74 protein-coding genes (1 of these 74 only partly in view) are annotated in these 83,041 nt (G+C 64.3%); 48 read left to right on the top strand and 26 right to left on the bottom strand.

Annotated elements, in window-relative coordinates; translation table 11 throughout:
* A protein-coding gene (locus AQZ49_RS07885) for an acyltransferase family protein (RefSeq protein ID WP_067614708.1) crosses the window boundary here: on the top strand, nucleotides 1-128 show its end. 868 nt of this gene lie to the left of the window's left edge; the window shows 128 of its 996 coding nt (coding positions 869-996); its start codon lies beyond the left edge, outside the window; the stop codon is at nucleotides 126-128.
* A gap of 10 nt (nucleotides 129-138) precedes the next feature.
* Here AQZ49_RS07885 and AQZ49_RS07890 read toward each other — a convergent pair whose 3' ends face one another.
* Both AQZ49_RS07890 and AQZ49_RS07895 read right to left on the bottom strand, forming a co-directional pair.
* Nucleotides 139-339, bottom strand: a complete 201-nt coding sequence (locus AQZ49_RS07890) for a hypothetical protein (RefSeq protein ID WP_067614710.1) — start codon at nucleotides 337-339, stop codon at nucleotides 139-141.
* Between the two features lie 39 nt (nucleotides 340-378).
* Nucleotides 379-1,986 (bottom strand): M28 family metallopeptidase, encoded by a 1,608-nt coding sequence (locus AQZ49_RS07895; protein ID WP_067614712.1) that lies wholly within the window; start codon nucleotides 1,984-1,986, stop codon nucleotides 379-381.
* Between the two features lie 307 nt (nucleotides 1,987-2,293).
* On the opposite strand from AQZ49_RS07895, the gene AQZ49_RS07900 reads away from it, so the two are divergent.
* Together AQZ49_RS07900 and AQZ49_RS07905 are read left to right on the top strand one after the other, a co-directional pair.
* Nucleotides 2,294-5,788: an amino acid adenylation domain-containing protein gene (locus AQZ49_RS07900; RefSeq protein ID WP_082701643.1), complete on the top strand. Its 3,495-nt coding sequence runs from the start codon at nucleotides 2,294-2,296 to the stop codon at nucleotides 5,786-5,788.
* Between the two features lie 143 nt (nucleotides 5,789-5,931).
* Nucleotides 5,932-7,158, top strand: coding sequence for a serine hydrolase domain-containing protein (locus tag AQZ49_RS07905; protein ID WP_082701644.1), 1,227 nt, complete (start codon nucleotides 5,932-5,934; stop codon nucleotides 7,156-7,158).
* A gap of 103 nt (nucleotides 7,159-7,261) precedes the next feature.
* Here AQZ49_RS07905 and rpsI read toward each other — a convergent pair whose 3' ends face one another.
* The 3 genes from rpsI to AQZ49_RS07920 form a co-directional block, all read right to left on the bottom strand.
* Nucleotides 7,262-7,789: a 30S ribosomal protein S9 gene (gene rpsI, locus AQZ49_RS07910; RefSeq protein ID WP_067614718.1), complete on the bottom strand. Its 528-nt coding sequence runs from the start codon at nucleotides 7,787-7,789 to the stop codon at nucleotides 7,262-7,264.
* On the bottom strand, nucleotides 7,789-8,268 hold the full coding sequence (gene rplM, locus AQZ49_RS07915; protein WP_067614720.1) for a 50S ribosomal protein L13: 480 nt from the start codon (nucleotides 8,266-8,268) through the stop codon (nucleotides 7,789-7,791). The genes rpsI and rplM overlap by 1 nt, the downstream gene beginning before the upstream one ends.
* Nucleotides 8,269-8,414: 146 nt before the next feature.
* Nucleotides 8,415-9,458 carry a COX15/CtaA family protein gene (locus AQZ49_RS07920; protein ID WP_067614722.1) on the bottom strand — a complete coding sequence of 348 codons (1,044 nt, stop codon included), beginning with the start codon at nucleotides 9,456-9,458 and terminating at the stop codon, nucleotides 8,415-8,417.
* 113 nt (nucleotides 9,459-9,571) lie between these two features.
* On the opposite strand from AQZ49_RS07920, the gene AQZ49_RS07925 reads away from it, so the two are divergent.
* The gene (locus AQZ49_RS07925; protein WP_067614724.1) at nucleotides 9,572-9,961 is read left to right on the top strand and encodes a MerC domain-containing protein; all 390 of its coding nucleotides are present in this window, start codon (nucleotides 9,572-9,574) and stop codon (nucleotides 9,959-9,961) included.
* An 11-nt stretch (nucleotides 9,962-9,972) separates the two neighbouring features.
* A complete protein-coding gene (locus tag AQZ49_RS07930; protein WP_067614726.1) occupies nucleotides 9,973-10,905 on the top strand; it encodes an NAD(P)H-binding protein in 933 nt (310 codons plus the stop codon).
* Nucleotides 10,906-10,909: 4 nt separating this feature from the next.
* Here the strand turns inward: AQZ49_RS07930 and efeB are convergent, their stop codons facing one another.
* From efeB to AQZ49_RS07955, 5 genes are read right to left on the bottom strand one after another with little or no spacing between them, the layout of a single operon-like run.
* On the bottom strand, nucleotides 10,910-12,172 hold the full coding sequence (gene efeB / locus AQZ49_RS07935) for an iron uptake transporter deferrochelatase/peroxidase subunit (RefSeq protein ID WP_067614728.1): 1,263 nt from the start codon (nucleotides 12,170-12,172) through the stop codon (nucleotides 10,910-10,912).
* Entirely contained in the window at nucleotides 12,172-13,302 is a 1,131-nt protein-coding gene (locus AQZ49_RS07940; RefSeq protein WP_067614730.1) for a YncE family protein, read from the bottom strand. The genes efeB and AQZ49_RS07940 overlap by 1 nt, the downstream gene beginning before the upstream one ends.
* A gap of 11 nt (nucleotides 13,303-13,313) precedes the next feature.
* On the bottom strand, nucleotides 13,314-14,858 hold the full coding sequence (locus AQZ49_RS07945) for a carbohydrate porin (protein ID WP_082701645.1): 1,545 nt from the start codon (nucleotides 14,856-14,858) through the stop codon (nucleotides 13,314-13,316).
* 49 nt (nucleotides 14,859-14,907) lie between these two features.
* Complete coding sequence (locus AQZ49_RS07950) at nucleotides 14,908-15,351, bottom strand: VOC family protein (protein ID WP_067614734.1); 444 nt, start codon at nucleotides 15,349-15,351, stop codon at nucleotides 14,908-14,910.
* Nucleotides 15,348-15,962, bottom strand: a complete 615-nt coding sequence (locus AQZ49_RS07955) for a pyridoxamine 5'-phosphate oxidase family protein (protein ID WP_067614736.1) — start codon at nucleotides 15,960-15,962, stop codon at nucleotides 15,348-15,350. The genes AQZ49_RS07950 and AQZ49_RS07955 overlap by 4 nt, the downstream gene beginning before the upstream one ends.
* A 361-nt stretch (nucleotides 15,963-16,323) precedes the next feature.
* On the opposite strand from AQZ49_RS07955, the gene AQZ49_RS07960 reads away from it, so the two are divergent.
* From AQZ49_RS07960 to AQZ49_RS07970, 3 genes are all read left to right on the top strand, one after another.
* Nucleotides 16,324-17,034, top strand: coding sequence for an SDR family NAD(P)-dependent oxidoreductase (locus AQZ49_RS07960; RefSeq protein ID WP_067614738.1), 711 nt, complete (start codon nucleotides 16,324-16,326; stop codon nucleotides 17,032-17,034).
* 83 nt (nucleotides 17,035-17,117) lie between these two features.
* Nucleotides 17,118-17,345, top strand: coding sequence for a tautomerase family protein (locus AQZ49_RS07965; protein WP_067614740.1), 228 nt, complete (start codon nucleotides 17,118-17,120; stop codon nucleotides 17,343-17,345).
* Nucleotides 17,346-17,420: 75 nt separating this feature from the next.
* On the top strand, nucleotides 17,421-18,488 hold the full coding sequence (locus tag AQZ49_RS07970) for an NAD(P)H-dependent flavin oxidoreductase (RefSeq protein ID WP_067614742.1): 1,068 nt from the start codon (nucleotides 17,421-17,423) through the stop codon (nucleotides 18,486-18,488).
* Nucleotides 18,489-18,531: 43 nt separating this feature from the next.
* Here AQZ49_RS07970 and AQZ49_RS07975 read toward each other — a convergent pair whose 3' ends face one another.
* Nucleotides 18,532-19,452: a LysR family transcriptional regulator gene (locus AQZ49_RS07975; protein WP_067614744.1), complete on the bottom strand. Its 921-nt coding sequence runs from the start codon at nucleotides 19,450-19,452 to the stop codon at nucleotides 18,532-18,534.
* Nucleotides 19,453-19,566: 114 nt separating this feature from the next.
* On the opposite strand from AQZ49_RS07975, the gene AQZ49_RS07980 reads away from it, so the two are divergent.
* The 4 genes from AQZ49_RS07980 (at nucleotide 19,567) to AQZ49_RS07995 (ending at nucleotide 25,979) form a co-directional block, all read left to right on the top strand.
* Nucleotides 19,567-20,112 (top strand): carboxymuconolactone decarboxylase family protein, encoded by a 546-nt coding sequence (locus AQZ49_RS07980; RefSeq protein ID WP_067614746.1) that lies wholly within the window; start codon nucleotides 19,567-19,569, stop codon nucleotides 20,110-20,112.
* Between the two features lie 131 nt (nucleotides 20,113-20,243).
* Nucleotides 20,244-23,387: an efflux RND transporter permease subunit gene (locus AQZ49_RS07985; protein WP_067614748.1), complete on the top strand. Its 3,144-nt coding sequence runs from the start codon at nucleotides 20,244-20,246 to the stop codon at nucleotides 23,385-23,387.
* 13 nt (nucleotides 23,388-23,400) lie between these two features.
* A complete protein-coding gene (locus tag AQZ49_RS07990; protein WP_067614750.1) occupies nucleotides 23,401-24,579 on the top strand; it encodes an efflux RND transporter periplasmic adaptor subunit in 1,179 nt (392 codons plus the stop codon).
* Nucleotides 24,580-24,581: 2 nt separating this feature from the next.
* Nucleotides 24,582-25,979 (top strand): efflux transporter outer membrane subunit, encoded by a 1,398-nt coding sequence (locus tag AQZ49_RS07995; RefSeq protein ID WP_067614752.1) that lies wholly within the window; start codon nucleotides 24,582-24,584, stop codon nucleotides 25,977-25,979.
* Here the strand turns inward: AQZ49_RS07995 and AQZ49_RS08000 are convergent.
* From AQZ49_RS08000 to AQZ49_RS08015, 4 genes are read right to left on the bottom strand one after another with little or no spacing between them, the layout of a single operon-like run.
* Nucleotides 25,948-26,577 (bottom strand): 4'-phosphopantetheinyl transferase family protein, encoded by a 630-nt coding sequence (locus AQZ49_RS08000; RefSeq protein WP_156428204.1) that lies wholly within the window; start codon nucleotides 26,575-26,577, stop codon nucleotides 25,948-25,950. The genes AQZ49_RS07995 and AQZ49_RS08000 overlap by 32 nt on opposite strands.
* Nucleotides 26,578-26,629: 52 nt before the next feature.
* A complete protein-coding gene (locus AQZ49_RS08005) occupies nucleotides 26,630-30,634 on the bottom strand; it encodes a non-ribosomal peptide synthetase (protein ID WP_067614756.1) in 4,005 nt (1,334 codons plus the stop codon).
* Nucleotides 30,631-31,875: a cytochrome P450 gene (locus tag AQZ49_RS08010; protein ID WP_067614758.1), complete on the bottom strand. Its 1,245-nt coding sequence runs from the start codon at nucleotides 31,873-31,875 to the stop codon at nucleotides 30,631-30,633. Before AQZ49_RS08010 ends, AQZ49_RS08005 begins: the two co-directional genes overlap by 4 nt.
* Before the next feature lie 3 nt (nucleotides 31,876-31,878).
* Entirely contained in the window at nucleotides 31,879-33,651 is a 1,773-nt protein-coding gene (locus AQZ49_RS08015; protein ID WP_082701646.1) for a non-ribosomal peptide synthetase, read from the bottom strand.
* A 309-nt stretch (nucleotides 33,652-33,960) separates the two neighbouring features.
* On the opposite strand from AQZ49_RS08015, the gene AQZ49_RS08020 reads away from it, so the two are divergent.
* The 18 genes from AQZ49_RS08020 to AQZ49_RS08105 all read left to right on the top strand — a co-directional run bounded on the left by AQZ49_RS08020 (nucleotide 33,961) and on the right by AQZ49_RS08105 (nucleotide 53,901).
* Nucleotides 33,961-34,935, top strand: a complete 975-nt coding sequence (locus tag AQZ49_RS08020) for a methionine ABC transporter ATP-binding protein (RefSeq protein WP_067614762.1) — start codon at nucleotides 33,961-33,963, stop codon at nucleotides 34,933-34,935.
* Nucleotides 34,932-35,597, top strand: coding sequence for a methionine ABC transporter permease (locus AQZ49_RS08025; RefSeq protein WP_067614764.1), 666 nt, complete (start codon nucleotides 34,932-34,934; stop codon nucleotides 35,595-35,597). The genes AQZ49_RS08020 and AQZ49_RS08025 overlap by 4 nt, the downstream gene beginning before the upstream one ends.
* An 11-nt stretch (nucleotides 35,598-35,608) precedes the next feature.
* Nucleotides 35,609-36,406 (top strand): MetQ/NlpA family ABC transporter substrate-binding protein, encoded by a 798-nt coding sequence (locus tag AQZ49_RS08030; protein ID WP_067614766.1) that lies wholly within the window; start codon nucleotides 35,609-35,611, stop codon nucleotides 36,404-36,406.
* A gap of 63 nt (nucleotides 36,407-36,469) precedes the next feature.
* Entirely contained in the window at nucleotides 36,470-37,396 is a 927-nt protein-coding gene (locus AQZ49_RS08035; RefSeq protein WP_067614768.1) for an ATP-grasp domain-containing protein, read from the top strand.
* The gene (locus AQZ49_RS08040; RefSeq protein ID WP_067614769.1) at nucleotides 37,396-38,442 is read left to right on the top strand and encodes an LLM class flavin-dependent oxidoreductase; all 1,047 of its coding nucleotides are present in this window, start codon (nucleotides 37,396-37,398) and stop codon (nucleotides 38,440-38,442) included. The genes AQZ49_RS08035 and AQZ49_RS08040 overlap by 1 nt, the downstream gene beginning before the upstream one ends.
* 247 nt (nucleotides 38,443-38,689) lie before the next feature.
* Nucleotides 38,690-39,184, top strand: coding sequence for an RNA polymerase sigma factor (locus tag AQZ49_RS08045; protein WP_197410974.1), 495 nt, complete (start codon nucleotides 38,690-38,692; stop codon nucleotides 39,182-39,184).
* A gap of 24 nt (nucleotides 39,185-39,208) precedes the next feature.
* Nucleotides 39,209-40,228, top strand: a complete 1,020-nt coding sequence (locus tag AQZ49_RS08050) for a FecR family protein (RefSeq protein ID WP_067614773.1) — start codon at nucleotides 39,209-39,211, stop codon at nucleotides 40,226-40,228.
* A gap of 58 nt (nucleotides 40,229-40,286) precedes the next feature.
* On the top strand, nucleotides 40,287-42,539 hold the full coding sequence (locus AQZ49_RS08055; RefSeq protein ID WP_231739026.1) for a TonB-dependent receptor: 2,253 nt from the start codon (nucleotides 40,287-40,289) through the stop codon (nucleotides 42,537-42,539).
* Between the two features lie 172 nt (nucleotides 42,540-42,711).
* Entirely contained in the window at nucleotides 42,712-47,133 is a 4,422-nt protein-coding gene (locus AQZ49_RS08060; RefSeq protein ID WP_197410976.1) for an autotransporter outer membrane beta-barrel domain-containing protein, read from the top strand.
* A 56-nt stretch (nucleotides 47,134-47,189) separates the two neighbouring features.
* The gene (locus AQZ49_RS08065) at nucleotides 47,190-48,335 is read left to right on the top strand and encodes a TIGR03032 family protein (protein ID WP_067614779.1); all 1,146 of its coding nucleotides are present in this window, start codon (nucleotides 47,190-47,192) and stop codon (nucleotides 48,333-48,335) included.
* Nucleotides 48,336-48,790: 455 nt separating this feature from the next.
* Nucleotides 48,791-50,020 (top strand): helix-turn-helix domain-containing protein, encoded by a 1,230-nt coding sequence (locus AQZ49_RS08070; RefSeq protein WP_067614780.1) that lies wholly within the window; start codon nucleotides 48,791-48,793, stop codon nucleotides 50,018-50,020.
* Nucleotides 50,021-50,102: 82 nt separating this feature from the next.
* Nucleotides 50,103-50,750: a ParA family partition ATPase gene (gene parA / locus AQZ49_RS08075; RefSeq protein ID WP_067614781.1), complete on the top strand. Its 648-nt coding sequence runs from the start codon at nucleotides 50,103-50,105 to the stop codon at nucleotides 50,748-50,750.
* A 4-nt stretch (nucleotides 50,751-50,754) separates the two neighbouring features.
* Nucleotides 50,755-51,042, top strand: a complete 288-nt coding sequence (locus AQZ49_RS08080; RefSeq protein ID WP_067614782.1) for a ribbon-helix-helix domain-containing protein — start codon at nucleotides 50,755-50,757, stop codon at nucleotides 51,040-51,042.
* 115 nt (nucleotides 51,043-51,157) lie between these two features.
* Nucleotides 51,158-51,436, top strand: a complete 279-nt coding sequence (locus tag AQZ49_RS08085; protein WP_067614932.1) for a type II toxin-antitoxin system TacA family antitoxin — start codon at nucleotides 51,158-51,160, stop codon at nucleotides 51,434-51,436.
* Nucleotides 51,433-51,960 carry an acetyltransferase gene (locus AQZ49_RS08090; RefSeq protein ID WP_067614783.1) on the top strand — a complete coding sequence of 176 codons (528 nt, stop codon included), beginning with the start codon at nucleotides 51,433-51,435 and terminating at the stop codon, nucleotides 51,958-51,960. The genes AQZ49_RS08085 and AQZ49_RS08090 overlap by 4 nt, the downstream gene beginning before the upstream one ends.
* Nucleotides 51,961-52,059: 99 nt before the next feature.
* Nucleotides 52,060-52,692 carry a class I SAM-dependent methyltransferase gene (locus tag AQZ49_RS08095; protein ID WP_231739028.1) on the top strand — a complete coding sequence of 211 codons (633 nt, stop codon included), beginning with the start codon at nucleotides 52,060-52,062 and terminating at the stop codon, nucleotides 52,690-52,692.
* Nucleotides 52,693-52,858: 166 nt separating this feature from the next.
* Entirely contained in the window at nucleotides 52,859-53,518 is a 660-nt protein-coding gene (locus tag AQZ49_RS08100) for a peroxiredoxin (RefSeq protein ID WP_067614784.1), read from the top strand.
* Nucleotides 53,515-53,901 (top strand): ArsR/SmtB family transcription factor, encoded by a 387-nt coding sequence (locus AQZ49_RS08105; protein WP_231739045.1) that lies wholly within the window; start codon nucleotides 53,515-53,517, stop codon nucleotides 53,899-53,901. Before AQZ49_RS08100 ends, AQZ49_RS08105 begins: the two co-directional genes overlap by 4 nt.
* A 98-nt stretch (nucleotides 53,902-53,999) precedes the next feature.
* On the opposite strand, the gene AQZ49_RS08110 is transcribed toward AQZ49_RS08105, so the two are convergent.
* Both AQZ49_RS08110 and AQZ49_RS08115 read right to left on the bottom strand, forming a co-directional pair.
* Entirely contained in the window at nucleotides 54,000-55,568 is a 1,569-nt protein-coding gene (locus tag AQZ49_RS08110) for an amino acid ABC transporter ATP-binding/permease protein (RefSeq protein ID WP_067614786.1), read from the bottom strand.
* A complete protein-coding gene (locus AQZ49_RS08115) occupies nucleotides 55,568-56,824 on the bottom strand; it encodes an ATP-binding cassette domain-containing protein (protein ID WP_231739052.1) in 1,257 nt (418 codons plus the stop codon). The genes AQZ49_RS08110 and AQZ49_RS08115 overlap by 1 nt, the downstream gene beginning before the upstream one ends.
* Before the next feature lie 452 nt (nucleotides 56,825-57,276).
* On the opposite strand from AQZ49_RS08115, the gene AQZ49_RS08120 reads away from it, so the two are divergent.
* Genes AQZ49_RS08120 through AQZ49_RS08130 form a run of 4 tightly spaced genes read left to right on the top strand, consistent with a single transcriptional unit; the run spans nucleotide 57,277 to nucleotide 60,740 of the window.
* Nucleotides 57,277-58,848, top strand: a complete 1,572-nt coding sequence (locus AQZ49_RS08120) for a cytochrome ubiquinol oxidase subunit I (protein WP_067614788.1) — start codon at nucleotides 57,277-57,279, stop codon at nucleotides 58,846-58,848.
* Nucleotides 58,849-58,860: 12 nt separating this feature from the next.
* The gene (cydB, locus tag AQZ49_RS08125) at nucleotides 58,861-60,009 is read left to right on the top strand and encodes a cytochrome d ubiquinol oxidase subunit II (RefSeq protein ID WP_067614789.1); all 1,149 of its coding nucleotides are present in this window, start codon (nucleotides 58,861-58,863) and stop codon (nucleotides 60,007-60,009) included.
* 15 nt (nucleotides 60,010-60,024) lie between these two features.
* Nucleotides 60,025-60,135, top strand: a complete 111-nt coding sequence (gene cydX / locus AQZ49_RS21765) for a cytochrome bd-I oxidase subunit CydX (RefSeq protein WP_028640172.1) — start codon at nucleotides 60,025-60,027, stop codon at nucleotides 60,133-60,135.
* Nucleotides 60,136-60,155: 20 nt separating this feature from the next.
* Complete coding sequence (locus AQZ49_RS08130) at nucleotides 60,156-60,740, top strand: DsrE family protein (RefSeq protein ID WP_231739055.1); 585 nt, start codon at nucleotides 60,156-60,158, stop codon at nucleotides 60,738-60,740.
* Nucleotides 60,741-60,749: 9 nt separating this feature from the next.
* Here AQZ49_RS08130 and AQZ49_RS08135 read toward each other — a convergent pair whose 3' ends face one another.
* Genes AQZ49_RS08135 through AQZ49_RS08160 form a run of 6 tightly spaced genes read right to left on the bottom strand, consistent with a single transcriptional unit; the run spans nucleotide 60,750 to nucleotide 65,625 of the window.
* A complete protein-coding gene (locus AQZ49_RS08135) occupies nucleotides 60,750-61,109 on the bottom strand; it encodes a carboxymuconolactone decarboxylase family protein (RefSeq protein ID WP_067614790.1) in 360 nt (119 codons plus the stop codon).
* A 26-nt stretch (nucleotides 61,110-61,135) separates the two neighbouring features.
* Entirely contained in the window at nucleotides 61,136-61,918 is a 783-nt protein-coding gene (locus AQZ49_RS08140) for a sulfite exporter TauE/SafE family protein (protein ID WP_067614791.1), read from the bottom strand.
* Nucleotides 61,915-62,826 carry an MBL fold metallo-hydrolase gene (locus tag AQZ49_RS08145; protein ID WP_067614792.1) on the bottom strand — a complete coding sequence of 304 codons (912 nt, stop codon included), beginning with the start codon at nucleotides 62,824-62,826 and terminating at the stop codon, nucleotides 61,915-61,917. Before AQZ49_RS08145 ends, AQZ49_RS08140 begins: the two co-directional genes overlap by 4 nt.
* Nucleotides 62,823-64,115: a TolC family protein gene (locus AQZ49_RS08150; RefSeq protein WP_067614793.1), complete on the bottom strand. Its 1,293-nt coding sequence runs from the start codon at nucleotides 64,113-64,115 to the stop codon at nucleotides 62,823-62,825. The genes AQZ49_RS08145 and AQZ49_RS08150 overlap by 4 nt, the downstream gene beginning before the upstream one ends.
* An 11-nt stretch (nucleotides 64,116-64,126) precedes the next feature.
* Entirely contained in the window at nucleotides 64,127-64,330 is a 204-nt protein-coding gene (locus AQZ49_RS08155) for a YgaP family membrane protein (protein ID WP_028640166.1), read from the bottom strand.
* Nucleotides 64,330-65,625 carry an NAD(P)/FAD-dependent oxidoreductase gene (locus AQZ49_RS08160; protein WP_067614935.1) on the bottom strand — a complete coding sequence of 432 codons (1,296 nt, stop codon included), beginning with the start codon at nucleotides 65,623-65,625 and terminating at the stop codon, nucleotides 64,330-64,332. Before AQZ49_RS08160 ends, AQZ49_RS08155 begins: the two co-directional genes overlap by 1 nt.
* A gap of 175 nt (nucleotides 65,626-65,800) precedes the next feature.
* Here AQZ49_RS08160 and AQZ49_RS08165 point away from each other — a divergent pair, with 175 nt between their 5' ends.
* The 6 genes from AQZ49_RS08165 to AQZ49_RS08190 are packed head-to-tail and all read left to right on the top strand — an operon-like array spanning nucleotide 65,801 to nucleotide 71,588.
* The gene (locus AQZ49_RS08165; protein WP_342663694.1) at nucleotides 65,801-66,115 is read left to right on the top strand and encodes a rhodanese-like domain-containing protein; all 315 of its coding nucleotides are present in this window, start codon (nucleotides 65,801-65,803) and stop codon (nucleotides 66,113-66,115) included.
* A 31-nt stretch (nucleotides 66,116-66,146) separates the two neighbouring features.
* On the top strand, nucleotides 66,147-67,157 hold the full coding sequence (locus AQZ49_RS08170) for an efflux RND transporter periplasmic adaptor subunit (protein ID WP_028640163.1): 1,011 nt from the start codon (nucleotides 66,147-66,149) through the stop codon (nucleotides 67,155-67,157).
* A gap of 8 nt (nucleotides 67,158-67,165) precedes the next feature.
* The gene (locus AQZ49_RS08175) at nucleotides 67,166-70,381 is read left to right on the top strand and encodes an efflux RND transporter permease subunit (protein ID WP_028640162.1); all 3,216 of its coding nucleotides are present in this window, start codon (nucleotides 67,166-67,168) and stop codon (nucleotides 70,379-70,381) included.
* The gene (locus AQZ49_RS08180; RefSeq protein WP_067614794.1) at nucleotides 70,378-70,722 is read left to right on the top strand and encodes an ArsR/SmtB family transcription factor; all 345 of its coding nucleotides are present in this window, start codon (nucleotides 70,378-70,380) and stop codon (nucleotides 70,720-70,722) included. Before AQZ49_RS08175 ends, AQZ49_RS08180 begins: the two co-directional genes overlap by 4 nt.
* Before the next feature lie 36 nt (nucleotides 70,723-70,758).
* Nucleotides 70,759-71,181 (top strand): thioredoxin TrxC, encoded by a 423-nt coding sequence (gene trxC / locus AQZ49_RS08185; RefSeq protein ID WP_067614795.1) that lies wholly within the window; start codon nucleotides 70,759-70,761, stop codon nucleotides 71,179-71,181.
* Entirely contained in the window at nucleotides 71,166-71,588 is a 423-nt protein-coding gene (locus AQZ49_RS08190) for a group II truncated hemoglobin (RefSeq protein WP_231739057.1), read from the top strand. The genes trxC and AQZ49_RS08190 overlap by 16 nt, the downstream gene beginning before the upstream one ends.
* A gap of 6 nt (nucleotides 71,589-71,594) precedes the next feature.
* Here the strand turns inward: AQZ49_RS08190 and AQZ49_RS08195 are convergent, their stop codons facing one another.
* Nucleotides 71,595-72,071: a hypothetical protein gene (locus AQZ49_RS08195; protein WP_067614797.1), complete on the bottom strand. Its 477-nt coding sequence runs from the start codon at nucleotides 72,069-72,071 to the stop codon at nucleotides 71,595-71,597.
* 212 nt (nucleotides 72,072-72,283) lie between these two features.
* Between AQZ49_RS08195 and AQZ49_RS08200 the strand changes: the two genes are divergently transcribed.
* Nucleotides 72,284-76,504 carry a strawberry notch family protein gene (locus AQZ49_RS08200; protein ID WP_067614798.1) on the top strand — a complete coding sequence of 1,407 codons (4,221 nt, stop codon included), beginning with the start codon at nucleotides 72,284-72,286 and terminating at the stop codon, nucleotides 76,502-76,504.
* Between the two features lie 27 nt (nucleotides 76,505-76,531).
* Here the strand turns inward: AQZ49_RS08200 and AQZ49_RS08205 are convergent, their stop codons facing one another.
* Both AQZ49_RS08205 and AQZ49_RS08210 read right to left on the bottom strand, forming a co-directional pair.
* Entirely contained in the window at nucleotides 76,532-76,714 is a 183-nt protein-coding gene (locus tag AQZ49_RS08205) for a hypothetical protein (protein ID WP_008067967.1), read from the bottom strand.
* Nucleotides 76,683-77,252: a hypothetical protein gene (locus AQZ49_RS08210; RefSeq protein WP_369819096.1), complete on the bottom strand. Its 570-nt coding sequence runs from the start codon at nucleotides 77,250-77,252 to the stop codon at nucleotides 76,683-76,685. The genes AQZ49_RS08205 and AQZ49_RS08210 overlap by 32 nt, the downstream gene beginning before the upstream one ends.
* Before the next feature lie 141 nt (nucleotides 77,253-77,393).
* On the opposite strand from AQZ49_RS08210, the gene AQZ49_RS08215 reads away from it, so the two are divergent.
* From AQZ49_RS08215 to AQZ49_RS21770, 7 genes are all read left to right on the top strand, one after another.
* On the top strand, nucleotides 77,394-79,433 hold the full coding sequence (locus AQZ49_RS08215) for a ParB/RepB/Spo0J family partition protein (protein ID WP_067614799.1): 2,040 nt from the start codon (nucleotides 77,394-77,396) through the stop codon (nucleotides 79,431-79,433).
* 130 nt (nucleotides 79,434-79,563) lie between these two features.
* The gene (locus AQZ49_RS08220) at nucleotides 79,564-80,241 is read left to right on the top strand and encodes an ArdC-like ssDNA-binding domain-containing protein (protein ID WP_067614800.1); all 678 of its coding nucleotides are present in this window, start codon (nucleotides 79,564-79,566) and stop codon (nucleotides 80,239-80,241) included.
* Nucleotides 80,238-81,137 (top strand): ArdC family protein, encoded by a 900-nt coding sequence (locus AQZ49_RS08225; protein WP_067614801.1) that lies wholly within the window; start codon nucleotides 80,238-80,240, stop codon nucleotides 81,135-81,137. Before AQZ49_RS08220 ends, AQZ49_RS08225 begins: the two co-directional genes overlap by 4 nt.
* A 66-nt stretch (nucleotides 81,138-81,203) precedes the next feature.
* A complete protein-coding gene (locus AQZ49_RS08230) occupies nucleotides 81,204-81,566 on the top strand; it encodes an ArsR/SmtB family transcription factor (RefSeq protein ID WP_067614937.1) in 363 nt (120 codons plus the stop codon).
* The gene (locus tag AQZ49_RS08235; RefSeq protein WP_067614802.1) at nucleotides 81,563-82,084 is read left to right on the top strand and encodes an arsenate reductase ArsC; all 522 of its coding nucleotides are present in this window, start codon (nucleotides 81,563-81,565) and stop codon (nucleotides 82,082-82,084) included. Before AQZ49_RS08230 ends, AQZ49_RS08235 begins: the two co-directional genes overlap by 4 nt.
* Nucleotides 82,081-82,515, top strand: a complete 435-nt coding sequence (gene arsC, locus AQZ49_RS08240) for an arsenate reductase (glutaredoxin) (RefSeq protein WP_067614803.1) — start codon at nucleotides 82,081-82,083, stop codon at nucleotides 82,513-82,515. The genes AQZ49_RS08235 and arsC overlap by 4 nt, the downstream gene beginning before the upstream one ends.
* 3 nt (nucleotides 82,516-82,518) lie before the next feature.
* Nucleotides 82,519-83,041 (top strand): GNAT family N-acetyltransferase (locus AQZ49_RS21770; protein WP_082701665.1); only part of this gene is annotated, 523 nt, incomplete at its 3' end.

The following is an 83,041-nucleotide window of genomic DNA, read 5'->3' on the forward strand; positions in this document are numbered from 1 at the left end:
TTGGCCCCGATCCGCTGGGTGTGCTGGCCACACTGGTCGCGGTGCTGGCGGCGGTGGCGGTGGCGTTTGCGATGTTCCGTCTGGTCGAACGGCCCAGCAATCGCGCGCTGCGCCGCCTGATCGGGTAAGCCGGGCGGCCTATTTGACCGGCGCCGGATCGCGCGCCCAGGGCGATGTCGCGGGTTTGCCGTCGGCGTGCGGCGCCGCGTTGTCTTCCGCATTGGTCTCGTCGGCTGACGGCACGGTGCAATAGGCGGTCAACAGCACGCCCGCCGCCCACAGCAACGCCTTCCAGCGGCTGGCAAACAGCGTGTTGAGCTTTGGCCCCGGAAAGAACATGCCCGCAAGACTACGCGCGGGCGGTTAACAAGGGCTTTTTCAGTGCCCGAAAATGCTGGTCGCCAGCCATTGCGGACGGGTGTCGCTGTCGGCCACGCGCTGGGCCAGATCGGCGACGAAGGCATCGAGCTTGACCGCTTCGTCCTTCAGCACGCCGCCCTGGTCCAGATTGTCGGCGGGCGAATGATAGCGGTTGGCGCGCCAGTCGTGTTCGATCCGGAATTCGGGCGTGTCGCGGGCAAAGCCGAATTTGAACGCCAGCGACGGAATGCCCTGGCGGACAAAGCTGAACTGGTCGGTGCGGATGAACACGTTGCGATCGGGCAGCGGATCGGGCGCCAGGGTCAACCCCTGGTGCGCCGCCACGGCACGGGCATCGGCGCCCAGCGTGCTTTCACCTTCACCGACAGCCAGCACGCTTTTCAGTGGCCATAGCGGCAGCGGCATGTCGAAATTGAAATCGGCGACAATCGCCCCGTCTGGCACGGTGGGGCGCATCGCGAAGTAATGCGATCCCAACAGGCCCTTTTCCTCGCCGGTAACGATCACGAACAGGATCGACCGGCGCGGCCGCACCGACGCGTGGGCCAGCCGGTGCGCGATGTCCAACACCGTCGCCACGCCCGACGCATCGTCCATCGCCCCGTTGTAGATCGCATGGCCATTGATCGGCGCGCCGATCCCGAGATGATCGAGATGCGCCGAAATCACCACATATTGCGCCGCCAGCGCCGGATCGCGCCCGTCCAGCCTGGCCACCAGATTGGGCGAGGTCAGTTCGTCGCGATGCGCGGCAACCGATGCCTGCAACCGCACGGGCAGGTCAAAGGCATGCAGCGTGCGCGACGCATCGGCAGCGGCGGACACCTCGGCAAAGCTGTGGCCCGATCCGGCGAACAGCGTTTCGGCCTTGTCGGGGTCGATGCTGGCGGCAAAGAAATCGTCGGGCGTGTCGCGCAGCTTTGCCTCGGCCAGATACATCCCGCTTTGCCGGGCCAGCAATTTCTGCCGTGCCCAGGGGATTTCGATCTGGCGCGGCGTGGTCAGCGTGATCAACCCGACCGCGCCGCGTTCGCCCAGCAGCCTTGTGCGCGCAAACCGGGCATTCGATTTGATCGCGCCAGAAATGTGTGCAGGGCCGCCGCTGATCACCACCGCGATCTTGCCCTTCAGATCGACGCCCGCAAAATCGTCGTGGCCTTGTGCGGGCAGATGCAGCCCATAGCCGATGAACACCAGCGGCGCGTCGATCTGCGCCGGGCGCGGCGCGCCGCCCGCGGCGATCAGCGCGTCTTCGCCCACCTGCAACTCGGTGCGCGTGCCGTCTTGGGCGATCAGTGTGGCGCGCGATGCGGCCTGATCGACCACTTGCTGTTCGAACGCGACCGGTTGCCAATAGCCGTCCACCCCGGCAGGCCTGAGGCCTTCGGCCTGAAACCGCGCGATCACATATTGCGCCGCGCGCAGATAGCCCGGCGATCCGGTCTGCCGCCCTTCGTTGCTGTCGGCGGCAATCGCGCTGATATCGGCCCACCACTGGGTTGCCGCGTCGGCCTGTGCATGGCCGGGCACGGTCTGGCCCAGCACGAGCGCGCTGGCGGCGAGCAGGCGAACGCCCAGTCTGGCGATTTTCCGGTTGTGCGACATCGTTGCTGGCCCCTTGCGGTGGTGTGGCGGGATACTGTCTGCGGCACGGGCCCGGTTTCAACCACCAAGATCGCAGCCGCCATGCTCGGGAAAAACTCATAGGTAAGAATGCTTATAAAAACCAATTCCTTACTTGGAGATTTGCCAGTCCGGTTGTCCGCAAGCCACGGCGAACCTTGCTACCTTATAGGCAACCTATTGTAATTTCGAATTAAACCATGCGAGATGGGGCAAGGCATCGGTCTGGCGCGGGAATTTTGCCAAGCCGCATGACGAACCACAGCCTGGATGAAGACATTGATCGGAAATGACAATATTCCTGGCTGAAGATACCCGAGTGGTTGGGCCCGGCAAAGTCGCAAATCCGTTGGCGCCCCACGGCCCGGCGGCGCTGCCGGTCGATCGCGCGCTGACGGGTCGGGCACCGCAATGGTTGACCGTGTCGTTGCGCCTGCACCAATCGGTTGATGACGACAGCATCGCCTTTGCGGCGCTATTCGTATGCGGGCGGATGCTGGGGCTGGCACGCGCGGGGGCGTGGCGGCACGCGGCCTCGGGGCGGCGCGGCTATATCAGTGCCGATCTGGCGCCGCACGCGACTCTGGCCGCCTTGCGCGAGTCGTTGCACGAAAGCGCGCAGGCGGACGAGCATGCGCTCGATCTGGCGATTTGTGCGGGTGGTCCTGCCGGTCTGGCCCATGCGGGCCAATTGACGCTGGTGCACCAGGACGCGGGCCGCTGGCTGAGCCTGCATGTCGACGCGGGCACGGTCGCCCGGTCGACGGCCCGCGATGTCCTGCAAAAGATCGCCTGCGTGGTCGGCGCATTGACCGACCGGCCCGATCTGGCCGCCAATGCGCTTGAACTGGTGACCGACACGGCGCGCGCCATCCTGCCCGACTTGTCGCGGCCGATCCGGCGGGATCGGTTCGAACCGGTCGCCGACACTCTGCTGCGCCGGGCGCAAAGCCACCCCGAGGCGCTGGCGCTGGTCACCGCTGAACGGGCCTATTGCTATGCCGAACTGGCGCGCGTGGTGCGGCATGGCGCTGCGCGTCTGCAGGCGGCGGGCCTGCAACCCGGTGATATCGTGGCGATCACCGGGTTCATGAGTTTCGGCATGATCGCCGCGATGCTGGCCACGCTGGCGGCGGGCGGGGTCGTGGCGCCGATCGATTGCGCGCTGCCGCCGGCGCGCCGAGATCTGCTGGCACAGACGCTCACCCCGCGTTTCACCGCGCACATCCGCCCCGGCATCGATCCGGTTGACGGGCTGGATTTTGCCGAATGGCCGACACATGCGGTGCTTGCCGCGATGCCCGAGGCGGCGGCGGCCGCCTTCGTGCCGGGTGACCGCGCGGCCGCCTATGTGTTCTTTACCAGCGGCAGCACCGGCACGCCCAAGGCGGTGCTGGGCACCCACCAGGGCCTCGCCCATTTTCTCGACTGGCAAAGGGCGCAGTTTCCGATCGGGCCGGGCGACCGCGCCGCGCAGATCACCGCGCTGTCGTTCGATGTGGTGTTGCGCGACGTGCTGTTTCCGCTGACCAGCGGAGCGACTTTGCATATCCCCCCGCGCGACATGCTGCTCGATGCGGGCCGGATGCTGCGCTGGTTCGCCGATCAGGCGATTGGTGTGATGCATTGCGTGCCGTCGCTGATGCGCGCGTGGCTTTATGCCGACGAAGGAATGCGGCCCTTTTCGGCGATCAAATTCGTGTTTTTCGCCGGCGAGCCGTTGACCGATACGCTGCTGGCGCGGTTTCGCGACGCGGCGGGCGACCATACCACAATGGTCAACCTCTATGGCCCGACCGAGACGACCCTGGCCAAGCTGGCGCACCGTGTCGAGCGGATCGAGCCCGGTGTGCAGCCGGTCGGCATGCCACAGCCGGGTGTCAATGTGGCGATCATGCGCGACCGCGCGCATCTGTGCGGCCTGTGGGAAACCGGCGAGATCGCCATCCGCACGCCCTACCGTGCGCTCGGCTATCTGGGCCGCGACGATTTGACTGCGCAAGCGTTCCTGCGCAACACCCGCAACGACGATCCCGAAGACCTGCTCTATTTCACCGGCGATCTCGGGCGCTATCGTGCGGACGGCAAAGTCGAAATCTTTGGCCGCATGGACGCGCAGATCAAGATTCGCGGGGTGCGGATCGAACCCGGCGAGATCGAAAACCGGCTCATACACTTGCCACAAGTGCGCGATGCGGCAGTGGCGGCGCGCACCCTGGCGGGAGGCGACAAAGTGCTGATCGGCTTTGTCGTGCCTGACGCGCCGGTCGCGGCGGACGCGCAGCGCGATTTTGCCGCCGGGTTGCGTGACGCGCTGCGCCGGCAGTTGAGCGATGCGATGGTCCCGTCGCGCATCGTGGTGATCGATCACCTGGCTTATCTGCCCAACGGCAAGCTCGATCGAAAGGCCCTCGGCACGCTCGAAATCACCGCGCCTGCCACACCGCGCCCCGATCGGCCCGCGCCGATGTCGCCAGCGCAAGCCGCCATCATCGATTGCGTCCGGCGCGAATTGCCCGGGGCGAGCGTCGATCCCGGCCAGAGCTTTGTCGAAATCGGCGGGGATTCGCTGTCATTCGTGCGCGTGGCGATCGCGCTCGAGGCCTTGCTCGGCCCGTTGCCGGACACCTGGCAGGACATCCCGCTGGGCGCGCTGGCACAGCAGGTGGATCGTGGCGCCCAGGTTGGTGCAACACCACGCTTTCCCGGCTTTGACACCACGTTGCTGGTGCGCGCGGTCGCCATCGTACTGGTGGTGATCACCCATCTGGGCATGTTCGTCGATGCGCGACCGACATCGGCGCTGTTTGTCGTTTCGGGGATGAGTTTCAGCCGCTTTACCCGGCCCTTGATCCGTGCGCGCCAAAATCTGCAACCGGTGTTCCGGCTGGTGCTGAAGTTCGGTGTTCCGGCGGGTCTGTGGCAGGCGGGGCTGCAGATAGTCCAGCACCGGCTGTGGCTGCCCGATGTCGTTCTGCTCGGCACGTTCTGGCACGATCCCGCCAATGAGAGCGCGACGTTCTGGTACCTCGATGTGCTGGCCGCCAATCTTGCGCTCTATGGCCTGATCACCCTGGCCCAGGCCCGCTGGCTGCGCGGCGGATCGGATAATTCCGGCGACGTGTGGTTCCGGCGCGATCTGATCGTGCTGGCGATCGGTCTGCTGGTCGCCGCGATCCAGATCAAGAGCGGCATCTGGAACGGGCTGGGCCCGCGCGGTCCGGCGCAGTTCTGGGATGTTGCGCCGTTCAAATGGTTCTGGTTGCTGGCGCTCGGCGCGCTGATTGCACAAGCCGACAGCGTGTGGCGTCGGGGATGGCTGTTTGCGCTGATAGCGGCAACCATGCTGGCCAGTCTTGTCGAGGCCTGGCGCCTGACTGACGTGTTCGACGACACCGGCGTGCTTTTCGCGGTCTGCGCGGGGCTGCTGGCGCTGACGCCGCGTATGCCGCTGCCGCGCTGGCTGCACCGTCCGCTGGGACTGGTGGCATCATCGACGCTGTTTATCTATTTGTGCAATTTCATGGTGATCAAGCGTGTGCCGGGGGGGCATTGGGATGGCGCCTGGCTGGTCAAGCTGGGCGCGGCGATCGGTCTGGGCATCGTCCTGACTCATGGCTGGAACCGGCTGCCGGGGTTGGTGCACGGCCGCCGCCCGAAGGCAGGCACAAAGGGGGCCATTGCAGACCCCCTTTGCGCATCTCTGTCCGGCCGAAATGCGCAGGGTTCGCGCTTGGCGCTTCGATCGCGCGCGCCTGTTCAAAGCCTTGAAAGTCAGTCTTAAAATGTAGAATTTCGGCACTTTCAAAGCGTTTTCAAGACTTTGGCGCTTGGCTGTGCTTCTCGTCTGTTGGTTGGCGGGCGACTTGTGTCGCGCAAACCAAGCCGCTACGCTATCTACAACAATGTTAGCATGGGGGATGCAGGATGCGCTGGGGAGCTTGGACGGCGGTTGGCATTGGTGTGATCATGGCGCTTGGGGCTGGGGCCTATGCCAAGCGCGACTTTCTCTATTTCGCAATGCACGCGCCCAAGGATCGCGACGTGCTGCAATGGACGGTTGCGCAGCGCGACTATGCCTTTGGTCACCTGGATGAACTGCCGCAGGTCAAGTCGCATGTGATGACGCCAAGCGCGACGCCGCACGCGTTCAGCCAGGGGCCTGGGCTCTCGTTGTTCGCGGCTGACGGCAAGACGCCATTTGATATGGATCGGTTTTTCGACCATCAGCGCGCGGTCGGAACGCTGATCATCGTTGATGGCAAGATCCGTTTCGAGCGCTACGGCATGGGTTACGATGCCAACAGCCGCTGGACCAGCTTTTCGGTCGCCAAGTCCTTCACCTCGACCCTGGTCGGCGCGGCCATCAAGGATGGCTATATCAAAAGCATCGGTGAGCCGGTCACCGATATCATTCCCGAATTCAAGGGCTCGGCTTATGACGGGGTGACCGTCCAGCAGGTGCTAACCATGTCATCGGGCGTCAAATGGAACGAGGATTATGCCGATCCGCACTCCGATGTCGGCAAAATGGCGGATTTCCCGACCACCCAGGGCCTGGAGCAGATTGTCGCGCAATTGAAGCAGCAACCGCGTGCCGCCGCACCGGGTACGGTGTGGCATTACAATACCGCCGAAACCGGGCTGATCGGTGTCCTCGTCATGCGCGCGACGCACAAGCCGCTGGCGCAATACCTCAGCGAGAAAATCTGGAGCCATTATATGGCGCTTCCCGGATTTTGGGTGCTCGACAAATCGGGGCGGGAGATTGGTGGTTGCTGCCTGTCCTCGTCGCTCGCCGACTATGCGCGGATGGGCCAGTTCATGATGGACGGCGGCAAGATCGACGGACGATCGATCCTGCCCGACGGCTGGATCGCGGCCGCGACGCACAAGCAGCGCGACATCGGCCATCCCGGACGTGGCTATGGCTATCAGTGGTGGACCTATGACGACGGCAGCTACTCGGCTGTCGGGCATTTCGGGCAGACGATCTTCGTCGATCCAAAGCGCAAGCTGATTGTCGCGACGGTTGCCGATTTCCCGAGCAATGACGAGACAGACCGGATGGAAGAGCGCTTTGCCTATCACCGGCTTGTGCAGCAGGCGGTTGACAAAGAGCAGGGGGTGACCGGGCGCGCGCTGATGCAGTAATGTCGGCGCAGTCATCTCTTCCGCCCGTCCGCTGCGCCTTGCGCCCAAGAAAAAAGCCCGGGGAAATCCCCGGGCTTTTTCCGTTTGCCGTTTCGCGAGCGACTTAACGCTTCGAGAACTGGAAGCTCTTGCGCGCCTTGGCCCGGCCGTACTTCTTGCGTTCGACAACGCGCGGGTCGCGGGTCAGGAAGCCTGCGGCCTTGACCGCGCTGCGCAGCGCCGGTTCAAACTTCGACAGCGCCTGGGCGATGCCGTGCTTGACCGCACCGGCCTGGCCCGACAGACCGCCGCCCTTGACGGTGCAGATCACGTCGTACTGGGCATCGCGACCGGCCACCTGGAACGGCTGGTTGATCACCAGACGCAGCGTGGGGCGGGCGAAATAGACTTCCTGATCGCGGCCGTTGACGGTGATCTTGCCCGAGCCGGGCTTGATCCACACGCGGGCCACGGCGTCCTTGCGGCGACCGGTGGCATAGGAACGACCCTGCGCATCGATTTCGCGTTCGCGCAGCACGGCCGGGGGGCCGGTGCGGACCACGGGTGCCACATCGCCGGTGTCTTCGGCGGGGGCAGCAGCAGCCAGATCCTTCAGATCGGCCAGGCTGGAAACGGTATCGGTGTCAGCCATTATGCACCCACCTTGTTCTTGCGATTGAGCGACGCGACATCGAGCACTTCGGGCTGGTTGCCCGCATGCGGATGGTCGGTGCCGTTGTAGAGATGCAGCGCGCGCATCTGGGCGCGGCCAAGCGGTCCGCGCGGGATCATGCGTTCAACCGCCTTTTCCACCACGCGTTCGGGGAAACGACCACCGAGCAGCTTGCCCGCGGTCAGTTCCTTGATCCCGCCGGCATAGCCGGTGTGCTTGTAATAGATCTTGTCCTTCAGCTTGTTGCCGGTGAACTTGACCTTGTCGGCGTTGATCACGATCACGTGATCACCGCAATCGACATGCGGGGTGAACGTTGGCTTGTGCTTGCCACGCAGCAAGTTGGCGATGATCACCGCCAGGCGACCGACCACCAGGCCGTCGGCATCGATGACATGCCATTTCTTTTCCACCTCGGCCGGCTTGATCGACCGGGTGACCTTTGTAAGCGCCTTCATGGGCTTTGGGTTCCCTACACAGTGTGCCGGGCGCGCGACCGAAAGGCCCTGCTGCACGGCGAGTGATGCGGGCCTTTGTTGCAAATCGGGTCCGAAGTCAAGGATTCGGGCGGGTTTGCCGAGAGGTAAAATAATACCTTAAGCTATCAGGCCCTGCGCCCGAGGGCATGCGCGGCCCACGTCGTCGCCACCACCAGCAGCGCGCCGGTCAATTGGTGCAGCACCGCCAGCGGCAGCCACACCCCGCTCCACACCGTCGCGATGCCCAGCAGCACTTGCGTTCCAAACGCGCTGTGCAGCGCGATCGAGGCCGGGCGGTTGCCGCTGCGGCGCACCTGCCGGGCCAGCACCACCAGGATCGCCACCACCACCCAGGCCCACCAGCGGTGGAGGAAATGCACCAGATAGGGATCGTGGCCGAACGCAAACGGCGCGCCCTTGCTCCAGTCGATCCCGGCAGGCCACAGGCGCCCCTGCATCAAGGGCCAGGCATCCCAGTTGAACCAGCCCGCGCCGGCCACCACGCCAGCGCGCAGACCCGCCAGCCAGGCCCCCAGCATCAACTGGATCGCCAGCGCACCCAGTGCAAGCGCGGCGACCGGGCGCAGGCGCGCAGGTGCGGCCCCGCGCGAATTGCCGATCAGATCGAGCGCGGTCCACACCACGCCTGCCAGCGTTGTCAGCGCGACCAGCAGGTGCGTGGCCAGCCGGAAATGGCTGACCTTGACATCATGCACGATCCCCGACTGGACCATCCACCAGCCCACCGCGCCTTGCAGTCCGCCCAGCGCCAGCAATGCCACCAGCCGCAGCTTGTACCCCGCCGGGATCTGCCCGCGCAGCCAGAACCACACCAGCGGTGCGGCGAACACCAGTCCGATGCCGCGCGCCAGCAAGCGGTGCACCCATTCCCAGAAAAAGATGAACTTGTACGTCGCCAGCGTCATTCCCGCCGGGCCGTTGATCTCGATGAATTGCGGGGTCTGGCGGTAACGGGCGAATTCGGCCTGCCATGCCGCCTCGCTCAGCGGGGGCAGGGTGCCCGACACCACGTTCCATTCGGTGATCGACACACCCGATTCGGTCAGCCGGGTAATCCCGCCCACCACCACGATCGCCACGATCAGCAGCGCGACAACAGTCAGCCATTTGACAAGCGCCAGCGGGCGTGCGGGGGTGGTCTGGATCATGGCGCCCGATCTGACTGCAGATCGCGCCGCATGCAAGGGGGCGAAATGTCCACTTGCCCGCAAAGGGCAGGGCCCCTCTTGCGCAATGATACATTATCACATATATCGCTCGCATGCACAAAGCCCCTCAGACCGCCGTTTCCCCCTCTCATGGCCGCCTCGACCGGATGGGCCTGATCGTTTCGGGCCTGTGCATGGTGCACTGTCTGGCCGGGCTGTTCCTGATCGGCCTCCTGGGGCTGGGCGGCGGGTTGCTGCTGCATCCCGCGATCCACCGTGTCGGCCTGATCGCGGCGGTGGTGATCGGCGCGGCGACGATCGGCGCCAATGCGCTGCGCCATGGCCATCGCCTGCCGCTGGCGCTGGGCGTGACCGGGCTGCTGCTGATGGGTGGCGCGATCCTGTCCGAACATGGCGTGGGCGAGGCGATGATGACCATCGCCGGGGTCGCGCTGGTGGCCAGCGCGCATGTCATCAATATCCGGCGCGGGCCCTGCTGCTGAAACGCATCGCATTGCTGGGCGCCACGGGCACGATCGGCCGGGCCAGCGCCGGGGCGCTGATCGGGCGCGGGCACGATGTGGTGTGCCTGGTGCGTGCGCCCACCATCATTTCAGGCGCGACCGTCCGCTGCGTCGATGTCACCGATCCCGCTTCGCTGGCGCGCGACGGCTTTGCCGGGGAACAGTTTGACGCGGTGGTGTCGTGCATGGCCTCGCGCAGCGGGGTTCCGCACGATGCCTGGGCCATCGACCATCGCGCGCACATGAACGTGCTGGCGGCGGCGCAAGCGGCAGAGGCCACGCATTTCGTGCTGCTGTCGGCGATCTGCGTGCAAAAACCGTTGCTGGCGTTTCAACACGCCAAACTGGCGTTCGAGGCGGCGCTGATCGACAGCGGCATGCGCCATACGATCGTGCGACCGACCGCGTTTTTCAAATCGTTGTCGGGCCAGATCGCGCGGGTACGGCGGGGCAAGCCGTTCATGGTGTTTGGCGATGGCACGCTGACCGCGTGCAAGCCGATCAGCGATCGCGACCTCGCCGCCTATATCGCCGACTGCCTGGTCGAGGAAAGCCGCTGGAACCGCGTGCTGCCGATCGGCGGACCGGGCGATGCGATCACCCCGCGCCAGCAAGGCGAGGCGCTGTTTGCCATGCTGGGCCGTCCGGCGCGCTTCACCTCGGTGCCGGTGGCGTTGCTCGATGCGATTGCCGGGGGGCTGGGGCTGGCGGGCAAACTGGTGCCCGCGCTTGCCACAAAGGCCGAACTGGCGCGGATCGGCCGCTATTACGCCACCGAATCGATGCTGGTGCGCGATCCGGCAACCGGGCGTTATGACGCGGCGGCCACGCCATCGACCGGCGGCGACACGCTGTTCGATTACTACCGCGCGGTGCTCGACGGCGTGGATGCGCCCGAACGGGGCGACCACGCCGTGTTTTGAACGATCATGCCGAAAACAGCGTCTCGCCAATGAAACCGCCCGGTCGCGCACCCGGCGGGCAGGCGAACAGGCCGCTGCCGACATGGGTGACGAACTGGTTCATCATGTCGAACTTGGCCATGTTTTCGAACACTTTGACAAACCCGGTGCGCGGGTCGCGCTGCCAGCACAGGAACATCAGCCCGGCGTCCTGCATCATCCCCTGGCGCCACGGCGGCCAGCGCTCGGCAATATGCGCCACGCCATTGTCATAGGAATAGGCGCGGCGCAGGATCTGCGCCCCGTCGTTGGTTTCGGGCGCGGCCAGCCGCACATGGCTGTTTTCGGGGATGATGAAGTTGCCGTCGGTATCGGTGGCGGCCAGCTTCATCGGCTCGAACTCGTCGCGCTGGCCCAGCGGGGCGCCGCTGGTTTTGTGGCGCCCGACCACTTGTTCCTGAAACCCCAGCTTCATGCGGTCCCAGTGTTCCAGCGCGATACGGATCGGGCGTGCCACCAGATAGGACCCGCCCTGCATCCAGCCGCCTTCGGCCCCGGCCCAGACGTGGCGATCCATGTCCGCCGCGCTGGTGGGGTTCATCGTGCCATCCTTGAACCCCATCAGGTTGCGCGGGGTTTCGCCGCGCCGCCCGCGCCCGGCCATGCCGGTCTGCGCCCAGCGATATTGCACCACGCCCGCGCCGATGCGTGCCAGATGGCGCACCGCGTGCATCGCCACCACCGGATCGTCGGCGCAGGCCTGCACGCACAGATCGCCAGCGCACTTTTCGGGCTGCAACTGGTCGCCGTTGAATTTGGGCAGATCGATCAGTGCCTCGGGCCGGTGCGCGGCCAGGCCAAAGCGATCGTGGCCATCCTGCACAAACAATGTGGGGCCAAACCCGATCGTCAGCGTCAGCCGCGCGGGGCCAACCCCTGCCGCTTCGGCCGAATCGGCGGGCGGCGCATCGGGTGCATCGCTGTCGCCCAGTGGCAATCCGGCGGTCAGTCGCGCGCCGGCCTCGGTCCAGCGGCGCAGCAGCGCCTCAACATCGGCGCGCTTGTCGGTCACCACGTCGAACGCGGCGAAATAGAGGTGATCTTGCGCAGGGGTGGCAATGCCGCCCTGATGCGCGCCGAAAAACGGCTCGATCGCGGCGCCGTGGCCATGCATGATCGGTGGCGGGGTCGCCTTTGCGCCACCGGCCAGCATCGCGCCGCCCAGCGTGCCCGCCGCCGCGCCCAGAAAGCCCCGGCGCGAGGCGCCCTTGCGGATCGTGGTGTCCATCACCGGGTCGCCTTCATCAGCGTGTTCATGTCATCGGTCACGTAATAGAATCCGCTGCCATCGGGCAGCATGGCCAGCCCGAACAAGTCGCCATTGCCCGGCGGCGACTGCGCCTGATCGTTGTCGATCCACTGGGCATAGATCTGCTTGCCGGTGGCCGGATCGATCTCGACCACCTGGCCGTTCTTGCCATTGGTGACGAGCAGATGCTTTTCCGGGGTCCACGCCATCGCCAGCGGCCAGGCGAGCAGTCCGTCGTGCGTCACCGTGCGCCCGATACCGCCGCTGGTGGTGCGGGTGGAGGCGTGGTCGACGGCGATCACGGTGTTTTCCAGACCGTTGGTGGCATAGAGCGTGTCGTCATCGCCCAGCGCCAGCCCGGTCGGGCCGAACACGAAATTGTCGAGATCGGCGCGCTGCGACAGGCCGTCGGCGACCACCGTCTGGCTGGTCAGCACCGGCGGCTTGCCCTCGGGCACGGTCACCTCCAGCCGGAGGATGGTCGCCTTGTGCAAGACCACCGGGTAATGCGTGGCCGGATCGAGCACGCGCGGACCGGGCACGCCGAAGCCGGCCATCGACACGAACAGCGTGGCATGATCGCCATGATCGGCCACCGCCATATTGCCCCACGGCCCGCTGATCGTCGGGCCGGCCCAGGTGGCCACCAGCTTGCCGGTGGCATCGAGCACCAGCAGGCAGCCTTCGCCGCGCGTGGTGGTTGTGCCGTCCTTTGACGGGAACGAGCCGACGATCACCCAGCCCGATTTGAGCATGGTCATCGCGGTGGTCAGCCCGACCCCGCCGGGACATTGCGCCAGCGATTGCGGCACCTGGGCAAATTGCACGGTCTTTTTGGTCGCTGGATTATAGTCGACAATCGTCGTGCCGGTGCCTTGCAGATTGCTGATATTGTTGAAATTGCTGATCAGGACATCGCCTGCCTGCACTTTGCCCGCGCTGACCGGGGCGACCACCACCGCATAAGGGTTAAGATCGCCGTTGTCGGGCGTGGTCAGCGCCAGGGTCTGGTGCCGGTGCACGGTTTCCAGAAAGCCCTGTCGTTCGGCCAGCGCCGGGTGTGCGGCAAGGCCCGCCATGGCAGCCAGCAGGATCAGCGTTCGGCGCATCGATGTCGTCCTCACAACAGGATATTGGCGCGCACGCCGACAACCAGTTCGTTGCCGATGCGCGTGGTGCCGGTCTGGGGGTTGGCCACCCCGCCGCCGGGATTGAACACGAATTGCATGTCGGGCTGGATCTGCAGCCACGGCGTCACCTGCCGCTGATAGGTCGCCTCGACAAAGGTTTCCGACGTGCGGCGCGGATTGTAGGTGCCCGAAAACAGCGCCGTGTCGCCGTCAAACCCGGCCAGATCGGGGCTGACGCGGGTAAAGCCCATGCCCAGCCCCAGCGAATCGTCGGTGCGATAGGGGAACGGGTCTTTCAGCACGAGGCCCAGATTGGCGCTGGCCGAAATCTGGTTGCGATCGGCAAACGGTGTGGCCATCGCGCGGCCAAACAGGTTGAGCGTGCGGTTGGGATCGCGGCTCGACCGCCACAGCATCTTGTCGACCACGCCATAGACGCCCAGGTTGCCGCGATGCAGCCGCTGCGATCCGTCGCTGGCCGGATCGGCCAGCGGCAGGCCGTCGCCGCCATAGCGCACGTCGGCAAACTGTTCGCTGTCATACCACACGCCCAGGCGCCAGGTTGCCGCCAGCGGCGGGCGCGCGTCGGGGGCTACCATGCCGCCCAGCGCCGGCGTGGTCAGTTGCAGTTCGGCCAGCAACAGCGTGCCGTGGTGATAGATCGGAAAGCTGGTGCCGCTGCCATCGAGCACTTGCGGGTCCGCGCCCGAAGCCTGCGCCGCCGCGTTCGCGGCGTTGAACGGCGATCCGCTGAACGCGCCCAACTGGATCGCCAGCGCATTGACCGGGCGCCAGCGCACGCGCACCCCCGGTGTCGACAAGGGATAGGCCGGGCCGCCGCCGGGCAGATCGGCGCTGGGCAGCATCGGCCAGCCGAACATCGTGTTGACGAACAGCAGCGCGTTGGACGAGACCATCCATTCCTGATCGAGGCTCTGCTGGCCGATCCGCAGATCGAGCCGGTCTTCGGGCAGCAGCTTCTGATCGTACCACACCTCCCACAGGCGCGTGGCGCGGTCGGCCTCGATCCCGCTGGCGGTTTGCAGGCTGCCCAGATTGCGCTGCGACAGGTTGAGCCCGTGGATCTGCAGCGCCGACACGTTGAACGTGCCGCCGTAATAGCCGAAAGCACGCTGCGAATTGACCTGCACGACCGCCTGAGTCAGCCCGTCGTAGTCAAAGCTCTTGTGCATCCCGCCGGTCACGTTGCCCAGCACTTCGCTGGTTTCCTGCACGCTGACGGTGATGCCGTGGTGCGCCAGATCCTTGCGCACATGCCACCAGTCGCCCAGCAGCGCGCCTTCGCGGCGCCAGTTGTGCAGGAATGCCAGCGGGTCGTCGGTGGGTTTGCCGTTGTCGTCGGTGACGACGGTCATGATCGGCGGCGGCGCCGCCAGCGCGGGCGCGACGCCCGCCCCCAACAGCGCGCACAACGTACCGCAACGATGGATGGCGCGCCGCAGGCGACGGGTGCGGGGGGGTGATCGGTCAATCTGTCGCATCGTGCCACCGGCACTATTGCGACTGGATCGCATTTGCAAGTCTTAATGAGATCGACTTGCAATACCGAAGTCGGGCCCGGGTCTAGGCAGGCGCCTTGTTGACGGTGGCGAATTCGATGCGCACCCCACCGGGCATGGTGCAGATGAAATGGTGGGTGGGCGAACCCGGACGCACCGGCTCGGGCGCAAATTCGATCGTCACGCCCGGCACCAAGGCGACTTTGGCGTGGACCGTCGCGAGCGCCGCCGCGTCGGCCACCGCCAGCGCCAGATGGTGCAGCCCGACATTGCGCCGCCGGTCGAAGGCGACTGCCCCGGCAGGATCGGCGACCCGCCACAGCGTCAGCATGGTCGTCCCGTCGCCCACAAAAACCGCCGGATAGTCAGGAACTTCGCCAACCACCCGCCAGCCCAGCACATCGCAGAAAAACCGCTGAGCCGCGTCGAGATCGGGCACGGCCAGGCCGACATGATGAACGCCAAGGGTCAGTGGTTCGGTCCGTGCTTCGGTCCGCGCTTCGGTCATTGCCTGTTCTCCTGCAGCCGCGCGAGCTGTTCGCGCAATTGGGTGTTTTCGAGGGCCAGCGCCGCCATCTCGCCATCGAGTTCGTCGCGCGTGAAGCGCGGGGTGATATATTTGGGGCAGTTCCAGTCGTATCCGATGACGTCGATCACCATCGCGGCAAGCACCGCATCCCCAGCCGCCTCGGCCGGTGGGGGCCAGGCCGGATCGGCGCCGACGCGCACGATCTGCGCGTGCCCGATCAGTTTGAGCCGTCGGCGGGTCGGATAGTCGAGCATGATCAGCGCCACGCGCGCATCGGCGGTCAGATTGCCGGCCGAAATATATTGCGCATTGCCCTGATAGGCGGGGAACCCGATCCGGTTGCCGCCCAGATGCCGGACAAATCCCTGCGGCCCCCCGCGATGCTGCACATAGGGCCAGCCGGTTTGCGTCACGCTGGCAATGAACAGGCTGTCGCGCTGGGCCAGGAACCCCAGCTCGCGCTCAGTCAGCCGATCCGGCGGGGTGTCGGAAGGCGCTTCAAGCCGGGCATAGCTCGCGCGCGAACCGGCCTCGTCCTGCAACGATCGGGCCACATCGCCGAATATCTGATGGAAGAATTGTCCAGGCATGGGGCGTCCATACGCGCACCCCGGACGATCGATAATCGTGTCTATGTGCAAATCAGTTGTTCGATTTCCGGGCAGATGATCCGCCGCCGGCGGTTGGCGGCAGCCAGGGGCCCCATGGCAACCGCAACGGCACCGGCAATCCTGAAGGACAATGCCAAGCCCCGCGCCCAGCAAGATGATCCCGCTCGCCAACACCCGGCGGGGTCTGGTCAAGTCATCTTCTCTATAATCGGTAAAGTGTCTCCCGAATCAGGCTTATTTGGGCCGGATCGGTAAAAGTCTACAACGTGACAGCCAGGTCCAGACAGGCTGTCGGGCCAAAGCATACCACGCTTCCCCCCCAACATAATCGAGGTCAGTCATGAGTTCCGAACAGAAAGTCGCGATCATCACCGGTGCATCGCAAGGTATTGGCGCCGCGCTTGTCGCCGCCTATCGCGCCCGCAACTATCGCGTTATCGCCACATCCCGATCGATCAAGCCTTCGACCGATGCGGGCGTTATCGCCATTCCCGGCGATATCGGTGATCCCGAAACCGGCAAGCGCGTGGTGACCGAAGCGCTCGAACGGTTTGGCCGCATCGATACGCTGGTCAACAATGCGGGCATCTTCATCGCCAGCCCGTTCACCGGTTATACCCGCGAAAACTACGCGCAAGTGGTGTCGACCAACCTCGACGGGTTCTATTACATCACCCAACATGCGGTCGGCGTGATGGAACAGCAGGGCCATGGCCATGTTGTCAGCATTACCACCAGCCTGGTTGATCATGCCAATTCCAGCGTGCCTTCGGTGCTGGCCTCGCTGAGCAAGGGCGGGATCGCCGCCGCCACGCGCAGCCTGGCCATCGAATATGCCGGTCGTGGCATCCGCGTGAACGCGGTGGCGCCGGGCGTGATCAAGACCCCGATGCACGCGCCCGAAACCCACGATTTCCTGGGCAAGCTGCATCCGCTGGGCCACATGGGCGAGATCCCGGACATCGTCGATGCGGTGCTCTATCTGGAAGGCGCCGCGTTCGTCACCGGCGAAATCCTCCATGTCGATGGCGGCCAGGCCGCCGGTCACTGAAAGTCTGATTGAAAATTCGCGAAAGAGCGAATTTTGAAGACGGCACCGGCCCGGAATCGTCTTCTTGCCACAGGAGAACCCCTATGCCGATGGTTACCATTCAAGTCGTGCGCGAAGGCACCGAACCGGGCGTCGGCCATGTCACCCGTGAACAGAAGGCCACGCTCTATCAGGGCGTGACCGATCTGCTTCAGCGCGTGCTGGGCAAGGCGCCCGAAGCGACCTTTGTCGTGTTTGAAGAAGTCGAGATGGAAAACTGGGCGCGCGGCGGATTGCCGCTTGCCGATTTCCGCAAACAGCAGTCAAAATAATCGTGCCCCATGATGGCCACCGGGATGCCCGTTCCCGGTGGCCATCGGCATTTATGCCTTCTGAAAAGGTCCGACATGGCAAATCCCGCATCGCGTCACGTGCTCGATCGCTTCGGCATCGCATGGCCGATCATCCAGGCGCCGATGGCTGGCGTGTCGTCGCCCGCGATGGCCGCCGCGGTGTCACAGGCGGGCGGGCTGGGATCGATCGGCGTGGGCGCGGTCGATGCCGCAGCCGCGCGCGCCATGATCCGCGCGGTGCGTGAACGCACGTCGCGCCCGTTCAACGTCAATGTCTTTGCCCATCGCCCCGCGCAGGCAAATCCCGCGCGCGAAGCCGCCTGGATCGCGCGCCTGCGCCCCGAATTCGCGCGTTTCGCTGCCGTGCCGCCCGCGCATTTGCGCGAAATCTATCAAAGCTTTCTGACCGACACGGCGATGCTGGCCACGCTCGTCGAGGAACGACCGGCGGTGGTCAGTTTTCATTTCGGCCTGCCCGATGCGGCGCGGCTGGGGGCGTTGCGCGATGCCGGGATCATGCTGGTCGCCTCGGTCACCAATGCTGCCGAGGCAGAGGCGGCGCGCCGTGCCGGGGTCGATGCGATCGTCGCGCAAGGCTACGAAGCCGGTGGCCATCGCGGCACATTCGATCCCGATGCGCCCGACGAAGCGCTGAGCACGGTCGATCTCGTGCGGCGGATTCTGCGCCAGACCGATCTGCCGGTGATTGCCGCCGGGGGGATCATGACCGGGGCCGAAGCGGGCGCTGCCCTGCGGATCGGCGCCGCCGCGGTGCAATTGGGCACGGCCTTTGTGGCAACCACCGAATCGCTGGCCAATCTGGGCTATCGCGCGGCGCTGTTCAGCGATGCCGCGCATCATACGGTGATGACGCGGGTGATCTCGGGCCGCCCCGCGCGCAGCCTGGCCAGCCGGTTTACCGCGCTGGGGGCAGATCTGGCCGATCGCGACGTGCCCGATTACCCCATCGCCTATGATCTGGGCAAAGCGCTGCACGCCGCCGCGCTGGAGCACCAGGATCATGGCTATGGCGCCTATTGGGCGGGCACTGGCGCGCCGCGCGCGCGCGCAATGGGCGCGGCCGATCTGGTGCGCACGCTGGTTGACGAAATCGGCCAATAGCCTGGCCCCGGGCAGCCGGTCCAACACTGCGCAGCCTCGATGGTCAGCCTGCCGGTTCCCTGGTGAACTGGGCAATCACCTGGCGCAGGCGCGGCGCGGCAAAATCGAGGAAACGCCGCATCTTGAGCGGCATCTGTCCGCGCGTGACGTGGATCAGATGGACCGGCAGCGGGTCGGGTTCATAGGCGTCCAGCACCGTGACCAGGCGCCCGTCGCACAGGGCGTCCCACGCCTGATAATGCAGCAGGCGGGCGAATCCTGCACCGGCAATGGCCGCCTCGACGCGGGCCTCGGCCCCGGTGATCAGGCGTGCGGGCAAATCGGCCTCCATCAGCGTGCCGGTCTCGGGATCGCGAAAGCGCCAGGCCGAGGCGGCGGTTGCGCCATCGAGCGCGATACACGGCAGCGTTTCCAGATCGCGCGGGTGTTGCGGCACGCCATGGCCCGCAATCACCGCCGGGCTGGCGCACGTGAGCGCGCGCATCGTGCCGATCCGCGTGGCGATCATCGAGCTGTCGGGCAGGCGGCCGATCCGCACTGCCATGTCGATATGGTCGTCAAACAGATTGGCGTTGCGATTGGCCAGTTCCAGCCGGACATTGATCTGCGGAAACAGCGCGAGGAAATCCATCACGATCGGCAGGACGTGACGGCGGCCAAAGGTTTCGGGCGCGGTGATGATCAGATCGCCGCGCGGCACGATGAATTCACCGGCGGCCTCGCGCTCGGCCTCCTGCACTTGTTCGATGATGCGCCGCGCCGCCGTGACATAGGCCAGGCCCGCATCGGTCAGGCTGAGTTTGCGCGTGGTGCGAATCAAAAGGCGCGTGCCCAGCAGAGCCTCCAGATCGGCGACTTTGCGGCTGAGCGTGGGCACCGGCACGCGCAAATGCCGCGCGGCGGCCGACAGGCTGCCCCGGTCGACTGCCGCAAGCAGCATTTCCATCGCTTCGAACCGGTCCATCGATCTGCTCTCCTGCCGAGTAGATGCATCTCATATTCGGCGGATTATGCAACAAATCGAGCTTGGTTATTCAGGGAGTGCAGATTGAGACACTGATTCGCAAAGGAAATCCCGATGTCCCGCCTTGCTATCCCGGCACGTGATGATGCGCCGTCGGCAGCCCGCCCGCTGCTCGATGCGGTCCACGCGCGGTTCGGCGTGGTGCCCGCGATGTACCGGTTGCTGGCCTCTGCGCCGTCGGTGCTGGCGGCCTACGAGCGGCTGGTGGAAAGCATGGGCGCCGTGCTCGATGTCAAGACGCGCGAACGCATTGCGCTGGTCGTCGCGCAGGTCAACGCCAGTGCCTATTGCCTGTCGGCGCACAGCTATCTGGCGATGCACGTGGCACGCATCTGTCCCGAGGAAATCGACCGCAACTGCAACGGTCATGCCGCCGATCCGCGCACCGCTGCGATCTTGCAGTTTGCCGCGCGGGTCGCCGATCTGCGCGGGCATGTGGCCGATCAGGATATTGCGCAAGTGCGCGCCGCCGGGCTGACCGATGCCGAAATCCTGGCGGTGGTCGCGCTGGTGGCGCAGAATTTCTTCACCAATCTGATCAATTCGGTCGCCAGGACGACCAGCGATTTTCCCCTCGTGCGCGGAGCCTCAATGGCCTGACGCACCGCGGGCCGGGATGCGCCCCCCACCCCAAGATCCCGGCCCGCCCCCTTTTTAACCTTTTCCCGGCTGCCGGAACGCCTTGCGGGCGTTGTGGCGGCCGGACGCAGCGTTTGCGGAGTTGAGCTGTCATGTGGATCGTCAAACTTGCCCTGGGAAGGCCTTATACTTTCCTCGTGATGGCGCTGGCGCTGCTGATCATGGGGCCGCTGACGCTGTTGCGCACCCCGACCGACATTTTCCCGAGCATCAATTTGCCCGTGGTCAGTGTGATCTGGAACTATGCCGGGCTGCCCGCGCAGGAAATGGCCAATCGCATCAGCGCCAGCTTTGACCGGGTGGTGCCGACGGTGGTCAACAACGTCGAACATATCGACACGACGTCGCTCAACGGGGTGTCGGTCAGCAAGATCTATCTGCACCCCGGCGCCAGCGTCGAACGGTCGATGACCCAGGTGACCGCGGGTGCGCAGTATTTCCTGCGCAATCTGCCGCAGGGGACCACCCCGCCGCTGGTTCTGAACTACAACGCGTCGAGCGTGCCGGTGCTGCAACTGGCGCTGTCGAGCAAGACGCTGTCGGATCAGGCGCTGTACGACACCGGCAATATCTATGTGCGCAGCCAGTTGGCGAGCGTGCCGGGCGTCTCGTTGCCATACCCCTATGGCGGCAAGCAGCGCCAGATCCAGGTCGATATCGATCCCGTCGCGCTGCAGGCCCATGGCCTGTCGGCGCAGGACGTGCAGAATGCCATCACCAACCAGAACCTGATCATTCCCGCCGGCACGCAAAAGATCGGCGAATTCGAATATGTCATCCGCCTCAACGGCAGCCCGACCGCTGCGGCAGAGCTCAACGATCTGCCGGTCAAAGTGGTGGGCGGCGCGACCATCTATGTGCGCGACGTCGCCCATGTCCGCGATGGTTCGCCGCCGCAGACCAATATCGTGCACCTGAACGGCCAGCACGCCGTGCTGATGACGGTGCAGAAAATCGGCGATGCCTCGACACTCGACATCGTGCGCGCGATCCGGGCCAAATTGCCTGCGGTTCAGGCGGGTGGACCCGATGGCCTGGAAATCCACGCCACCGGCGACCAGTCGATCTTTGTCAGCGCGGCGATTGCCGGGGTGATCCGCGAAGGCGTGATCGCCGCCGCGCTCACCGCGTTGATGATCCTGCTGTTCCTGGGCTCGTGGCGATCGACGCTGATCATCGCGGTGTCGATCCCGCTGTCGGTGCTGGCCTCGATCATCACGCTGGCCGCGCTCGGCCAGACGATCAACATCATGACGCTGGGCGGGCTGGCGCTGGCGGTCGGCATCCTGGTCGACGATGCCACCGTCGCGATCGAAAACATCAACGCCCATCTCGAACGCGGTGAAGGTGTCGAACAGGCGATCCTCGATGGTTCGGGCGAAATCGCGGTGCCCGCGCTGGTGGCCACGCTGGCGATCTGCATCGTGTTCCTGCCGATGTTTTTCCTGACCGGGGTGCCGCGATACCTGTTCGTGCCCATGGCCGAGGCGATCGTGTTTGCCATGCTGGCCTCATATATCCTGTCGCGTACGCTGGTGCCGACGCTGGCCAAGCTGCTGCTCAAACCGCACGGCACCGAATCCGGCGATCCGAGCCACTTTCTCGCGCGGTTGCAGGCCAGGTTCGAACACCGCTTCGAGGCGCTGCGCGCGGGTTACAGCCGCGTGCTGGCCGTGGTGGTGGCGCGGCGCGGCCGGTTCATCCCGCTGTTTCTGGGCGGCGCGCTCGCTTCGCTGGTGCTGGTGCTGACGCTCGGGTCGGATTTCTTTCCGAGCGTCGACAGCGGCCAGATCAAGCTGCACTTGCGCGCCCATGCGGGCACGCGGGTCGAGGAAACCGCGCGCCTGACCGAACAAGTCGAAACCGAATTGCGCCGGGCGATCCCCGCCAACGAAATCGACGGCGTGGTCGACAATATCGGCCTGCCGGTTTCGGGCATCAACCTGTCGTACAGCGCTTCGGCGCCGACCGGCCCCGCCGATGCCGACATCTATGTCAACCTGAAGAGCGAACACCACGCCACGGCCGACTATGTGCGGCGGTTGCGGCCCCTGCTGGCGCAGCGGTTTCCCGGCGTCACGTTTGCCTTTTTGCCCGCCGACATTGTCAGCCAGATCCTCAATTTCGGCACACCCGCACCGATCGACGTACAGATTGTCGGCAAGAGCGTGGCCGCCAATGCCGCTGTGGCCGACAAACTGCTTGGCCGGATCAAGCATATTCCCGGCATCGCCGATGCGCGCATCCAGCAGGATCTCGACGCGCCGACGTTCGACATCAATGTCGATCGCAGCCGCGCCGGGGTGCTGGGCCTGACCCAGCACGATGTCGCCAACACGCTGCTGATTTCGCTGTCGGGCAGTTTCCAGACTCAGCCGACGTTCTGGCTCGATCCGGCATCGGGGGTGTCCTACCCGATCGTCACCCAGGCGCCGCAGCCTGCGCTGACCTCGCTCGATGCCTTGCGCAACACCGCGATCACCGGCACGCCGGGGGTGCATCCGCAATTGCTGGGCGCGCTGGGCGATATCCGTCGCACGGCGACCCCGGCGGTCGACACGCGCTACAACGCGCAGCCGGTGATCGACATCTTTGCCACCAATGCCGATCGTGATCTGGGCGGTGTGGCCCGCGATGTTCGCGCCGCCGTGGCGCAAGCCGAAAAGGCGGGCCTGCCCAAGGGCACGACGATTGTCGTCAGGGGGCAGGCAACCACCATGGACGCGGCATTTGCCGGGCTCGGCTTTGGCCTCGCCTTTGCCATGGTGCTGGTTTACCTGCTGATCGTGGTGAATTTCCAGTCGTTGCTGGATGCCTTCATCATTGTCGCCGCGCTGCCTGCGGCCATGGCCGGGATCGTCTGGACGCTGTTCCTGACCGGCACCTCGCTCAGCGTGCCCGCGCTCACCGGTGCGATCATGAGCGTTGGCGTGGCCACCGCCAATTCGATCCTGGTGGTCAGCTTTGCCCGCGACCGGTTGCTGGCCGGCGATGATCCGCTGACTGCGGCGCTGGCCGCCGGTTTCGCGCGGTTTCGCCCGGTGCTGATGACCGCGCTGGCGATGATCATCGGCATGGCGCCGATGGCGCTCGGCCTGGGCGAAGGCGGCGAACAGAACGCGCCGCTGGGCCGCGCGGTGATCGGGGGCCTGACGTTCGCCACCGTGGCCACGCTGCTGTTCGTTCCGGCGGTGTTCGCGGCCCTGCACGGCCTGCGCCGCCAACCCACGCCTTGATGGAGATCCCCCCATGAGCAATTCCAACACCATCACTTTGCCTTTGCCGCGTCGCCATCATCTGCTGCTGGCGGCAGGCGCCGCCGCCCTTGCGTTGGGCGCATGGACCGTCACCGCGCGGGTCGCCGCGCACGCCGCGCACGCCGCGCTGGCCGAAACCGCCCAGTCTGCCGCCATCGCCGATGTGATCGCGACAACCCCGCAACCCGGACCCGCGACCGAAGACGTGGTGCTGCCCGGTGAGGTCAAGGGCGACAACGAGACCACGCTCTATGCCCGCACCAGCGGCTATATCACGCGCTGGACCGCCGATATCGGCGCGTCAGTGCAGCAAGGCCAGACGCTGGCGGTGATCGCCTCGCCCGAACTCGATCAGCAAGTGCGCCAGGCCGAGGCCGACTTGCGCACCGCGCGTGCCCGGGCCGCCGTTGCGCAGACCACTGCCCGGCGCGTGGCGGGGCTGGTGTCCAGTCAGGCCGTCTCGGTGCAGGAAAACGAGGACCGTAGCGCCGCCGCGATCGCCACCACTGCCGAAGTGGCGGCCAGCGAGGCCAATTTTGCCCGATTGCGCCAGTTGCAGGGGTTCGAACGCATCGTCGCGCCGTTTTCGGGCACGATCACCGCACGGCGGATCGATATCGGCAGCCTGATCACCGCTGGCGACACGCAAGGCACCGAACTGTTCCGCATTTCGCGCACCGGGCGCCTGCGCACCTATGTCGACGTGCCGCAAAGCTACGCCGCGCAAATCCGCGCCAGCACCCCGGCTGAGCTCGATTTTCCCGACCGGCCGGGGCAGCATTGGCCCGCGCAGGTCACGCGCACCGCTTTGGCGATCGATCCCGCGTCGCGCACGCTGCGTGTCGAGCTTGATATCGACAATGCCGGGCATGCGCTGTTCCCCGGCAGCTTTACCGAAGTGCGGTTCCACCTGGCCCCCGTCGGGCATGGCCTGCGCCTGCCCGCCAACGCGCTGTTGTTCCGCGCCGAAGGCACGCGTGTCGCAGTGGTCGGGCCCGACCGTCGCGCGCATTTGCGGGCGATCACGCTGGGGCGTGATTTCGGCACCGCGGTCGAAGTGCTGACCGGCCTCGCGCCAACCGATCGCGTCATCGTCAATCCGGCGGCCGCGCTCGAAGAAGGCGACCCGGTGCGTCTGGTCGCGCTCCATCACCAGCCTGCGGGAGCCTGATCATGCGGACCCTGCGTCTTGCCCTGCTGCTGGCCAGCGCGGCCCTGTCGGGCTGCGAAATGGCCCCGGCCTATCATCCGCCCGTCGTGGCGACGCCACCTGCGTTCAAGGAGGACACTGGCTGGTCGCTGGCAAAGCCGCAGGATGACCAGCCGCGCGGGTCGTGGTGGCAGGTCTATCACGATGCGGATCTTGACCGGATCGAGGATCAGGTGACCACCGCCAACCAGGATCTGAAGGCCGCCACCGCGCGCTATGACCAGGCGCGTGCGCTGGCACGGTCGGCCAAGGCGGCGCTGTCGCCGACCGTCGATCTGGGCGCCGGGGCCAGCGGCGGCAGCCTGTCGCGCGCGGTGTCCAACCCGCTGCCCAATCGCAACACCAATCTGGAAAGTCTGGGTCTCGACGTCAGCTATGAACCCGATGTGTGGGGCCGCATCCGCGACAGCGCGCGCGCCGCGGGCAGCCGCGCGCAGGCCAGCGCGGGCGATCTGGCGTCTGCCGCGCTCAGCCTCCATGCCGAAGCGGCGACCGACTACTTCAGCTTGCGCGGCGATGACGCGCAGATCGCGATCCTCGACGATACCACCGCCAACTATGCCAAGGCGCTGGAGCTGACCCGCGCGCGCTTTGCCGCCGGTTATGCCGCCAGCCAGGATGTCGCCGCCGCCGAAGCCGCGCTTGACCTCGCGCGCACCCGGGCCGCTGATGTACGGCTGGACCGCGCACGGCTGGAACATGCCATCGCGATCATCACCGGGCAGCCGCCTGCCGCGTTCAGCCTGTCGGCCCACGTGCTGGTGGCCGAACCGCCCGCCGTCGCCCGTGCGCTGCCGGGCGACCTGCTGCAACGCCGTCCCGATATCGCCGCCGCCGAACGCCGGGTCGCCGCCGCCAACCACGACATCGGCGCGGCGCGCGCGGCGTTCTATCCCGATTTCAATCTTGGCGGGCTGATCGGGGCCGAAACGCAGGCCTCTGCCCCGTTGTTCGGCGCCAATGCCGCGACCTGGGCGCTGGGCGCGTCGGGCGTGCTCAATCTGTTCGACGGCGGGCGCCGCCGTGCGGCGCGTGCGCAAGCGACCGGCGAATTCGATGAAGCCGCCGCGCAATACCGCCAAAGCGTGCTGGCTGCCTATGGCGAAGCCGAAGACAACCTGGCCGCGCAGACCCGGCTTGCCCAGGAAAGCGCCACGCAGACGGCAGCGGTCGCCGCCTCCACCCGCGCGCGCCAGCAGGCGACTGCGCGCTATACCGCAGGCTATGCCAACTATTACGAAGTCGTCACGGCGCAAGGCATCGAACTGTCCGCCCGGCTCGATCTGGCGTTGATCACCGCGCGCCGGATGAACGCCAGCGTCCTGCTGATCAAGGCACTGGGTGGGGGCTGGAATCCCTAGGACCAGTCCAACAAGGGTATTGGATGTCCAATCGCACGGTATCGCAGGGGGCCTTGGCCGCGATCGCGACTGCATGACCGGGCAGATCGATGGCCGCCAGCGACCAGCCGTCGCCGCCGCGCAGCAACGCGGGCGGGCTGTCGCAGTTTACTGCAAAGGCATCGAGCGGGTGGGCCAGACCCTGGCCGAGCCCCTTTACGAACGCTTCCTTGCGGGTCCAGCACTGGAAGAAGGCATTCCGGCCCGGCTCATCGGCCAGGGCCTGCAAGGTCCGGCGCTCTTCAGGGGCGAACAGGCGGTCGGCAACCGGGCGCCAATCAAACGCCGGGTCGATCGCCTCGATGTCGCAGCCGACCGGGACCGGCGCGCCGACGATCAGCATGGTGTCGCGCGAATGCGATGCGCTGAAATACCGGTCCCAGCCGGGCACGCCGGGCTTGCCCATGGCGTCGGTGACGATCGGCACAGCCTCGGGCGCCAGGTTCAACCGTTGGCCCAGCCATTGGCGCAGCCGCGCCCGGCGAACCGTGAAGCGGCGGCGATGCATGGCTTGCCGGAACCGCCGCGCGCGCTCCCGCTCGGCGGGATCGAGCAGCAAGGCCAGCCGTTGCTCTTCGACCGGGGGCACGTCCAGTCGGTCAAAATGCGCCTCAACGCGCACTTCGGTGCGACCGCCCGAGGTTGAGCGCGGCGATCACCTGGTCTGCCAGCGGCTGCACGTTGGGCGGTTCGAGCATGGTGCGGTGGCCGCCGTCTGCGGTGTAGCTGTCGAACCGCCCGGCAATGTCGGCGCGCCATTCCGGCTCGAAGTCCAGCACGTCGGGGTGTTCTGCGGGTTGCAGCAGCAGGACATGGCCGCGATAGACCGGCGGCACGTAATAGAGCGCGGCGCGGTTGATCGCGGTGACCAGTTCGGGGCGCAGCACGGCTTCGCGCCCGCCCACCAGCCCGGCACTGTCGGACAGGCCGCGCAACCGTTCGCGGAAATAGTGCCAGCGGCGGCCTTTGCTCTGCGCCATGGTCTGCGCCACATGGAACCGCAAGCGGCTGGTGAAAAAGCGCACCCGCCCGATCGCGCGCGCCTTCACCGGATGAAAGGCATGCGCCAGGATCAGCAATTCGACATCGGCCCCGCGCGCCATCAATTGCGATGCCACGGCATAGGCGATGATGCCGGAGGAGCACCATCCGCCCAGCCGGTAGGGGCCCTGCGGGTGCAGTCGCAGCACTTCCTCGACCACCAGCGCGGCGATATCGTCGAGCCGACGGGGACAGCGGCCGATCGCATCGAGCAGCGCATCGACCGAGATGCCGAAAAACGGCTGGTCTTCGCCCAGTTCGCGGGCGAGCGGCAGCATCGTCGAGCCGCCGTCCAGCCAGAAGATCGGGGTTTGCGTTCCTTTTGGCTGGATCGGCACCAGCGCGGGGGAATCGATCGGTTTGCCGCTGGCGACCAGCGCCGCCATGTCAGCCAGGCGCGGGGCGCGGAACAGCGCGGCCATCGGCACGCGGTGGCCATATTCAGCCTCGGCCAGCCGCAACAATCGCGCAATCAGCAACGAATGCCCGCCAAGATCGAAGAAATCGTCGTCGCGGTTGACCGCTTCGACGTGCAGCACTTTGCACCACAGCGCGGCCAGGCGCTGTTCGTCGGGCGTGGCTGGCGGCTCACCCGGGCGCGCGACGGGCGCATCGGGCGAAGGCAGCGCCTGGCGATCGAGTTTGCCATTGGGCGTCTGTGGCAGGGCGTCGAGCCGCATGAACCGGCGCGGGACCATGTAATCGGGCAGCGATTCGCCCAGTTGCGCGATCCAGTCGGCGGGTTCTCCCTCGCCCACCACATAGGCCGCCAGCGCGCGTTCGCCGCTGGCATCGGGCCAGGCGCGCACGGCGGCGGCGGCAATGCCGGGCAGGCGGGTCAAGGCGCCCTCGATTTCCTCGACCGCGACGCGAAAGCCGCGGATCTTTTCCTCGGCATCGACCCGCCCCAGGCAGACCAGCACGCCATCAGGGCGCCAGCGCGCCAGATCGCCGGTGCGGTACATCCGTTCGCCATCGATCATGACAAAGCGTTCGGCGGTCAGATCGGGCCGGTCGCGATAGCCGAGCGCGACGCCGCGCCCGCCGATCCACAGTTCGCCGATCGCGCCGATCGGACGGTCGGCATGATCGGCATCGAGCACGCGCACGTGTGTGTTGGCGATCGGGCGCCCGATCGGCACGGGCCCGGTGCCATGCTCGACGCGCGCGCAAGTCGACCAGATGGTGGTTTCGGTGGGGCCATAGACGTTCCACAATTCGCCGACGCGGGCGAGCAACTGTTCGGCCAGCACGCGGGTCAGTGCCTCGCCGCCGCACAACGCGCGCAACGTCGGCAGGCCTTCCCACCCGGCCTCGATCAGGCCGAGCCAGGTGGCGGGCGTCGCCTGCAGGACATCGGGTTTCAGCCGGTCGATCGTTTCGGCCAGCGCGGCCATGTCGATCGCCACCTCGCGCGGTGCGATATGCACCGTGCCGCCGCAGACCAGCGGCAGCCACAGCTCCAGCCCGGCAATGTCGAACGATAAAGTGGTGATCGCCAGCAGGCTCTGGCCCGCGGCAAAGCCGGGCCGGTCGCGCATCGCGGCCAGCAGGTTGACCAGCGCGCCATGCGGAACTTCAACCCCTTTGGGCCGGCCGGTCGAACCCGAGGTATAGAGCACATAGGCCAGATCTTCGGCGCCCGGTTCGCGCAGCATCGGCGCCGGGGCGTCGGGCCAGTCGGGCATCAGCGGCACCAGCGTGACATCGGCCCCGGTCAGCGCGCGCGCCACCGCGGGCGCCAGATCGGGCTCGGTCAGCGCCAGCGCCACACCGGCATCGCGCGCGATCAGCGTCAGCCGCGATGGCGGAAATCCGGGATCGAGCGGCAGATAAGCGGCGCCCGCGCGCACGATGCCCAGCATCGCCGCCACCATGTCGGGCTTGCGCGCCAGGCTCACCCCGACCAGATCGCCGGGGCACACGCCTTGCGCCACCAGCCGCGCGGCAATCGTATCGGCGCGGCGCGACAGATCGGCATAAGTCCAGGTCGCGTCGCCCTGCACCAGCGCGATCGACTGCGGCTGGCGTGCGGCGACTTCGGCAAACCACGCCGCCACATGGGCATGCGGCAATGGCCGGGCGGTGTCGTTCCAGCCGTGGCGCAGCGTGGTCTGTTCGGCCTGGTCCAGCATCGGCAGCAGCGCCAGCGGCGTGGCCGGATGGTCGGCCACGCCCTGCAGCAATCGGCTCCAATGGTCGATCATGCGGTGGATCGTGGCACGATCGAACAGTTCGGTCGAATAGAGGAACCGCCCGGCCATCCCGCCGCCGTGGCTGTCATGGCGTTCGTCGAGTTCGAGGTAGAGATCGTATTTGGCCGCGCCGACCGTCACGTCCATCTGCGTCAGGTCCCAGCCGGGCGGAAACGGTTCGACCGGCGGCTCGATCGAAAACAGCGTGTTGAACAGCGGGTGCGTGCCTGTCCCGCGCTTGATATCGAGCGCACGGATCAACTGGTTGAACGGCACATCCGATGCGCCCAGCGCGCCGATCACTGCGGCGCGCACCTGGGCCAGATAGGTGGTGAACGGCGTTGCCCCGGCAGGCTGGCTGCGCAGTGCCATGGTGTTGAGGAAATAGCCCATCAGCGGCTGCAATTCGGGGCGGCGACGGGTGTCGGTCACCCCGCCAACGATGATGTCGGTGTCGCCGGTATAGCGGAACAGCATCGCCTTGTAGGCGGCCAGCAGCACCATGTAGAGCGTGGCACCCTGCGTGCGCGCCAGGTCCTTCAGGCGTTCGGTCAACGCGCGCGGCAGCGTGAAGGTTTCCATGCTGCCCACATGCGTGGCTTGCGCGGGCCGGGGGCGGTCCCCCGCCAGTTCCAGCCGGGGCAGCGGTTCGGCCAGCGTCTGGCGCCACCACGCGATCTGACGCTGGCGCTCGGTGTCGTCACCATGGTCGGCCTGCCACACGGCATAGTCGGCATATTGCAGCGCGGGTTCGGCCAGTGGCGAAGGGTGCCCTGCTTCGAACGCGGCCACCAGCGCGGCCAGTTCGGGCACCAGCGTGCGATAGATCGAGACGCCGTCAAAGATGATGTGGTGGAGCGTCAGGTACAGCCGATGCTCGTGTTCGCCCAGCCTGACCACGCGCGCCCGGAACAGCGGCGCGGTGTCGAGCGCAATCGGCGCGCGGGCGTCTTCGGTGGCGATCCGCACCGCCTCGGCGTCGCGGCGATCTTCGGGCAAGTCCGAAATGTCGATCAGCGGCAGCACGATCGGGCGGGGCTCGGCCACCACCTGCACGGGCTCGCCGCCAATTTCGACGAAAGCCGTGCGCCAGATCGCGTGGCGCCGCACCACCTCGCCCAGCGCCGCTTCAATCGCGGCATGGTCATAGGGGCCGAGCCGGTGGATGGTGATCGATTCGTTGTACAGCGGCATCGTCGGCGCCATCGCGGCATGCAGCCACAACTGGCTCTGCTCGGTGGTCAGCGGCACCGTGCGCGCCGGATCGCGCGGTGCGATCGGCGCCACGGCGGGCGCCACCGATCCGGCCTCGCCACGCAACATGCGTTCGAGCATGATGCGCCGTGCATCGGCGGGGGAAAGCGGGTGTTGCTGCGTCACCCTGCCCTCCCGATCGGGGTAAACGTCACCGGCAACGCGGTCAGCCCGCGCAAGCCCAGATTGTCCCGCCACACCGGCGGATGGTCAGTCAGCGCAAGGTCGGGCAGGCGGCGCAACAGGGCCTGAAACGCGATGCGGGCCTCCATCCGCGCGAGCGGCGCGCCGAAACAGAAATGCGCGGCCCAGCCGAACGCCAGATGGCGATTGTCGGCGCGCGTCAGATCGAGCCGGTCGGGATTGGCAAACCGCGCCGGATCGCGGTTGGCCGCCGCCATCACCGCCAGCACGGGTGCGCCCGCCGGGATAGTCTGGCCGCCCAGCACCGTGTCAGTGCGGCAGATCCGCCCGGTGTGCTGCGACGGCGTTTCATAGCGCAGCAATTCCTCGATCGCGGTGTCGGCGATTTCGGGCGTGTCGCGCAATTCGATCAGCCGGTCGGGGTGGAGCAGCAGGGTCAGCAGGCCATTGCCGATCAGGTTGGTGGTGGTTTCCTGGCCGCCGACCATCGTCACGATCACATTGGCAATCACTTCGTCTTCGGTCAGGCGCGCGCCATCGACTTCGGCCTCAACCAGCGATCGCACCAGCCCGTCGTCGAGCCGTCGCCGGTCTTCGCGGATCGCGCTGCGGAAATAGCGGGTCATTTCGTCGAGGCTTTTCAACACACGCACCACGCCGCCCGGATTGTGCTGAAAATTGCCCAGCATCTGCGCGAAATCGGCGCTCCATGCCTTGAGCTGCACGTGGTCTTCGCGCGGCATGCCCAGCAAGTGCGCGGTGACGATCGCGGGCAGCCGCTCGGCAAAATCGCCGACCACGTCGATGCGGCCCTGCGGCAGCGCGGTGTCGATCAGTTCGTCGGCGATCTCCTCGATATGGCGCCGCAGCCGTTCCACCCGGCGCGGTGTGAACGCGCTCGCACAGAGTTTGCGCATATGGGTGTGGGCCGGGGCGTCCAGGAACAGCATCTGGCGGCACATGACATCCGCCAGCGGGCCGATCTCGCCCAGCCCCAGCCGGGCCATGAATTCGGGCGTCGGGGTGCGGTCGGCAGAGAATTCCTTGAGCACGACCAGCGCTTCGTCATAACCGGTGACCACCCAGCACGACAGATAGGGGTCCCATGCGACCGGCGCCGCCTCGCGCACCGCGCGGTACAGCGGGTAGGGGTCGGCCAGCACTTTCTGGTCGAGCAAGTGATAGAGGCTGAGCGACGGATCGAGCGTTGCCGGGCTTGCCATCGGTTATCCCGCCGGGTCGGCCATCAGCCGGGCGATATCCGCGTCGCTCAGGCTGGCGAGATGGGCCATGGCCATGTCTTCGACCACCGCCGCCAGCCGCGCGACCGTGCGCGCCTCGAACAAGTGCAGCAATGTCAGGTCCACGCCAAAGGCTTCGCGCGCCTTGACGATGACTTGCGTGCCCAGCAGCGAATGACCGCCGAGCAGGAAGAAATCGTCGTCGATGCCGAAATCGCTGCGCCCGATCGCTTCGGCAATGATCGCGGCAAAGCGCTGCTCGGTGGGCGACTGGGGCGCGCGCGCGGCGTGCGTTTCGGGCAGTGCCGTGCGCATGGGATCGGGCAGGGCACTGCGGTCGAGCTTGCCACTATGGTTGAGCGGCAGGGCCTCGATCAGCGCAAAGCGCGCCGGGATCATCGGCGCGGGCAGACTGTCGGCAAGCTGCGCGCGCAACGCGTGCGCCGTCAACTGCACCCCGGCCCGCGGCACCACCCACGCGATCAGATCATCATCGCGCACCGCCACCGCCGCGCCGGCGATGGTGCCGATGGCCACCAGCGCGGCCTCGATCTCGCCCGGCTCGATGCGATGGCCGCGTACTTTGATCTGCGCATCGGCGCGGCCAAGGAAATGGATCTGGCCCTCGTTATCGCGGCGGCCAAGATCGCCGGTACGGTACAGGCGCCCCCACTGCGGATGGCTGACAAAGCGGTCTGCGGTCAGCCGCGGATCACCGCGATAGCCGCGCGCGACCTGCGCGCCGCCAATCCAGATTTCGCCCTCGGCCCCCTCGGCCACGGGCGCTTGCGCTGCGTCGAGCAGATGCACTTGCACGTCGGGCAGCGGTGTGCCGATGGCGGGCAACCCGGCACCATCGGACGAGACCGGGCCAGAGGTTGCAACCACCGTGCATTCGGTCGGGCCATAATTGTTGACCAGCGTGAACGGCAGGCCGGGACGCGGACGCGCCTTCAACCGGTCGGCACCTGTCAGCAGCACGCGCAAACAGGTCGTGTCGGGCCATTCGCGTGCAATCAACTGTTCGGCAATCGCGGTCGGTGCAAACGCCACCTCGACTCGTTCCGCCACCAGCCAGTCGGCCAGCCGTGCGGCATCATAACGCAGCGTTTCGTCGTCCGGGATCACAAGCGTGCCCCCGCTGGCCAGAACCGGCCAGATTTCCCACGCGGCAGCATCGAATGCCAGCCCGGCGAGATGCGCCGACCGGGTGCCGGGTTGCAGGCCGAACGCCGCGATGTGCCAGGCGACCAGCGCGGCAAGATTGCCGTTGGTTACTTCGACACCTTTGGGTTCGCCGGTCGAACCGCTGGTATAGATCACATAGGCCAGATCGTCGGCGCCATGGTCTGCGGCACCGATCGGTGCCGCTCGGGCGGCAGGATCGACCACCGGTATCGCCCCGGCGATCGCCGCGCCCCGGTCGGCCGGCGCGATCAGCGCAGTTGCGCCAGCGCGGGAAACCAGCGCAGTCTGGCGCGCCACCGGCCATTCCGGATCGAGCGGCAGATAAGCGGCGCCAAGCTGGCGGATGGCCACCAGCGCCACGACGTGTTCCGCCGAGCGAGGCAGGCTGACGGCCACGCAATCGCCGGCCCGAACGCCCCCAGCATGCAGCGCCCCGGCCAGCTCGCCGCTTTGCACGGCAAGCTCCGGATACGTCAGGCGGGTTTCCCCGCGCGACCCTGAGGGCCCGTAGCAAAGTGCGGCTTGCAAACCGGCGTGGTGGTGAAGCAAAAGCTGGCTCCCGTTTATCATGAATTATTAAACAGAATTTCCCTGATAAATTATGACCAGAACGGAGTAAGGGGCCAATTATGCCAAAGGCATCCGAGCCGTGCGCGCGCATGGCAGGACTGTCGGCGTGCAAGTCGAAACCGCCGTGCAGGAGAGCCGCGATACCCGGATCATGCCAATCAGACCGCGCGTCGGCCCCCTGGGGCCGGTCCCCCTTCGTGCGAACCTGACCCGCTCTCTCAAAAATCTCTATCGTTCTGGTTGATTGTTGACAGGGGGTGCGCGAACCGTGCAACGCCGGGCAAACCGCAGGAAACAGTACAGACTACAATGATACGTATCGACAATGTCCACAAACGCTTCGCAGGCGGAGGCGGTGCGGCGCTGGCCGGCGTCGATCTGACCATCGCGCGGGGCGAAGTCTTCGGGGTCATCGGACGGTCGGGCGCGGGCAAGTCGACGCTGTTGCGCCTGCTCAACGGGCTGGAAAAACCGAGCGAAGGTCATGTCCGGTTCGACGGGATCGATGTCGCGACGCTCGGGCCTGCGGATTTGCGCCAGTTGCGGCGGCGGGTCGGGATGATTTTCCAGAATTTCGGGCTGCTGTCGTCGGCCACGGTGGCGCAGAATGTCGCCTTGCCGCTCAAAATTGCCGGAACGCCGCGCGCGGCCATCGCCGCCAGAGTGGCCGAGCTGCTCGATCGTGTGGGGCTGCACGATCATGCGACCAAGTATCCGGCGCAATTGTCGGGCGGGCAGAAACAGCGGGTGGGCATTGCGCGGGCGCTGGCAACCGGGCCCGATGTGCTGTTGTGCGATGAAGCGACCAGCGCGCTCGATCCGGAAACCACGCGCGATGTGCTGGCGCTGATCGCCGCGCTCAATCGCGACCTGGGGCTGACGATCGTGCTGATCACGCATGAAATGGATGTGGTGCGCCAGGGCTGTGACCGGGTCGCGGTGCTCAAGGCCGGACAAGTGGTCGAAACCGGCCCGGTCGCCGATGTGGTGATCGACCCGCAGCATGCCGAAACCCGCGCCTTGTTGGCCGATGCGGGGGATATCGGTCCCGGCGCGCACGATTTTGCGGGCCAGGTGGTGCATTTTACCGTTCATGGCGCGGCCACCACCACGCCGCTGATCAGCCGGATCGCGCGCGAGACCGGGGCCGATCTGACCATTCTTGATGGGCGCGTGGGGCGCTTGCGCGACACCGCCTATGCGCAACTGACGCTGGGGATCGCCGGGGGCAACACGGCGGCGGCGCTGGAACTCTTGGCACAGTATGGGCGGGTTTCGCGATGACGGATTTCTTTGCCGATGTGGTGTGGTCCGACATTGCCCTGGCAACGGTCGATACGCTGATCATGGTGTTCGGATCGCTGGGCCTGACCGTACTGATCGGTCTGCCGCTCGGCCTGGCGCTGTTTCTGACCGCGCCGGGGCAGGTCTGGGCCAACCGGGGCCTGCACGGCGCTCTGGCGGTCGCGGTCAATATCCTGCGCTCGCTGCCGTTCATCATTCTGCTGATCGTGCTGATCCCGGTCACGCTGGCGCTGGTCGGCACCTCGCTGGGGGTGGCCGGTGCGATCGTGCCGCTGGTGGCGGGCGCGGCGCCGTTCTTTGCCCGGCTGGTCGAAACCGCACTGCGCGAGGTTGATCGCAACACCATCGAGGCGGTGCAGGCGATGGGCGCGACCACCCGCGATCTGGTGCTGCGCGCGCTGTTGCCCGAGGCTTTGCCCGGTATCATCGCGGCCGGCACGGTCACCGCGATCGCGCTGGTGTCCTATACCGCGATGGCCGGCGCGGTCGGTGCGGGGGGACTGGGCGATCTGGCCATCCGTTATGGCTATCAGCGGTTTCAGACCGATGTGATGGTGGTGACCGTCGCGTTGCTGATCGTGCTGGTCCAGCTTGTGCAGATGCTTGGCGACCGGCTTGTTCGCCATTTCAGCCGCCGATAGGAGATCGGGCCATGTTTCGCCGCAGTCTTGCCCTGTTTGCCTTGCTCGTGCTGGCCGCGTGCGGGCACACGTCGAACCCCGCCGACAATCCCGGCAGCCTGAGCGTTGCAGCAACCGCGATCCCGCATGCCGAGATCCTGGAACACATCAAGCCGGTGCTGGCGCGCGAGGGGATCGATCTGAAGATCGTCGTGCTCAACGATTTCGTGCAGCCCAATGTGCAAGTTGCCGAAGGGCGCGTGACGGTCAATTATTTCGAGACCAAACCCTATCTCGACGAATTCAACAAGCACCGCGCGGTCAAGCTGGTGACGATCGCCGGCGTCCATGTCGAGCCGATGGGCGGCTATTCGCGGCGGTGGAAAAAGCTGGGCGATCTGCCCGACGGCGCCGTGGTGGCGATCCCCAACGAGGGCAGCAACGGCGGCCGCGCGCTGGCGCTGTTGGCGCGGGCGGGGCTGTTGAAACTGCGGCCCGGGGCAGGGGCGCTGGCCACGCCCGATGACATCATCGCCAACCCCAAGAAGCTGCAGATTCGCGAGCTGGAGGCGGCGACGTTGCCGCGCGTGCTCGATCAGGTCGATCTGGCGCTGATCAACACCAATTATGCGCTGGTCGCCAAACTCAATCCGCTGCGCGATGCGCTGGTGATCGAGGACAAGGACAGCCCCTATGTCAACTATGTGGTCGGGCTGGACAGCGCGCGTTCCGACCCGCGCGTGGCAAAGCTGGTCGCCGCGTTGCGCAGCGCGGACGTCAAGGCGTTTATCGAACAGCGTTATGGCGGCGCGGTGATCCCGGCGTTCTGACCGGGACGGACGGCACCACAATGCCAGCTTGAAATCGTCGGCATATCGTTCAGGACACGCGCCATGGCTCATCCCGATCTCGTCGTCTTCTACGAACACCCCGTGTGGTTCGCCCCCCTGTTCGCCGCGCTCGATCGCAGCGGCATCGCGTGGTCCGCGCTCTGTGCGACCGGACATGCGTTCGATCCGTCCGATCCGGTGCCGCCCGCGCCATTGGTGCTCAACCGCATCGCCATGTCGAGCTTCCTGCGCCAGGCCGAACACCCGATCTTCTATGCCCAGTCGCTGTTTGCGCAGTGGGAAGGGCTTGGCGCGCGGGTGCTCAACGGCAGCGTGGCGCTGGCGCTCGATGCGTCGAAGGCGCGCCAGTTGGCGCTGATCCACCGGCTGGGGCTGAATGCCCCGGCCACCCGCGTCGTCCATGCCCGCGCCGATCTGGTGGCGGCGGCAGAGGCGATCGGGTTTCCGCTGGTGGTAAAGGCCGATATCGGCGGCGCGGGCGCCGGGATCGTGCGCTATGACACTCTGGCAGAGTTGCGCGACGCGATTGCGGCGGCAACAGTGCCTGCGGGGATCAACGGGGTGACGTTGGTGCAGGACTATGTACCGCGCCGGGGCGGCCGGATCACGCGGGTCGAAACGCTGGGCGGGCGCTATCTCTATGCACTCGATATCGAAAGCGACGGCGATACCTTCGATCTGTGCCCTGCCGATGCCTGCGCGGTCGGTCGGCCCCCGGTGCGCATGGCACGCACCGATCCGCCGCCCGAACTGATCGCCGCGACCGAGGCGATCGTGCAGGCCGCCGGGCTCGACCTGGGCGGGGTCGAATATCTGATCGACGATCGCGACGGGGTGGCGCGGTTCTATGATATCAACGCCTTGTCGAACTTCGTGGCCAGCCCGCTCGATGTGCTGGGCTGGGACCCGCACGATCGCCTGGTCGACTGGCTGGGCCAACAGATTGCCAAGACGCGAGAGGCGGCCTGATGCGGTTTGGATTCTGGATGCCGGTGTTTGGCGGCTGGCTGCGCAATGTGCCTGATGAAGGCATGCGCGCCGATTGGACTTATGCGCGCGATCTGACCCTGGCGGCCGAGCGGCAGGGCTGGGACCTGACGCTGATCGCCGAGCTCAACCTCAACGACATCAAGGGCATCGATGCCCCCGCGCTCGATGCCTGGTCGACCGCTGCGGCGCTGGCGGCGGTGACCTCCACGCTCGAACTGATGGTCGCGGTGCGACCCAATTTTCACCATCCCGCGCTGTTTGCCAAACAGGCCGCCAATATCGATGCGATCGCAGGCGGGCGCCTGTCGCTCAATGTGGTGTCGTCGTGGTGGGCCGACGAGGCGCGGCAATACGGGCTGCAATTCGATCAGCACGACGATCGCTATGCACGCACGGCGGAATGGCTGGCGGTGGTCGATGGCCTGTGGTCGCAGGCGCGGTTTTCGCATGCGGGGCGGTTTTATCAGCTCGACAACGCGATCTGCGAGCCAAAGCCGGTCGCCCGCCCGCGTCCGCGCATCTATGCCGGGGGCGAAAGCGAGGCGGCCAAGGCGTTGATCGCGCGCGATTGTGATTCGTTCGTGATGCACGGCGATGCGCCCGATGTGATCGCGCAGAAAATCGCCGACATGCGGGCGCGGCGCACGGCGCTCGGTCTGCCGCCGATGACGTTCGGCATGGCCGGTTATGCGATCGTGCGCGATACCGAGGCCGAGGCTCAGGCTGAACTGGAACGGATCACCACGCTGACCGGTGCGCCCCCGGCGGGGTACGACAATTTCGACCAGTGGCTGGCGGGCACGCAACTTGAACGCGAAATGCAGATCCGCGAATATTCGGTGTCGAACCGGGGCCTTCGCGCCGGGCTGGTCGGTACGCCCGAGACGGTGCTGGCGCGGATTGCCGATTACGAGGCCGCCGGGCTCGATCTGCTGTTGCTGCAACTGAGCCCGCAGGCCGAAGAAATGGCCCGCTTTGCCGACCGCGTGATCGCGCCCTGGCGATCGGCGGAGCAGCGCCGCTGACCGCGCTGGCGGTTTTGCGGGCCCGGACAACACCCTAATACCGACGCGCCACAAATCAGATTGTTTCTGATGAAATTATAGTGGACACGGTCGTGGCAGTGTCGGCGGTCGGGATCGTCGGAGGGGAAGGCGAAAAGGCAAAGCGTTGTCATCGTCGATGGTGAGTTCGGGCAGCAAACTTGCGGATTGGTCGGCGTTGGCGCCGGACAATGCCCCTGAACGGGGGGCGGGGCTGACGGCTGTGTTCATGGACAATCGCTCGCGCCTGATGATGTTCATGCGTGCGCGCTGCCGGGGCGGTTCGGTCGGCACCGAGGTGGATGACATGATGCAGGAACTGTGGCTGCGCTGTCAGACGGTCGATGTTCGCGCCATCGGCGATCCCAAATCGTACCTTTTCCGGATGGCGCACAATCTGGTCATCGATCGCGTGCGCCAGCTTGAACGCGGCCGCCATTATGAATCCGACTGGGCCTATGTGAAAGACCGCCTGGATGGCAGCGCCGATGCCGCGCTGGCCGAACGCAGCCTGATCGCGCGTGATCGTCTCAGGCACCTGGACGCAAGGCTCAATTCGGTTGGAGAACGGGCCGCGCTTATCTATCGCCAATATCGTATCGAAGGTGTGCCGCAGGCCCAGATTGCCGCAGACCTTGGCGTCAGCCTCAGCACCGTGGAAAAGGATCTGCGCAAGGCCTACGAGGCCGTCCTGGCGTTCCGGGAGGGGCCCGATGAGGAATGAGGCTTTGACAGGCGTCCTTGGGGTATGAACAGCAAGGCCAATCCGCTGGACGCGATGGTGGAGGCCCAGGCCTTGAGCTGGGTTATCCGCATGCAGCGTGCCGACTTTGCCGAATGGGATGCGTTGACCGACTGGATGGACGCGGACCCCCGGCACGCCGACAGCTTCAACAGACTGTCGTTGCAGGATGCCGAAGTGGCGTCGATGCTCGCGGTGCCGTCATTGCCTGTGCCGCCATCACCCGTGCTGGCCGAACTCCGCGAGGATACACCGCGTGCCGCTGCGCCGGCAGAGCGGAGCAGCGGGACGCGCCCGTGGATGCGTATCGCGGCGAGCATCCTGCTGCCGGTCGCGTTGGCCGGGGGGTGGCTGGCGCACACGTTCCGGTCGCATCCGGCGCCTTTGCGGGTAACGGTTTTGCAAACCGGGCCGGGCGAGCGCCGGGATATCACGCTCGCCGACGGCACGCGCGTGGCACTGGCGGGTGCCACCAGCCTTGCCGTCGATGCCGATGGCCGGCATGTGCGGCTGCTGAATGGACGGGCGATGTTCACCGTCGTGCACGATCCACACCATCCCTTTCGCGTCGATCTTGGCGATGCCACCGTCACCGATATCGGCACCGTGTTCGATCTGTACCGTTGGGGAGCCAGGGCCGATGTCGCCCTGTCGAGCGGGGCTGCCCTGTTGACGGCAGGGGGGCAGCGCATCGCGCTCCGGCCAGGCCAACGCGTGCGCATCGATGGTCATTCGGTCGGCCAGCCCCAATCATTTCCGATCGAGGATATCGGCGGCTGGCGTCGAGGCAGCCTGACCTATACCGACGCGACGCTCGCCGCGATCGTGAATGATCTGCAAGCCGCGACCGGGGCTCCCATCCGTGCCAACCAAGACGTTGCCAACCAGCATTTTGCAGGTTCGATCCAGATCAGTGGCGATGCCGAACAGACTCTGGCGGGCGTGGCGCCGTTGCTCGGTGTCTCGGTTCGCCGGGACGGTGTGGTCTGGGAACTGGTCAGTCCGGGGCAAAAGGATCGCCGTTAGCGTCCGCGCACTGCTGGTTGCCGTGATGGCCCCCGGACCGGCGTTGGCGGACCCATCGTTGCGGCTCGACCTTCCGCCAGGCCCGCTCGCCACGGCGGTCATGACGCTCGCGTCGATGGCGCACGCCAATATCGGCAGCCAGGACCCGGGCATTCTTGCCATCCCGATCCCGGCCGAACATATGTCGGGATCACTCGCCAGCATGCTCGATCGCCTGGCCAGGCAGTCGCACACGCGATTGGTCCGGTTGCCGTCGGCATGGCAATTCGTGCGCGCTGACGCACCGCGGCACGTCGCGGCGCCGAAACCCGCACCGGTCCCGGATGCACCGATCATCGTGCGCGCGTCGAAACGAAACGCCCCGTTGCGCGACGAGCCGGTCGAGGTTGTGCATCTGACGGGCCTCGAACGCGACGATTTCGGCGCGGCGCCCGACACGGGCACGCTGCTGGGCCAGGTGCCGACGCTGGTTTCGACCCATTGGGGCAACGGGCAGGACAAACTGTTTCTGCGCGGCGTTGCAGACAGCAGTTTTGCGGGGCCAAGCCCGGCGCTGGTTGGCCAGTATGTCGGTGACCAGCGTCTGACGTTCAGCGCACCCGATCCTGACTTGCGGCTCTATGATGTTGCGTCGGTCGAGATCCTGGAGGGGCCGCAGGGCACGCTCTACGGTGACGGCGCGCTGGGGGGGCTCGTTCGCATCGAGCCCAATCCGCCGGAACTTGATCGATGGCGCGGATCGGCCTGGGCCGGCGTGGCCACCACAAGCCATGGAGGGGTCGGGGGCGATGGCGGCGCCGTCGTCAATCTGCCGGTCGTCCGGGACAAACTGGGTCTGCGGCTGCTGGGGTATGACTCGCTCGACGCAGGCTATATCAACGACAGCGAGCGCGGTCTGCGCGATGTCAACGCGGCGCATACGTGGGGTGGCCGCGCCGACCTTCGGGCCAGGGTTGCGGACGGCTGGACGGTCGATGCAGGGGGTATTGTCCAGCACATCGACAATCGGGATGCCCCCTATGCCGATGTCGGCGCGCCGTTGCTGACACGATCGAGCGACGTTGCGCAACCTTCCTACAATCATATCCTTACCGCGAGCGTCGTCATTGACGGGGATGTCGCCGGGCTGAAACTGCGTTCGACATCGGGGTTTGTGCGCAATGACTTCGGGCAGAAGTTCGAAGAGCTAACCATTGCGACGAATTATCACTTTGAATCAGTAAACCAATCTTATCTCATCTCGCATGAGACCAGCCTGTCGAAATCCTCAAATTGGGGGGGATGGGTGATCGGCCTGAGCTATATTTCAGGTATAAATGATAACAATATTGGTTTGGGAATTCTGGAATCGCCGGCGCAAATAGAATTTATAAGAAATAAATCTACAGATATTACGGTATATGGTGAAATCGAGCGCAAGATATTTGGCAAACTGTCGGGTACGGTCGGCGCGCGTTACTCGATATTCTCGCTATCGGGAGAGGCGATCGATCTGCAAGCCCCCTTTCACATCCTGGTTGCACAGCCGCGCTATGCGACGAGTACCGAGCGGGCGCTTCTTCCGTCGGCCGCGCTATCCTACGCATTTGGCGGCGGCGCGACGCTGTTTGCGCGCTATGGACAGGGTTTCCGGCCGGGTGGTTTGACTGCGGGCCAGGATTTGCAGCACTTCGAAGCGGACTCGATCCATACTTTCGAATTCGGTATGCGCCGCGGCGTGGCCAAAGTTGATACGTTCGCCGTGTCTGCAACCGCGTCGACAAGCCGCTGGCGCAATGTTCAGGCGGACCTACTGAACGGGCAAGGCCTGCCCTACATTGCCAACATCGGAAACGGTCAGCTCATCAATCTGAACGCGACGCTCACCTTGCGGGTAAGGCAGGGCTGGAGCCTGGGCGCATCGGGCTTTGTGGCGCATAGCCACCTTTCACCAACCCCCGATCTCGCGGTGCAAGGGGATGCCAGCGCGTTGCCGAACGTGGTCCACGACGGCGAAACCCTGTCGCTCGATCATTGGGGCCGGTTTGCCGCAGACCGTGACTGGCGCCTTGGATTGCGGGTGCAGCATGTCGGCCATTCGATCTTTGGCGTCGGCCCTGCGCTGGCCGTTCCACAGGGCGACTATACGACGCTGGCGGCGGGCGGGTCGGTTCGCTTTGCCCCTTGCGATGTGCTGGTCGACGCCAGCAACCTGCTGGACAACCATCACAACGCGTTCGCCGCAGGAACGCCGTTGGCGGGATTGGTCCGACAGCAGATCACCCCGCTGCGTCCGCGTACGATCCGATTCGGCGTCCAGCGCGCATTTTGAATTTTTATTACGGTTTTCCGACAGCTCCCGCGTCAGCCCTACAGAAGCATAATTTAGGGGCAATAACATGGGCATTGACGGCGTTGCACAAACCGTAAGATCGCGCCTGGGCATTGATCGACTTAAGTTTGGAACGGCAATCACCGGGGCGGCGGCGCTGCTGCTGGTTCCGATGTCTGCGCAGGCTGCCACGAATTCCTCACCCTACAAGCTCTCGGCCCCGAGTGTCGCCACGCCTGGCACTCAGGACAACGTCCAGCATGACGTTCTTCCTGTCGCGGCGCCCCGCGATCTGACCGTCCGCGCAACGGCAACGCACCGGCTGGATGCGGCAGGCAATGGCGATGTGACCATCAGCGACGGCAATGTCAGCACGACCGGAAACTACGCGCCCGGCATCGCCGTGACATCGACCGGCGCCACCACCATCACTGCGGGCGCGGTGTCGACCACCGGGAACCAGTCCGACGGGATCACGGTCAGTGGTTCCGGCCCGATCAGCATTGCGGCATCGAGCGTATCCACGACCGGGAGCGGCTCCTATCGATACGGCGCGACGGGGGGGAACGGATCGTATGGCATCCGGGCGATCGGTGGAGGCGATATCGCCATCAATGTCGGAACAGTCACGACGACCGGGGCCTTTGCGGGCGGTATTCTGGCCTACTCGCCGACTGGCAATATATCGATCAATGCCGGATCGATCGACGCAACCGGCCATGGTGCGATCGGCATCTATGCAACCGGTAACGATCTGACGATCACGACGGGTTCGATTGACGCCGGCCTGGCCGGTATCAACCTTTTCGCGGTTGGTGCTGGCGCATCTGTCAACCTGACGGTGAACGGGGATATCTCGGCGACTGACAAGCTTGCGACGGGCATCAGCATCAGTTCGTACGGCGACATCACCGTGCACGATTCCGGAACCATCACAACCACCAGCACGCAGACCGGCATCATCAAAGTTGGCGGGGGCGGTGGTATCCTGCTCAATGCGGCGGGCAGCATCACCGTCGACGGTGGCACAAACGTCATCACCAATGGCGTCGGAGAACAAGGTGTCGTGGCAAACAGCCTGACCGGCGATGTTTCGCTCGACCTGGGTTCGATTACCACCCATGGGGGCGAGGCTGGCGCCATCACCGCCTCGACCGTCAACATTCAATACAATTTCCAGACCCAGACTTATACGACGACGGTCGGGGGCAACGTTTCCATCGCGGTCGACAACATCAAGACGTATGGAAGAGATTCCGGCGGCATCCTGGCTGCGGGTGCCAATGTCGACATCACCGTAAAGGGTGCGATTTCGACTTACGGAGGCTTCTCGACGGGCATCACGGCCGTCGCCTATGCCGGCGATGTTGCGATCCACAACAACGGTTCGATCACGACGACTTATGCAGGTTCGTCAGGGATCTACGCCAAGGCGACCGGCAATGTCACGATTGATGGCGGTGGCAGCATTGCCGTGGCGGGCAGCGGTGCCAGCGGTATCGTCGCGCTGTCCACCGGCGGTGGCGCGATCAGCATTACGACGGGCGACATCGCCACCAGCGGGAACGGGATCTACGCGGAGTCGATCGCCGGGAATGGCTATCAGACCAGCGGCATTACAATTTCGACGGGGAATGTGACGACCCTCGAAAGCGGCCACGACGCCACCGGTATTTTTGCCACCAACAAAAATCGATACGGCAACGTTGCCATCGACACCGGAAATGTCACCACACGAGGAGACTATGCGTCCGCGATTGTCGCCCTCGCGGTCGATGGGAACATCAGCATCAATACCGGCGATGTCACCACACGCGGTCTGGGCGCCTTCGGTATCCTGACAGAGGCTGGTTCCGTCGACATCGCCGCCGGAACGGTCTCGACATCAGGCGACGATGCACCCGCTATCTTTGCCTTCGCGGGGCTGACCCCGTCAAGCACGGGGCATATCACGATTACCGGCAACGCCGTCTCGACCCAGGGCAACGGTTCGGAAGCCATCTATGCCCGGTCCGAGCAGGGCGATCTGACCATCAACGTCGGCACGGTTACCACCCAGGGACGCGGCTCGGTGGGGGTTTACGCCTATTCGTCGGGCACGACCCAGGTCTCGATAAACGCTCTCTCGACAGCAGGCGATGCCGCGAGCGGCCTTGTTGCCGTCTCTGCGGGTGATGCAACCAACAGTGTCATCGTCAACGCCGGCACCGTTTCGACAACCGGCACGAAGTCGAACGGCATCGCCGCCGTGGCGAAGAATGCCCAGGTGGACATCAATGCCGGAACGGTGACCACATCGGGCGTCAATGCGGCCGCCATCGTTGGCTATTCGCAATTCGGCACGGCCACGGTCAAGGCGGGCACGGTTGCGACCACCGGCATGAACGCGTTCGGCATCTATGCAAACGGTGGTTCGGGAGCCACTATCGTGGGTGACACCATCACGACCAGCGGCGATGTTTCCAATGCGGTGGTGGTGCGCTCGGGCGGCTATGGCCTGAGCGGCGATGCTTCGGTCACCGTCGGCTCGGTCACCACCAACGGCAAGCAGAGCGCCGGCATCGACGCTCTCGTGCTAGGTATCGGCGCAACCGGCACCTCATCGCTGACCATCGATGCGGGATCGATCACGACCAACGGGATCGACAGCCCCGGCATCAGCGCTTTCGACAATTACGGCGCGATCAACATCACCACATCGGCGATCACGACCAAGGGCGCAGAATCCGTCGGCATCATCGCCGTCGGCGGGCAGGACATCACGATCAACGCCGGCAGCATTTCCACGCTGGCGACATCGATCTATGCGCAAGGCAGCGGTGATGGCACGATCGCAATCAACGTGGCGGGCAAAGTCCAGTCCACCGGCTACAGCGCGATCGTCGCGATAAACCAGGCCGGTTCCACCGCGATCTCTGTCGGTGCGGGTGGCAGCGTGATCGGCGCGGGCGACGGCATTCAGGTGCAGAGCGGTGGTGGCAATGTGACGATCACCAACGCCGGTACGATCGCGGGCGGTGCGGGCTATGCCATCGATGTTTCGGGCATCGTCAATTACACGCCAGCGGGTGCCGGTGCCCCCGCCGGTTCGCCCAACCCGGAAACGATCACCGGTGACCCGGCGACCACGATCACCAACACCGGTACGATTGTGGGCGCGGTCAGGTTGTTGGGCAGCAGTGCCACGCTGACCAACAGCGGGTTGTTCGTGGCGACCAAGGACAGCACCTTCGGCACGGGCAACGGTGTGTTCGTCAACACCGGCACCGTCGGGCTCGCTTCGGCGACCAAGCCCGCCGCGATCAGCTTTCTGGGGCTCGGGAAATTCACCAACAGCGGGATCATCGATCTGCGCAATGGCGTCGCGGGGGATACGCTGACGCTGACCGGCAACTATGTCGGGTCGGGCAACGCCGAACTCGGCCTCGATGTCGGCGCCAACGGCGTTGCCGACAAACTGGTGGTGGCCGGCGTCGCGTCGGGCACCACGCGCATCGTGCTCAACACGACCCCGGCCACCGCCACGCTGCTGCCAACGCCCGTCACGGTCGTCCAGGCAGGGGCCGGTACGGCGGCCAATGCCTTTACCCTTGCCGGAGGCGATGTCGGGTTCGTCAGCTATGGCCTGTCGTTCAACGGAGCCTCGGACAGTTTTCAGTTGACGACAGCGGCGGGGTCGTCGGTGCATCGCCTGACCAAGGCCAACCAGGGCGCACAGGCGATCTTTGGCCAATCGGCCGATGCGTGGTCGAGCCACCTCGCCGAATTGCGTGACGGCGACCAGTCGGGCAAGGCCGCGTGGGGCCAGATGTATGGCCAGATCGACCACAGCCACGATCATCAGGGTGGCTATGATCTGGGCTATAGCCAGGATTACTTTGGCTTCCAGACCGGCGTCGATCTTGCGCACAAGCAGGCCGGCAACGGCACCCGCGTGCTGTTTGGCGTCACCGCTGGCTATCTGTCGAGCGATCTCAACCTGACTGCGGGTGCCGAACGCCTGCGCTATGATACGTTCAATCTGGGCGCTTATGCAAACCTGCGGGCCGGGGCGCTGTTCGTGAACCTGCTCGGGCAGTACGACCACTATCGCACCAATGCCGACAACAAGCTTGAACATTGGGCCGACAGCTTCAACGGCAATGGCTATGGCGGGCAGGCCGAATTTGGCGCCCGCTTCGGCTCCGGCACAGTGTCGGTGGAACCGATCGCGACCTTGGCCTGGCAAAGGACCGACCTGGGCACGCTTCAGGCCTTCGGACAAAGCCTCGATTTCGGGCATGATTCGGCGGCAACGGGAACGATCGGCGGCCGGTTCAGCGACACGCTGTCGCTCAAGGGCGGGGCGCAGGCAGTCGTCTATGCCAAGGCATCCTATGTCCACGAATTCGGGGGCAAGGGCGACGTGCTGTTCCAAAGCGGCGGCACCAGCCAGGATGTCGCGGGCAGCCGGATCGGCGATTACGGCAAGCTTGCGGTCGGCGTGGATATCCTCAGCTCCGACCGGGTCTCGGGCTTTATCGAGGCCGATGGCGATGTCGGCAGCGGGCTCAGGGGCGGCGGTGGCCGCGCGGGTCTGCGCATCAAGCTCTGACCGTCCAGCCGGGCGGGGCCTCACCGCCCCGCCCGGCCTATTTCATGCGAGATTTCATGACCAACGACCTCAACACGCCCGGCTATACACCGGCCAACGAACCCACCACCGGCAAACCTTTCGCGCCCGGCGAAGGACCGGCCAGGGCCGCGCCCGGAACCACCAATATTTCCGTCTCGCGCGGGTTGAGCGGCTGGCTGCGCAGCCATCGGCTAAGCCTTGCGTTCAGTTCCTACCAGACCGGGCAACTGTTTCTTGTCGGCAACCATCCCAACGGCACGCTGTCGTTCAACCAGCAGAACTTCACGCGCGCGATGGGCCTGTGCTGGATGCCGGGGCGGCTCTATGTCGGATCGCTGTTCCAGGTGTGGCGGCTGGAAAACATGCTGCGCCCCGGCGAAATCGGCAACCAGGCGTTCGACGCGGTGCTGGTGCCGCGCAACGCGCAGACCACCGGTGATGTCGACCTCCACGAAGTCGGCATCGACCGCGACGGCAACGTCATTTTCGTCAACACCAAATATAGCTGTCTGTGCACGCTGGACCTGACGCACAGTTTTCGCCCGATCTGGAAACCGGCATTCATTTCAAATCTGGCGCCCGAAGACCGCTGCCATCTCAACGGACTGGCGATGGTGGACGGTCAGCCGCGCTATGTGACGGCGGTCAGCCGGTCCGACGTGCTGTCGGGCTGGCGCGACCGGCGCCACGAAGGCGGCGTGCTGATCGATGTGCAAACCGACCGCATCGTCACCGACAGACTGTCGATGCCGCACAGTCCGTGTGTGGCGGGCGACCAGCTCTATGTGCTCGACAGCGGCCGTGGCCGCATCGTCCGCGTCGATCCCGCCACCGGCGACAAGACCGACATTGCCTTTTGTCCCGGTTTCCTGCGCGGGCTGGCCATTCACGACGGCCACGCGATCGTCACCGTGTCAAAACCGCGCAACGGCACGTTCGAAGGCCTGCTGCTCGACGGCGAACTGAAATCGCGCGATGCCGACCCCTGGTGCGGGGTGATGATCATCAACCTGGCCAATGGCGACATCGTCGAATGGATCAGGCTGGAAGGCCACATTGTCGAACTGTTCGACGTGGCCGCAATGCCCGGTGTGGTCTGCCCGATGGCGCTGGGGCCGGAAACCACCGAGATCCACAACGCAATCCGGTTCGATCCGATCATGCCGCCCATCGCGGCCTGACCCGGCCATATCGCCTCGTAAAATCGATCCCCTGCATGGGGCCCCCATAAGATCCCGTCATTCGTCGGGATTTTATGGTGGGCGCGGCAGGGTTTGAACCTGCGACCCCACCCGTGTGAAGGGGATTGGCGTTCTCGCGTAACCACTTTGTATTTACGCGATAAAATCAAACCCCGAAATTGTCCGTGTACGCGATTTGTACGAAGGCTTCTCGTGTACCGGCTAGCCGTGTCCACGAGAACCTCGCCTGCGAGCGGCATAGCCCAGAGCGCCAGACAAGTCTTGGCAAAATATGGCTGGTCAGATGGCGGGCGGTGGCCACCACCCGGCCAACGAAAAACCGCTGGAAGGGCGGCAACCCTTCGCAGCGGCTCATTGAATAGCTGTGGGGCTATTGCGGAATCTTATCGCTGCGGGGACTCGCGCGCAAGAGCCATTTTGGCGGGAGTGGTGTTATGAGCACCACCCTTGCCCACAGGGGGCTGCCCCCTGGCGTGACCCGCTTCGATATGTTGCGGCTGTTCGAGCAAGTGGCGCGACCAGGCTTCCGCTTGTCCTCTTCAGCGGTCGCACTGGTCCGGCACTATGTACTGAAGACGATGGACGGCGACTACCTGACCGGCCGCATTTGCGCGGTCTGGACGCAGGCTTGTCGCTTTGCCGAGGCCTTGGGTTTGACCCCACGCTCCATCAATTCCGCCGAGCGAGAATTGGAGCAGGCAGGCTTCATCGTCCGCAACGCCGGTATCAATGGCGAGCGTGGAGGCGACCGCCAAGATGGTGCAATCGTCTGGGCCGCTGGAATCAACCTTGCGCCACTCGTTGACCGGTTCGCCGAGATGCAGGCCAAGGCAAAAGCTTTGGATCTTCAAGCCCGAGCCATCCAGCGATGCCGTGCCGAAATCCGCCAGTTGGGACAGCGCATCCGCGAAGCGGACGACGATGATTTGCGCGAGAGGGCGGAGACGGTCCTGCCAGATGGTCGGACTGCGCGGATCAACAGCATCGACCGCCTGATCGCCATTCGCGAGGCCTTGTCCGCCATGCTCGCCGCCATCGAATCCGTGCCCGACTCCGAGGCCCGTGCACTGAAAACTTCCGACGCGCCGGAAGAAAACTGCGCACCCAATATACAGAACAAAAAACCATCACGAAAACGTACCGCGCCCCCGCCCGAGCGCGATCCGCTGGATCGCATCAGACCGGCGACCGCGCTCAGCGTGGCAACGGACGGGTATCGCAGCTTGGTCGAGGCTCTGGGCGGCCCGACATGGCCCAACCTCATCGAGGCATCGTGGCGAAGTTGTGGGCGCCTTGGCATCGCACAGGGCACTTGGGGTCGGGCTTGCCAGCAATTTGGGCGAGAGCGGGCTGCGCTCAGTGTGCTGCTCATCGACCGGAACTTCGAATTGCCGGCCGGCCATCGCTATCGCGTGCTCTCGCCCGGCCGATGTTTGGCAGGGATGACGCGGCGGGCGAGGGCAGCGAGCATCAATCTTGCCGGCCTGTTTCGGGCCACGGAGCGGGAGGCTCAGCAAGCGACACGGTGTGGCGAAATGCCTCTGGAAACTTCGCCGCCGCCCGAGTTGCCCCTCGGACCAATGACAGATCTCACGGCAAGGCTGATGGCGTCGTTTGAAAAGCGCGTGATCGTCGAAGAGCACCACGGGCGCACGGCCGGGTAAGCCGGTCTCCGGCTTCACTCATCCACAATCGCACAATCGCACATTCCCACTCGTCCACATGTGAACATGTGAAGGATCAAGCATGACCACGATCGCCATTGTGAGCCAGAAAGGCGGCTCTGGAAAAACCACGTTGTCGGTGAATCTAGCGGCCGCTGCCGAAGCATCGGGCGCGGTTGCACTCATCATCGATACCGATCCGCAAGCTACGGCAACCCAATGGGGCGCATGGCGCTCCGACAAGGCACCCGAGGTGATCGACAGTGCCCCGCCGCGCATTCAGGCGAAGGTTGATGCCGCAAAAGGCCAAGGTGCCACTTTCATTGTCATCGACACCCCACCCCATGCCGACAGCGCGGCCAGCAGGGCGGTAGAAGTCGCCGACCTTGTATTGATCCCCTGCCGCCCGAGTGCCTTTGATCTGGCCGCGATCAAAACGACCGTCAGTCTGGTTCGGCTTTACGACAAGCCAGCGTTTGTTGTGTTCACCGCCGGGCCGCCAAATGCACCGAGGATGTACGAGGAAGCGTCCGAACTTGTCCGGGAATTCGGCATCGCGCCTTGTCCGCACATGCTGCCGGATCGCGCTGTCTATCGCCATGCCAGCGCAGCGGGCGCCTCGGTTCTTGAGTTCGAGCCTGACGGGAAGGCCGTGGCCGAAATCACTGCCGTCCACATGTGGGCAATCGCACATGTGAACATGTCCACCGTCGCGGTTGAGGGGGTGTGAAGCGATGAGCCGCTTTGCCAATCTGGCCGACAAGCCCAAGGGTGCCATTCCGGGGAATCCCTCCGTGGGAACCGCCAATGCAGGTCAGCCGCCAATCGCGCCATCGGTCGCTGCAACGCCGACACCGCCAAGTCGCATTGGCCGCAAGGCCATCGCTGCCTACTTCTCGCCCGAGATGTCACTCGCCATGCATGTATGTGCGCGAAAACACGGCCTCTCGCTCCAAGCCCTGATGACTGAGGCTTTCGATGACATTCTGCGCAAGTATGGCGAGAGTCCGATCGGCGGGTGATAGCCTATCGGATGATCGGCCCACACCATCGAGTTGTACGCATTGAATGTGCATGCAGCTTGAAAATCTGCCTTGATTGATGTACGCAATAAATGAGTACAAAGAGGAAACCGTGATGCCCCGTGTTGCAGTCCAGGATAGCCAGCGCATGAATCTGCGGGTCAAGCCAGATCAGAAAGCCAGGCTGCTGCGCGCGGCAAGCCTGCGTAACACGGATCTGACTGACTTCGTCCTGCGGCTGGCACTCCGTGAGGCAGATGCAGTGATCGAAGAGGCCGAGCGTGTCGATCTGTCCAGTCGTGACTATTCCCGCGTCATGGACTTGCTGGAAAATCCACCGGCTCCGAATGACAAGCTGCGATCGGCAGCGGCAGCATTGCCCCGAACAGTATGAGCCTGGTTGAATGGCACGAAGAGCCGATCGGGAAGTCTCACGATCGGAAGGCTTTCGATTGTGGTGATGCCGCACTCAACGTGTTCCTGCAAAAGCACGCGCGCCAAAATCATGAGGCGGGCAGTTCGAAGACTTTCTGCGCGATTGATGATTTCAATCCCAGGCGGGTGCTCGGGTTCTACACGCTCGCACCTGTCTCGATCGGCCTTCGCGGCCTGCCACCGTCCTTGGCCAAGGATCTGCCGCAGCACGATGTTGGCGGCTACCTGCTTGCCCGGATCGCTACAACTATGAGTGTGCAAGGACAGGGTCTCGGTGGTCAGCTTTTGCTTGCCGCTGGCAAACGATGTCTGCGTGTGGCGGCCGAAGCGGGCGGCGTTGTGCTCGTGATCGATGCCAAGAATGAGCGGGCAGCCACCTGGTATGAGGGCTACGGCGCGGTGCGTTTGGAAGATATGCCCATGAAACTGGTGCTTCCGCTCGCGACGATACGGCGCGCGCTTGTAGAGACTGGCAAGTTCTGATCGACAGCTCAGTCTGGTTGGGGTCACTGCCAAATGTCGATCTGCAGGCGGACCGCGCACGCTTTTTGGTTTGGCCGGGGAAGAGGAAAAGAGAAAGCCGTGATCGGGTCATTCTATGAGCGGCATATCCTGCCGCATGTCATTGGTTGCGCCTGTGGGTCTCGCCCGATCCGGCGGCAACGGGCAAAGATCGTGCCCCAGGCGACGGGTCGCGTGCTTGAACTCGGCATTGGGGGTGGCCTGAACCTGGCCTTTTATGACCCTGCCAAGGTCGAGAGCGTCACTGGCGTCGATCCCTCGGCAGAACTGCGCAAGGTCGCGCTTGGTGCGCCGCGCCCGGATGGGCTGAACGTCACTATTCTGTCAGGCGAAGCAGAGAGCCTGCCGTTCGATGATGCGACCTTTGACACGATCACGTGCACCTTTACGCTTTGCTCTGTCCGATCGCCACAGGCCGCGCTCGGTGAAGCGCGCCGGGTTCTCAAGCCCGGCGGGACTTTGCTGTTTTCCGAGCACGGGCTTTCGCCGGATGTTCGGACTCAACGTTGGCAGATGCGACTGGAGCCGCTGTGGCTGCCTCTTGCGGGGGGCTGCCACTTGACGCGGCCAGTCTCCGCATCGATCGAAGCCGCCGGCTTCGTCATCGATCATCTCGAGACCATGTACCTGCCCAAAACGCCCAGCGTGCTCGGTTGGTGCGAATGGGGCGCTGCCCAGCCCACCAGACGATAACGCCTTCGATCGGCACGAACAGGGTTGGCCACTTGCGAACTGTGCCACGCAACATACGCCCGGGTTATCCAGACGGGTGTACGGATTTGATCACTATCAATTTGTCATAATCACTATTTGGTAATATGATGATGCGATGTTTTGCCTTCTAAAGGACACCTGATCGATGCAATCCGGCAGCGCAGCGTCAACCATCGGGTCAACGCCTGACGTACCCTTGCGCATTGGCGATGCCGTGCCCGATTTCACAGCGCGCACCACGCAAGGCATGGTGCGCTTGTCGGAATTTCGCGGACGCTGGCTCGTATTTTTCTCGCATCCGGCCGATTTCACGCCCGTATGCACTAGCGAATTCATGGCCATCGCAGCGGCTGCGGACCGGTTTGAAGCGCTAGGATGCAGCCTGCTGGGTCATTCGATTGACAGCCTGTTCTCGCATCTGGCCTGGATCCGCGCAATTCACGATGAACTGGGTGTCCGCGTACCGTTTCCGGTTGTCGAAGACCCCACGCTCGAGATCGCCCGCGCGTTTGGCATGGTGCCTGCCGACGTGCACCATGCCGCGTCCGTCCGCGCCGTCTATTTCATCAATCCAGACGGCGTGCTGATGGCCAGCATGTTCTATCCGGTAAGCGTTGGACGGTCAGTTGAGGAAATGCTGCGGACCCTGGCCGCGCTTCAACAAACCCAGTCTGGGGCCGTGATGTCGCCCGCAGAATGGCAGCCAGGCGATGCACTGCTATCACCGCCAGAATTTACAGCAGATGCGGTTTTGGCGGCCAACGGGCCGACGGGCTGGTTTTACCGGAAGGCGCCGGTTTCATGACAATGCTTGGCCAAACTTCGGTGAACATGGCGCGACTGGTCGAGGAATTGCGTCTCATCGGGCACCCGATGCGGCTTCAATTGCTGGCGATCCTCGCACGCGGCGAGCGAGGCGTTGGCGAGCTCGTGGCCGATACCGGACAGGGGCCCGTGTTGATCAGCCAGCAACTGGCATTATTGCGCAAAGCCGGTCTGGTGCAGACACGCCGCGAGGCCAAGCAGGTCTTTTACAGATTGGCAGATGGCAGATTGGGTCACGTCATAGCCAGCCTGTCGGAGATAATTGGCCCCGCTCATTCTATCGCCAGCCGTTCGCCTGTGGTGACGCCAATCAGCCGGGGGGTCAGCGCAGCAATGTTCGCTCGGGTTGAGCCGCGGGCCTAGAGCGTGATGACTAAAAGTGGGAACCGGTTTTTGTCAAAAAATCACGCGACAACAAAAATCTAGACCATGTTGGCGTTTCAACGAAACGTCATCATAGCCTAGATCTGCACGATCTGGTCGGCAAGAGCGGCCATTGCCGGACGATGGCTGACCAGCAGCAAGCCCGTTCCGGTCTTGCGCAGCCATTCGTCCAGTCGATTGATCAACGCGCGTTCCGTCGCAGCGTCCAGCCCTTCACTTGGTTCGTCCAGCACCAGCCAGGGGCGCCCGGCCAGCAGCGCGCGGGCAACGGCAAGGCGTCGCCGCTGGCCGCCTGACAGACGTGCACCATCGCTCCCCAGCCACTGATTAAGGCCATCGGGCAGTGCGCGGACCATGTCGGCGGCGCACACAACCGTCAGTGCCTCCCACATAGCTTCGGTGGTCAGACCCGGCCGGGCCAGTCCCAGATTGTCGGCCACACTTCCGGCAATCATCGGCGAATCCTGAGCGCACAGCGCGAAGATTTCGCGCAGACCGGTCAAGCCCCATGTTGCAGGTGATTGTCCGGCCACCAGCAGCGCCTGTGGCGCATCCGCTCTCAACCCCAGAAGCGTTTCGACAAGCCTTGTTTTGCCTGAACCCGAAGGACCGGCAATCAGCACCCGGCTGCCAGGTAAGCACGCCACACCGCACACATTGAGCTCGGGCGAAGCCGGTATTGTCGCACTTGCCTCGACTTTGGCTGTGGCAGGCTCAAGCGCGCTGAGGCGCTCAACGGCCTGATCGACCTCGTGCGTGCGCATATCCGACGCCGCCAGTCCCGCCCATCCTTCGAAAGCGGCGAGAATTGCCAACAGGCCAAATGCGAAACTTGGCGCAGGGCCACGTGCTACCCATGCCATCGCGGCAATCGCAACCGTGGCGAGGACAGTCTGAACGGCCTGGATCGCTCCCTCGGCACGAACCAGCCCCAAACGCGCTTTGGCATGGGCGGTCGCTGGAGCGTTGAGTGCCTTCTCAAGCGGCGGAGCCAGACCATAGATCATGATGTCTGCAGACGGCCCGGCCATATCGGCATAGTCGGACTGAAGCGCGGTGTAAGCGGTTGCCAGTTCGGCTTGCAGCGCAGGCAAGCGGCGCAACGCCATGGTTTTTGCCGTCAGACGCATGACCGGCAAGGTCACCAGGTAGATGGCTGTGGCGGTCCAGCCCATTGCCAGCGCACCGATAAGACCGGCAACGCCGAATGCCCAGGCACCGGGACGCGATATCCGCCGAATGACCGAATCTTCAAGCGCATCGACATCTTTGCCCAGCCGTGACGCCAATTCCCCGGGGCGTCCGGGAATTCCCCCGGCAAGCGCGCTTGCCACCACGGCGCGGAACAGGCCGGTGCGCACTTCGGCCAGCGCAAACAGCGCGGCGCGGTGACCGAACATGCGCTCGCCATAGCGTGTGCCGGTGCGCGCGATCGCAGCGGCGCGGATCGCGGCGCTGGGCAACAGATAGTTAAACGCCTGCACCGCCGCGATGCCCGAAACCCCGGCGATGGCGGCGCCTGCCAGAAACTGGCCTGATACCGCGAGCAAGCCCACCGCCGACAGCGCGGCCAGCACCGCGCAGGTGATGCCTGCCCACATGATCCGCCGTTGGCCGGCCAAGGCCTGTTGCACGAGTGCCATCATCACGCGATCCTCAGCACTGTCTCGGCCATGGCCACAAGCGCGGCGTCGTGCGTGGCGACGATCACCAGATGGTCGGTCGCCAATCGGTCAAGCACGCTGCGGATCGTCGCAGCCGTCGCCTCGTCCAGATCGGCTGTCGGCTCGTCCAGCAGCAGGATCGATCGGCCCGACAGCATGGCACGCGCCAGCCCGATCCGCCGCCGTTCGCCGCCAGAAAGGCCGGAACCGCGATGATCGAGCGTCATGCCAAGCCCGCCACGCCGGACGAGCATCGAACCAAGGCCCAGGCTTTGAAAGCACGCGGTTATGACCGCGTCTTCGGCTTTGCCCATCGCCAGATTGGCGCGCAGGCTGCCGGGCAGCAACGCCACTTGCTGCCCGGCCCAACCGATCGCCGCATTGAGCGCGCCCGGTGCAAACACAGCCCCGTCGGTTGTGATCTTGCCCGCCACCAGCGGTACCTCGCCGATCAGGCCAAGCAGGAGCGTGCTTTTTCCGGTTCCGGTCGAGCCGGCGATCGCGTGCAGCCCCGGACTTGACCAACACCAGTCGATCGGGCCGATCATCTCACCCCCGACGTGGGCAAACGCGACACCCTTGCCCGCTATTTGCACAGGAACTGCAATCGGTTCGACGGCGACCGGTAGCTTGGCCATTTCAGCGTTGAGCGCTGCCATCGCCGCATCGCCCTGCTGTTTGTCGTGATAGGCCGCGGCCAGGCGGCGCATCGCCAGGTAAAACTCCGGCGCCATCGCCAGGGTGAAAAAGGCGCGCAGCCCGGTCAAATGCTCCGGGGCCGGAAATGGCAGCAATCCGAGCAGGGAAAACCCGCAATAGACCGCGACCAGCGCGACCGACAGTGCGGCAAAGAATTCCAGAATGGCGCTGGAGGCAAAGGCTATGCCCAGAACATCCATCGTTCGCCTGGCAACTTGTCGGGCCGCCTCGCCAAGATGGCGGGCGACCCGGTCTTCAGCTGCAAAGCCCAGAATTGTCGGCAAGTTGCGCAGGCGATCGACAAACAACCCGGCCAACCGGCTCAATGCGACATGCTGACTTTCGGCGCGGCGCGCGGCAGCGCTGCCGGCGAGCACCAGCGCAAGGACAAAGGGCACCAGCGTTGCCACCATGATCAGACTGGCGATCCAGCTGGCCGCTGCGACGGCGAGGGCAATCAGCAATGGCGACAAGCCGCTGGCTGCACGCAAGGGCAAAAAGCGTGCAACCTGACCTTCGGTCGCAATGATCGAGTCCACGGCGAGGTGCATGTCCTCCCCGACGAGACTGCCGCGCAGCATCCGGGTGGGCAGAAGAGCCGGATGCACCAGTGCCCGCAGGCGGGTCGTTGCTGCGATGGCCGCGCTTTGCCCGACGATATTCGCCCGGAAAACAGCCATTGCGCGCAAGCAACCGCCAACCATGAAGAGCAGGCTCGCCCAAAGCATACCTGTTCGTGCACCCGTCCGGGCATCGACAGCCAGCGCAATCGCTGCGGCGATCGGGATCGCGCCAAGACTGTCGGTCAACCACCAGATGACTGCTGAAGGGTTTGGCCGGATACGGGCGATTGCTTGGGGAGCTGGCTTGACCATATTATGAAAGTATCATATTTAATGAAAGTGCGATTGGCAAGTGAGTCTCCTGTGGCCCCACCGCCGATTGACCGGTCCGCGCCCGTTTGGCGTGCGCACCCATAGGAGCATGTCCGATGGATATGGCGGTAGTTGAACTTTCCCGGCTGCAGTTTGCGCTGACGGCCATGTACCACTTTCTGTTCGTGCCTCTCACTCTTGGCCTGTCATTCATGCTGGTCATTATGGAGAGCATCTATGTGATCACCAAGCGGCCGATCTGGCGCGTGATCACCCGCTTTTGGGGCAAGCTGTTCGGGATCAACTTTGTTCTCGGCGTCGCCACCGGCCTTACCATGGAATTCGAATTCGGCACCAACTGGGCTTATTACGCCCACTATGTCGGCGATATCTTTGGTGCGCCACTGGCGATCGAAGGGCTGATGGCCTTCTTTCTGGAAGCCACATTTGTGGGCCTGATGTTCTTCGGTTGGGACCGGCTCAGTCGGGTCCAGCATTTGTTTGTCACGTTCCTGGTCGCCCTTGGGTCCAACCTGTCGGCATTGTGGATTCTGATCGCCAATGGCTGGATGCAAAATCCGGTCGGCGCCACGTTCAATCCGCAAACCATGCGCATGGAAGTGACCGACTTTTATGCCGTGCTGTTCAACCCTGTGGCACAGGCCAAGTTCGTGCACACCGTCAGCGCCGGCTATGTCTGCGCGGCGACGTTCGTCATGGGCGTTTCGGCGGTCTATCTTTTGCAGGGCAAATGGACCAATGTGGCGCGCCGTTCGATGATGGTTGCCGCCGCCTTCGGGCTGGCCTCTGCGCTGTCGGTGGTCGTGCTCGGCGATGAAAGCGGCTATACCATTTCCGACAACCAGAAGATGAAAATGGCTGCAATCGAGGCGATGTGGAAGACTGAGCCCGCGCCTGCCGGATTGACCCTCGTCGGACTACCCGATCTTGCCACCCAGCAGACGAATTATGCAATCAAGGTGCCCTACGTCCTTGGCGTAATCGGCACGCATAGCCTGACCGGGCAGGTAACCGGGATCGATGACCTTGTGTTTCAGGCCGACCAGCGCATTCACAGCGGCATTATCGGCTATGATGCGATTCAGAAGCTGAAATTGAATCAGAACGATGTGGCCGCGCGCTCAGTCTTCGAAGCACATAAGCGCGATGTCGGCTTTGCCTTGTTGACCAAGCGCTATGTGTCCGATCCGCGTCAGGCCAACGATGCGCAGATCCTGCGGGCAGCACGCGATACCATTCCCAATGTGCCGGTTATGTTCTGGCTGTTTCGCGGCATGGCCGGGCTGGGCTTTGGTTTCATCGCCTATTTCGGAATGGCATTCTGGTGCGCATCGTCCTGCCAGTTTTCCAAGCCCTGGTTCCTCAAACTGGCGGTGCTGATGATCCCGCTGCCATGGTTGGCAATTGAAGGTGGCTGGGTGCTGGCGGAAATCGGGCGTCAGCCATGGTCGGTGGATGGCGTACTACCCACCTTCCTGGGCGCGTCCTCGCTGACGATCCCGCAGATCTGGACGACCATCATCGGCTTTACCGCGCTTTATGGCACGCTGGCGGTAATCGAGGTTCGCCTGATGATCGCTTCTATCCGCAAAGGGCCAATCGAGCCGCATTATCCGGTTGCGCCATCCGGGTCCTATGCCGGGTTCGTCCCGATGCCTGCCGAATAAGGGAGCAATTCGATGCATATCCCGCTCGACTATGAAACTTTGCGCCTGATCTGGTGGGCGCTGCTGGGTGTGCTGTTGATCGGCTTTGCGCTGACCGATGGCTATGACCTTGGGGTAGCGACTCTACTGCCATTCGTCGCCCGCAATGACGAGGAACGACGCCTGACAATCAACGCTGTGGCACCGCACTGGGAAGGCCACCAGGTGTGGTTCATTCTGGGCGGCGGGGCGATCTTTGCCGCCTGGCCGTTTGTCTATGCAGTCAGCTTTTCGGGCTTTTATCTCGCCATGTTTCTGGTGCTGGCAGCACTGATCCTGCGGCCGGTCGGATACAAATACCGGTCAAAGGATGCCAATCCGGCCTGGCGTGCGCGCTGGGATTGGGCAATTTTCATCAGCGGACTGGTGCCGGCGTTGGTGTTCGGCGTGGCGGTTGGCAACGCCTTGGCGGGTGCGCCGTTTCGCTTCGACAGCGATTTGCGCATGACTTACGAAGGGTCGCTGCTGGGCCTGTTCACACCCTTTACCCTGCTGACCGGCGTGCTGTCGGTGGCCATGCTGGCGCTGCATGGCGCGGGCTGGCTGGCGGTGAAAATCGAAGAAGGCCCCGTGCTGGCACGCACCCGGCGGATCGGCCTTGGCGCCGGGATCGCCTCGATTGCCCTGTTCGCCCTTGGCGGACTGATGGTGGCAAAGGGTGGCATGGGCATGCATCTGGTGGGTGCGGTGGATGCTTCGGGGCCATCCAATCCCTTGATGTCGGGCTCGGCGCCTTTGTCTGGCGGGTGGCTCGGCAATTATGCGTTGCATCCCTGGATGCTGATCGCGCCAGCGCTCGGGCTGATCGGACCGATCGTGGCATTGGTCGGGATCAGCCTGCGCAAGGGGCTGCTGAACTTTGCCGGCTCGGCACTGGCAATCGTCGGCACGATCGCAACCGTGGGTCTGTCGATGTTCCCGTTCATCCTGCCAAGTTCGATCGATCCCCGGTCCAGCCTGACGGTGTGGAATGCTTCGTCGAGCCATCTGACGCTGTTCATCATGCTGATCGTGACGGTCGTGTTTCTGCCGATAGTGCTGCTGTACACCGCGTGGGTGATGAAAGTGCTGGCGGGCCGGATCACGCTCGCCGACGTACGCACCAGCCTCGACTTCTATTGATAAGGATACACACCGATGTGGTATTTTTCCTGGATACTCGGGCTTGGTCTTGCGGTGGCATTTGGCGTGATCAACGGGTTGTGGCACGAATTCAATTCGCCGATCGACGACGATCCGGCGGTTTGATCGAACCATCACCGCGTGGCATGCGTCAGTCGCAAAGCCCCCGCCGGTCCGGCCTGGACCTGCGAGGGTTTGTGCTGTCCAAGGGATCCTCTGGCGAAAGGTCGTTATCCATGATGGTCAATCAGTTGCGCAGGCTGCGTGCCATGGCTTACCTGTCGATGGCCGGGGTGCTTGTGATACTTGCCGGGCCCTGCCTTGCCGAGGCGCCAACCAGTGCGGCCCCATCAGCGCCGTATTACGTGTTCCAGCGGGTCGTTTATCAGAACGACGGCGGCTCGCCCGACAATCACGCCTATTTCGGGCGTATATTGCACAACATCGCAGCGCACATCGCGGCGACGGACGGCAAAGTGGAAATCCGCGTGGTCAACTTTTCTGTTGGCGTGACCCTGTTTCAGCTTGCCAGGACCGACGCCGATCTGCGCGCGCAAATCGATGCCTTGCGCGCCAAGGGGGTCAAATTCCTGATCTGCCGCAACACGTTGAACGGCATGGGTCTCAAGCTCGAAGATCTGTATGCGGTCAAGCCAGAGGATGTCGTGCCAAGCGGCGTTGCCGAAATCGCCCGCCTTCAGGGCCAGGGATTTGTCTATATTCACCCATAACGGTGCGCGTCATGATGCCGCCCCGGCTTGCGCGGCGAACTGGTCATAGGCTTCGACCGCTTGGGCCGCATACATCAGGCTGGGGCCGGCGCCCATGTATAGCGCCATACCCATGGTTTCCATCAACTCGTCGCGCGTGGCACCCTGTTCGAGTGCTGCTTTGGCGTGGAATGCCACGCAACCATCGCAGCGAATGGCCACCGCGATCGCAAGCGCAATCAATTCCTTGGTCTTTGTGTCGAGCGTTCCTGCACCTGTGGCAGCAGCCGCCATCGAAGAAAAGGCCTTCATCACCTCGGGCGCGCCGAGGCGGACCTGACGAATCGCGCCGGTCAGTTCCTTTGCCATTTCGGGCCAGTCTTTGTTCATCGCGATGGGTCCTTTCAGCGACCAGGCTAAGCGGACAACGCCACCCAGCTACGGTAAAGCATATAGATCGCCACCAGCACGATACCGCCGGCGAACAGCGTGTTGAGTTGGCCTTTGTGTGCGGACAGCCGGCGTGAAGCCGCAGTTCCCAGCACCGTTCCGCCCAAGCCACCCAGGATGAATGTCCCCGCCAATGACCAGTCAACCAGCCCCGATGCGGCATAATTTGCCGCCGTGGTCAGGCCAAAGGCGCTGACTGCGACCAAGGATGTTCCGATAGCCTGATAGATCGGCATCGAGGTGGCCGCGATGAGCGCCGGAACGATGAGAAATCCGCCCCCAATGCCGAAAAACCCCGAAAGACATCCGGTTGCAAAACCAAAACCGGTGACGCGCGGCAGGTTTTCGCGATGGCAGGACACGCCTTCGACGCCGTCGTCGCGGCGCGAGCGGAACATGACTGCGGCGACCACGACCATCAGCAGGGCAAACAGAAACAGCAATCGCTGACCATCGATCGCCTTGCCCAGACTTGATCCCGCAAGGGCACCGATGACCCCAGAAAGGGCAAAGGCAATGCCGCATCGCCAGACGACATTGCGCGCTCGCGCATGGCTGGCGAGGCCAGCCATGGCGTTGACCGCGACCGCAAAGGCGCTCGTGCCGATGGCCAGATGCGGGTCTTTGACACCGACGACATAGACCATCAGTGGCACCGCCATGACCGAGCCACCGCCGCCCACCAGACCCAGCGTAAAGCCCACAAGTCCTCCGCTTCCCAGCGACAGCAGGGCGTGGAGCAGCGTCAAAGCAGGTTTACCGGCAGCTTTAGGTAACTAACACCATTTGCTTCCGCATCGGGCAGGTGCCCGGCGCGCATGTTGACCTGCACCGATGGCAGCATCAGCCGTGGCATGGTCAGCGTCGCGTCGCGGGTCTGGCGCATGGCCACAAACTCACCTTCCTCGATCCGATCGTGAACGTGGATGTTGTGCAACCGCTCATCACCTATGCTAGTTTCCCAGGCAAAGGCGGCGCGGTCGGACGCGCCGTAGTCGTGACAAAGGAACACGCGCGTTGCGGCGGGCAATTGCATCAACCGCCGGATCGACCGGTACAGTGCGGCCGCGTCCCCACCGGGAAAGTCGGTTCGTGCCGTGCCATAGTCGGGCATGAACAAGGTATCACCGACAAACAACGCATCGCCAAAGACATAGGCCATGCAGGCAGGGGTATGGCCCGGCACATGCAACGCGGTTCCCTTGATTGTGCCCAGCACCAGATCGTCACCATCATCCAGCAGGAGGTCGAACTGCGAACCATCCCGCGCAAAGCTGGCGGGCTCGTTGAACAGGTCGCCGAAGGTCTTCTGCACCGTGACGATCTCGCGACCGATCACGATCCTGCCGCCTAGCCGAGCTTGCAGCCAGGGCGCCGCTGACAAGTGATCGGCGTGGGCATGCGTTTCCATCAGCATGGCAACGCCAAGATCGCGTTTTTCGATATAGTTGGCTACGACTTCTGCCGAAGCAGTCCGCGTGCGGCCCGATGCAGGGTCGAAATCGAGCACTGGGTCGATGATTGCGGCCTGGCGGCTGACCGGATCGTGCACGACATGCGTGGCGGTGAAAGTAGCTTCGTCGAAAAAGCTCTGCACGATCGGCTTTGCACCCGATGCGATGACAGCTTGCGCACGGAACAGGGCATCGTCGGTCATTTCGAAAAGGCCCCGGTCAGCGCGTTAAGTTGCCATGCAGCGATGAGGCGTTGGCCTTCCGCTTCAATCATCGCGGCTTGCGCCGTCAGCGCTTCGCGCTCGGCATCAAGCACGGCCAACGTGGGCTTGGCGCCCACTTTCGCTTCCAGTCGTGTCGAGCGCAAAGCTTCGTCAGCGGCGGCGACCCGCGCGGCACTCGCGGTCACCGTGCGTCCGGCGGTTACCAGGCCCGACCATGCGGTGATCACCGCACTGTCGACCTGGTCGCGTGCATCGCGTTCCCGCGCTTCACTACCATCGAGCGTTGCGTCGGCCTCATGGATCTTGGCTTGCGTGCGCCCGCCCGCAAATATCGTCCACCGGCCACGTATACCCACCGCAAAGGCATCCGCCTGATATCCCGGAAAGAACTGGTCGCGGGTGCGGGTTGCTTCGGCAAAGGCGCCGATGGTCGGCAGGCTTTCGGCCTTGGCCGCTCGTACGCCGGCGCGAGCGATATCGATACCCTTTGCAGCTTGTGCCAGCGCCGGGTTGGCTTGATGGGCGCTATCAACGGCTTCATCGAGCGTCGGCGGGGTTGGCGGCAAAGCCGGCAGCGGCGCAAGCGCCCCGGCATCATGGCCAGTCAGGCGGCGAAATTGTGCTTCGGCGCTGATCCGGCGGCCTTCGGCACCCGCCAAGCCTGCATCCGCTTCGGCCCGACGCGCGGTGGAGGTCGCCAGTTCGGAAGCAGGAATTTCGCCGACCTTGAAGCGCAAGCCGGCCTGTCGTTCGACTTCGGTCAGTGCGGTAACGAGCTGGCGAAACCGGTCTTCGATCCGGCGCGCCGTCAGCACTTCGGCATAGGCGGCAACCGCCGAAACCACGGTCCGCGCGCGCGCATCGGCAAGTCCCAGTCTGGCCATGTCCACCCCGCCATGCGCCTGATCGATCGCGGCGGCCACCCGGCCCCCGGCATAGAGCGGCATCTCTGCCCCTGCCTGCACGGCCAGCGGCGTGACATTTTGCGCGGTAAAGCCAAAGAAACCGCCATTGTTGATGCGGCCTGCGCCGACCTGGCCTTGCACCGATACCAGCGGATGCCCTTCGGCCCGCGCGGCATCGAGCTTTGCCCCGGCCATCGCCTCGTCCGCGTTTGCCTCGGCGATGGCAGGCGCATGAGCCAGCGCGTCGGCGATGGCAGAGGCCAGATCCTGCGCATTGGCGGCAGGTGCCAACAACAGGATCGGCAGCGATACGAAGGACCGGCGCGCAAGCGTCCAAAGTCCGGCACGGCACCTGCGGCGCATCACGGGTATCCTTACCTGAAGGTGTTGCCGGGCCTGATGCCCATCATCTTGAAGACAATGGCTGCCGGGCAAAAGCGGGTGAAGCTGGCCTGGAACATGTTGGCGCCGGCAAACAGCGTCAGCCAGATCCAGGCGGGGTTGATGAAGTGGGCGGCCAGCGCGCTGGCCAAAACCACGACCCCGGCAAAACGCATCACAGCGGCATCAAGTGTCATCACGCGGCTCCCTTGGTGGTCTGTTTCAATTTGTTGATGCCCAGCACTTGCAGCGCCAGCTTTTCATAGAGCGGTTCGCTGGTGCCCGACCGCACTTTGTGGATGAAGTATTTTTCAAAGCCGACTTTGGCGAGATGGACCCATTTGCCCTGGCTCGCCCAGTTGACGTTGCGCGGTGGGATCTGCGGCTGTGCCACAAAGGCCACGCCGCCATCGCCGAAATCGGCAAGGCACACGGCATTCCAGCTAGGGATTTCGCACGGGTCTTTGCCATCCAGTTCCGAGGCGAGATTGTGCGCAACCGCGGTGACCATCGATTCGATCATGAAGCCCGTCTTGGGAACGCCGACCGGCACAGGCGTCGGCCCGATCGGCGGGATCGCGACGCAAACGCCCAGCGAATAGATATTTTTGAAATTGGGATTGCGCTGGTGCTTGTCGGCCAGAATGAACCCGCGCGGGTTGGTCAGGCCCTCGATGCCGAAGACCGCCTTTACGCCACGAAACGCCGGCAGGATCATCGAATAGCCGAACGGCAGGTCGTGCGCCTTTTTGACAGTGCCATCTTCGGCCACTTCCTCGACATGCATCATGCCATCATCGACGCCGGTGATACGCGCGTTGGTCACCCATTTGATGTGGCGATTGCGCATTTCGCTTTCGAGAAGGCCCTTGGTATCGCCCACACCATCAAGCCCGAGGTGGCCGATGTAGGGTTCGGACGTCACAAAAGTCATCGGCACCTGATCGCGGATTTTCCGCTTGCGCAGTTCGGTGTCGAGTATCAGCGCAAATTCATAAGCCGGGCCAAAACACGATGCGCCCTGCGCCGCGCCAACCACGATCGGGCAGGGATTGGCGCAGAAGGCATCGAAATCATCGGCGGCGTGACTGGCGTGATCGGTGCGGCAAACCGAAACGGTATGACCGTCTGGCCCAAGCCCCTTGACCTCGTCAAAGGCTAGCTCGGGGCCGGTGGCGATGACCAGATAATCATACATCATCATGCTGCCATCACCCAGGTCGAGGCGATTTTCTGTCGGGTGAACCCGTGTGCAGCCCACATTGATAAAGCCGATGCCGCGTTTTTTCATGACCGGGGGCAGATGGACGCGGATCGCATCGGGTTCGCGCCAGCGCACGGCCACCCAGGGGTTTGAGGGAACAAACCAGTAATCGTCGGTATCCGACACCACCATGACCTCGGCGCGGCCCTTGGTGGCTTCGCGGATTTCATAGGCGGCGATCGTTCCGCCAAGGCCGGCGCCTAGGACGATGATCCGGGGCAATGACATCGAATACTCTCCCTCAATTTTTCCTTCGGCGCGGTCACGATAGATCGGCGCGGCGTTCCTGAATCGCACTTGACGAATATAATTCATAACGCATATAAGCAAGTGATAATTTTGAGTGTCGGCAGACTCTGCCCACAAGAGGAGACGAGCGATGGTCTTTGGATTTTTGAGATCGGTGAAGCACCGAGAAATCGATGCAGCGGCGCTGAACATGATGATCAAGGCCAACCAGGCACTGGTGGTCGATGTGCGCGAAAGCGATGAGTTTGCCGCCGGGCACATCCCGGGTGCGATCAACATGCCGCTGTCGACATTTCAGGCCGACAAGTTGCCCGTTGCCAAGGGCAAGACCGTTATTCTCAATTGCCTTGGCGGCAAACGGTCAGGTCAGGCGCTCGACTCATGCCGTGCCGCGAAATCTGCGGTCAACACGCATCTGGCGGGCGGGTTTGGCGCATGGAAATCGGCCGGCCTGCCGATCGAACGCTAAAATCAAGACAACTGGCGGCAGGAGAGACGTGATGCGCAAGGGCTTGGTTCTGGCAATGCTGCTGGCGGGGGGAGTCTCTGCGGGGCTGTCCGCGTGCGGCGGCGCAAAGGCGCCCGAGGCCCCGGCCAAAGCAGCAGCAGGCCCGCGCCTGACCGTGGTGCTGCGCGATGCGCCCGACTGGCAATCTGTTCCTGCCGAAGTTTCGACTCGGGATCAGGCGCAAGTGATTGCCCGCATACCTGGCCTTCTTGCCAGTCTGTCGGTACGCGCGGGCGACAGCGTCCGCCAGGGCCAGACGATCGGGCGGATCACCGACAGCCAGTTGGGCTATCAGGCGGGCGCCTATGGCGCGCAGGCCGCTGCCGCAGGGGCACAAGCCGGGGCGGCGCAGGCAGAACTGAAGCGGGTGCGCTTTCTTTACGAGAACGGCGTCTATGCCAAAGCGCGGCTCGACCAGGTCGAGGCTGCTGCGAATGCTGCCGGTGCGCAAGTGCAGGCCGCGCGCGCGCAGCAGGCCTCGGTCAACGCGATGGCCGGGCAAGGCGCCGTTGTGGCCCCGTCTGCAGGGCGGGTGCTGCGCGCCGATGTGCCCGCCGGTTCGCCGGTCATGCCGGGAACGGTGATCGCGGTGGTGACTTCGGGCCCGGTCGTGCTGCGGCTCGAACTGCCCGAAGGGCTCGCCGCAAAAGTGCTGCCCGGTGCCAAAGTACAAGTTGACGGGATGGCCGATCAGGGCACGGTGACGCGGGTCTATCCGGCCGTGCAGGCAGGACAGGTTTCGGCCGATGTTGCCATTTCGGGGCTGGATTCGCGGCTGATCGGGCGGCGTCTGTCCGCGCGCGTGGCGGCAGGGTCCCGCCATGTCATGGTCGTGCCGAAAGCATTTGTGAGCACGCAGTTCGGCCTCGACAGCGTGGCCGTGGTTGCGCGTGACGGCAGCGCAATGCGCGTGCCGGTGCAGACCGCGCCGGCCGATGGCGGCAATGTCGAAATCCTGTCCGGCGTGAATGTCGGCGATGTGCTGGCAGGTGGCGGGCAATGAAACTCGCAATGAATTTGGGCATTTCCGGCCGCCTGACCCGCGCCACCATAGCGTCTCCGCTGACACCGCTGTTTTTGCTGGCGGCGATCATGGTCGGGCTGATCGCCACGATCACCATCCCGCGCGAGGAAGAGCCGCAGATCAGCGTGCCGATGGTCGATATCCGCGTGGCCACACCCGGCCTGTCGGCGCCCGATGCCATCGAACTGGCCGCGAAGCCGCTCGAGACGATCGTCAAATCGGTCGATGGCGTCGAGCATGTCTATACCCAGGCGCAAGACAATGGCGTGCTGGTGACCGCGCGGTTTGTCGTCGGGTCCAATCCCGAAGCTGCTGCCACCCGCATCGACGAGAAGATCAGGGCCAACGCTGACAAGATTCCTGTCGGCATCGCCCCGCCACAGATCACCACCCGCGGCATATCCGATGTGCCGATTGTGGTCCTGACACTGACACCCAAGCCGGGCGCGGTCGGGCAATGGGATGACCGCACGCTTTACGATCTGGCGACCAAGCTGCGCAGTGAAGTCGCCAAAGTCGATGATGTCGGCATAACCTTCATCACCGGCGGCCAGCAGGACGCCATCCGCGTGATCCCCGATCCTGCTCGCCTTGCGGCGCAGCGCGTACCGCTGTCCGCGATCATGGACGCGATTGGCCAGGCAGGGCGGAGCTTTCCGGGCGGTACGGTGCGCGAAGGTGGCGCCGCCATGGCGGTTACGGCCGGGCGCTCGCTGGCCAGCGCCGACGAAGTGCGCGCGCTGACCGTGCGGTCCGCCAGCGGCGCGCCAGTGCAATTGGGCGATGTCGCGCAAGTGGTGCAGGGCGCAACGCAGGATCAGGCGCGAAGCTGGCGCTGGGCAAAGGATGCGCAAGCCGGCTGGACCTCGGCGCCTGCGGTGTCGATCGCCGTGGCCAAGCGCAATGGCGCCAACGCGGTCAATGTCAGCCAGGCGGTCATCGCGCGGGTCGAGGCGCTGAAGGGATCGCTGGTCCCGGCGGGCGTGGCCGTTACCGTAACCCGCGATTATGGTCAGTCGGCCGATGACAAAGCCAACGAGCTGATCTTTCACCTGGCGCTCGCCACGGTGTCGATTGTCATCCTGATCGGTTTTGCGATCGGCTGGCGCGAAGCGGCGGTGACCGCGATCGTTATTCCAACGACGATCATGCTGACGATGTTTGCCTCGCGCAGCATGGGGTTCTCGATCAACCGGGTCAGCCTGTTCGCGCTGATTTTCTCGATCGGCATCCTCGTCGATGATGCGATCGTAATGATCGAGAACATTGCCCGCCACTGGGCGATGAAGGATGGCCGCAGCCGCCAGCAGGCCGCGATCGAGGCCGTGGCCGAAGTCGGCAACCCCACGATCATTGCCACGCTGACAGTGGTCGCCGCGCTGTTGCCGATGCTGTTCGTGTCGGGGCTCATGGGCCCCTATATGGCGCCCATCCCGATCAATGCGTCGGCCGCAATGGTGTTCAGCTTTTTTGTCGCGGTGATCATCGCGCCCTGGCTGATGGTCCGCTTTGCCCGCAAAACACTGACCGGGCACGACCATGACGTGGCTGGTGGCGGACGATTGGGGGCGATCTATGTCCGCTATGCGTCACGCGTGATCGCCACACGCGCCAGCGCACGGGGCTTTCTGATCGGCGTGGGCATTGCGACACTGGTCGCGTGCAGCATGTTCTATTTCAAAGCGGTCGTGGTCAAACTGCTGCCGTTCGACAACAAGAGCGAAGTGCAACTGGTCGTCGACATGCCGGTCGGCACCAGTCTGGAGGGCACTTCGCGCGTGCTCGAAGCGGCCTCGGCAGTGGCGCGGCAGATGCCCGAAGTCACCGCGATGGAAGCGTACGCCGGGACGGCCGCGCCATTCAATTTCAACGGGCTTGTGCGTCACTATTTCCTGCGTGCCGCGCCCAATCTGGGCGATGCCATGGTCAGCCTGAAACCCATGGGCGACCGTAGCCGGTCGAGCCATGCGATCGCGGTGGATTTGCGCGAGCGGCTCAAAGCGATCGTCTTGCCTGCGGGTGGTGTGATCAAGGTGGTGGAAACCCCGCCGGGGCCGCCAGTTCTGGCAACGCTACTGGCCGAAATCTATGGCCCCGATGAGGCGACGCGGCAAAAAACCGCGCTCGCGGTGGAACAGATTTTCAAATCGGTCCCGTTCATTGTCGATACCGACAATTCGTTCGGCCATGCCTTGCCCACGCTGCGATTGGTGCCCGACCGTAGCAAGCTTGACCAATATGGCGTGAGCGAGCGTCAAGTGCTGGACAGCATCGGCGCGCTGATGGGCACGCAGACGCTGGGCTACGCACCGCGCGGCGCGGATCGCGACCCCTTGCCGATCGTCATGGGCCTGGACCAGAACCAGCGGCAGTGGAGCGGCGAGCTCGCCGCAACGCCGGTGGCGATGGCGCCCGGTGGGCAGTTGCTGAACCTGGGGGCGCTGGTCGATGTGCATCGCGAACAGGGTGGTCAGGCGATGTTCCGGCGCGATGGCCGCGGCGCGACAATGGTCATGGCTGACCTCGCCGGGCGCTATGAGGCACCGATCTACGGAATGCTGGCCGTCGATCAGGCTGTCGATGCCTATGACTGGGCCGGCCACGGCCTCACCAAACCGGTGATCCTGCTGCACGGACAGCCCGATGATGAAAGCCATGCCAGCCTGTTGTGGGATGGCGAATGGGAAATCACCTGGGTGACGTTCCGCGACATGGGCGGGGCGTTCATGGTGGCCTTGCTGGCAATCTATGTGCTGGTGGTCGGCCAGTTCGGATCGTTCAAGTTGCCGCTGGTGATCCTGACGCCGGTGCCGTTGACGCTGATCGGTATCGTGATCGGCCACATGCTGTTCGGCGCGCCGTTTACCGCCACCAGCATGATCGGGTTTATCGCGCTGGCCGGGATCATCGTGCGCAATTCGATCCTGCTGGTCGATTTCATCCGCCATGCCAGCACCCCGGGCAAGCCCTTGCGCGCAGTGCTGATCGAAGCCGGTCGCATCCGCGTCAAGCCGATCGCGCTGACCGCCGCCGCCGCGATGATCGGCGCCAGCGTGATCCTGACCGATCCGATCTTTCAGGGGCTGGCGATTTCGCTGCTGTTTGGCCTTGCTTCGTCAACCCTGCTGACTTTGCTCGTAATCCCGGCAATTTATGTGGTCTTGCGCGATGACGGCGTATCACTATCTGTGGAGGAATCATGAAACCCACCGATCTGACCGAACTCAAGGCCAATGCGGCCTATATCGCGCAACGCCTGAAGGTCATGAGCCATCCCGAGCGGCTGCTGATGCTGTGCCGGATGGACGAGGGCGAAGTCAGCGTCAATGAACTGGTCGCGCTGACCGGTCTGTCGCAATCGGGCGTGTCGCAGCATCTTGCCTTGCTGCGGGCCGAAGACGCGGTTTCGGTGCGGATCGAGGCGAACATTCGCTGGTACAGCCTGAAGGACCGTGTGGTGTCCGGCACCATCCATGCCTTGTGCCAACTGTGCGATCGGGCTGGTATAATTCCGACCCCCGACGTGACGAAGCTTTCCGCCTAGCTGCCTGCAAGACATTGCGGGCCAACGGAGAATGCCATGACCGCAATCGTCGTCTGCCCGCATTGCCAAGTCGGCAACCGGGTACCACCCGAACGTTTGGCGCAGGCGCCCAATTGCGGCAAATGCCATCAGCCGCTGTTCACCGGCCATCCGGTGCCAGTCAACAGCAGTGCTTTTGCTGCCTATGTCGGCAAGGGCAGTTTGCCGGTGCTGGTCGATTTCTGGGCGCCGTGGTGCGGCCCGTGTAAGGCGATGGCGCCGGCCTTTGACCAGGCCGCACGCATGCTGGAACCCCATATGCGCCTGCTCAAAGTGGATACCGAACAGGAACAGTCGCTGGCCGGTGCGCACAGCATTCGCTCCATCCCCACGCTGGCGCTGTTTGTCGGCGGTCATGAGGTGAAGCGCGTTTCCGGGGCAATGGATCTGCGCCGCATCGTCGATTGGGCCAGGACGTGAACATGGACGCGCAGATATCGCCCTATGCCGCGCTCGGCGGCGAAGCCATGGTTCGGGCGCTGGTCGCCCGCTTCTATGTGCTGATGGACATTCTGCCGGAAGCTGCGGCCTGCCGGGCAGTGCATCCGCCATCATTGCTACGCGCGGAAGAGAAATTGTTCGAGTATCTGACAGGCTGGCTGGGCGGACCACCGCTTTACACTGAAAAATATGGCCACCCACGGCTGCGAAGCCGGCATTTTGTGGCCCCGATCGGGGCCGCCGAAGTCGCAGGGTGGCTGTTGTGTTTTCATCAGGCGTGGAACGAAATCGTGCCGCCATCGCCAGTTGCGGACAGCATTCTGGAAAAGATCGACGGGCTGGGTTGGCACATGGCCAACCAGCCCGCCGCTGCTGCACCCGCCTGAACCCGATCAGGCGATCGCCGACACCAGCCAGGCGCAATAGCCCATCATGACGCCTTCGCCCGGTTGGTAATGGTGCGCGTAGAGTTCGAGCAATTCGGTGTTTACCGCCTGCTGAACGCTTTCGGGATAGTCGAGAAGCACCCGGCCGGTCGACAAGGCGTTGCGGGCAAAAGTCAGCGCGCCTGCGGGCGTGTTGCCCTGCCCGGCGACCGGAATCTGGCCAGCGTTGCACACCCACTTCACATCGTGAAACCCGGCCTCGGTCAGGATGCGGTGCAAATAGTCCGGATCATCGAAGGCGAATGGTCCAGGCGCGCCCGGAATTGATGCTGGCAGCTCAATATGTCGTCGCGCCAGCGCCACCACCGCGCTCAACCACGGATTGTCTTGCGGCGGCGCCCAGACCGCGAGATCGATGCGCCCGCCCGGCTTCAACGCCTTGCGCAAGTTGGTGAACGCGCCAACCGGATGGGCAAAGAACATGCTTCCGAAACGCGAGCAGAGCCGGTCATAAGGCGCATCAGTAACCGCCGCTTACTGTGGCGACGGTAGAAAGCGAGGCCGATCTTGCGCGTGGTCTTGGGCCGCCTGAACGTGAACACTTCAATAGGTTCAGGTGTTCACCTGTGAACAGGTGGAAGAGTGAAAGTGGAGCGGTGCTTTCGAAGTTGACCTGACTCGAAAGGACCGCGCCCATGACCACCCGAAGCTATGATGCCTTGTCCGCTGCTGATCAGCTTGTTGCCGCAGCCCAGATGCTGGCCCCAGCATTGAAGGATGGCGAACGGATCACACGGCGCAAGATGAATGCGGTGATGGCAGACGCTTTCGGCACCACATCGTCCGAAGGGGGCTGGTCGCAGCGAGACAGTTTCCAGATGGTGGAATTGGCGGTGATGCTGGCTCTGCCACAATTGGAACTGCCGCGAAATCCAGTTGAGGCGCTGGACACTCTGGCGGCGCTGGAAGCCCGATTGCCGACCCAGACGGTCCGCAGCGAAGAGCAGATCAGTCATCAGCATTTCTCGACCCCGCTAGGGCTGGCATGGTTGGTGGCGCAATTTGCGGATTTGCAGCCCGATGATCATGTTCTGGAACCCAGCGCGGGGACCGGCATGCTGGGGATCTGGGCCCAGCTGACCACCGGCGTCCACCTCAACGAAATCGATCCCCTGCGTCAGTCGATCCTGCGGTATCTATTTCCGAAAGCCACCGTGACCGGCTTCGACGGGACGCGCATCGGCGCCCATCTGGAAGTGCGTCCAAGTGTGGTGCTGATGAATCCGCCTTTCGCCCGCAATGCGGCAGGACAGGAGGACGCTGTTGCTGCTGCGCGCCATTTGGCCGCGGCGCTCGGTGCCCTGCGGCCGGGCGGTCGCCTCGTCGCCATCATGCCGGATGGCTTCCAGTCCCAGGGTCGCCAATCGGATGTGTTCAAGCGGGTGCTCCAGGGGGCAAGCGTGGTGTTCAACGCCCGGCTTGAGAAGGCCTTCGCCCGCCACGGGACTTCGATTCCAATCCGAATGCTGGTCATCGATAAGCGACCGGGCGCGATTTCCACCACCGTGATCAATCGCGCCAATGTGGCGGACTTGTTGCCGTTCCTCGCAAAGGTCCCGCCGCGCCTTGCCTTTGGGGAGGAACGACAGACTATCCCCTCGTCCAAGGCCAACGCGGTTCCAAAATCCAGTGTGCTGCTGGGCGGTTTCGCGGCAACGCGTCCAATATCGACAAGGCCAATGTCACCAGTTTCAGGGGTCAATGACTCCGTGCCGCTGGACTACAGCTTGCGCGACACCATTGCCGATGCCGAACAGGCGGTCGGTGTTTATGTCGCCTATCGACCGCAAAGGCTTATCTTCGCCGATGCCGTCGATCACCCTACGCCGTTGGTGGAATCATCGGCGATGGCTTCTGTCGCATTGCCGCCGCCCAGTTACGTGCCCCAACTGCCAGCCAAGGTAATCCGCGACCGGGTGCTGAGCCGCGCCCAGTTGGAAACACTGGTCCATGCGCTCGATGCGACCTCATCCGATCTTCCGGGCCGCTATCGCGTGCCAGAACGCGGCCTCGAACTGGTGCCCGATGCTGATGGGGCCAGCTATCGGCGCGGTTTCTTCCTTGGTGATGGCACTGGCGCTGGCAAAGGCCGCCAGCTTGCCTCGATCCTGATGGATCAGTGGCTTCGTGGGCACCGTCGCCATCTCTGGATCAGCGAAAGCAATGCCCTGATCGAGGATGCCCGCCGCGATTGGCAGGCACTTGGGGGCATCGCGCTCGACATTCAGCCTCTCTCCAAGATCAAGCCGGAAGCGAAGATCAAGCAGGCCGACGGCATCCTGTTTGCCTCCTTTGCCACACTGCGCAGCGGCACCGGCGACAAGACCCGCCTCCAGCAATTGCTGGAATGGCTGACGCCAGTTTTCGATGGCGTGATCCTGTTCGACGAGGCGCACGCGATGGGCGGTGTCGCCGGTGGCGAAGGCCGGTTCGGCGCCACCAAAGGCTCGCAGCAGGGTATCGTCGGTGTCGAATTGCAGAACCGCCTTCCGCGCGCCCGGGTGATCTATGCGTCGGCCACTGGGGCTTCGGACGTGAACAATCTGGCCTATGCTGTCCGGCTCGGCCTGTGGGGCGAAGGCACGGCCTTCCCGGATCGCACCTCCTTCATCGCCCGCATCCGCGAGGGTGGCATCGCAGCAATGGAGCTGGTCGCCCGCGAATTGAAGGCGATGGGCGTCTACACGGCGCGCGCGCTGTCCTATGCTGGCGTCGAATATGACATCCTCGAACATGCCCTAACCCCGCGCCAGATCGCGGATTTCGACGCCTATGCCGATGCCTGGGCTATCATCCATCGCAACCTTGAGGCCGCCCTCGGTGCATCGGGCGTGGTTGACCCCTTGGAGGGCAAGACCCTCAACGGGCAGGCCCTGTCGGCGGCGCGTTCACGCTTCGAAAGCTCGAAGCAACGCTTCTTCGGCCAGCTTCTGTTGTCGATGAAACTGCCCTCGCTGCTTCCCGCCATCGAGGATGCGCTGGCCACCGACCACAGCGTCGTCATCCAATTGGTTTCGACAGCGGAGGCCTTGCTGGACCGGCGCATCGCCGATCTCTCAGCCGAGGACCGCGCCGAGATCCAACTCGACCTTTCGCCCCGTGAGATCGTGGCGGACTACCTCGACAATGCCTTCCCGACCCGCGCCATGGAAAGCTATTGGGATGAGGATGGCAATGAACGCTCGCGCCCGATGGTCGATGACGCGGGCAATCCGGTCGACTCGCAGGAGGCCTTGCGGATCAAGGCCGAAACTCTGGAACTGCTGGGCGCGCTGCCGCCGATCGTCCCCGCGCTCGATTCGATCATCGCTCGCTTCGGCACCGAGGCGGTGGCCGAGATCACCGGCCGCACGCGCCGCCTCGTGACCTTGCCTGACGGCAGCCAGCGGCTTGAATCGCGCACCGCCAACCAGTCGCTTGCCGATGCCAATGCCTTCATGGGCGGTGCCAAGCGCATCCTGGTGTTCTCGGATGCCGGTGGCACGGGGCGTTCCTACCACGCCAGCCTTGATGTCAAGAACCAACAGCGCCGAATGCACTTCCTGCTGGAGCCGGGTTGGCGCGCGGACCGTGCCATCCAGGGGCTTGGCCGGACCAACCGAACGCATCAGGCGTCGGCTCCGGTGTTTCGTCCCGTCACCACCGATTGCCGCGGCGAGCGTCGCTTCATCTCGACCATTGCCCGCCGCCTCGATGCGCTTGGCGCGCTGACGCGCGGCCAACGACAGACGGGTGGACAGAACCTGTTCGATCCTGCCGACAACCTCGAGAGCGATTACGCTCGCGAGGCCCTGACGCGCTGGTATCACCTTCTGCATCAGGGCAAGCTCACCAGCATCGGCTTTGGCGACTTCTGCGAGCGCACCGGCCTGCAGCTTGAGCACGAGGGCTGCCTCACCGCCAACCTCCCGCCAATTCAGCGTTGGCTCAACCGCATTCTGGCGCTGCCCATCGCCCTGCAGAACGCCGTCTTCGATGAATTCCTCGGGCTGGTCGAAGCGCGGATCGATGCGGCGCGCAAGGCAGGCACCTTCGATGCCGGTGTCGAGACGCTGGTGGCCGACAAGCTGACCATCATCGAGGAGCGTATCCTTCGCGAGGATGCCAATGGCGCCTCGACTCAGCTTCTAACCCTCGAAGCGCAGTGGGCGCCTAAATTCATCCCGCTCGCTGAGATCGTGAAGCGCATCGGCCCCAAGTCTCGGCTGCTGCGCAATGGCCGTTCCTCGCGCGTGGCGCTGTTGATGCCCGATCGCACGCGCCTGATGGACGATGGCACGCCGGTGGCCAGTTTTACGCTGCATCGGCCTGGTGGGCGAAGCTGGCTCACCGCCGACGAACTTGCCGAAAGCCATTGGGATGATTGCGAGCGGGAGGGTTTCGAGCAGGCCTGGCAGGCTGAGGCTGACGATCTGGCGGCCAAACCCTATACCGAGCGCTTCTACCTCGCGACCGGCCGCCTGCTGCCGATCTGGAACTTGCTGGGCGATGAGGCGCAAGTCCGCCGCCTTGTCACCCAGGATGGCCGGTCTTTGCTGGGACGCATTGTGCCCGCCGAAGCGGTCAACATGCTGCTCGACAAGCTGGGGAACGGCGATCGGATTGCGCTCTCACCCGACCAACTGGTGGAGGCGGCGATGGCCGGCAAAGTGGTGCCTATCGACGCTTTGTCCGGCACCAGCCTTAAGCGTTCCCGTGTAAATGGTGAGCAGCGGCTTGAAGTTGTCGGCTTTGATCCACGCGCCCTGCCATCGTGGAAGGCCAAGGGCTGCTTCACCGAGATCATCGCCTATCAGACCCGGCTTTTTATGCCGGTGAGCAATGCTCGGGAGATCGTTCAGGCGTTGGCGGCTTAGTATGGGATCAAAAAGGCCGGTGGCTGCTCACCACTGGCCGCCGGCCTTGGCGATCTCGTCCAATAGAGCCTGCTTGGATGGCGTGCGCCGCTTCCCCTCATTGCGAGGCACGTCAACAGCGCCCACGACAAGGCGACGCTCAGCTATGCGCTTACCAAGCGTGGTGAGGCTGATGGCCTCACGCGTCGTCTTCAAGGTCTTGAACGCCATAGGTCTGCGCCGTTTCTTCGCGAATTCGCCGTTCCATATAATGGAGATCAAGGCCTTCAGAAAGGGTGAATAGCGCTTTGGCCTGTCCAAGCATGTCCCGGGCCGCGCCAGAAGCGTATTGGCCCATACGGTCGGCAATCAGATCCTCAACGGAAATCACGGCCACTGTGCCGTGCGCTTCGACTTCGATCATCTGAAGAAGGCTTGTATCGGCATAGCCATCAAGCAACCGGCTGCCGACTACCTCGAAGCCCAATTTGAGATCGGGATGAATCCAGCCCCGCGTGGAAACGCCCGGACCACTGGGCCTTATGAAGCCATGTTTCATCATGATGGTCTCGAGCGCAGTCTGTTGCGCAGAAACCAGATCAAAGTCACCAGTGTTCACCGCGCCTTGGGTGTAGAGTTCGACCGCACCTCCGCCGACAAGGATAGGCGGCTTCAGATCCAATTCATCCATAGCCGAACTGATCTCGGCCAGTTTTTCAAGCGCTGCTTCAAATTGTGGTCGCCACTGAGTCATGATTGGTTGCTTCAAGCATCTGGCACCTCCTGTCGATGGAAATATCGCGTCAATCTTGGATTGGAGGAAAGGGGAAAGCCATGGGGGCGAGGCCCCCTGGAGGCGAAAGCGTCTCCATGATCCGGGCCTCTCGACCCAAGCGCGGGAGACCCCATCATGCAGTCCACCACCCTGACGCACGCCAAGCTGCGTCTTTCCGAGAGCAACGTCCGCAAGGCCAATGGCGACGCCGGGCTTGAAGCACTGGCCGCCAGCATCGCCGAACACGGCCTGTTACAGCCGCTTATCGTCAGCCCGTCGGCGGGCAAGAAAACCCTCTACGATGTCCACGCCGGTGGCCGCCGCTGGCGCGCGATCGGCCTGCTGATCGAACGCGGAGTGCTGCCCAAGGATTACACGATCGATGTGCGCATCTACGAGAACGAGGATGTCGCCGCGCGCGAGATCAGCCTTGCGGAAAACCTGATCCGCGAGGCCATGACGCCGGCGGATGAAGCGCGTGCCTATCGCGAGATCGTGGACAGCGGCGCCGATGCCGAAGCCGTTGCACGCCGCTTTGGCGTGACGTTCCGCCATGTGCAGGGCCGCCTGCGCCTTGCCGACTTGGCCGAGCCGATCTTCGCTGCGCTGGCTGCGGGCGAGATCACGCTCGATGTCGCACATGCCTACGGCTCGACCGGCGACCGTGAGCGGCAGGTGGCAGCATGGGAGCGCCTGTCGACGAGCTGGCAGGCCGACAATCCGCAGGCCATCCGCCGCGCGATTGCAGAGGAAAGTCTCTCGGCCGATCATCCCATCGCCCGCTTCCTGGGCGAGGCTGAATATGCTGGCTGCGGCGGGCGGATCGATCGCGATCTCTTTGCGAGCGAGGGCGAGGGCCAGTGGCTTGATGGGGATCTCGCCATGGATCTTGCCACCAAGAAGCTTTCGCACGAGGCAGACATCGCGGCGCTCGGCAGCCGGCTCGCCTGGGTGACGCCGCGCCTCGCGACCCACGTTACCTATGACGACACCAAAGACCTGCATCCCTACTGGCCGCGCCGCGCGGAACCCACCGCCGATGCGCTGGCCCGCATGGACGAGATCTCCGAGCGCATGACTGAACTCGCCGAGCTACTCGACGCAGCTGATGAGCCTGATGGTCTCGAAGCGCTCGAGGCTGAGTACCACGCGCTCGACGCCGAGCATGATCGATTGTCGGACACTGAATGGCTCATTCCGGAGGAGGACAAGCCCAACGTCGGCACTTTCCTCGTCCTCGGCAAGGACGGTCGCCCGCGTCTCCTCGAAAACTTCTACACCACCGCAAAGGCCGGCAAGCGTCCCAGTTCCGGGGCTCCCGGTGGCACGCAGGACAGCTCCGATGCCGATCTCGACGAACCCACCGGCTCGGCGACACTGCCCCGTTCGCTCGAGGAGCAGTTGGCCAAGGATCGCCGTGACGTGCTGGCGCTGCACGTCGCCCATGATCCGGGGCTGGCGTTCGATCTGGCGATCTTCAGCTTGGCGCGCGATCATGCCGGGCATTTCGGCTATTCGGGCACCGGCTGCACGATCCGCATTGCTGACCGCAACGAACCCTCCGGTTTGACTGGCATCCCGGCAACCATCGCCGTCACCGAACTGGAAAATGTCCGCGCATCGCTAGCCGCCGATTGGGCCAGTGATGAGGACAGTTTCGCCTCGTTCATTGCCTTCCGCGCACTCGACGACGATACCAAGGCCTGCTGGCTCGCCTATGCCGTCAGCCAGAGCCTCAAGGCCAGTCTGGCGAGCGGTCAGCACGCGTCGGCCTTCCAGACCCGGCTTGGTGCCCATCTCGGCATCGAGGTCGCACAGCACTGGCGGCCCGGCGCGGAGAACTTCTTTGACCGGATCAAGAAGGCGCAGATCCTCTCCATTCTTGGCGAGTTCGATCCCGAGCTTGCGCTCCGCTATGCGACGGCCAAGAAGGGCGAGCTCGCCAGCGCGGCGGCGCGCCTTTGCTCTGGCGACACGATCGTTGAGCCCATGGTCAAGGCGCGCGCGCTGGCCTGGGTGCCGTCGGTGATGGGATTTGCCGAGACCGGCCCGGATCATTCGGATCGGATCGAGGATTCGGGCGATTCTTCCGAAGCGTCGGGGCATGACGGCCCTCCCGACATTGCCCCCGCCAATCAGAACGAGCCGGACGGTTTCGACGCCCAGGCAGCCTGATTCGACATCCATTTGCCTAACGGGGGCCGGTTCATCGACCGGCCCCCAACCTCTGACCTGCGTCGGAGTGAGAGCCGAGGGGGAGGGGAGCCTGCGAGCAAGTGCTCGGATCAAGAGGAGCAAATCCCCCATGAAGCCGCGTCACGACATTTACGCCACCGTCACGGCCCAACTGGTCGCGGCCATCGAAGCCGGAGCGGGCAATTGGCGCATGCCCTGGCATCACGCCGGCGCACCCGTCATGCGACCGACCAGCGTCGCTGGCCGGCGCTATTCCGGGATCAACCGCCTTGTCCTGTGGGCCACGGCCGATGCTTGCGGTTATGCCTCCGGCACCTGGGCAACCTATCAGCAGTGGAAAACCGGCGGTGCCCAGGTCCGCAAGGGTGAAGTCGGCACGCATGTCATTCTCTGGAAGAAGATCGAGCGGGAGGACGCTGTCCAGACTGCCTCGGAGGACGGGGAGGGGCGCGCTCGCTTTTTCGCGCGCAGCTTTGTCGTCTTCAACCGCGACCAGGTCGATGGCGCCGACGATACGCTGATCATGGAGCAGGCGCCGATCAGCACCTCGACGGCCGAGGCGCTGGCCTTCCTCGAAGGCGTCGGCGTCAGGTTCGAATACGGGCTCCACGACGCCCATTACCGACCGGACATCGACAAGGTGTTCATGCCGACGCGCGAGGCTTTCGACCATGATCTCGATCTGGTGTCCACACTCGCACACGAAGTAGGTTCCTTCACAAGTGTCCTTGTCGCAAACGTGTCGGCAATGGGCGCAGCGGCTCCAGCGATGGAGCTGCGGTCATGACCCAGGGCAGAGCAGATATCTACGAGCGGATCACCGCGCAGATCGTCGCCGCTATCGAGGCTGGCGCGGGTGATTACAAAATGCCCTGGCATCATCAGGGATCGGCTGCGTCGCGACCGATCAATGTCGCGTCAGGCAAGCCATATCGCGGGGCCAACGTCCTTATGCTCTGGATTGCCGCCGAGAACGCTGGCTATAGCGGCGGACTTTGGGGCACTTATCGCCAATGGGCTGAGCTTGGCGGGCAGGTCCGCAAGGGCGAGCGCGCCACGCCCATTGTGTTCTGGAAGATCTCGCGGCCGGACCAGGGCGAACATGCCGACAACGGCGATAGCGCCGACGATGGCGGGCGCGTGCGGTTTTTCGCCCGCAGCTACAGCGTGTTCAACGTGGATCAGGTTGATGGTTACACGCTTCCGGCAATGCCCGTTCTGCCGGAGACCGAACGCCTCGCGCATGCTGAGGCTTTCTACGCTAACCTCCAGATACCGACGGTCTATGGCGGTTCCGAAGCGTTCTATCGGCCGTCAACCGATACCGTCCACATGCCGCCTTTCGAAGCGTTTCATGAGCCTGCCGGTCATTACAGCGTGCTGTTTCATGAGGGCCTGCACGCGACCGCTGCCAAGCATCGTTGTGACCGAGACCTCTCCGGCCGTTTCGGCTCCGAGGCTTATGCCTTCGAAGAAATTATCGCGGACGTGGGCTCATCGATGCTTCTGGCCGATCTTGGCATTGCTGTGCACCCAAGGCCTGATCACGCCGCTTATATCGCATCGTGGCTCAAGGTGCTGAAGAACGACACCTCAGCTATTTTTACGGCGGCTAGCAAGGCCCAGCAGGCAGCGGATTGGATGTGGTCGCAACAGACTTCACAAGCTGCATTGGCGGCATGATCATCATCCCTTGACGGTGACTCTCGATCACCATATTTCGATATTAATCGAATCATGGAGATCGAGATGGACGCATCGGCAGTCATTCGCGCGCTGGGCGCGCTTGCTCAGGAACATCGCCTGGCCGCGTTCCGCCTGCTGGTGCAGGCGGGTGATGAGGGATTGCCCGCCGGAGCGATTGCCGAGAGGCTGGGCATAGTATCGTCCTCGATGAGCTTTCACCTCGCTGCGCTGGCAAACGCCGGGCTGGTGAGCCAGCGGCGCCAAAGCCGCTTGATCATCTACACCGTCAACTATCCCGCAATGAACGGGCTGATGGGTTATCTCACCGAGAACTGTTGCGGCGGCGTTCCCTGCCTGGATGACGCAGTGTGTTGCCCACCACAGACCAACATTGCCAATCCCTACCCAGAGGAGAACGTCGCATGACCGCGCGCACCTATAATGTCCTGTTCCTGTGTACTGGCAATTCCGCGCGATCAATCATCGGCGAGGTGCTGATGAACTACTACGGCGCTGGCCGGTTTCGTGCCTTCAGTGCCGGCAGCCATCCCAAAGGTGAAGTTCATCCGATGGCACTTGAAGCGTTGCACGGCCTGGGTTTCGATACTTCGGGGTTGCGGTCCAAGAGCTGGAGCGAGTTCTCCGGGGCGGGCGCGCCGGAGTTCGACTTCATCTTTACGGTCTGCGATAATGCCGCAGGCGAAGCCTGCCCGGTGTGGATTGGCCATCCGATGACCGCGCACTGGGGCATTGAAGATCCTGCTGCAGTCGAAGGCGAAGGCCAGCGGCAGGCCTTCATCGACGCGATCCGGTTTCTGCGCCGACGCATCGAACTGTTCCTGGAACTGCCGCTGGCCAATCTTGATGCCTTGGCAACCGCACGCAAGCTCAAGGACATTGGCCAGATTGAAGGCGCGACCAGCAAAGCCGAGGCGGAACAATGACCACCGACATCGTGATCTATCACAACCCGGACTGCGGCACCTCGCGCAACGCGCTGGCCATGATCCGCAACGCCGGGATCGAACCGCATGTGGTGGAATATCTCAAAACGCCGCCATCGCGCGCCTTGATGGAAAGCCTGATCGCGCGTGCTGGCTTAACCCCTCGCGCGCTGCTGCGCGAGAAGGGTACACCGTTTGCCGAGCTCGGTCTGGACAATCCCGACCTGACCGATGCCCAACTGATCGATGCGATAATGGCGCATCCCATCCTGATCAACCGCCCGCTTGTGGTCTCACCGCTGGGCGTGAAGCTGTGCCGCCCATCCGAAGCGGTGCTCGATCTGATCCCGGCAGACCAGCGCGGCCCCTTCGCCAAGGAAGATGGCGAGCAGGTCGTCGATGCTGACGGCAACCGGGTCGCGGCGGGCTGACCTGTGCCTGAGGTGACAATCCGGACGGCCGTTGAAGGCGACGCCGACGCTATCGCGGCGATCTATGCTCACCATGTGCGCCACGGCACCGCGACGTTCGACACGATCGCGCGCACCCCTGCCGAGACAGCAGCCAAGATCGTCGATTGTGCCAATCAGGGCTGGCCGTTTCTGGTGGTGGCGCGCGCTGACGTGGTCATCGGCTACGCTTACGCCACACAGTTTCGCGACCGTCCGGCCTATGTCGCTACGTGTGAGAACTCGATCTACCTGCACCCGGACCATCTGGGGCAAAGTGTAGGCAAGGCTTTGCTCGCGGCGCTGCTGGTGGCGGCAGAGCAGGCGGGTTTTCGGCAGATGATTGCGGTGGCCGGCGGCGGCGAGCCCGCGTCGGTCGCGCTGCACGCCAGTCTTGGCTTTACCCATGCCGGCACGATGCGCTCGGTCGGACGCAAGTTCGGCCGATGGCTCGACACCATCTACCTGCAAATAGCGCTGGGCGATGGCGACGCCACGCCGCCGGCAA

Source organism: Novosphingobium sp. FSW06-99, assembly GCF_001519065.1.
In the GTDB taxonomy this organism is placed as follows: domain Bacteria; phylum Pseudomonadota; class Alphaproteobacteria; order Sphingomonadales; family Sphingomonadaceae; genus Novosphingobium.

Excerpts from the sequence above, each read along its gene's own strand:
- AQZ49_RS07890 (WP_067614710.1), bottom strand. The coding sequence starts at position 339 with ATGTTCTTTCCGGGGCCAAAGCTCAACACGCTGTTTGCCAGCCGCTGG.
- AQZ49_RS08025 (WP_067614764.1), top strand. The coding sequence starts at position 34,932 with ATGACGGATTTCTTTGCCGATGTGGTGTGGTCCGACATTGCCCTGGCA.
- AQZ49_RS07975 (WP_067614744.1), bottom strand. The coding sequence starts at position 19,452 with ATGGACCGGTTCGAAGCGATGGAAATGCTGCTTGCGGCAGTCGACCGG.
- AQZ49_RS07900 (WP_082701643.1), top strand. The coding sequence starts at position 2,294 with ATGACAATATTCCTGGCTGAAGATACCCGAGTGGTTGGGCCCGGCAAA.
- AQZ49_RS08070 (WP_067614780.1), top strand. The coding sequence starts at position 48,791 with ATGAGCACCACCCTTGCCCACAGGGGGCTGCCCCCTGGCGTGACCCGC.
- AQZ49_RS08045 (WP_197410974.1), top strand. The coding sequence starts at position 38,690 with ATGGACAATCGCTCGCGCCTGATGATGTTCATGCGTGCGCGCTGCCGG.
- AQZ49_RS07970 (WP_067614742.1), top strand. The coding sequence starts at position 17,421 with ATGGCAAATCCCGCATCGCGTCACGTGCTCGATCGCTTCGGCATCGCA.
- AQZ49_RS07945 (WP_082701645.1), bottom strand. The coding sequence starts at position 14,858 with ATGCGATCCAGTCGCAATAGTGCCGGTGGCACGATGCGACAGATTGAC.
- AQZ49_RS08200 (WP_067614798.1), top strand. The coding sequence starts at position 72,284 with ATGACCACCCGAAGCTATGATGCCTTGTCCGCTGCTGATCAGCTTGTT.
- AQZ49_RS08090 (WP_067614783.1), top strand. The coding sequence starts at position 51,433 with ATGAGCCTGGTTGAATGGCACGAAGAGCCGATCGGGAAGTCTCACGAT.
- AQZ49_RS08205 (WP_008067967.1), bottom strand. The coding sequence starts at position 76,714 with ATGGCGTTCAAGACCTTGAAGACGACGCGTGAGGCCATCAGCCTCACC.
- AQZ49_RS08160 (WP_067614935.1), bottom strand. The coding sequence starts at position 65,625 with ATGTCATTGCCCCGGATCATCGTCCTAGGCGCCGGCCTTGGCGGAACG.
- AQZ49_RS08020 (WP_067614762.1), top strand. The coding sequence starts at position 33,961 with ATGATACGTATCGACAATGTCCACAAACGCTTCGCAGGCGGAGGCGGT.
- AQZ49_RS08080 (WP_067614782.1), top strand. The coding sequence starts at position 50,755 with ATGAGCCGCTTTGCCAATCTGGCCGACAAGCCCAAGGGTGCCATTCCG.
- cydB (WP_067614789.1), top strand. The coding sequence starts at position 58,861 with ATGCATATCCCGCTCGACTATGAAACTTTGCGCCTGATCTGGTGGGCG.
- AQZ49_RS08135 (WP_067614790.1), bottom strand. The coding sequence starts at position 61,109 with ATGAACAAAGACTGGCCCGAAATGGCAAAGGAACTGACCGGCGCGATT.
- AQZ49_RS08145 (WP_067614792.1), bottom strand. The coding sequence starts at position 62,826 with ATGACCGACGATGCCCTGTTCCGTGCGCAAGCTGTCATCGCATCGGGT.
- AQZ49_RS08170 (WP_028640163.1), top strand. The coding sequence starts at position 66,147 with ATGCGCAAGGGCTTGGTTCTGGCAATGCTGCTGGCGGGGGGAGTCTCT.
- AQZ49_RS07990 (WP_067614750.1), top strand. The coding sequence starts at position 23,401 with ATGAGCAATTCCAACACCATCACTTTGCCTTTGCCGCGTCGCCATCAT.
- AQZ49_RS07940 (WP_067614730.1), bottom strand. The coding sequence starts at position 13,302 with ATGCGCCGAACGCTGATCCTGCTGGCTGCCATGGCGGGCCTTGCCGCA.
- AQZ49_RS08130 (WP_231739055.1), top strand. The coding sequence starts at position 60,156 with ATGCGTCAGTCGCAAAGCCCCCGCCGGTCCGGCCTGGACCTGCGAGGG.
- AQZ49_RS08220 (WP_067614800.1), top strand. The coding sequence starts at position 79,564 with ATGAAGCCGCGTCACGACATTTACGCCACCGTCACGGCCCAACTGGTC.
- rplM (WP_067614720.1), bottom strand. The coding sequence starts at position 8,268 with ATGAAGGCGCTTACAAAGGTCACCCGGTCGATCAAGCCGGCCGAGGTG.
- AQZ49_RS07980 (WP_067614746.1), top strand. The coding sequence starts at position 19,567 with ATGTCCCGCCTTGCTATCCCGGCACGTGATGATGCGCCGTCGGCAGCC.
- AQZ49_RS07925 (WP_067614724.1), top strand. The coding sequence starts at position 9,572 with ATGCACAAAGCCCCTCAGACCGCCGTTTCCCCCTCTCATGGCCGCCTC.
- AQZ49_RS07960 (WP_067614738.1), top strand. The coding sequence starts at position 16,324 with ATGAGTTCCGAACAGAAAGTCGCGATCATCACCGGTGCATCGCAAGGT.
- AQZ49_RS08100 (WP_067614784.1), top strand. The coding sequence starts at position 52,859 with ATGCAATCCGGCAGCGCAGCGTCAACCATCGGGTCAACGCCTGACGTA.
- AQZ49_RS08065 (WP_067614779.1), top strand. The coding sequence starts at position 47,190 with ATGACCAACGACCTCAACACGCCCGGCTATACACCGGCCAACGAACCC.
- AQZ49_RS07955 (WP_067614736.1), bottom strand. The coding sequence starts at position 15,962 with ATGCCTGGACAATTCTTCCATCAGATATTCGGCGATGTGGCCCGATCG.
- AQZ49_RS08035 (WP_067614768.1), top strand. The coding sequence starts at position 36,470 with ATGGCTCATCCCGATCTCGTCGTCTTCTACGAACACCCCGTGTGGTTC.
- parA (WP_067614781.1), top strand. The coding sequence starts at position 50,103 with ATGACCACGATCGCCATTGTGAGCCAGAAAGGCGGCTCTGGAAAAACC.
- AQZ49_RS08105 (WP_231739045.1), top strand. The coding sequence starts at position 53,515 with ATGACAATGCTTGGCCAAACTTCGGTGAACATGGCGCGACTGGTCGAG.
- arsC (WP_067614803.1), top strand. The coding sequence starts at position 82,081 with ATGACCACCGACATCGTGATCTATCACAACCCGGACTGCGGCACCTCG.
- AQZ49_RS07950 (WP_067614734.1), bottom strand. The coding sequence starts at position 15,351 with ATGACCGAAGCGCGGACCGAAGCACGGACCGAACCACTGACCCTTGGC.
- AQZ49_RS08050 (WP_067614773.1), top strand. The coding sequence starts at position 39,209 with ATGAACAGCAAGGCCAATCCGCTGGACGCGATGGTGGAGGCCCAGGCC.
- AQZ49_RS08110 (WP_067614786.1), bottom strand. The coding sequence starts at position 55,568 with ATGATGGCACTCGTGCAACAGGCCTTGGCCGGCCAACGGCGGATCATG.
- AQZ49_RS07985 (WP_067614748.1), top strand. The coding sequence starts at position 20,244 with ATGTGGATCGTCAAACTTGCCCTGGGAAGGCCTTATACTTTCCTCGTG.
- AQZ49_RS08040 (WP_067614769.1), top strand. The coding sequence starts at position 37,396 with ATGCGGTTTGGATTCTGGATGCCGGTGTTTGGCGGCTGGCTGCGCAAT.
- cydX (WP_028640172.1), top strand. The coding sequence starts at position 60,025 with ATGTGGTATTTTTCCTGGATACTCGGGCTTGGTCTTGCGGTGGCATTT.
- efeB (WP_067614728.1), bottom strand. The coding sequence starts at position 12,172 with ATGGACACCACGATCCGCAAGGGCGCCTCGCGCCGGGGCTTTCTGGGC.
- AQZ49_RS08175 (WP_028640162.1), top strand. The coding sequence starts at position 67,166 with ATGAATTTGGGCATTTCCGGCCGCCTGACCCGCGCCACCATAGCGTCT.
- AQZ49_RS08195 (WP_067614797.1), bottom strand. The coding sequence starts at position 72,071 with ATGTTCTTTGCCCATCCGGTTGGCGCGTTCACCAACTTGCGCAAGGCG.
- rpsI (WP_067614718.1), bottom strand. The coding sequence starts at position 7,789 with ATGGCTGACACCGATACCGTTTCCAGCCTGGCCGATCTGAAGGATCTG.
- AQZ49_RS08235 (WP_067614802.1), top strand. The coding sequence starts at position 81,563 with ATGACCGCGCGCACCTATAATGTCCTGTTCCTGTGTACTGGCAATTCC.
- AQZ49_RS07995 (WP_067614752.1), top strand. The coding sequence starts at position 24,582 with ATGCGGACCCTGCGTCTTGCCCTGCTGCTGGCCAGCGCGGCCCTGTCG.
- AQZ49_RS08225 (WP_067614801.1), top strand. The coding sequence starts at position 80,238 with ATGACCCAGGGCAGAGCAGATATCTACGAGCGGATCACCGCGCAGATC.
- AQZ49_RS07920 (WP_067614722.1), bottom strand. The coding sequence starts at position 9,458 with ATGATCCAGACCACCCCCGCACGCCCGCTGGCGCTTGTCAAATGGCTG.
- AQZ49_RS08030 (WP_067614766.1), top strand. The coding sequence starts at position 35,609 with ATGTTTCGCCGCAGTCTTGCCCTGTTTGCCTTGCTCGTGCTGGCCGCG.
- AQZ49_RS08085 (WP_067614932.1), top strand. The coding sequence starts at position 51,158 with ATGCCCCGTGTTGCAGTCCAGGATAGCCAGCGCATGAATCTGCGGGTC.
- AQZ49_RS07905 (WP_082701644.1), top strand. The coding sequence starts at position 5,932 with ATGCGCTGGGGAGCTTGGACGGCGGTTGGCATTGGTGTGATCATGGCG.
- AQZ49_RS08180 (WP_067614794.1), top strand. The coding sequence starts at position 70,378 with ATGAAACCCACCGATCTGACCGAACTCAAGGCCAATGCGGCCTATATC.
- AQZ49_RS08155 (WP_028640166.1), bottom strand. The coding sequence starts at position 64,330 with ATGACACTTGATGCCGCTGTGATGCGTTTTGCCGGGGTCGTGGTTTTG.
- AQZ49_RS08010 (WP_067614758.1), bottom strand. The coding sequence starts at position 31,875 with ATGGCAAGCCCGGCAACGCTCGATCCGTCGCTCAGCCTCTATCACTTG.
- AQZ49_RS08060 (WP_197410976.1), top strand. The coding sequence starts at position 42,712 with ATGTCTGCGCAGGCTGCCACGAATTCCTCACCCTACAAGCTCTCGGCC.
- AQZ49_RS07965 (WP_067614740.1), top strand. The coding sequence starts at position 17,118 with ATGCCGATGGTTACCATTCAAGTCGTGCGCGAAGGCACCGAACCGGGC.
- AQZ49_RS07895 (WP_067614712.1), bottom strand. The coding sequence starts at position 1,986 with ATGTCGCACAACCGGAAAATCGCCAGACTGGGCGTTCGCCTGCTCGCC.
- AQZ49_RS08120 (WP_067614788.1), top strand. The coding sequence starts at position 57,277 with ATGGATATGGCGGTAGTTGAACTTTCCCGGCTGCAGTTTGCGCTGACG.
- AQZ49_RS08215 (WP_067614799.1), top strand. The coding sequence starts at position 77,394 with ATGCAGTCCACCACCCTGACGCACGCCAAGCTGCGTCTTTCCGAGAGC.
- AQZ49_RS08015 (WP_082701646.1), bottom strand. The coding sequence starts at position 33,651 with ATGATAAACGGGAGCCAGCTTTTGCTTCACCACCACGCCGGTTTGCAA.
- AQZ49_RS08150 (WP_067614793.1), bottom strand. The coding sequence starts at position 64,115 with ATGCGCCGCAGGTGCCGTGCCGGACTTTGGACGCTTGCGCGCCGGTCC.
- AQZ49_RS08230 (WP_067614937.1), top strand. The coding sequence starts at position 81,204 with ATGGACGCATCGGCAGTCATTCGCGCGCTGGGCGCGCTTGCTCAGGAA.
- trxC (WP_067614795.1), top strand. The coding sequence starts at position 70,759 with ATGACCGCAATCGTCGTCTGCCCGCATTGCCAAGTCGGCAACCGGGTA.